This window comes from Hymenobacter fodinae (genome assembly GCF_004745825.1).
GTDB classification, from domain to species: Bacteria; Bacteroidota; Bacteroidia; order Cytophagales; family Hymenobacteraceae; genus Hymenobacter; species Hymenobacter fodinae.
In genome coordinates this window covers 57268-171567 of sequence record NZ_SRLA01000007.1, presented here as the reverse complement: position 1 = coordinate 171567, position 114300 = coordinate 57268, and the positions used below count along the sequence as shown (strand labels likewise).

At 60.7% G+C, this 114300-nt stretch carries 108 protein-coding genes and 1 pseudogene (1 of these 109 only partly in view); 71 read left to right on the top strand and 38 right to left on the bottom strand.

Annotation, left to right across the window (positions count from 1 at the left end; all coding sequences use genetic code 11):
- Positions 1-541 precede the first annotated feature (541 nt).
- The 11 genes from EU556_RS24665 to EU556_RS24615 all read left to right on the top strand — a co-directional run bounded on the left by EU556_RS24665 (position 542) and on the right by EU556_RS24615 (position 14334).
- Complete coding sequence (locus tag EU556_RS24665) at positions 542-1282, top strand: SDR family NAD(P)-dependent oxidoreductase (RefSeq protein ID WP_135436918.1); 741 nt, start codon at positions 542-544, stop codon at positions 1280-1282.
- 211 nt (positions 1283-1493) lie between these two features.
- Complete coding sequence (locus EU556_RS24660) at positions 1494-4010, top strand: sigma 54-interacting transcriptional regulator (protein WP_135436917.1); 2517 nt, start codon at positions 1494-1496, stop codon at positions 4008-4010.
- A 581-nt stretch (positions 4011-4591) separates the two neighbouring features.
- Entirely contained in the window at positions 4592-5011 is a 420-nt protein-coding gene (locus EU556_RS24655; protein ID WP_135436916.1) for a hypothetical protein, read from the top strand.
- 52 nt (positions 5012-5063) lie between these two features.
- Positions 5064-5912: an oxidoreductase gene (locus EU556_RS24650; RefSeq protein ID WP_135436915.1), complete on the top strand. Its 849-nt coding sequence runs from the start codon at positions 5064-5066 to the stop codon at positions 5910-5912.
- A 40-nt stretch (positions 5913-5952) separates the two neighbouring features.
- On the top strand, positions 5953-6672 hold the full coding sequence (locus tag EU556_RS24645; protein ID WP_135436914.1) for a hypothetical protein: 720 nt from the start codon (positions 5953-5955) through the stop codon (positions 6670-6672).
- Between the two features lie 54 nt (positions 6673-6726).
- Positions 6727-8097: an alpha/beta fold hydrolase gene (locus tag EU556_RS24640; RefSeq protein ID WP_135436913.1), complete on the top strand. Its 1371-nt coding sequence runs from the start codon at positions 6727-6729 to the stop codon at positions 8095-8097.
- Between the two features lie 50 nt (positions 8098-8147).
- Entirely contained in the window at positions 8148-8999 is an 852-nt protein-coding gene (locus tag EU556_RS24635) for an alpha/beta fold hydrolase (protein WP_135436912.1), read from the top strand.
- 270 nt (positions 9000-9269) lie between these two features.
- Complete coding sequence (locus tag EU556_RS24630; RefSeq protein ID WP_135436911.1) at positions 9270-10670, top strand: sensor histidine kinase; 1401 nt, start codon at positions 9270-9272, stop codon at positions 10668-10670.
- A 23-nt stretch (positions 10671-10693) separates the two neighbouring features.
- Positions 10694-12349, top strand: a complete 1656-nt coding sequence (locus EU556_RS26795) for an FAD-dependent oxidoreductase (protein ID WP_135436910.1) — start codon at positions 10694-10696, stop codon at positions 12347-12349.
- Between the two features lie 47 nt (positions 12350-12396).
- The gene (locus EU556_RS24620; protein WP_135436909.1) at positions 12397-13305 is read left to right on the top strand and encodes an alpha/beta fold hydrolase; all 909 of its coding nucleotides are present in this window, start codon (positions 12397-12399) and stop codon (positions 13303-13305) included.
- Positions 13306-13344: 39 nt separating this feature from the next.
- Positions 13345-14334 (top strand): quinone oxidoreductase family protein, encoded by a 990-nt coding sequence (locus EU556_RS24615; protein ID WP_135436908.1) that lies wholly within the window; start codon positions 13345-13347, stop codon positions 14332-14334.
- A 9-nt stretch (positions 14335-14343) separates the two neighbouring features.
- Here the strand turns inward: EU556_RS24615 and EU556_RS24610 are convergent, their stop codons facing one another.
- Positions 14344-14748, bottom strand: a complete 405-nt coding sequence (locus EU556_RS24610) for an SDR family oxidoreductase (protein ID WP_135436907.1) — start codon at positions 14746-14748, stop codon at positions 14344-14346.
- Between the two features lie 465 nt (positions 14749-15213).
- On the opposite strand from EU556_RS24610, the gene EU556_RS26715 reads away from it, so the two are divergent.
- The 4 genes from EU556_RS26715 (at position 15214) to EU556_RS24595 (ending at position 18195) form a co-directional block, all read left to right on the top strand.
- The gene (locus EU556_RS26715; RefSeq protein WP_262709680.1) at positions 15214-15696 is read left to right on the top strand and encodes an SDR family NAD(P)-dependent oxidoreductase; all 483 of its coding nucleotides are present in this window, start codon (positions 15214-15216) and stop codon (positions 15694-15696) included.
- Entirely contained in the window at positions 15665-16027 is a 363-nt protein-coding gene (locus EU556_RS26710) for a hypothetical protein (protein ID WP_262709679.1), read from the top strand. The genes EU556_RS26715 and EU556_RS26710 overlap by 32 nt, the downstream gene beginning before the upstream one ends.
- Positions 16028-16033: 6 nt before the next feature.
- Complete coding sequence (locus EU556_RS24600; protein ID WP_135436906.1) at positions 16034-16861, top strand: helix-turn-helix domain-containing protein; 828 nt, start codon at positions 16034-16036, stop codon at positions 16859-16861.
- A 353-nt stretch (positions 16862-17214) separates the two neighbouring features.
- Positions 17215-18195 carry a Na/Pi cotransporter family protein gene (locus EU556_RS24595; protein WP_135436905.1) on the top strand — a complete coding sequence of 327 codons (981 nt, stop codon included), beginning with the start codon at positions 17215-17217 and terminating at the stop codon, positions 18193-18195.
- Between the two features lie 305 nt (positions 18196-18500).
- On the opposite strand, the gene EU556_RS24590 is transcribed toward EU556_RS24595, so the two are convergent.
- Together EU556_RS24590 and EU556_RS24585 are read right to left on the bottom strand one after the other, a co-directional pair.
- Positions 18501-19208 (bottom strand): hypothetical protein, encoded by a 708-nt coding sequence (locus EU556_RS24590; RefSeq protein ID WP_135436904.1) that lies wholly within the window; start codon positions 19206-19208, stop codon positions 18501-18503.
- Positions 19209-19546: 338 nt separating this feature from the next.
- Positions 19547-19996, bottom strand: coding sequence for an energy transducer TonB (locus EU556_RS24585; RefSeq protein ID WP_135436903.1), 450 nt, complete (start codon positions 19994-19996; stop codon positions 19547-19549).
- A gap of 908 nt (positions 19997-20904) precedes the next feature.
- Here EU556_RS24585 and EU556_RS24580 point away from each other — a divergent pair.
- The 3 genes from EU556_RS24580 (at position 20905) to EU556_RS24570 (ending at position 26344) form a co-directional block, all read left to right on the top strand.
- Positions 20905-23748, top strand: a complete 2844-nt coding sequence (locus tag EU556_RS24580) for a TonB-dependent receptor (RefSeq protein WP_167855708.1) — start codon at positions 20905-20907, stop codon at positions 23746-23748.
- Between the two features lie 50 nt (positions 23749-23798).
- Positions 23799-25235 (top strand): cell shape-determining protein MreB, encoded by a 1437-nt coding sequence (locus EU556_RS24575; protein ID WP_135436901.1) that lies wholly within the window; start codon positions 23799-23801, stop codon positions 25233-25235.
- A 77-nt stretch (positions 25236-25312) separates the two neighbouring features.
- Positions 25313-26344 carry a type IV toxin-antitoxin system AbiEi family antitoxin gene (locus EU556_RS24570; RefSeq protein WP_135436900.1) on the top strand — a complete coding sequence of 344 codons (1032 nt, stop codon included), beginning with the start codon at positions 25313-25315 and terminating at the stop codon, positions 26342-26344.
- Positions 26345-26548: 204 nt separating this feature from the next.
- Here the strand turns inward: EU556_RS24570 and EU556_RS24565 are convergent.
- From EU556_RS24565 to EU556_RS24555, 3 genes and pseudogenes are all read right to left on the bottom strand, one after another.
- Positions 26549-27664: pseudogene (locus EU556_RS24565) on the bottom strand (alginate export family protein); the annotation flags it as partial.
- 39 nt (positions 27665-27703) lie between these two features.
- Positions 27704-27982 (bottom strand): hypothetical protein, encoded by a 279-nt coding sequence (locus EU556_RS24560; RefSeq protein ID WP_135436898.1) that lies wholly within the window; start codon positions 27980-27982, stop codon positions 27704-27706.
- A gap of 73 nt (positions 27983-28055) precedes the next feature.
- Complete coding sequence (locus tag EU556_RS24555) at positions 28056-29273, bottom strand: XdhC family protein (protein ID WP_135436897.1); 1218 nt, start codon at positions 29271-29273, stop codon at positions 28056-28058.
- 331 nt (positions 29274-29604) lie between these two features.
- Here EU556_RS24555 and EU556_RS24550 point away from each other — a divergent pair, with 331 nt between their 5' ends.
- From EU556_RS24550 to EU556_RS24505, 10 genes are all read left to right on the top strand, one after another.
- Positions 29605-30261 carry a hydrolase gene (locus tag EU556_RS24550; protein WP_135436896.1) on the top strand — a complete coding sequence of 219 codons (657 nt, stop codon included), beginning with the start codon at positions 29605-29607 and terminating at the stop codon, positions 30259-30261.
- A gap of 216 nt (positions 30262-30477) precedes the next feature.
- Entirely contained in the window at positions 30478-31110 is a 633-nt protein-coding gene (locus tag EU556_RS24545) for a (2Fe-2S)-binding protein (RefSeq protein WP_135436895.1), read from the top strand.
- 4 nt (positions 31111-31114) lie between these two features.
- Positions 31115-32101, top strand: a complete 987-nt coding sequence (locus tag EU556_RS24540; RefSeq protein WP_135436894.1) for an FAD binding domain-containing protein — start codon at positions 31115-31117, stop codon at positions 32099-32101.
- 12 nt (positions 32102-32113) lie between these two features.
- A complete protein-coding gene (locus tag EU556_RS24535) occupies positions 32114-34438 on the top strand; it encodes a xanthine dehydrogenase family protein molybdopterin-binding subunit (protein WP_135436893.1) in 2325 nt (774 codons plus the stop codon).
- 126 nt (positions 34439-34564) lie between these two features.
- On the top strand, positions 34565-35587 hold the full coding sequence (locus EU556_RS24530; RefSeq protein WP_135436892.1) for an SDR family oxidoreductase: 1023 nt from the start codon (positions 34565-34567) through the stop codon (positions 35585-35587).
- 188 nt (positions 35588-35775) lie between these two features.
- On the top strand, positions 35776-36783 hold the full coding sequence (locus EU556_RS24525) for a bestrophin family protein (RefSeq protein ID WP_135436891.1): 1008 nt from the start codon (positions 35776-35778) through the stop codon (positions 36781-36783).
- Between the two features lie 270 nt (positions 36784-37053).
- Positions 37054-38121: an NADH:flavin oxidoreductase/NADH oxidase gene (locus tag EU556_RS24520; RefSeq protein ID WP_135436890.1), complete on the top strand. Its 1068-nt coding sequence runs from the start codon at positions 37054-37056 to the stop codon at positions 38119-38121.
- Between the two features lie 48 nt (positions 38122-38169).
- Entirely contained in the window at positions 38170-39288 is a 1119-nt protein-coding gene (locus EU556_RS24515) for an FAD binding domain-containing protein (RefSeq protein ID WP_135436889.1), read from the top strand.
- A 46-nt stretch (positions 39289-39334) separates the two neighbouring features.
- Positions 39335-40477 (top strand): TlpA disulfide reductase family protein, encoded by a 1143-nt coding sequence (locus EU556_RS24510; protein WP_135436888.1) that lies wholly within the window; start codon positions 39335-39337, stop codon positions 40475-40477.
- A gap of 87 nt (positions 40478-40564) precedes the next feature.
- Positions 40565-42871, top strand: coding sequence for a tetratricopeptide repeat-containing sensor histidine kinase (locus tag EU556_RS24505; RefSeq protein WP_135436887.1), 2307 nt, complete (start codon positions 40565-40567; stop codon positions 42869-42871).
- Positions 42872-42880: 9 nt separating this feature from the next.
- Here EU556_RS24505 and EU556_RS24500 read toward each other — a convergent pair whose 3' ends face one another.
- On the bottom strand, positions 42881-45394 hold the full coding sequence (locus tag EU556_RS24500; RefSeq protein ID WP_135436886.1) for a sigma 54-interacting transcriptional regulator: 2514 nt from the start codon (positions 45392-45394) through the stop codon (positions 42881-42883).
- Positions 45395-45801: 407 nt separating this feature from the next.
- On the opposite strand from EU556_RS24500, the gene EU556_RS24495 reads away from it, so the two are divergent.
- From EU556_RS24495 to EU556_RS24415, 17 genes are all read left to right on the top strand, one after another.
- Positions 45802-46404 (top strand): Crp/Fnr family transcriptional regulator, encoded by a 603-nt coding sequence (locus EU556_RS24495; protein ID WP_135436885.1) that lies wholly within the window; start codon positions 45802-45804, stop codon positions 46402-46404.
- A gap of 41 nt (positions 46405-46445) precedes the next feature.
- Positions 46446-47084, top strand: a complete 639-nt coding sequence (locus tag EU556_RS24490; protein ID WP_135436884.1) for a Crp/Fnr family transcriptional regulator — start codon at positions 46446-46448, stop codon at positions 47082-47084.
- 86 nt (positions 47085-47170) lie between these two features.
- The gene (locus EU556_RS24485; RefSeq protein WP_135436883.1) at positions 47171-48088 is read left to right on the top strand and encodes a pirin family protein; all 918 of its coding nucleotides are present in this window, start codon (positions 47171-47173) and stop codon (positions 48086-48088) included.
- A complete protein-coding gene (locus EU556_RS24480) occupies positions 48085-48402 on the top strand; it encodes a GNAT family N-acetyltransferase (protein WP_135436882.1) in 318 nt (105 codons plus the stop codon). Before EU556_RS24485 ends, EU556_RS24480 begins: the two co-directional genes overlap by 4 nt.
- Before the next feature lie 67 nt (positions 48403-48469).
- Entirely contained in the window at positions 48470-49069 is a 600-nt protein-coding gene (locus tag EU556_RS24475) for an NADPH-dependent F420 reductase (RefSeq protein WP_135436881.1), read from the top strand.
- Positions 49070-49130: 61 nt separating this feature from the next.
- Entirely contained in the window at positions 49131-50102 is a 972-nt protein-coding gene (locus tag EU556_RS24470) for an alpha/beta hydrolase (RefSeq protein WP_135436880.1), read from the top strand.
- Positions 50103-50236: 134 nt separating this feature from the next.
- Positions 50237-50746, top strand: a complete 510-nt coding sequence (locus tag EU556_RS24465; protein ID WP_135436879.1) for a cupin domain-containing protein — start codon at positions 50237-50239, stop codon at positions 50744-50746.
- Positions 50747-50757: 11 nt separating this feature from the next.
- A complete protein-coding gene (locus EU556_RS24460; protein ID WP_210116369.1) occupies positions 50758-51264 on the top strand; it encodes a DUF305 domain-containing protein in 507 nt (168 codons plus the stop codon).
- A gap of 11 nt (positions 51265-51275) precedes the next feature.
- Positions 51276-52682 (top strand): YncE family protein, encoded by a 1407-nt coding sequence (locus EU556_RS24455; RefSeq protein ID WP_135436878.1) that lies wholly within the window; start codon positions 51276-51278, stop codon positions 52680-52682.
- Between the two features lie 287 nt (positions 52683-52969).
- The gene (locus EU556_RS24450) at positions 52970-53716 is read left to right on the top strand and encodes an SDR family NAD(P)-dependent oxidoreductase (RefSeq protein WP_135436877.1); all 747 of its coding nucleotides are present in this window, start codon (positions 52970-52972) and stop codon (positions 53714-53716) included.
- 42 nt (positions 53717-53758) lie between these two features.
- Positions 53759-54751 carry a quinone oxidoreductase family protein gene (locus EU556_RS24445; RefSeq protein ID WP_135436876.1) on the top strand — a complete coding sequence of 331 codons (993 nt, stop codon included), beginning with the start codon at positions 53759-53761 and terminating at the stop codon, positions 54749-54751.
- A 107-nt stretch (positions 54752-54858) separates the two neighbouring features.
- A complete protein-coding gene (locus EU556_RS24440; protein ID WP_135436875.1) occupies positions 54859-55428 on the top strand; it encodes a Crp/Fnr family transcriptional regulator in 570 nt (189 codons plus the stop codon).
- A 590-nt stretch (positions 55429-56018) separates the two neighbouring features.
- Positions 56019-56492 (top strand): Dps family protein, encoded by a 474-nt coding sequence (locus tag EU556_RS24435; RefSeq protein WP_135436874.1) that lies wholly within the window; start codon positions 56019-56021, stop codon positions 56490-56492.
- Positions 56493-56652: 160 nt separating this feature from the next.
- Positions 56653-57747: a type I glyceraldehyde-3-phosphate dehydrogenase gene (locus EU556_RS24430; RefSeq protein WP_245327899.1), complete on the top strand. Its 1095-nt coding sequence runs from the start codon at positions 56653-56655 to the stop codon at positions 57745-57747.
- 51 nt (positions 57748-57798) lie between these two features.
- Positions 57799-58071 (top strand): UBP-type zinc finger domain-containing protein, encoded by a 273-nt coding sequence (locus EU556_RS24425; protein ID WP_135436873.1) that lies wholly within the window; start codon positions 57799-57801, stop codon positions 58069-58071.
- Between the two features lie 31 nt (positions 58072-58102).
- Positions 58103-58327, top strand: a complete 225-nt coding sequence (locus tag EU556_RS24420) for a hypothetical protein (RefSeq protein ID WP_135436872.1) — start codon at positions 58103-58105, stop codon at positions 58325-58327.
- On the top strand, positions 58312-58542 hold the full coding sequence (locus EU556_RS24415; protein WP_135436871.1) for a hypothetical protein: 231 nt from the start codon (positions 58312-58314) through the stop codon (positions 58540-58542). Before EU556_RS24420 ends, EU556_RS24415 begins: the two co-directional genes overlap by 16 nt.
- Here EU556_RS24415 and EU556_RS26215 read toward each other — a convergent pair.
- The gene (locus tag EU556_RS26215) at positions 58518-58802 is read right to left on the bottom strand and encodes a hypothetical protein (protein ID WP_167855705.1); all 285 of its coding nucleotides are present in this window, start codon (positions 58800-58802) and stop codon (positions 58518-58520) included. The two genes, EU556_RS24415 and EU556_RS26215, sit on opposite strands and share 25 nt — an antisense overlap.
- Between EU556_RS26215 and EU556_RS26895 the strand changes: the two genes are divergently transcribed.
- The 3 genes from EU556_RS26895 to EU556_RS24400 are packed head-to-tail and all read left to right on the top strand — an operon-like array spanning position 58704 to position 61744.
- The gene (locus tag EU556_RS26895) at positions 58704-59009 is read left to right on the top strand and encodes a HAMP domain-containing histidine kinase (protein WP_135436870.1); all 306 of its coding nucleotides are present in this window, start codon (positions 58704-58706) and stop codon (positions 59007-59009) included. The genes EU556_RS26215 and EU556_RS26895 overlap by 99 nt on opposite strands.
- A gap of 8 nt (positions 59010-59017) precedes the next feature.
- Positions 59018-60040, top strand: a complete 1023-nt coding sequence (locus tag EU556_RS24405; RefSeq protein WP_135436869.1) for an oxidoreductase — start codon at positions 59018-59020, stop codon at positions 60038-60040.
- 48 nt (positions 60041-60088) lie between these two features.
- Positions 60089-61744 (top strand): FAD-dependent oxidoreductase, encoded by a 1656-nt coding sequence (locus EU556_RS24400; RefSeq protein WP_135436868.1) that lies wholly within the window; start codon positions 60089-60091, stop codon positions 61742-61744.
- Positions 61745-61788: 44 nt separating this feature from the next.
- Here the strand turns inward: EU556_RS24400 and EU556_RS24395 are convergent, their stop codons facing one another.
- Entirely contained in the window at positions 61789-62193 is a 405-nt protein-coding gene (locus EU556_RS24395) for an SRPBCC family protein (protein WP_135436867.1), read from the bottom strand.
- 1188 nt (positions 62194-63381) lie between these two features.
- On the opposite strand from EU556_RS24395, the gene EU556_RS24390 reads away from it, so the two are divergent.
- Positions 63382-63561 carry a hypothetical protein gene (locus EU556_RS24390; protein ID WP_135436866.1) on the top strand — a complete coding sequence of 60 codons (180 nt, stop codon included), beginning with the start codon at positions 63382-63384 and terminating at the stop codon, positions 63559-63561.
- On the opposite strand, the gene EU556_RS26590 is transcribed toward EU556_RS24390, so the two are convergent.
- The 4 genes from EU556_RS26590 to EU556_RS24370 all read right to left on the bottom strand — a co-directional run bounded on the left by EU556_RS26590 (position 63538) and on the right by EU556_RS24370 (position 66235).
- A complete protein-coding gene (locus EU556_RS26590; protein ID WP_245327901.1) occupies positions 63538-64068 on the bottom strand; it encodes a winged helix-turn-helix transcriptional regulator in 531 nt (176 codons plus the stop codon). The two genes, EU556_RS24390 and EU556_RS26590, sit on opposite strands and share 24 nt — an antisense overlap.
- Positions 64069-64678: 610 nt before the next feature.
- Positions 64679-65041, bottom strand: coding sequence for a hypothetical protein (locus tag EU556_RS24380; protein WP_135431402.1), 363 nt, complete (start codon positions 65039-65041; stop codon positions 64679-64681).
- Positions 65042-65082: 41 nt separating this feature from the next.
- Entirely contained in the window at positions 65083-65505 is a 423-nt protein-coding gene (locus EU556_RS24375; protein ID WP_135436865.1) for a hypothetical protein, read from the bottom strand.
- Between the two features lie 40 nt (positions 65506-65545).
- Entirely contained in the window at positions 65546-66235 is a 690-nt protein-coding gene (locus EU556_RS24370; RefSeq protein ID WP_167855707.1) for a carboxypeptidase-like regulatory domain-containing protein, read from the bottom strand.
- An 871-nt stretch (positions 66236-67106) separates the two neighbouring features.
- Between EU556_RS24370 and EU556_RS24365 the strand changes: the two genes are divergently transcribed.
- The 4 genes from EU556_RS24365 to EU556_RS24350 all read left to right on the top strand — a co-directional run bounded on the left by EU556_RS24365 (position 67107) and on the right by EU556_RS24350 (position 73128).
- Positions 67107-68090, top strand: a complete 984-nt coding sequence (locus tag EU556_RS24365) for an aldo/keto reductase (protein WP_135436863.1) — start codon at positions 67107-67109, stop codon at positions 68088-68090.
- An 81-nt stretch (positions 68091-68171) separates the two neighbouring features.
- Positions 68172-69077, top strand: coding sequence for a helix-turn-helix domain-containing protein (locus tag EU556_RS24360; RefSeq protein WP_245327898.1), 906 nt, complete (start codon positions 68172-68174; stop codon positions 69075-69077).
- Between the two features lie 555 nt (positions 69078-69632).
- A complete protein-coding gene (locus EU556_RS24355; RefSeq protein ID WP_135436861.1) occupies positions 69633-72356 on the top strand; it encodes a malectin domain-containing carbohydrate-binding protein in 2724 nt (907 codons plus the stop codon).
- Between the two features lie 394 nt (positions 72357-72750).
- Positions 72751-73128 carry a hypothetical protein gene (locus EU556_RS24350; RefSeq protein ID WP_135436860.1) on the top strand — a complete coding sequence of 126 codons (378 nt, stop codon included), beginning with the start codon at positions 72751-72753 and terminating at the stop codon, positions 73126-73128.
- A gap of 213 nt (positions 73129-73341) precedes the next feature.
- On the opposite strand, the gene EU556_RS24345 is transcribed toward EU556_RS24350, so the two are convergent.
- The 6 genes from EU556_RS24345 to EU556_RS24320 all read right to left on the bottom strand — a co-directional run bounded on the left by EU556_RS24345 (position 73342) and on the right by EU556_RS24320 (position 79000).
- Positions 73342-73875, bottom strand: coding sequence for a BLUF domain-containing protein (locus tag EU556_RS24345; protein WP_135436859.1), 534 nt, complete (start codon positions 73873-73875; stop codon positions 73342-73344).
- Positions 73876-75217: 1342 nt separating this feature from the next.
- Complete coding sequence (locus tag EU556_RS24340; RefSeq protein WP_135436858.1) at positions 75218-75685, bottom strand: alkaline phosphatase; 468 nt, start codon at positions 75683-75685, stop codon at positions 75218-75220.
- Between the two features lie 112 nt (positions 75686-75797).
- A complete protein-coding gene (locus EU556_RS24335) occupies positions 75798-76049 on the bottom strand; it encodes an alkaline phosphatase (protein WP_262709683.1) in 252 nt (83 codons plus the stop codon).
- A 361-nt stretch (positions 76050-76410) separates the two neighbouring features.
- Positions 76411-77340, bottom strand: coding sequence for a helix-turn-helix domain-containing protein (locus EU556_RS24330; protein WP_135436856.1), 930 nt, complete (start codon positions 77338-77340; stop codon positions 76411-76413).
- Positions 77341-77403: 63 nt separating this feature from the next.
- Positions 77404-78288: an SDR family NAD(P)-dependent oxidoreductase gene (locus EU556_RS24325; protein ID WP_135436855.1), complete on the bottom strand. Its 885-nt coding sequence runs from the start codon at positions 78286-78288 to the stop codon at positions 77404-77406.
- Between the two features lie 139 nt (positions 78289-78427).
- A complete protein-coding gene (locus EU556_RS24320) occupies positions 78428-79000 on the bottom strand; it encodes a hypothetical protein (RefSeq protein ID WP_135436854.1) in 573 nt (190 codons plus the stop codon).
- 241 nt (positions 79001-79241) lie between these two features.
- Between EU556_RS24320 and EU556_RS24315 the strand changes: the two genes are divergently transcribed.
- On the top strand, positions 79242-79847 hold the full coding sequence (locus tag EU556_RS24315; RefSeq protein WP_135436853.1) for a Crp/Fnr family transcriptional regulator: 606 nt from the start codon (positions 79242-79244) through the stop codon (positions 79845-79847).
- A 183-nt stretch (positions 79848-80030) separates the two neighbouring features.
- Here EU556_RS24315 and EU556_RS24310 read toward each other — a convergent pair whose 3' ends face one another.
- From EU556_RS24310 to EU556_RS24300, 3 genes are all read right to left on the bottom strand, one after another.
- Positions 80031-80366 (bottom strand): Rossmann-fold NAD(P)-binding domain-containing protein, encoded by a 336-nt coding sequence (locus EU556_RS24310; RefSeq protein ID WP_135436852.1) that lies wholly within the window; start codon positions 80364-80366, stop codon positions 80031-80033.
- Positions 80367-80449: 83 nt separating this feature from the next.
- Entirely contained in the window at positions 80450-81181 is a 732-nt protein-coding gene (locus EU556_RS24305; protein ID WP_135436851.1) for an SDR family oxidoreductase, read from the bottom strand.
- A 185-nt stretch (positions 81182-81366) separates the two neighbouring features.
- Complete coding sequence (locus EU556_RS24300) at positions 81367-82293, bottom strand: helix-turn-helix domain-containing protein (protein WP_135436850.1); 927 nt, start codon at positions 82291-82293, stop codon at positions 81367-81369.
- Between the two features lie 487 nt (positions 82294-82780).
- On the opposite strand from EU556_RS24300, the gene EU556_RS24295 reads away from it, so the two are divergent.
- The gene (locus EU556_RS24295) at positions 82781-83467 is read left to right on the top strand and encodes a nitrogen regulation protein NR(II) (protein WP_135436849.1); all 687 of its coding nucleotides are present in this window, start codon (positions 82781-82783) and stop codon (positions 83465-83467) included.
- 261 nt (positions 83468-83728) lie between these two features.
- Here the strand turns inward: EU556_RS24295 and EU556_RS24290 are convergent, their stop codons facing one another.
- The 3 genes from EU556_RS24290 to EU556_RS24280 are packed head-to-tail and all read right to left on the bottom strand — an operon-like array spanning position 83729 to position 86732.
- Positions 83729-84433, bottom strand: coding sequence for a LytR/AlgR family response regulator transcription factor (locus EU556_RS24290; RefSeq protein WP_135436848.1), 705 nt, complete (start codon positions 84431-84433; stop codon positions 83729-83731).
- Complete coding sequence (locus EU556_RS24285) at positions 84430-85554, bottom strand: sensor histidine kinase (RefSeq protein ID WP_135436847.1); 1125 nt, start codon at positions 85552-85554, stop codon at positions 84430-84432. Before EU556_RS24285 ends, EU556_RS24290 begins: the two co-directional genes overlap by 4 nt.
- Complete coding sequence (locus EU556_RS24280) at positions 85551-86732, bottom strand: sensor histidine kinase (protein ID WP_135436846.1); 1182 nt, start codon at positions 86730-86732, stop codon at positions 85551-85553. The genes EU556_RS24285 and EU556_RS24280 overlap by 4 nt, the downstream gene beginning before the upstream one ends.
- 258 nt (positions 86733-86990) lie before the next feature.
- Between EU556_RS24280 and EU556_RS24275 the strand changes: the two genes are divergently transcribed.
- The 3 genes from EU556_RS24275 to EU556_RS26705 all read left to right on the top strand — a co-directional run bounded on the left by EU556_RS24275 (position 86991) and on the right by EU556_RS26705 (position 88358).
- The gene (locus EU556_RS24275) at positions 86991-87332 is read left to right on the top strand and encodes a hypothetical protein (protein ID WP_135436845.1); all 342 of its coding nucleotides are present in this window, start codon (positions 86991-86993) and stop codon (positions 87330-87332) included.
- Positions 87333-87419: 87 nt separating this feature from the next.
- Positions 87420-87638: a DUF5958 family protein gene (locus EU556_RS26890; RefSeq protein WP_394346135.1), complete on the top strand. Its 219-nt coding sequence runs from the start codon at positions 87420-87422 to the stop codon at positions 87636-87638.
- Between the two features lie 585 nt (positions 87639-88223).
- Positions 88224-88358, top strand: a complete 135-nt coding sequence (locus tag EU556_RS26705) for a hypothetical protein (RefSeq protein ID WP_262709678.1) — start codon at positions 88224-88226, stop codon at positions 88356-88358.
- Positions 88359-88545: 187 nt separating this feature from the next.
- Here the strand turns inward: EU556_RS26705 and EU556_RS24270 are convergent, their stop codons facing one another.
- Both EU556_RS24270 and EU556_RS24265 read right to left on the bottom strand, forming a co-directional pair.
- Positions 88546-89190: a DUF6134 family protein gene (locus tag EU556_RS24270; protein ID WP_245327897.1), complete on the bottom strand. Its 645-nt coding sequence runs from the start codon at positions 89188-89190 to the stop codon at positions 88546-88548.
- Positions 89180-89962 carry a DUF547 domain-containing protein gene (locus EU556_RS24265; RefSeq protein ID WP_135436844.1) on the bottom strand — a complete coding sequence of 261 codons (783 nt, stop codon included), beginning with the start codon at positions 89960-89962 and terminating at the stop codon, positions 89180-89182. Before EU556_RS24265 ends, EU556_RS24270 begins: the two co-directional genes overlap by 11 nt.
- 110 nt (positions 89963-90072) lie before the next feature.
- On the opposite strand from EU556_RS24265, the gene EU556_RS24260 reads away from it, so the two are divergent.
- From EU556_RS24260 to arsS, 6 genes are all read left to right on the top strand, one after another.
- Positions 90073-91167, top strand: coding sequence for a BamA/TamA family outer membrane protein (locus EU556_RS24260; protein ID WP_135436843.1), 1095 nt, complete (start codon positions 90073-90075; stop codon positions 91165-91167).
- 44 nt (positions 91168-91211) lie between these two features.
- Positions 91212-91904 carry a TIGR04283 family arsenosugar biosynthesis glycosyltransferase gene (locus EU556_RS24255; protein ID WP_135436842.1) on the top strand — a complete coding sequence of 231 codons (693 nt, stop codon included), beginning with the start codon at positions 91212-91214 and terminating at the stop codon, positions 91902-91904.
- Positions 91905-91906: 2 nt separating this feature from the next.
- Positions 91907-92905 (top strand): NAD-dependent epimerase/dehydratase family protein, encoded by a 999-nt coding sequence (locus EU556_RS24250; protein ID WP_135436841.1) that lies wholly within the window; start codon positions 91907-91909, stop codon positions 92903-92905.
- Positions 92898-93788: an SDR family NAD(P)-dependent oxidoreductase gene (locus EU556_RS24245; RefSeq protein ID WP_135436840.1), complete on the top strand. Its 891-nt coding sequence runs from the start codon at positions 92898-92900 to the stop codon at positions 93786-93788. The genes EU556_RS24250 and EU556_RS24245 overlap by 8 nt, the downstream gene beginning before the upstream one ends.
- A gap of 64 nt (positions 93789-93852) precedes the next feature.
- The gene (locus EU556_RS24240) at positions 93853-94188 is read left to right on the top strand and encodes an arsenosugar biosynthesis-associated peroxidase-like protein (protein WP_245327896.1); all 336 of its coding nucleotides are present in this window, start codon (positions 93853-93855) and stop codon (positions 94186-94188) included.
- A gap of 46 nt (positions 94189-94234) precedes the next feature.
- The gene (gene arsS, locus EU556_RS24235) at positions 94235-95281 is read left to right on the top strand and encodes an arsenosugar biosynthesis radical SAM (seleno)protein ArsS (RefSeq protein ID WP_135436838.1); all 1047 of its coding nucleotides are present in this window, start codon (positions 94235-94237) and stop codon (positions 95279-95281) included.
- A gap of 43 nt (positions 95282-95324) precedes the next feature.
- Here the strand turns inward: arsS and EU556_RS24230 are convergent, their stop codons facing one another.
- From EU556_RS24230 to EU556_RS24215, 4 genes are read right to left on the bottom strand one after another with little or no spacing between them, the layout of a single operon-like run.
- On the bottom strand, positions 95325-96203 hold the full coding sequence (locus EU556_RS24230; protein ID WP_135436837.1) for a metallophosphoesterase family protein: 879 nt from the start codon (positions 96201-96203) through the stop codon (positions 95325-95327).
- Positions 96196-97551, bottom strand: a complete 1356-nt coding sequence (locus EU556_RS24225) for a sodium:solute symporter family transporter (RefSeq protein ID WP_135436836.1) — start codon at positions 97549-97551, stop codon at positions 96196-96198. The genes EU556_RS24230 and EU556_RS24225 overlap by 8 nt, the downstream gene beginning before the upstream one ends.
- Before the next feature lie 10 nt (positions 97552-97561).
- Positions 97562-99010, bottom strand: a complete 1449-nt coding sequence (locus tag EU556_RS24220; protein WP_135436835.1) for a SusD/RagB family nutrient-binding outer membrane lipoprotein — start codon at positions 99008-99010, stop codon at positions 97562-97564.
- Positions 99011-99026: 16 nt separating this feature from the next.
- Positions 99027-102200 (bottom strand): SusC/RagA family TonB-linked outer membrane protein, encoded by a 3174-nt coding sequence (locus EU556_RS24215; protein WP_245327895.1) that lies wholly within the window; start codon positions 102198-102200, stop codon positions 99027-99029.
- Positions 102201-102846: 646 nt separating this feature from the next.
- Between EU556_RS24215 and EU556_RS24210 the strand changes: the two genes are divergently transcribed.
- Positions 102847-103386, top strand: a complete 540-nt coding sequence (locus EU556_RS24210; protein WP_135436833.1) for a hypothetical protein — start codon at positions 102847-102849, stop codon at positions 103384-103386.
- A gap of 159 nt (positions 103387-103545) precedes the next feature.
- Here the strand turns inward: EU556_RS24210 and EU556_RS24205 are convergent, their stop codons facing one another.
- On the bottom strand, positions 103546-104127 hold the full coding sequence (locus tag EU556_RS24205) for a hypothetical protein (protein ID WP_135436832.1): 582 nt from the start codon (positions 104125-104127) through the stop codon (positions 103546-103548).
- Positions 104128-104472: 345 nt separating this feature from the next.
- On the opposite strand from EU556_RS24205, the gene EU556_RS24200 reads away from it, so the two are divergent.
- Entirely contained in the window at positions 104473-104853 is a 381-nt protein-coding gene (locus tag EU556_RS24200; RefSeq protein ID WP_135436831.1) for a hypothetical protein, read from the top strand.
- Positions 104854-105113: 260 nt separating this feature from the next.
- On the opposite strand, the gene EU556_RS24195 is transcribed toward EU556_RS24200, so the two are convergent.
- A complete protein-coding gene (locus tag EU556_RS24195) occupies positions 105114-105590 on the bottom strand; it encodes a hypothetical protein (RefSeq protein WP_135436830.1) in 477 nt (158 codons plus the stop codon).
- A gap of 997 nt (positions 105591-106587) precedes the next feature.
- On the opposite strand from EU556_RS24195, the gene EU556_RS24185 reads away from it, so the two are divergent.
- Positions 106588-107037, top strand: a complete 450-nt coding sequence (locus EU556_RS24185) for a hypothetical protein (protein WP_135436828.1) — start codon at positions 106588-106590, stop codon at positions 107035-107037.
- 32 nt (positions 107038-107069) lie between these two features.
- Here EU556_RS24185 and EU556_RS24180 read toward each other — a convergent pair whose 3' ends face one another.
- Together EU556_RS24180 and EU556_RS24175 are read right to left on the bottom strand one after the other, a co-directional pair.
- Positions 107070-107537 (bottom strand): hypothetical protein, encoded by a 468-nt coding sequence (locus EU556_RS24180; RefSeq protein ID WP_135436827.1) that lies wholly within the window; start codon positions 107535-107537, stop codon positions 107070-107072.
- Positions 107538-107773: 236 nt separating this feature from the next.
- On the bottom strand, positions 107774-108517 hold the full coding sequence (locus EU556_RS24175) for an SDR family NAD(P)-dependent oxidoreductase (protein WP_245327892.1): 744 nt from the start codon (positions 108515-108517) through the stop codon (positions 107774-107776).
- A 106-nt stretch (positions 108518-108623) separates the two neighbouring features.
- Here EU556_RS24175 and EU556_RS24170 point away from each other — a divergent pair, with 106 nt between their 5' ends.
- On the top strand, positions 108624-108977 hold the full coding sequence (locus EU556_RS24170) for a winged helix-turn-helix transcriptional regulator (protein ID WP_210116368.1): 354 nt from the start codon (positions 108624-108626) through the stop codon (positions 108975-108977).
- A 519-nt stretch (positions 108978-109496) separates the two neighbouring features.
- Here EU556_RS24170 and EU556_RS24165 read toward each other — a convergent pair.
- Complete coding sequence (locus EU556_RS24165) at positions 109497-110225, bottom strand: LytR/AlgR family response regulator transcription factor (RefSeq protein WP_135436826.1); 729 nt, start codon at positions 110223-110225, stop codon at positions 109497-109499.
- Positions 110218-111261, bottom strand: coding sequence for a sensor histidine kinase (locus tag EU556_RS24160; protein ID WP_135436825.1), 1044 nt, complete (start codon positions 111259-111261; stop codon positions 110218-110220). The genes EU556_RS24165 and EU556_RS24160 overlap by 8 nt, the downstream gene beginning before the upstream one ends.
- Before the next feature lie 208 nt (positions 111262-111469).
- On the opposite strand from EU556_RS24160, the gene EU556_RS24155 reads away from it, so the two are divergent.
- Positions 111470-112324 carry a DUF5694 domain-containing protein gene (locus EU556_RS24155; protein ID WP_135436824.1) on the top strand — a complete coding sequence of 285 codons (855 nt, stop codon included), beginning with the start codon at positions 111470-111472 and terminating at the stop codon, positions 112322-112324.
- A gap of 499 nt (positions 112325-112823) precedes the next feature.
- Positions 112824-113594 (top strand): hypothetical protein, encoded by a 771-nt coding sequence (locus tag EU556_RS24150; protein WP_135436823.1) that lies wholly within the window; start codon positions 112824-112826, stop codon positions 113592-113594.
- A gap of 95 nt (positions 113595-113689) precedes the next feature.
- Here the strand turns inward: EU556_RS24150 and EU556_RS26700 are convergent, their stop codons facing one another.
- Entirely contained in the window at positions 113690-113815 is a 126-nt protein-coding gene (locus tag EU556_RS26700; protein WP_262709677.1) for a hypothetical protein, read from the bottom strand.
- Positions 113816-113958: 143 nt separating this feature from the next.
- Here EU556_RS26700 and EU556_RS24145 point away from each other — a divergent pair, with 143 nt between their 5' ends.
- On the top strand, positions 113959-114300 hold the 5' portion of the coding sequence (locus tag EU556_RS24145) for a class I SAM-dependent methyltransferase (RefSeq protein WP_135436822.1). 276 nt of this gene lie beyond the right edge of the window; only the first 342 of its 618 coding nucleotides appear in the window; it begins with the start codon at positions 113959-113961; its stop codon lies off the right edge, out of view.

The following is a 114300-nucleotide window of genomic DNA, read 5'->3' as shown; positions in this document are numbered from 1 at the left end:
ACCCTTTCCACCCTTGGAAGCAGCACCCGCACTGATTACTTATTGATAACCAGTAATTTATTGCCAAAAAGCAGCTCTAAGCGGGTACTAAGCAACCTAGCTACCTCCAATAGTTCGCTTAGTACTTATTGGATATTCTCCAATAGAATGGAGTGGCTCCTACTTCCGCGCGGGGCGGCCTACCAGTGAGTCGGCCTTTTAGAGGTGATTAAGTCGAGGTTGCCGAGGCCTCTCTGTTGCTCCGACAAGCTCAGCATGACGGCCTAGGTCTTCTGAACAACACGCCCTTCTTGCTCGCATGGCCACCGTGCGGCTCCATTCTGTTGGAGAATATCCAATAAACCCCGACCAGCTTGTTGGAGGCTGCCATGCTCGGCCAAGTACCCCTAGCAGTTGGAAGTGCTGATTTTGAGGCCCTAGAATGATTTTGGAGTTCACCACCTAGGTAGCCGGTACAGACTTTGGAACGGGGCAAGCGGCAGTCGGCCCAACCACAGGCGGTCGGCACTCAGCCTTCATCCTCACTTTTTCAGCAGCAAGCATGCACACGCAACAAGTAGCCCTCATCACGGGGGCCAATCGGGGCATCGGATTCGAAACCGCCAAGCAGCTCGGCGAGCAGGGTATCACGGTGGTACTGGCCGCCCGCCAGCTCGCCGCCGCGCAGGATGCCGCCGCCCAGCTTAAAGGCCTAGGCCTCGACGCCCACGGCATTCAGCTCGACGTAACCAAGCCCGCCGAACGCGCGGCCGCCGCGCAGTTCCTGACCGACACCCTAGGTCGGCTCGACGTTCTCATCAACAATGCCGGCGCCATCCCGAAGGAGACGCTGTTCGTGCCCCGCACCATCGAAACTACCCCCGAGGAGTTTCAGGAAATCTTCGATACCAACCTATTTTCGGTGGTGGCCCTTACGCGCGAGGTGCTGCCGCTACTGCGCCAAAGCCCAGCCGGCCGCATCGTGAACCTATCCAGCAACCTAGGTTCGCTCACCGAGCACGCGCAGCCCGGCAACCCGCTCGGGCCCTTCCAGGTGCTGTCGTACTGCGCCTCCAAGGTGGCCCTCAATATGTTCACGGTGCTGCTGGCCCACGAATTAGCCGATACTAACATCAAAGTCAACTCGGCCCACCCCGGCTGGGTGAAAACTGAAATCGGGGGCGGCGACGTGGCCCAGCTCACCGTGCCCGAAGGCAGCCGCACCAGCGTGGAACTAGCCCTGCTCGGCGCCGATGGCCCCACTGGGCACTTCGTGCACCTAGGCCAGGACTTGCCCTGGTAAGCTCGAAAGCTGTTATTTTAAGTCTCCAGAACGGTCGTGCGGAGCTTGCCGAAGCATCTCTACCGCAGTCCTAACTCCTACTTGGGAGGCCGAAGCGGCAGAGATGCTTCGGCAAGCTCCGCATGACTGTTAGCATATATTTTATCCGACTACCTAAATTCAGCTGCCTGCCAACTTCTTGTTTAAGCAAGTAGCTTTCTGCACCAACGCTATGCAACCAACGCTCGAACTTTCGCCGCTGCCTTCTTTGCTCATCGTCGAAGACGAGTTTGTGATTGCCAACGGGTTGCGGCGCATTCTGGAGAAGGAAGGCTACGAGGTAACGGGAGTGGCCATATCGGTGGCTAAGGCCAAGGCGCTGGTTGTCGAGCAACGCCCTAGCATCGTGCTGCTCGACATCTTTCTGAAGGGCGACGAAACGGGCATCGACCTAGCCTACTGGCTGAAGGAGCAGGATATTCCGTTCGTATTTCTCTCGGCCAACCTGACCGACAGCGTGCTGGAAGCCGCGAAAATAACCGAGCCGTACGGCTTCCTGAACAAGCCCTTTCGCGAAAAAGACGTGCTGACAACGCTGGAAATTGCCCGCTACCGCCACGCCCACAGCGCCGAAGCCAAGCTGCGGCAGCAGCAGGGCATTCAGATGGCCGTCAACAACGCGCTGGTTTCGCTGCACGACCGCCACCAGCTGTGCCTAGCTATTGCCGCTCAGCTCAATAAAGTGGTACCGTTCAGCATGTTCAGCTTGCGCCTGGCCCTCCCCGAAGAGTCGGTATACTACTGGGTGACGCTGCAAAAAACACCCACCGGCGACTTCGAGCGGGTGCTGGTGCCGATGCTAGCCCGCCGCGAAGCCATCCAGGAGTTTCAGCAGAAGCTGGCGCAGGCGCCGGCCGCGCCGCCTAGGCCAGCGGGCCTATTCACGGGCGAGGCGCTGGCCGATTTGTGCGCCCACTACCCGCCGGCCCAAATTAGCCACGACCACTTTGGCATGCAGTCACTGGCCTTGTTTCCGGTGACTCTGCAGCAGCGCCGCTCCTTTACTACTATCGAGCTGGCTTGCACGGAGCCGCAAGGCTTCACGCCCAAGGACTACGCCGCCGTGGAATTGATTATTCCGCAGATTGTACTGGCGCTCGACAACCTGCTGGCCAGCGAGGAAATCGAGGCTCGTCGCCAGCTGAAAGCCGCCGAGCTGGCCGTGGTGCGGGCCTTCCAAAACGGCAAGAACGTGGCCGAAACCACCAGCCAGGTAGCCGCCGCCATTCACGAGCTCATGCCCATCGATTACCTGAGCATCTATTGGTCAGGCAGCTCGTTGGCGGAAGCAACCGTGGAGCGAGAAGGCAACGTTTTTGGGCCGCTACCGGCCGCGAAGCTGGCACTGCCCGAAGAAGCCGCGTCGGCGGAATGGCGACAAGCCCTGACGGCCATTCCTGCTTGCCTGAGTAGCCCTACGCTAAACGTGGGCGAGCAGCAGGAAGCCCTGCGCGAGCGTGACATTGTCACTCGCTATTATTCCACCCTGCTGGAAATTAAGTCTTCTATGTCGGTGCCGGTGGCCCTCAAGGGGGCGGCCTCGGCGGCCCTGGTAGTGGCTAGTAAGGTAGCCTTTGCCTTCACCGAGCGCGACCTACGTACCCTGCAAGACCTAGCCGAGCAGGTAGCACTAGTGCTAGAAAATTTGCTGGCCTTCGAGCGCATCAAGACCCTGAGCGAGCAGCTGGAGCGGGAAAACAGCTACCTGCTGGAGGAAATCAAGACCAGTCACAACTTCGAGGAAATTATCGGCACGAGCCCGGCCATGCTTAACATATTCAACAGCCTCGGCCAGGTGGCGCCCACCGACTACACGGTGCTGGTGCTGGGCGAAACCGGTACGGGCAAGGAACTGATTGCAAGGGCCGTACACAACCTATCGGGGCGTAAAGACCGCACGATGGTGAAGGTAAACTGCGCCGCCCTCCCCGCCCAACTCATCGAATCGGAGCTGTTTGGACACGAAAAAGGCAGCTATACCGGGGCCACCGACCAGCGCATTGGCAAGTTTGAGCTAGCCCACAAAAGCAGCATTTTCCTGGATGAAATCGGCGAGCTGCCGCTGGAGCTGCAAGCCAAGCTGCTGCGCGTGCTGCAAGAAGGTGAGATTGAGCGCCTAGGCGGTAAGGGCACCATTCACGTGGATGTGCGCGTCATTGCCGCCACCAACCGCAACCTGCTGCAAGAAGTAGCCGCGGGCCGCTTCCGCTCCGACCTCTACTACCGCCTCAACGTGTTTCCGGTGATCGTGCCGCCCCTGCGCGAGCGGCAGGAGGATATTCTGCCCCTAACCACGCACTTCCTTCAGAAAATCAGCAAGAAGCTAGGGAAGGCGTTCACGGGCCTCTCGCAGGCTACGCTGCAACAGCTGCGTCAGTACCCGTGGCCCGGCAACATTCGGGAATTGGAGCACGTGCTGGAGCGGGCCGCCATTCTTTCCCGCACCACCACCCTGGAGCTAGCCGAGCCGCTGCAACTACCCCCAGCGCCACCCTCCCCGGCCCCCAAGGAGCCCGCTGCCCGACTGGCGCAGCCCCTGGACGAAGCCATGCGCGAAACCATCCTGGCCGCCCTGGCACAGACGCATTACCGCATCCGGGGCGCAGGCGGCGCGGCCGAGCTGCTCGATATCAAGCCCACCACGCTGGAAGCGCGCATGAAAAAGCTGAAGATTATTCCAGCGAGCTAGCTTGTAGTCTTTATCAAGCATAGTATCAGAGTAATCCGTGATTTATCAGGCTTCGTCTGGCATGCGCCGGTTGAAGCCTCGCCGCGTTTCTTACCTATTGCCTACCCGACCTTATCCGGCACTTGTCCGGCTCAAAGGGCCCTTTAGCCCGTTCGGCTTATAAACAAAGGGGCTCTTTTCCTTGAGGTATAGACCTGATTACAGGTTGGTAATAAGATCTTCTTGGCTCTCCCTGGGCTTATCAACCTGATAGGGGGGACCGAAACCATAGTAGCTAGGCTACGCATCTTATTCTAGGCCTGCTCCGGCCTACGCTCCAACAAGTTGGAGTAACTCCAAAAATTCTGCTCTGCTCAATCCATTGGAGTTGCGGGTGGTGGGAGGCAATACACTGTTTATTGGGGACAAAAAGGCGGTTTGGAGGCGTCTGAGGCATTGTGTGTGCGCCTAGGCCTTCTGGCACGGGGCCCGTGGTACAGTCATTGGATTGAGTTAAGCACAGCAACGCTCGGCTTCCACTGGCCCTACTGGCCCCAGGAAGCGGCTTACCGGGCACCGGACTGCTGCTTACTCCTATCCTGATGAGGCTCTCTATTCCCTTTTCCGTACTGGACCTTTCATACCGCAGCCAGGGCCATACGTTGGTGGCCCGCTGGCGGGAGCAGCCGGGCAGCGACGAAGAATACATCGCCAGCTACCGCCAGGTGCTGGCCGCGGCCGTGCAGCGCCAGTGCCGCTTTTGGCTGCTCGACATGCGCCGCTGCGCCAACAACTGCCCCCGCTTGCCCCAGTGGCTGCTGCAAGAGTTTTGCCCCGAGGTAATAGCCTCCTTCCGGACCTCGCAGCAGGTGTACGGCGCCTACCTGGTTTTCCCATCCCACGTGCCCTACTACACTGATATCGTGCTGCCCACGCTGGCCCACCCTGCCAATACCGGCTACCGGGCCGCCGCCTTCATCGACGAGGGCCTGACCACTACTTGGATTCGCAACCAACAGTAACACGCCAGTAGGTCGGCGCACTCCGCTTCTTCTCTCCGCTTACTTCCCACCCATGAAACAAAAAGTATGGCTCATTACCGGAGCCAGCAAGGGCCTAGGTTTTGAAATCACGAAGGCGGCCTTGGCCTCAGGCGACCGGGTAATTGCCACGGTCCGCCGCGAGCCTGGCGCCTTGGCTGGCACCCTGCAGCACCACACCAACTTATTCACGGCTCAGATGGACGTGACCGACGAAGCCCAGGTGCAACAAGCTGTTCGCCAGGGCGTGGCTCACTTCGGGCGACTCGATGTGGTGGTCAACAACGCCGGCTACGGCCTGGTGGCCGCCCTCGAAGAAGCCACCGACGCGGAGGTGCGCCAGCAGTACGACACCAACGTGTTTGGGGTGCTGAACGTGGTGCGCGCTGTGCTGCCCATCATGCGCCAGCAGCGGGCCGGCTACCTGATTAATATCTCGTCCATTGATGCGCACGGGGCCTTTCCCGGCTGGGGCGTGTACGGCTCCACCAAGTTTGCGCTGGAAGGCATTTCCAGGGGCCTAGCCGTGGAGCTAGCCCCGTTCGGGATTCAAGTCACGGCCATTTCGCCGGGGCTGTTCCGCACCGGTTTCCTCGGGCCGGAGTCGCGGCAGGTGGCCAGCCGCCCCATTGCCGACTACGACGCCACGGCCGTAGGCGACATGCGCGCCGATGCCCGCCACTTGTTCAGCAACGAGCCGGGCGACCCCAAGAAGCTAGCTCGCGTGGTGGTTGACCTGGCCCGCACCGCGCAGCCGCCCGCTCACCTGCTGCTGGGCAAAGATGCCGTGCTCTTCTACCAAGCCAACGTGGAAAGCATGATGACGGAACTGGAGCAGTGGCTGCCCATTTCCATCAGCACCGACCTCGATGGGCGACGCTGAGCACCTATTCAACTTTTTCAACCTACTCAACCACAGCACCATGAACGACTTACTCGCCCGCACCCTAGAGGCCCACGGGGGCCTGACCCGTTGGAATGAACTAAAAACCCTCTCGGCGCACCTCACGCAGGGCGGCATCTTGTGGGGGCTGAAAGGCCACGCCGGCATGCTCGACGAGGTCAACGTCACCGTCGATTTGCACCAGCCCTGGACCTCGCACGCGCCCTTCGGCGCCCCCAACCGCCGCACCGCCGTCACGCCCAACCAGGTAGTGATTGAAACGACCGACGGCACGCTGATAGAGGTGCTGGATTCCCCGAGGGCCTCCTTTGCCGGCTACGGCCTAGAAACGCCGTGGAGCGACACGCAACTAGCCTACTTCGTGGGCTACGCCATGTGGAACTACCTCACGGCCCCATTCAGCTTCGCGCTGCCCGGCTTCGAGGTGGCGGAGCTAGGCCCCTGGGAAGAAGCCGGTCAGACGCTGCGCCGCCTGCAAGTGACCTTCCCGGAGAATGTGGCCACCCACAACCCGGTGCAAACCTTTTACATCGCCCCGGATGGCCTGCTCTGGCGCCACGATTACAACGTGGATATCAACGGCGGCACCCCCGCCGTGCACTACTTCGCCGACCACGTCATGGTAGCGGGCATTACGCTGCCTACCCAGCACCGCATTTACCTCCGCAATGAGGATCTAGGCCACAGCCCCGAGCCGCTGGTAGTAGCCATCGACCTGAGCAACATCGTGCTGCAGTAGGGCCTGGTCACCAAGCAAGCCACGTGCTTAATCACTTTACCACCAGCTGTTACCATGACTACCCCTGCCACTCCCGTGCTGGACACCGCCGGCACTGTCTACCCCGAGTTTGCGACCATTGCCGGCCTGCGCATTCGGTACGCCCACAGCCCCAGGGCCGGGGCCGATACCGTGCTGCTGTTAAGCCCCTGGCCCGAGAGCCTGCTGGCCTTCCGCCCCATCTGGGACACGCTGGCGGCTGAGTTTGCCCTCCTGGCCATCGACCTGCCCGGCTTCGGCCTTTCGGAAGGCCGGCCCGAGTTGATGTCGCCGCGGACTATGGGGCAGTTTCTCATTGAGCTGAACGCCCACTTCGGCCTGACCCAGCCCCACGCCATTGCCCCCGACGTAGCTAGTCCGTCGGTGCTGTTTGCTGAAGCCCTGCAGCCCGGCACCTTCCGCAGCCTGTTCATCGGCAGTGGTGCCTGCTCATTTCCGCTGATTGTGGATGGGGTGCTGAAGCAGATTATCGAGGCCGAGTCGCTGGATATGTTTCGGGCGCTGGATACCGATGCCATCGTGCTGAACTCGCTCAGCGAGATAAAGGCCTACTACACGCTGCCCGACGCCATTGTGGCCGACTACCTGGCCGCCGCGGCCGACGGGCGCTTCGTGGAGGCCATGAACTTCGTACGAGCCTACAAAACGGACCTGCCCGCCCTAGCCCCGCAGTTGCCCGCGCTGCACACGCCGGTGCACATCGTCAGCGGCCGCCACGACCCGAACGTACCCGTAGCCGACGCCGAGGCGCTGCACCGCCAGCTCCCTAACAGCACCCTTACCGTGCTCGACTGCGGGCATTACACCTGGGAAGAGGAAGCCGATACCTACGCCCGCCTGGCCCTGAACTGGCTGCGCGGCGGCTACCAACATCGGCCTTACACCGCCGCCACGGAAACCGTCATTGCTATTAAGCACCAGGCCATCAAGCTACAGCGCCGCTTTGAAGACGTGACGGCAGCGCTCGAAAGCCTGCTCGGCCGCATTGATGAAGCTAGCCTGGCGTTGGCCGCCACCAATCCCGCCCAGGCCGAGCAGCAGCTCGCCAGGCTGGGCGGCTATGAGAACCTGATTCTCTTTCAGATTCAAGACCACGGCACGCTGCTGCGACTGCGCGGCGCCGCCCACAAAGCCAAGCAGTACGTGCTGGGCAACCCGCTCATCGCGCTGCAAATGACCCAGCACGACCTGCGCGCTGCCCTCTATGCCCCGCTACGCCTGCTGGTGTACGAGACCACCGACCAGCAGGTGTGGGCCGAATACGACCTGCCATCCTCCCTTTTCGGACAGTTCCAGAATGAAGCTGTGACGACAGTGGCCCTAGGCCTCGATGAGAAGCTGCGCCGGCTGCTGCACCGCGCCGATACGCCCACTGACGAGCAGTAAGCTGCCCGCAGCTCCACGAAACACTACACTCCCTAACTATCCTTTTTGCCATGGCAACCCCGGAAACCTACACCCACGAAACCGCGCCCACGCAGTACGTCGACGTGAACGGCGTGCCCTTCGCCTACCGCACCTTCGGCAAAGCCGACGGCCTGCCCCTGATTTTCCTGCAACACTTCACTGGCACCATGGACAACTGGGACCCGCTAGTGACCAATGGCCTAGCCCAGAACCACCGCGTCGTGCTTTTCGACCAGGCTGGCGTGGGCAACTCCGGTGGCCAAACACCCACCACCGTGGCCCAGATGACCCGCGACGCCTACGATTTCATCCGAGCCCTAGGTTTCGAGAAAGTGGATTTGCTGGGTTTCTCGCTGGGCAACTTCATCGCGCAGCAGCTGGTGCTCGACCACCCTGGCCTAGCCCGCCGCCTGGTGCTGGCCGGTGGGGCGCCCGCGGGTCAGGGCGCCGAGGAGTTTAAGTACGTGACAAGCAACCTAGGGGGCAAGTCGCCGAAGGACATCCTGCTCTACCTGTTCTTTGCCGACACGGCCAGCAGCCAGCAGCAGGGCGAAGCCTTCGTGCAGCGCCTGCAACGCCGCACCACCGACCGCGACACACCCAGCACGCCCCAGGTGTTCCAGGCCCAGTACCAGGCCATCGTGAACTGGTGCACCACACCCGAACCCTCCCTTGACCGCCTAGCCGAAATCAAGCAGCCCGCCCTGGTGGTGCAAGGCAACAACGACACCATGTTCCCGACCCGGCAGTCGGTGCTGCTGTTCGAGAAGCTACCTAATGCCCAGCTCAGCCTCTACCCCGATTCCAGCCACGGTTCGCTATTCCAACACGCCCGCCTCTTCGTGGAGCAGGTGAGCTACTTCCTGCAAGCCGAGGACTGAGCTGTCTAGCTTAGGAAGGATGTCTTGAGAATATAAAAGAACGGTCATGCTGAGCTTGTCGAAGCGTCTCTACCGCTTCGACTGTCTCCCACTTTTCTTTTTTAAGGAGAGGAGCTGGGGGGTAAGGCGCACAAGGCGAGCGTCAGCACGCGAGATGTCTCGACTTCGCTCGACATGACGCCCTACAGAAGTCCAACAAAGCAGTAGAGATGCTTCGACAAGCTCAGCATGACGGCCTAGGTATCCCGAATACCATTTCCCCGCTTCCTTATGCCCCAACTACTCCCGCTCGATACCGCCCTGCTGGACCGCATTCCCGTCTTTCAGCACCTACCGCTGACCGTGCTTGATTGGCTAACGCAGCATGGGGAGCTGCGCCAGTACGCTCCCGACGAAGTCATTGCCGCCGCGGGTAGCTTGGCCGACAGTCTGCACGCCGTAGTAGCGGGCGAAATGCACTACTACAGCCAGATGGACGGGCAGCCGGCGCACCTATTTCGCGTCGAGCAGGGGCAGGTGGGCGGCGTGCTGCCGTATTCGCGGTTTCAGGTGTACCAGGGGCAGGTGGTAGCCGTGGGCGAAACGCAGGTGTACGCCCTGCCCCGCGGCCAGTTCGCGAAGCTGGAGCAGGTGAGCCCCGAGCTGGTGCAGCGCCTGGTGAGCCTGATGAATGACCGCGCCCGCGACTACGTGCGCCTACAGGAGCGCGACGACAAGCTGCGCGCCCTGGGCAAGCTCTCGGCTGGCCTCTCGCACGAGCTCAACAACCCCGCGGCGGCCATCAGCCGGGCCTCGGCCTCGTTAGTGGGCACGCTACAGGGTACGCCTCAGCTGTTGCAACGCCTGCTGGCAGCCTGCCCTTCCGACGAAGCCGTAGCCGCCCTGCTGGCGTTGGCTACCTTGCCGGCCACACCCGTCCCTAGCCTATCGGCGCTGCAAGCTGCCGACCGCGAAGAGGAGCTGGCTGACTGGCTTGAAATGCAAGGCAGCCCTGACGGCTACGCCCTAGCGCCCGGCTTGCTCGAAGCGGGCCTGACGGTCGAGGCCCTGGCTCCCGTAGCGGCCCAACTGCCGGCCGAGGCCCGAGCGGTGGCGTTTAGCTGGCTCAGCGGCCACCTTACGGCCCTGCGCCTGGGCCAGGAAATAGCCGAGGCCAGCCGCCGCATCAGCACCCTGGTGGGCGACGTGAAGGTGTACTCGCACATGGACCGCGCCCAGGATCGCGAAAAGCTGGACGTAACCACCGGCCTGGAAAGTACCCTGCACATGTTTGCCTTTGCCCTGCGCCAGAAGAATGTGCGCCTCACTCGTCACTACGCCCCCGACCTGCCCCCGGTGCTAGCCCAGGCCGGCGCCCTCAACCAGGTGTGGACCAACCTCATCGACAACGCCCTCGACGCGTTGCCCGAGCAGGGCGGCGAGCTGCGCATCAGCGCCGTGCGCCAGCAGGATTTCGTGCGCATCGGCATCGAGGACAACGGCTCGGGTATCGCGCCCGAGGTGCTCAGCCACATTTTCGAGCCCTTCTTCACTACCAAGCCGCCCGGCCAGGGCAGCGGGCAGGGCTTGGACATTGCCTGCCGCATCATCCGGGAGCACGGCGGCCGGCTGACGGCTACTTCTGAGAAGGGCCGCACCGAGTTTGTCGCCTGCCTGCCCGTGGCTTCCTAAATCCTTCTTCCCAAGCTGCCCCGATGAAAAAGCCTATTATTCTCACCGTCGACGATGACCCGCAAGTGCTGGCCAGCATTGCGCGCGACCTGCGCCAGGAGTTTCGCCGCGACTACCGCATCCTGCCCGTGGGGTCGGGGCCGGCGGCTCTGGCGACGCTGAACGAGCTGCGCGTCCGGGCCGAGCCGCTGGCCTTGGTGCTAGCCGACCAGCGCATGCCCGAGGTGGAAGGCGTGGAAGTACTGGCCCACGCCCGCACGTTGTTTCCGGAGGCTAAGCGTGTGCTGCTCACGGCCTATGCCGACACCTCAGCCGCCATCCGAGCCATCAACGCAGCCCAGCTCGACCACTACTTCCTCAAGCCCTGGGACCCGCCCGAGCAGCTGCTCTACCCCACCCTGCACGATTTGCTCCGCAGCTGGCAGGCCACCTACCGGCCAGCATTTGAGGGACTGCGGCTGATTGGCTTTCAATGGTCGCCCCGCTCGCACGAGCTCAAGGATTTTCTTAGCGGTTACCTGGTGGCCTACCAGTGGCTCGACTTCGAGAAGGACGCCGAGTCCAGCACCTTGCTAACCGCTCAGGGTCTAGGTGCCGACGACCTACCCGTACTGCTCTATGCTGACGGCCAAGTGGCCACCAAGCCCGACAAATACGACGTAGCCCGCCACCTAGGCCTGCCCACCGCCGCGCAGCAGGAGTTGTACGACGTGGTCATTATTGGGGCAGGGCCGGCGGGACTGGCCGCGGCCGTTTATGGCGCATCGGAGGGGCTGAAGACATTGCTGATTGAAAAGCAGTCGTTTGGTGGGCAGGCCGGCTCGTCGTCGCGCATCGAAAACTACCTAGGTTTTCCCACGGGCCTGAGCGGCGCCGATCTGGCCTACCGGGCCTGGACGCAGGCCACCCGCCTCGGAGCCGAGCTCATTGCCCCGCAGGAAGTAGTGGCGCTACGGGTGCAGGACGGCTACAAGGTACTGACCCTGAAAGACCAAGCGGAGGTGCGGGCGCGGGCCGTGATACTGACGACGGGCGTGAGCTACCGCACCCTCGACGCGCCGGGCCTGGCGCGGCTGAGCGGCGCGGGCGTGTACTACGGCTCGGCCCGCACCGAGGCCCACCTGTGCCAGGACCAGCCGGTGTACATCATTGGTGGGGGCAACTCGGCGGGGCAGGCGGCCATGTTTTTGTCGGCCTACGCCTCGCGGGTGTACGTCGTGATTCGCGGGGCGAGCCTGGAGGCCAGCATGTCGACCTACCTCATCGAGCAGCTGCGCCAGACGCCTAACATCGAGGTGCTGTCCAATACGCAAGTGGTAGAAGCCTGCGGCGGACAGTCGCTCGACGCCGTGGTGCTGCAGCACGACGGCCAAGCGCCCGAAAAGCACCCGGCCCGCGCCCTGTTCGTCTTCATCGGGGCCAAGCCTAGCACCGAGTGGATTTGCGACCTCGCCCTCTGCGACGCCAAAGGCTACCTGCTCACCGGCCGCGACTTGGTAGCCGACCCACGCTACGCCACCCACTGGAAGCTCTCCCGCGAGCCTTTCCTGCTCGAAACCTGCGTGCCGGGCCTCTTCGCCGCCGGCGACGGGCGAGCCGGCGCCATGGCCCGGGTGGCCTCGGCCGTGGGCGAGGGCAGCATGGCCATCAAGTTCGTGCATCAATACCTGAGCGAGTAGCCAACCTAGGCCTCCATTTTTTCTTCAATCCTTTTTCCAACCAACTCATGCAAACGACTTCGCTTACCGTTTCAGCCCCCAACCAATTCATTGAGCGCAACGGGCGCCGCCTGGCGTACCGCCGCTTTGGCGCGGGTCAACCCATCTTATTTTGTAACCGCTTCCGCGGCGACCTGGACACCTGGGACCCAGCCTTCCTAGATGCGCTGGCGGCGCAGGGCTTCGACATCATCATCTTCGACTATAGTGGGCTAGGCCTCTCCACCGGCGAACGGACCTACAACCCCCTCGTGCTGGCCAAGGACGTTATCGATCTGCTCGACGCCCTGGAGCTGCCGCAGGTAGTGTTGGGTGGCTGGTCGGTAGGCGGCCTGGTGGCGCAGGTGGTATTTGCCACGGCCCCGCAGCGCCTCTCGCACCTGGTGTTGTTGGGCACCAACCCGCCCGGCGAGCTGCCGAAAATGGCGGAGCAGTTGTTCTACGACCTAGCCGGCAAGCCCGAAAACGACTTCGACGATTACGTGCAGCTGTTTTTCGAGCCTCGCTCCGCCGCCAGTCGCCAAGCCGCCGCCGACTCCTTCGCCCGCCTGCAGCTGCGCCAGACCGAGCGCAGCGTACCCGTATCAGGCGAGTGGGCCGGCAGCCTGCTGGCTGCTACGGGCGGCAAGCCGCGCAGCAATTTCTTCCCGGCCCCGGCCGTACTAGAGGCCCTCAAGCACACCACCCTGCCCATCCTGCACATCGGCGGCGACCATGATATTTCCTTCCCGGTCGAGAACTGGTACGCCCTCAACGAGCAACTTCCGACCATGCAGCTGCACACCTTCCCGCAAGCCGGCCACGGTCCGCACCAGCAGTACCCCGAAGCTAGCGCCCAGACCATTGCCACCTTCGTGCGCACCGCCACTGCTACGCCGCAACCAGCCGCGGTTCAAAGCCAGACTGTTGCCTCCTAGTGTATCGGAACGCTCTTAAAGAGTTAATCAACTACTTCAATGAAAGTTGTCCAATACACTGAATTCGGTGATTACGACCGCCTGCAGGTGGTGGAAGCTCCCGCTCCGCAACTGGCCCCTGGTCAAATGCTCGTCCGAATGACAGCAGCGGCTGTCAACCCCGTGGACGATTTTGTGCGCCGGGGGCTTCATCGCACGGCCCGGCAGCTGCCCCACATACCAGGCAATGAGGGTGTTGGTATTGTCGTGACTGGTACGGCAGACCTCCCCGCTGGTACGCGCGTATTGGTGCTGCCCAACCTGCTCAGCGGAGGACTGCGAGGAGTGGCAGGGGCCGGAACCTGGCAGGAATTGCTAGTGCTAAGCCCCGCGGAGGTGGCACCGGCGCCGGCGCAGCTTAGCGACGAAGCCGCCGCAGGTTTTAGTGTGGCCTACCTCTCGGCGCAGTTGAGCTTGGAAAAAGCTGGTTTCAAGGCCGGTCACCGGGTATTGGCCCTGGGAATAGGCGGGGCGGTCGGCAACGCGGCGGTCCAACTGGCACGTGCCCAAGGGGCGGCCCAGGTTATTAGCACGGCTGGCTCGTCAGCCAAGGCGGAGCAGGCCCGGCAGGCAGGCTATGAGCACGTTATCGATTTATCGCAAGAAAGCCTGACGACCGGAGTAGCTCGCCTCACGGACGGGGCCGGCGTGGATGTGGTAGTTGACAGCCTAGGTGGTACGCTCACGGGCCCCTCCTTAAGCGCACTGCGGGCCGGTGGCAGCTTAGTGGTAATTGGCTACGCGGCTGGGACAGAGGCAACCGTTACCATCACAGACTTTGTCTGGAAGAAGATTGCCATGTATGGCACCTCTATGGGCGGTCGAGAACCCGGTACCTACCAGCATTTATTTGAGCAGTTTGCGCCGCTGGTGCAAGCAGGCGCGCTGCAGCCACTATTTGCCCGGTCGTTTCCCCTAGCCGAGGTAGCGGAAGCTCAGCGGTACCTGCAGGAAGAACGGCCCTTTGGAAAAGTGGTGCTTACTTTTTGAAGAACGCAGTTAAGTAAAGAACCTATTTTTAGTAAGGGAAATCACCAGCTGCACACCTTTCCGCAGGCCGGGCACGGTCCGCACCAGCAGTACCCCGAGGCCAGCGCCCAGACCATTGCCTATATTGTCAATTATAATGTCCACGCCACCATATGTGTCGTGGGTGGCTTGGGCCAAGTGGTCTACCTGGTGCGGCTGGGTTAAATCGGCTGCCATAAACTGATTCGCCAACTCGGTTTCACCGGGATGCTGGCGGGCAGTAATAATTACCTGGGAGCCTGCTTGGCTTAACTTGTCCGCAATGGATTTGGTGCCGCCCGTCACCAACGCCGTAGGCCCGTTGGCCCCTGGTGCTTGGGGCGGCAAGCGGACTTGTCCTTCCCGGTGCTGCACGTGCAAGCCCGGGGAAGCCACAGGTCCGCGCCGGTTAACCTAACCCTTCTTCTCTCCTATCCTTCGTTCCGGAAAAGGCCTGCTCGCGCTCGTTGCCGTAACCGCCGGAGACTTTGCCAACCCGCAACCGGACAGATTGCAGCCGGTACTGCTTTTAAACAAATCCTGAGGTGAGGCAGGTCCAGCCCGAGGAGCCATTTGGGATAAACAGTGCGGCGGGGTAAGTCCGGCGCCTGGAGCACCGAGCGAAGGTCACTTATTATCAAGGACTATCAGGAAAAGTACTTCCTGGATGCCATATCAGCTCCGCATCAAGAACCGGCATAAAGTCACGGGTGCCCGCATTGACAACGCACAGTTCAAAGTGGGCAATGATTTGACAGGTGGCCTTTTCAGCACACCAACTTGGACGTTTCACCAAAACAGCGCCCCTCACCCTGCGGGTACCTTTGTCAGGTAGATATTACAAACCTAACGGGTAAACACATGAAAAAGACAGCCTTAGTTACGGGTGCTTCGGCAGGAATTGGGAAGGCAACGGCCCTGTATCTGGCCCGGCACGGTTATACGGTGTATGGGGGAGCACGCAGAACGGACAACATGCTGGATCTGCAACGCTACGGGATTACCCCCCTGGCGCTGGATGTCACCAAGGAGGACAGCGTGGTAGCGTGCGTAAATCACATCTTCGCAGCGGAAGGAGGCATTGATATTTTAGTTAACAATGCCGGCTTTGGGCTGGAAGGGGCCATTGAGGATCTGCCCCTGCAAGACGCCCGCTATCAATTCGAAGTGAACGTATTCGGGGCCATGCGACTGGCCCAGCTGGTGCTGCCGAAAATGCGCGAAAATCGCTACGGTAAGATTGTCAACATTTCCTCGGTGGGCGGTAAGATTGCCTTTCCGTTAGGGGGGGTATCACGCCAGCAAATTTGCCGTGGAAGCGCTGAGCGACAGCCTTCGCAATGAAGTAAAGGAATTTGGCATTGACGTAATTGTAGTGGAGCCCGGGGCCACCCGATCGGAATGGGGAACGGTGGCCACGGATATTCTGCTGAAAGTCTCGGGCCATACAGCCTACCAAGACCTGGCGGCCAAAACCCATTCCTTATTTACCCGACTTTCGCAGGATGTAGCGGAACCCGTCGTCATTGCGGAACTGGTCCGGAAGGGAATTGAAGCCAAAAGCCCCAAAGCAAGATACACGACTTCCCAACTGGCTTCCTGGCTGCTGCTGGGGTTGAAACGGCTGTTGTCCGACCGGCAAATGGATAAACTAATTATGAGTCAATTACGCTAGTGCGCCATGGACAACGTTTTTCTGCAGCATAATATTCTCTACGCGCGCGGTCATCAGAAACTGCAACGGAGTGAGCATTACTTTCCCGACCACGCGCTCGGCATTATGTTGTCCGGCGAGTCACACTACTTCACCAACGAGAGTTCGTTTGTTATGAAAGAAGGCACCATCTGTTTGATGCGGCGGAATGAATTATTCAAAAAGCTGAAAAAAGCGGGCCCCCATGGGGAGCCACCTTCCTTGATCAGCCTGTTTCTGGAGCAAAAAACGTTACGCCACTACGCGAGTGAAAACGGTATTTCCAAGCAACGGGCGTACAAGGGCAGCGCGATGGTTGATCTAACGGCTAACGGGTTCTTAAGAGGGTTTTTTGATTCCCTGTTGCCGTATATCGATCAGCCGACCAAGTTGAATGCCAACTTGGCGGCGCTTAAAACCGGGGAAGCAATTGAGTTGCTGCTGCAGACGGATGATATCTACCGTCAATTTTTATTTGATTTTCAGGAACCGCATAAGATCGATCTGGAAACGTACATGAATCATAATTTCAAGTACAATATTTCCTTACCATCATTTGCCAAACTGGCGGGACGCAGCCTGTCGACCTTCAAGCGTGATTTCCGAAAAATATTTGAAACGACCCCGGAAAAGTGGCTGCAGCACAAGCGCCTGCAGCACGCGCACTATCTCCTGGCACAGGGAGAAATGCGACCCTCCGACGTGTATTTAGAAGTTGGGTTTGAAAATCTGTCGCACTTTTCTTTCGCGTTCAAAAAAGCCTTTGGTATCACGCCCACTGAGTTGGCGGAACAACATAGAGTGACTAAGTGCTAATGAGAACAAGGCAGTGCATTGGCAACTACCGCACTCGTGTTCTGCGCGTGTATTCTTAGCTGGAAGGGTACATCGTTATCCTACGACTCGAGCCCCTTCTTTTCTCTATTTACCCAACCACTGCCGGTGCGCGGTGGGTTACCTTCCTTTGCATATCTTCTTTTAATCAGGTTTTGGCGGCGCGGCCCGTATTGGGCCTTACCTTGGTAAATTCAGCTGAGCCGGCCGGCAAACAAGAAATCAATCAAGTATAACAACCTGGCAGGTAACAATTTATTCATATCCAGCGCAGGATGAATGGCCGGGCAGTTACGTTGAAGTTCCTACTACCTCGTGCTCCGGCTCGCAATCCTATGAACTCTTCTCTACTGTCCATTTGCCTGCTGGCCGTTAGTGGCCTGGTGCTGTTCCTGTACGCGGTAAGCCGCTTGGCCCTAGCCTTGCGCCACGTGGCGGGCGAGCGAATGAAAGGCTGGCTGCACCGTTTCACGAAAACCGTGCCCATGGCCATCCTCACGGGTGCGGTGGTCACTACCCTGTTGGATTCGTCATCGGTCGTGATTATTCTGGCTATTGCCCTGGTTAGCGCCGGCGCCCTGCCCTTCCGCAACTCGCTCGGCGTAGTGCTGGGCGCCAACATTGGCACCTCCATTTCCAGTCAGCTCTTTGCCTTTGATCTGGGACAGTACGCCGTGGTAGCCATGTTGCCGGGACTATTGCTGTTATCTTTCGCCAAAAAGCGTAACAAACGCACGATAGGCCGAGCCTTGTTCTGCTTTGGTTTGCTCTTTTTCAGCTTGTTTCTAATTGGCGAGGCGGCCGCGCCGCTGAAAGACTACGCGACCGTGCAGACCTGGCTGCTGAAGTTGGAAAATCCCGTGCGCGGGGCGGGCGCGGGCGCCCTCATCACCCTGCTGATCCAGTCATCGTCGGCCACGCTGGGCATGGTTATCAAGCTCGCAGCCAAGGGGCTGCTCACCCTGCCCGCCGGCATTGCCGTGATGCTGGGCGCGGAATTGGGCACCTGTTCCGATACATTGCTGGCCACCATGGGGCGCGGTCGGCCGGCGCTGAAAACCGGGTTGTTTCACTTGGGCTTCAACCTCGTTTCTATTACGGTAGGCCTCTTGCTTATTCACCCCTTTACGGCCCTGGTTATGCGCCTAGCCGGCCAGGCCGAGGTGTCCCGCCAGATTGCGCACGCCCACGTGCTTTTCAACGTCGCCGGCGTGCTGGTCTTTGCCCCGCTTGTGCCCCTGTGCCAACGGCTCCTGGACGCGTGGTTGCCCGACCAGCACCAAGCGGTCAGGAGCTTGACGGCCCAGCCGGCATAGGCCCCTTAAACTGGACGCTACGTTACCCCCTCCGACGGTGCGAGCCCGCGTAAAAAGCAATCCGGGCTCCGGTTTAAGCGGGCATTGACTCGGCGCGAGTATTAATTCTAGACTCATAGTCTGTACCAGTAGGGAGCTGACTCACGGACCGGACACTCGCCTCGACTTAAGCAGTACAGAAGTAAGCTCCACCTGAGCCCATCGAAGGGGAGCAGAAGTTCCAGCCCCACTTACCGGCACATCTGCTTATAATAAATTTTCTTTGCGTGACGGTGGGCTAGGCCGCTCAACGCTAGGCCAAGGGCTTAGCGCTGAGGATTTTTGGTTATGTACAACACGCCATTTTGGTCCCCGCAGAAAGCAAAATTTTCATTCCGTCCGCAAAGCGGCGCCGACGCTGTCACACATAGTCGCGATTTAGCATCCAAGTATAGGCTGGTAATCTGATGGGCTTGGGGAAGCAAAATTTTGTCCCCTTTGCTCGTCGCAATGCCAATGGTTTCAAGGTAGGAGCCGGACGGGGTGGAACTAGGGGTCCGGGCTATATCAATGTAGTACTCAGTACCAGACGAGGTGTTGATTTTGTTTCGGGCAATTTGCGGCTCGTGGCTGTCCCGCCGCCAGTTACGATAGGGCTGCCAGGTTGCCCCTTGGTTGACACTGAAGTAAGAGGGGGTATTGGCATATGGCGTAGCAGGATCGCTGGAGTTCGTGCTCTGCGTATTAAGGACCAGCAAGGTGTCTGCCACTTGAACAAAGCCAAACAAGCCTCGATTGGAAGAGTAATTGGTAGCCCGCCACGTTTTCCCCCGATCCGTGGTTTGGTAGATCTTATAGCCAGTCGTGATTACGAGCGTTCCATCGATGTCGCCATATACTCCCTCAATGGCGCGGGCGTCGGGAGCCTTAAGAATGTACCAGTCGGCGTTTTCAGGCTGAACGTCACGTTCAACTTCGGATTGACATGCGCCAACGGTCAGCAACAGCAACGCAGAAAAGAATAATGATTTCATAATAGAGCTTAGGTTAGAAAAAGAGCCAGGATTACCCACCACCAGTACTACATGCTTGCGTTTGTCTTGCGCAGATACCGTTAAAATGTCCTTGTCCGCCCATAAGGAGCGGATCAGAAGTATAACAGTGGAATATACCTATTTTAATACCTGCAATGGTACCCCCTCCTCAGTCCGACAGCTTACCAGAGTGCTTCCCCTCTAATAGTGGCCTGGGTAAAGAAAGAGACCAATCCTACCGGGCCAACTGGTTAGGGATCTGCCAGTATCCGGACTGCTGAAGTGCGTTATTTGCAAGCACAGGCGACGTGCCCACCTGCCGCGAACGGCTCGGCGCTTCAATCCAGGAGCTTGAAGGTAATCGGCAACGTGTAGGCTACCCGGACCGGTTGCCCGTTGAGGCGGCCCGGGGTCCACCACGGCATAATGCGCACGAGGCGCAACGCTTCCTGATCCAGTCCCGCCCCCAACCCGCGCACTACAGTCGGATCTAAAATCCGGCCTTGCTCGTCCACCACAAAGCTGACGAACACTTTCCCATTGATGTTCTTATGCAAGGCTTCTTCCGGGTACTTAAGCTTCGTTTGTAGAAACTTCAGGAAGGCGGGAGCACCACCCGGGTACGTCGGCATTTCGTCGACCGTTTCGTATACCTTGGGCGATGCCGCGACGGCTCCGCCGGTACCCGTTTCGTTCGCGACGGGAGAAGTAGTAACCGTGAGGGCTTGCCCGATAACGTCCGCGGCGGCCAGCAAAAGGAAGCACACTAGAGTAAAGGTTCGGAGCATAGAAAATTAAAATTTGATCACGTAAATCTAGCGCCCCTTCCAAGCCACTAGTGGCGGGTATGCATCACGTTACTGTTGTGTTTACGTGACGAAGATGTTACTTCCGCCGCTCCCGGGTAGCCCCATCGGTCACTCCACCCGGACGCCCTCCCCACCGCGCATCCCGCATGGGGTGCCCGTGGCTAGTAGCGAGCACCCTCCTGGAAAAACGAAACCATTTTCCCCTTCCTAGGACCACGAATCGTCCTGCTTTAGCCGGACCCAGCTTGGCCCCGTACTTTGGCACCCAATGGCCGCTCCCGACTCTCGGGCAGGAACTCCCCTAGTGGAGCCCGGGCTATCTTCACAAAAACGTAACGGGGGCGCTACACGCGCATAACACGAAACCCGCACCTTTGCTTTCGCCATTACGCAGTGCGCAGGCGAAATGGCCGTGGGCAATCCTTCACGCGAGCCCCCGTGCTGCAACGCTGGGGCTTAGGGCCGCTATTCTTACCACGCCCCTATCTGGAGCCTGCTCAGCTTAGCGGCGGCCCGGCCAGCCGCCATCGCAGCCCCGGTAGCAGGGCTAGTTCTGCCGCACTGGCATCTCCCGGGCGAGCCCTACGAACTACTCAGGGTAATGGTTTAGGTGATCCGGCTTGCTTGATAGGCTATCCCGCCAAACAGGAGGACCCCACTGGTTATGCTAAGCGCTACAATAAAATCATAGAGTGCTTTGCCTTTCAATGATTTACGCCAAGCCGGTGGCGTGATTATTACCCTAATGTTACCTGATTCCCAGGGGATGGTAATGATTAGATAAACTTAACAACAACTTCTAGCAATATACGACGGGGACCTTTGCGTCATATTCTACTCCTATGGCAGCACAACGTACTCGGTTGTTTCAAATTCTTGTTTTCTTCATGTGTTTAGGCAGCTTTTCTGCTTTAGCGCAATCAAGTGGTACCATTCGTGGAACGGTACGGGACCAGAAAACTCAGGAGCCCATCATCGGGGCCAGTGTAGGAGTTGTCGGCACCACCATTGGTGCCTCCACGGACCTAGACGGCACTTTTTCGCTTTCGAAAGTACCCGTGGGAACGCACACCCTGCGCATCAGCTCCGTGTCGTACGAAGCGAAGAACGTACCGGGCTTGCAGGTGGAAGCCGGCAAGGTAGTAGTTGTTAATACGGCCCTGGCGGATGCTTCTGCCTCCCTGGGGGAAGTTGTGGTAACGGCTCAGCGCCGCACGAACACGGAGGTAGCCGTGATCAGCGAGGTACGTAATGCGCAGTTGGTGGCCGTGGGGGTATCCTCCGAACAGATCGTTAAGTCTCAGGACCGGGATGCGGCGCAAATTGCCCGCCGGGTACCGGGCGTATCCATTCAGGACAACCGCTTCGTACTCGTGCGGGGCTTAGTACAGCGTTATAACGCCGTAATGCTCAATGATGTGCTGACGCCCAGTTCGGAAGTGGACACGCGGGCCTTTGCTTTCGACATGATTCCGAGCAGCGTCATTGACCGGATGATGATTTTCAAGTCGGGCTCCGCGGAGCTTCCCGGCGACTTCGCCGGGGGCGTGATCAAAGTATACACCAAGCGTGCCCCGGAGGAGAATTTCACTTCCCTGGGTATTCAGGCAGGTTACCGCAACGGCACCACCTTCCAGGATGTGCAGAAATACAAAGGCGGCAAATATGATTGGCTGGGTTTCGATAGTGGCAAACGCACTATTCCGGATAACTGGCCTAGCCGAATCAACCGCGACCTTCCCCTCACCTTGCAGGCGGCTTACGGCCGGCAGCTGCCTAATAACTGGGCTATCCGCTCGGGGCAGGCCGCCCCAGATCTACGCCTCTCCTTTAGCCTGGGTCGCCGTTTCGAAATAGGCGAAAAGCAAGTAGGTACGCTCACAAGCCTGAACTACGGCAACTACCACGTCGCTACTACGCCTAACCTGACTTTCTACGAACTCGGTGCGAATCGCGATGCAACCAATGCGGAATATGAAGACCAGGCCTACAACAACGAGGTGCGCCTGGGGGTGGTACAGAACTTTTGGCTGCGCCTGAACAACCGCAGCACGCTGGAATTTAAAAACCTGTTCAACCAGCTTGGCGCCGCGGAAACCGTAATCCGCGAGGGGGTAGATAAGGTAGCCGGCAATGACGTGCGCTCCTACTCGGAGCGGTACGAGAGCCGCAGTATCTACTCCGGACAGCTGATTGGCAACCACGAGTTGGCCAACAACAAAACAACAGTTAACTGGGTGGGTGGCTTTGCCTACACGCATCGCACCGAGCCGGACTGGCGCCGGGTGCGCTACTTGCGCCCAACCAATGTTATGGACGGGGACGGCGTGCCCGTACCCTTCGGGGCCGCCACCGGCTCCCAGCCCGTGCTGACCGACGCCTCGCGTTACTTCTCCAAGCTTAACGAGCGGGTAGAATCGGTTGCCTTGAATGTGGTACACCAGATTACGCAGGATTCAACCAACAAAGAAGGCGGTATCAAGCTGAAAGCCGGCTTGTACGCCGAGCGCAAAGACCGGGACTTCTCGGCTCGCTGGTTTGGCTATACGAACGTGGGCAACACGGGAGCCACGGGTAGTGGAGCCCGCCTTCAGCCCATCGATCAGATTTTCAGCCTCGGCAATCTCACGGGGCAGAACGGCGGCTTTGCTCTCCAGGAAGGTACGGACCCCAATGACGTGTACACGGCCAGCAACACGCTAGCCGCTGGCTACGCCAGCCTCACCCTGCCGCTTGGTAAGTTTACCGGGGTAGCCGGCTTCCGGGGTGAGTACAACGACCAAATTGTGAACAACCAGCTGCGCGGCGGTGGCACGGTAAAAGGCGGGCAGCGCCTGTTCAGCCCGTTGCCTTCGCTTAACGTTTCTTACAACCTTTCCGACCAGATGCTGGTACGCGCCGCCTACGCGGCGACCATCAACCGCCCCGAGTTCCGGGAGCTTTCCACCTTCCGCTTCTACGACTTCAACCTGAATGCCGACGTGCAAGGCAATGCTTCGCTGAAGACGGCCAAGATTCAGAACGTGGACCTGCGCTGGGAAATGTACCCATCCATGGGTGAGCAAATCACGCTGGGAGGTTTCTACAAGCATTTCAACAGCCCCATCGAAACGTTCATGAACAGCTCGGTGGGTGGAGCTAACGTGCTGGGCTACTCCACGGTGAACACCCAGTCTGCTACCAGCTACGGCGTGGAAGCGGAGGTGCGCAAGTCGCTGGCGGGAGTTTCTGGTTCGCGTTGGCTGCAGCGCCTTTCCCTGGTTGGTAACGCCTCCTACATCTTCAGCCGCGTGGAGCTGGGTGACTACGTAATGATCCCGGACGCCAGCGGTCAGGTGAAATCAACGTACGTCGGCGACACGCAGACGCGCCGCCGCCCCCTGCAGGGCCAGTCCCCTTACCTGATCAACCTGGGGGCGTATTACAACGACGATGAGCGGGGGACGCAGGTCAGTGTACTCTACAACATCGTGGGGCCGCGCATTTTCGCCGTCGGCAATAACGATAACCCCACCCTGTATGAAGTACCCCGCAACGTGGTGGACTTGGTGTTGACCAAGCGCCTTGCCAAACACTGGGAGCTGCGCGCTGCCTGGCAGGACATTTTCAACCAACCCGTGCAGTTAGTGCAGGACACCGACCGCAACGGAAAGTACTCCAGCAACGACTCCTCTTATCGCTCCCTGCGCCGGGGCTCCAGCACAACTCTGGGCCTGAATTTCATCTGGTAACTCAGCCCTTCCCCTTTACTCCTCTTGCTCCATTCATCCAAACTCTCCTTATGAAACGCTTTCCGAAAATGTTGCTGTTGGCCATGCTGGCACTAGCCAGTGCTTCTTCCCTCAGCAGCTGTGAGGACAACAATGACAATGCCCCAACCCAGCAAGAGCCTTCCGGCCCTACTGATGCAGCTGGCCGGGTGATTTTATCGGGGGAAATCAGCGCTAACCGTACCCTTCGCGCTAACGAGAAGTATTTACTGCAGGGCTTCGTCTACGTCACTAACGGCACGACCCTAACCATTGAGCCGGGTACCAAGATCTTCGGTGATCAGACTACGAAAGGAGCGTTGATCATTGAGAAGGGCGGAAAGATTATCGCCGAAGGCACCCAGGCCAACCCGATCGTGTTCACCTCGGCCAAAGCGCCCGGCAGCCGCAACTACGGCGACTGGGGCGGCCTCGTTCTGGTGGGCAATGCCCCCATCAACCGCTCGACCACGGCCACCGAAATGGAAGGCGGCATTCGGGGCAACTTTGGGGGCTCTAACGCGGCGGATAACTCGGGCAGCCTGAAGTACGTGCGCATCGAGTTTGCGGGTATTCCCCTCTCGACTACGGCCAACAGCGAAATCAATGGTCTGACCATGTACGGCGTCGGCTCGGGCACGCAGATCGACTACGTACAGGTTTCATATTCTGGTGACGACTCCTACGAGTGGTTTGGCGGCACGGTAAATGCCAAGCACTTGATTGCGTACCGCGGCTTCGACGATGACTTCGACACGGACTTTGGCTACACGGGCAAGGTACAGTACGGCTTGTCGCTGCGGGATCCGCAGTTCGCAGACCAATCCGGTTCCAATGGCTTTGAATCGGACAACTTCAACCCCGGCACTCCCGCTACTTCCGACTTCAATGGCCTGCCCCTGACGGCTCCCGTCTTCAGCAACATGAGCGTATTCGTAACGGGGGGTACTCCTCCCGCTACGCAGCAGTCAGGTAGCGGCGTGTATCAGTCTGCCCTGCACCTGCGCCGCAACACGTCCACTAGCGTCTACAACTCCGTGTTTGTAGGCTATCCCGAAGGCTTGCGCCTGGATGGCACTCCGACGTGGGCTAACGTTCAATCGGGCGGCCTGAATCTGGCGGGTGTTGTTCTGGCCAATACCACGCGACCTCTGCGCGCAGCCAACAACACGGGCAGTGGAGCCTTCACCGATGCTGACGTGGAGACGTGGTTCAATGCGACTGGCAAGAACAACTCAGTGGTAAATGCTGCCGGTCTGAGCTCGCTGGGACTCAATACCAACACCTTTACCCTGACCGGTCCCAACTTTCTGCTAAACAGTGGCTCTCCCCTGCTTTCGGGCGCTGTCTTCACGGGTAAAGCGGACGACAGCTTCTTTGAGAAGGTTACCTACCGCGGGGCCTTCAACGGCTCAACCAACTGGGCTCAGGGCTGGACGAATTTTGATCCGCAGACTACAACCTACTAGGCAGTTGCTTTAGCCACCATAGGCACGAAACCGGGGCTGCTCGTCAGCCCCGGTTTTTTTGTTTTTACCGTTTCTATTTGCTTGTACTTGTGTTAGGCCCCCAGCCCGATTCTGCTCTACACTTATTGGACCATGTCCGGGAGTACCTGCAGCGTACCCTGTGCGTAACCATTGGAGTCTGCCCCCCCGGTACGGGTTACCAGTGGTGGCGGTGGGAGCAAGGCTTGCTCACGAAGGTGTTAACCATAGGCACCGTCACGCCCCCCCGTATTGCGCAGCTGGCGGAGATACCGCCCCCCCTGCTGCTCGTCACCGAGTACGTATCTCCCTCCCTGGCGGAGCAGCTCCGCCGGGCGGGCATCTGCTACGCGGACCGCGCCGGTAACGCGTGGTTGCGCTGGGGGCAGCCCCAATGGCTGGTCCTGCTGCAGGGGTTCCGCCGGCTCCCGCTGCCCTGTCCCACGGTCAGCGCGTCCATCCGCTCGGCCCAGATGAGGTTTGTGTTCCAGCTGCTGACTAGCCCTGCGTTGCCCAGTTACGCTCCAGCCAGCTTAGCTACCCACACCGGGCTTAAGCTAGCCCTGGTTGAACGATTGATCTTGCAGCTGCAGCAACAAGAACTCTGGCTTCCCACTGGCCCAGGTCACCTTGCCCCGCAGATGGCCCCCCTGGCCCGCTACTGGGTGAGTCATTACCCGGAAGCGTTGCGCCCGCGCCTAAACCCGCAGCGCTACCGCTGGTCCAACCCTCAGCAAACGGCAGCTACTCTGGCTCAACTGCGTTTTCCGCCCGATACTTGGTGGAGTGGAGAAACCGCGGCCAATTTGTTATTGGCGGAAGAGGCCCTTCCCACTTCCTTCGTTATCTATAGTCGCCAGATTCGCCCGCGGCTGGCAGAACAGTTGGGGCTCGTTCCCCATAATCGCGGGAACGTGGAAATTCTTACCCCCTTCTTCTCACAGGTGCCACCTGCCAGCGCGGCTTTCTCCTGTGTGGATCCAATGCTAGTCTACACGGACTTACTGCTGCTGCCTACTGCGCCGGGTCGCCAGCTGCAACAGCGCTTTAAGCAGCGGTTTCTATCCGCCCTACTCCGGGCGGCAGGCTAGAGCTAAGTCAGACACCACCCGGACCTACTTAATTAGGAGGAAACTACCAATAATAGGCACGCGACGGTGAAGCAAAAAGTACAGCACGATCAAATTCAAGCCCCTAGCAGGACTCTTGCTCAGTAGGGACAGTTGCGGGTAGACGGGCTCACGCAGCCCGCCCCTGGTAGCGGGAACCGCCGCTGGCTGGCCTACCATTCACTCTTAAATACGGACCGTAAGCCGCAGCCCGCCGTAGGAAATATTGCTGGTCAGGTCTGGTTGGCGCAATAGGTACGCTCCCCGCCGGAAGTACACGCCCGTGGCTTGGAGGGTGAGGGACGCCGTGGGGCTGTAGGAAAGGACGGCGTCCACCATATCGCCAATGCAGCGGCCCGAATCAACGGATGGCAGCAGCCGCACGCCGGTAGGCCCGTACACACCATCCATCAGGCTGCTGCGCCAGAACCGGTAATAGCTGGTAAAAAGCCGCACCCCGGGGGCCAAGTTAACATCGGCCCGGGGGTGCACGACGTACACGTTGGAGGAACCTACATTGTCGATGAACCCGTAGTAGATGGCCATAGGATAGAGCGGATTAAATGTATTTAGTTCGCCGTCCCCCGGGTTATGGTCACCGCTAGCGATGGCGCTTTGGAGCGTGAGTACCGGCTTACGCTTTGAATTGGGCATCTCGTAGGCCACCAGTTGCGCCACCTTCCACGCCCGGATGGTTGTGCTAGCAAAGTGGCCCAGCTGGCCTTCGACCACCGTGATGCCATTCCACGAACCCCGCTTATAATACATGGAAGCTCCCGCTGTATGCCGTTTTTCGGCCCCAACCCCTTGATTAAAGACAGTCTGGTCGCGGTTGACGTTTAGATAGAATACGTCTAGGCGGGTGAGCAGCGGGTGCTGGTAGGTGTGCGTCAGCCAGCCGCCGAGTAGGTACTGCGACCGGTCGCGCGCATCGTCCAGCGGGCCGGGGTTGTTGCGCACCACCCACATGGCTAAGCCGTCGACGCGCGTATTGCCCAGGTAGGCTACGGCTTTGGCGCCCAGGAACGAGCGCCGCACGTTGGCGTCGCGGATGTCGAGCAATGTACCCTGGCCGTATTGCAGGAGCTGCTTACCGAGGCGCAGCACCACGCGCGACCGGGGCGCGAGCGGCCAGGCTAGCTCGGTAAACAGCTGGTTGAAGCTGAGCTGGTTGACGTCCTGCACGGGGCGCGGCCCGCCCGTACGCCCCGTAATGGTGCTGCTGTTGATTTCGGCGTAGGCCCGAACGTGCCGGCTCCACCGCAGGTCGGCGTACCCGATGGCCCGGTGCAGTAGGTAGCCATTCTTGTCTTCCGGCCCGAGGCCCCAGTAGTAGGTGTGTTAGTTGTCGTAGGTTTCGCGCAGGTGCAGGCAGTAGGTCATAAAGCCCCGGTTGGCGCGAATAGGCAGGTGTTTGAGCCGATAGGCCAAGGTGCGGCGCAGCGAATCCGGCACGGCCGGCCAGTACTCCTCAGCCGAGTTAGCGAGGTAGCCCGTAGCCGTGGTGTCGCTACCCATAGTTTGCGCGGCCGCGCCGCCGGTGCTACCTAGCTGCAAGGTGGCAGCTAGCACCACCAGTGGCGCCAATCGTCTGGACTTGCGGCTGATTCCAGCGGCCATGGTAGGAGAAAGCAAAGCTGTGCCAAGCTGATGGTTGACGTCAATCAGAAGCAAATGAAGTGGGCGCCGCACGCTAAAGACCACAGCTAGGCTCCGCGGCAACGAAGCGGTGATACGGCATTTTGTCGCGGCGGGGCGCTTTCACAGTGGCGTCCGTAACGGCGGGGCGCGCATGGATAGGCCCACTGGTCTGCCGCAGCATGTTGCCGGGCCGGCCTTGCCGCACCGCTTGCACTTCGGCCACAATGGATAGGGCCACTTCTTCCGGCGTTTCGGCCCCTAGGTCCAAGCCCACAGGACTGAAGAGCCGCCCGCGCAGGTGCGCTTCAAGGTCGGGGATTTCCTTGCCTAGCTCTTCGAGCAGGCGATCTGCCTTGGTGCGGGCGCCCAGCAGGCCGATGTACGGGGTGGGTGCATCCAACAAGCGTTGGAGCACGGCTCGGTCGTAGGCGTAATTGTGGGTGAGCAGCACGGCAAAATCGGCCGTGAGCGGCAGCCTGGGCACCTCCCCTAGCGGCACCACGCGCACCTGAGCGGCCTGGGGAAAGCGCGCGGCAGTGGCTTGGCGCGGCCGGCCATCAATTACGGTCACGTGCCAGCCGAGCGCGGCGGCTAAGCTCACGAATGGCTGCGCATCGTTGCCCGCCCCGTACACGCACAGGCGCAATGCGGGGCGCAGCACCTCCAGGAACACGCGCACCGTGCTGCCCTCAGCCACTCGGCACTCGCCCACGAGCGACTGCCCGGTAGTGAAAGCCTGAGCGGCTAGGTCCTGGAGTTGGCTTTTAAGGTCAGGCCTGTCGAGCGAATGACCCGCTACTTCGCCCGCGGCCGTGAAAAGCAAACGCTGGCCTAGGCCGCTGACGAACTGGTTGCCCGCGCAGCGGAATACCGTTGCCAACACGGCCGGTTCGGGATGGTGCACGAAGCCGCGCAGCAGCTCCAGCGGATTGGTAGATTCGTGAAAGTCAAGCGGCTCCAGCAGAATGTGCACTACACCCTGACAGCCGGGACCTAGGCCGTGGCGCGGGTCGTCTTCATCGGTGGTGTCGTAGGTAACCAGGGCGGGCTGGCGGCGCATTAGGGCTTGGCGGGCGCGTTGCCGGGCATCGCCTTCGAGGCAGCCGCCGCTGATGGCGCCCGTGAGCTGCCCATCATCGGTAACCAGCATGCGGGCACCGGGGCGGCGGTAGGCGGAGCCTTCCACTTCCACCACCGTGGCCAGGGCGCAGGCGCGGCCCGCGGCGCGGTAGCCATCGTAGGCCGCTAGTAGACGTTGGAGTTCGGTCATAAGTCAAGCAGGCGTAGGGGCGCTGTGGGCTCAGGTACAGCCCACTAGCGTCAGTTAGCACTGCGACAAAAGTCATTTCCGCGCTCCGCCGGGTCATTGATAAATATCAAGAACCGCCGCTGGCCTATTGGGAGACAGGCTTCTACTAGGGTAGAAGCAGTCAGGCTTGATCTGGCGTCCGTTTGTCGAAGCATTTCTTCTGCTTCGCCTGCCCTACCGAGGTGCATCTAGGAGCCGCCAACCTAGGGTTGATGGTTGATAAAAGTCAATGCAAGCGCCTGGAGATGAGCCACAATTTTGGCGAAGCACCAAACCTAAAACCTCCTCGGCTATGACGACCACGCCATCCGCGAAGACGGGCTACGATGCCCTGCTGACTCCGCAAAAAAGCTTACTGCTGCTGATTGACCACCAGCCGTTTCAGTTCGCCAATTTGCACAGCCACGAGCCGTCGCTATTGGTCAACAACGTGGTAGGGCTGGCCAAAACAGCCAAGGTGTTCGGTGTGCCCACCATTCTGACCACGGTAGTGGAAGAGCGCGGCGGGCAGCTGCTCAAGGGCATCCGGGACGTATTTCCGGGGCAAGAAATCATCAACCGCACCACCATCAACACCTGGGAAGACCCGCGCGTGGTACAACGCGTGGAAGCCACGGGCCGCCGGAAGCTGATTATGGCGGGCTGGTGGACCGAAGTGTGCCTAGCCATGCCTACCATTCAGGCCTTGGGCGAAGGCTACGAGGTCTATATCGTGACCGATGCGTCGGGCGGCGTGTCTGCCGAGTCGCACGAGCGGGCCGTGCAGCGCATGGTGCAGGCGGGCGCCGTGCCCATCACCTGGATGGCGGTGCTCTCGGAGCTGCAGCGCGACTGGGCCCGCACCGAAACCACCGACGGCGTGGGCGAAATCTTGTTCGAGCACGGGGGCGGCAGCGGCGCGGCCCTGCACTGGGAGCGGCAACTGCTCGGCGTAGGGGCTGGCGTTTAGGCCTAGCGGCAGGCGAGCTAAGCAAGCAAAGCCGTGTCAGTGCCTAGCCTTTGGGAACTCTTGACAAAAGTCAATGCGGTGCGTCAGCGGCTACCGGATTTTTGGATGACGATACGATGCTGCTGGCACCGGTGTGCCTTCGCCTTTGAGCTAGCCCATAAGCCGGCGTTGCGGTGCCGCTAACCCGTTGGCTTTCACCCTATCACTCATCAACCCATGGAAGACAATCCGTTCGACAAGCACCCCGGCGGCCGACCCGAAGATGGTTCGCGCCGCTCCTTTATGAAGCAGGCCGGCGGCATCGTGGGCCTCGCCCTGGCGCCCCCGTTCATGGCGCAGGCCGAGCGGCTGACGGCCTTCTCGAAAACGGTGGCCGGCGTGTCGACCATGCAGCTGAAGGTGAACGGCACGGTGCGTACCATTCAGGCCGAACCGCGCGTGACCCTGCTCGATGCCCTGCGCGAGCACCTGCACCTGACGGGCACCAAGAAGGGCTGCGACCATGGCCAGTGCGGCGCTTGCACCGTGCACGTAAACGGCCGCCGCATCGTGAGCTGCCTGACGCTGTCGGTGATGAACCAGGGCAAGGACATTACCACCATCGAAGGCCTGGCCCCCGGCAACCAGCTGCACCCATTGCAGGTAGCCTTCATCCAGCACGACGCCTTTCAGTGCGGCTACTGCACCTCCGGCCAGATCATGTCGGGCGTGGCGTGCGTGCGGGAAGGCCACGCCACCACTGACCACCAAGCGCGCGAGTGGATGAGCGGCAACATCTGCCGTTGCGGAGCCTACCCCAACATTTTGGCTGCCGTGCGCGAGGTAGCCGGGCAATCCACCAAAGGCTAATCCGATGAACAACTTCACGTACACGCCGACCAACTCGGCCAAGGAAGCCACCCGCCTGCGCCGGGAAACGCCCGCGGCCACCTACGTAGCCGGGGCCACCACGCTGCTGGATATGATGAAGGTCAACCTAGTCGAATACCCACAGCTGATCGACATCAACGAGCTGCCGCTCAGGGGTATCGAACAAACCAGGGAAGGCCTACGCATTGGGGCGATGGAGCGCATGAGCGACGTGGGCGAGCATCCCGTGGTGGTGCAGCAGTACCCGGCCGTGTCGGAGTCGCTGCTGCTGGCGGCCTCGGCCCAGCTGCGCAACATGGCCAGCATCGGCGGCAACCTGCTGCAACGCACCCGCTGCGGCTACTTCCGCGACGGAGCCTTTCCGTGCAACAAGCGCGTGCCCGGCTCGGGCTGCCCCGCCCAGCAAGGCGACCACCACGGCCTAGCCATCCTTGGCACCTCCACCGCCTGCCTGGCCCAAACCTACCCCGGCGACTTGTCGGTAGCCCTGGCGGCGCTCGACGCAGTTATCACCCTGGAAAATGCGAAGGGTAAACAGCGCCGCGTGCCCGTCACCTCCTTCTATCTGCTGCCCGGCCAGACGCCCGACCGCGAAAATATCCTGGAGCCCGGCGAGCTGATCGTGGCCGTGACCATTCCGGCAGCCCCGCACGCCCAGCGCTCCACTTACCTGAAGGTGCGCGAGCGAACCAGCTACGCCTACGCCCTGGCCTCAGCCGCCGTGGGGCTGGAGGTCCAGGGCGGCACCATTCGCTCAGCCCGCGTGGCGCTGGGCGGCGTGGGCACCATTCCGTGGCGCTCCCCCGAAGCCGAGAAGATCCTGACCGGCGCCCCCGCTACCGACGACACGTTTCGGGTCGCTGCCGCGGCGGCCCTGCGCGGGGCGCAACCGCGGGAGCACAACGGCTACAAAGTAGCGCTGGCCCAGAACACGCTGGTGCGGGCCCTGCAAAAAGTTGCTACCCCTTAATCCTGTCGTTGTATGAACGATTCGCTTTCCTTCGAGCCGCCCAAGGCAGGCAGCGTGGTCGGCCAGCCCGTCAACCGCATCGATGGCCTCGCTAAAGTAACGGGCCAAGCCCGGTACGCGGCCGAGTACGACCTACCCGGCCTAACCTACGCCGCGCTGAAAACCAGCACCATCGCCAAGGGTCGCATCACGCGCATTGACGCGACGGCGGCGCTGCGTGAGCCCGGTGTTCTGGCCGTGCTTACCCACGAAAACCTGCCCAAAATGGCGCAGACGCCCAACACGCTGGCGGGCAAGTACGCCATTTATGGCATGCACATGGGCTATATGCCGATGACCGGCGACGAGATTTTCTACGCCGCGCAGCCCGTGGCCGTGGTGGTGGCCGACACGTTTGAGCGGGCTACCCAAGCCGCCGCCCTAGTGCAGGTCACCTACGAGGAGGCCCGCCCGGTAGCGTCCTATCAAAGCGCGCAGGCCGAAGTGTTCGACCCCAACGGGCAGGGCTTCGTCTTCGATTTAAAGAAAGTAACCCGCGGCAATCCGCAGGCGGCGCTTGCGGCCTCCCCGGTGCAGGTGAAAGCCACCTACGTGCACGCCATCAACCACCACAACCCCATGGAGCCGGGCGCCACCATCGCCCACTGGGAGGGCCCCGACCGGGTGACGGTGTACGACTCCACCCAGGCCGTGGCCATGTCGCAACAGTCCCTGGCGGTGGTGCTAGGTTTGCCGCAGGAGCAGGTGCGGGTAATTACCAAGTTTATCGGCGGGGGCTTTGGCTGCAAGTTCAACCTCTGGCCCCACACCGTGCTGGCCACGCTGGCGGCCAAGGCGGTGGGCCGGCCGGTGAAGCTGGTGCTGACGCGCCAACTGATGTTTACTAGCCTGGGCCACCGCGAAGACCAGGAGCAAACCATTACCCTGGGGGCTACCCAGGAAGGCAAGCTCACGACGCTTATTCACGAGAAAACGTCGACCACGTCGCCCTGGGACATCTTTGCCGAGCCCAACGCCGCCATTCTCAACTGGCTGTACGCCTGCCCCAACTACGAATCCTCGCACCGGGTAGCCCGGGCCAACGTGATGACCTCGACCTACATGCGGGCACCGGGCGAGTCGCCGGGCTCGTTTGCCATAGAGTGCGGGCTGGACGAGCTGGCGGCCAAGCTCAACCTGGATCCGCTGGAAATTCGCCTGCGCAACTACGCCGACCTGGACTCCGGCACGGGTCAGCCGTGGTCGAGCAAGGGGCTGAAGGAATGCTATCGGCGCGGGGCCGAGCTCTTCGGCTGGAGCAAGCGCAGCCGCCAGCCGGGCGTCACGCGCGACGGTCAGCTGCTGGTCGGCTGGGGCATGGCGACGGCCTCCTACCCCGTGCGGCCGGCGCAGGGGCGGGCCCGCGTGCGCCTCTACGCCGACGGCCACGCCCTGGTGCAAACCAGCGCCACCGACCTCGGTACCGGCACCTACACCATCATCACGCAGGTTGCCGCCGACGGCCTAGGCTTGCCCATGGATAGGGTTCGGTTCGAGCTAGGGGACAGCACCCTACCCACCGCGCCCGCGTCCGGCTCGTCGGTGGCGGCGGCTACGGTGTCCTCGTCGGTGCACCTGGCTATTCAGGACGTGTGGCAGCGCCTGGCGGCCATGGCCGTGCGCGACAGCCAGTCACCGCTCTTCAAAGCCCCGCTCACCGACCTTACCAACGAGCAGGACCGCCTGGTGCTGCGCAAAGATCCCAGCAAAGGCGAGTCGTTTGCTGCGCTGCTGCAGCGCCAGGGCCTGACCGACATCGAAGGCGTCGGCAACAGCAAGTCGGGCGAGGGGTTTGAGGCCGACCAACTGGCCTTCGACAACAAGCCGGGCACCAAGCAAACCAAGCGCTCCATGTACTCCTTCGGAGTGCATTTCTGCGAGGTGAAAGTCGACCCCGACCTCGGTACCGTGCGGGTCAGCCGGTGGGTGAGCGTGATGGACGGCGGCCGCATCCTGAACCCTAAAACGGCGCGCAGCCAGATTATCGGCGGCGCCATCATGGGCATTGGGTCGGCCTTGATGGAAGCCACCAACCGCGACGAGTACTTCGCCCGCTACACCAACGCCGACCTGGCCGGCTACCACGTGCCCATCAACGCCGACATTCCCGACATGACCGTGGAATTCGTCGACGGCCACGACCCCTACGTCAACGCCATGGGCGTGAAGGGCATCGGCGAGGTAGCCATGGTAGGCTCCGTTGCCGCCGTGGCCAATGCCGTGTACCACGCCACCGGCAAGCGGGTGCGTAGCTTGCCCATCATCCCCAGCAAGGTGCTAGGCCGCGACGCGGTGTAGCGCTACGCAAACGAGCTGAGCGGGCCGAATCCTCTCGCTTCGCGGAATAAGCTCACCCGAAGCAGTAGCGATACTGCGGACCGCTCAGCAGGACGCTCCACTACTTCTGTTTACTTTTTTCTTTTCATGTCAGATTCAATTTTGGTGACGGGTGCCACGGGCACCGTCAGCTCCGAGGTGGTGAAAGCCTTGGCAAGCCGCGGCCTTACGGTTCGCGCCGGCGTGCGGTCCATCGACAAAGCCGCCGGGCTTGCAGCCCTCCACCCCACTGTTCAGCTAGTAGAGCTAGACTACGCCCGCCCCGAAACGGTACAGGCCGCCTTCGCTGGGATTACGCGCCTGTTTTTGCTCACGCCATTCACCGGCGACCAGGTTGCCATCTGCAAGCAGCTGGTAGATGCGGCCCAGCAAGCTAGCGTGCAGCAAGTGGTGCTCCTCTCCGGCGCCGGAGCCGATGCGCAGCCGGGCACCCAGATCAACCACTGGCACCGGGCCGTGGAAGTGTACCTGCAGCAAAGTGGCCTATCCTACACCGTGCTGCGGCCGAGCGGGTTCATGCAGAATTTTCTGACTTACAACGGCGACTCCATTCGCCAGGAGGACAAGTTCTACTTAGCTATCGGCGATGGTCGGGTGAACTACATCGACGTGCGCGACATTGCGGCCGTGGCGGCCGCCGTGCTTACGGCGCCGGTGGCGGCGCACCAGGGCCAGATTTACACGCTCACGGGGCCTACGGCCGTCAGCTCGCCGGAAGTAGCCGCGGCCCTTAGCGCGGCTACTGGCCGGCCGATCAGCTACGTGGCGGTGCCGGGAGAAGCCGCCGCCCAAGCCCTGGCGCAGGCCCCCGGCTGGATGCGCAACGGCCTGCTGGAGCTCTACCGCCTGTACAAAGCCGGCGGCGCGGACTGGGTGACGCCCACGGTGCAGGAGATTACGCAACGCCCGCCCTACACCATCCAGCAATTTGCGCAGGACTTCCGCCAGCAGTTCGCCCCGACATATCAAGTACTGAGTGGCGTTGATTACCGGCGGCACTACCGGCATCGGCCTGGCTACGGCACAAGAATTTGCGGCCGAAGGAGCGTAAGTTATCATAGCCGGTCGTCGCCAAAGCTCCGTGGGTCAAGCTGTCCGCCAAGTGGGTAGTGAAGGCTTGGGCTTGGTTTCTGATACCAGCAACCTAGGCCAGGTACAGCAATTGCGAACGCAGGTGAGTGCCCTAACGCCCCACCTAGTAGAGGTCCATCCATTCCATACACCGATTCAAATACTCGGTAGCGGTTCGCGTGTCGGTTAACGCAACTGATCAACAGTGAACCGCCACTTTCTTCGCTATGCACGCAGGTCGGCATTTTACGCTTACGGAAGTTTTAGTCTGGACCCGACGGCAAATCTTCATGGTGCTTATCCTGGCGCTGGTGCCCACCGCGCTCTACGCCGGGCTCGGGTGGCACTGGTTGGCCCTGCCCTGGGTGCCCATTGCCCTGGTGGGGACGGCGACGGCCTTCGTGGTGGGCTTCAAAAACAACGCTACTTACAGCCGCTTGTGGGAAGCTCGGCAGGTCTGGGGCAGCATTGTAAATACCAGTCGCGCCCTGGCCGTAATCGTGCGAGACTGCGTAGATGACGCGCCGGCTAATGGACCAGGCTTTCTGAATGCGCGCGAGCAATTGGTGCATCGGCATCTGGCGTGGCTCACGGCCTTGCGCTATCAGCTGCGCGAGCCTCGGGTGTGGGAAAACATGAATCAGCCTGCCAACGTCGAGTACAGCCGCAAGTACCACATTGCCGAGCGTGAAACGACCCTGGCCGATGAGCTGTCCCGCTACCTGTCGCCCGCCGATGCTGCCTACGTGCTCAGCAAAAAGAACCGGGCCACCCACCTGCTCGCCCTTCAGTCCAAGCAGCTAAAAGAGCTGCTTGATGCTGGCCACCTCGACCGGCTGCTGCACCTGCAGCTGGTACCTCTGGTCGTTGACCTGTACGATCAGCTGGGCAAGTGTGAGCGGCTGAAGAACTTCCCTTACCCCCGCCAGTTTGCCACCATCAACTTGTTTTTTGTGCGCCTCTTTGCGGGCCTAGTGCCCTTCGGCTTGCTGCAGGAATTTGAAAAGCTGGGCGGTTATGCCGTGTGGCTCACCGTGCCGTTTAGCGCGTTGGTGGCGTGGATTTTCCTGGCCATGGAAAGGGCGGGCGAAACCGCCGAGAATCCGTTTGAGGGTGGGCCCAACGACGTGCCCATTACCGCCTTGGCGCGCACCATCGAAATTGACCTGCGCGAGCTGCTCGACGAACCGGAAATCCCAGCCGCCCTGCAACCCGTGAACAACATTTTGCTTTAGCCACTTAGCCTATGCCGCTGCCATCGACGGAAAGCAGATGCCGCTTGGTCGGCTCGACCCTGTCAATGCCAGCCTGTGCTTGGTCGGCGGCCAGCCGTCACTCTGCTAGCGCAGGCTAGCAAGTGTTGCTTATTAGCGGTATTTCATTCTTTTTCAGATAGCTACAGGTGCACCCAAGACTTGGCGGCGAGCGGCTTGTCAGGCCCTGCTTGTCGCTTTTTCTCAACCTTTCCAAGCGGGTTGTTGCTAACAACCCGCCGTTCAAGTTTTATGGCGCTCAGCTTATTCTCGCCACTTCCCCTGCGCGGGCTAACCCTTAAGAACCGCCTGGTGGTGTCGCCCATGCAACAGTACACGGCCCCCGATGGCTTGGTGGGCAACTGGCACCTGGTGCATCTAGGCAGCCGGGCGGTAGGTGGTGCCGGCCTTATCATTACCGAATGTTCGGCCGTGTCACCCGAGGGCCGCAACACCTTGTTCGACACGGGTTTGTGGAACGAGGCACAGGTAGCCGCCTGGCAGCCCGTGGTGCAGTTTGTGCAGGAGCAAGGCGCCAAAATTGCCATTCAGCTCTGGCACTCGGGTAGCAAAGGCAGCCACCGTCACCCCCAACAAGGCTTCACGTTCCTGCCGCCCGCCGAAGGCGGCTGGCTCCCCAAAGGACCCTCCCCCGTACCGCTGGACAACGGCCTGGTAGCCGAAGCCATGACCCTAGCCGACATCGAGCTGGTGAAAGCCGATTTCGTGGCCGCCGCGCTACGAGCCGTGCAGGCGGGCTTCGATGCCATTGAGCTGCACGCGGCCCACGGCTACCTGTTTCACCAGTTTTACTCGGCAATGATCAACCACCGCACCGATGCGTACGGGGGCTCCTTCGACAACCGCATCCGCTTCTTGGTGGAGACCGTGCAGGCCCTGCGCCAGGCGCTGCCCGCAGCCATGCCGCTGCTGGTGCGCCTCTCGGTGGTCGACTACTCCGACGACCCGCGCGCGTGGCAGCTCGCCGACGGCGTGCGGTTGTCGGCAGTGCTTAAAGAACACGGCGTAGACGTCGTCACGGCGTCGGGGGGCGGGTTTGTGCCGGTTGATCCTACCGCTGTGTTTCCCTCCTACCAGGTCCCAATGGCCGAAAAGATCAAGGCGGAAACCGGCATCATCACCGGCGCAGTCGGCATGATTACCGAGCCCGCGCAAGCCAATGCCATCATCAGCAACGGTCAGGCCGACCTCGTGCTCATGGCCCGCGAGCTGCTGCGCGACCCGTATTTCCCCTTGCGCGCCGCCCGCGCTTTGCACCTGCCCACGGAAATCCCAGTCCCTTATAAACGGGCGTTTTAGACGAAAGTCCTGCTCAAGCTTCGCTCTAGGGTTCATTGCGTCAGTTTTATGAAAATCATGGTTATCGGAGGCTCGATGGCGGGCTTGTGCGCGGGCATAGCCTTGCGCTGCAAAGGCTACGACGTGGCCATCTACGAACGGTCGGCGGCGACCATCGAGAGCCGGGGTGCGGGGCTAGTGGTGCAGCCCGATCTGATGAATTACCTCATCGAGCACAACCTCATTGCCAGGGAGCTTTTCGGCGTGCCGGCTACCCATGGGCAGGTGCTCGACCACACGGGGCGGGTGGCGCTCAAGTACCCCCTTAGTGGTTCTTTCACCTCCTGGAATCATCTGTGGAAGCACTTGAAAGCCCATTTCCCCGCCGACCACTACCACTTCTCGCACCAGCTGGCGCACGTAGCCCAGGATGCCACCCAAGCCACTGCCACCTTCACCAACGGCACCGAAGTCAGCGGGGATTTGCTGATCGGTGCGGATGGCTACCAATCGGCCGTGCGGCACTACTTGCTGCCGGCAGTGGAGCCTAGCTACGCCGGCTACCTCGTATACCGGGGTCTGGTGCCGGAGCCCGAGCTGACGCCGGCCGAAGTAGCCTTGTTCGCCAACGGCATCACCTTCTTTCCCTACGAGCACGCCCGCATCCTGGCCTACCTGGTGCCCGGCGACAGCGGCGAAGTAACGCCCGGCCGTCGCCTGCTGAATTGGGCCTGGGCGGCCAACACGCCCGCATTGGAGCTAGCCGAGCTGCTGCGCGACAAAGACGGCCGGGCCCGACCATCGAGCGTGCCACCTTCTTTCTTGAGTGCCAACAGCCTAGCCCGCATCACGCACTTAGCCGAGGAGCACCTACCCGCCGTGTTCCAGCGCATCGTAGCTAAAACAGAGCAGCCTTTCCTCCAAGCGGTGATGGAGCTACTGGTACCGAAGATGTACGAGGGCCGCGTTGCCATCCTAGGTGACGCGGCTTTCGTGGTGCCGCCGCAAACGGGGTCGGGCACGTCGAAGGCGTACCAGGATGCCATTGCCTTGGCCGAATCCCTGCACTATCATAGCACCCTGGAGGCTGCCCTAGCACATTGGAACAGCGACCGGCAACGACAAGCCCGCAAGCTCTTCGCCCAGGGCAAGCAGATTGCTTGGCAAAGTGGCCTAGGGGTAGAATAGATAAGGCCTAGATGGCGCCGTCAACAACTTCTTTTTAAACTCTTCCATGAAGTCCTTACTCAGTATTCTGCTGATTCTGCTTCCCTTCCTTTCCCCAGCACAAACCGCTGGCAACCAGCCAGAAGCGTACACGGTGAAAGGTCAGCTCAATCCTAAAGCGGGTGTGAGCCGGGTGTACCTCTTTTATATTCTCCACAAAGTTCGGGTGCTGGATTCGGCTCGGGTGGAGCACGGGCGCTTCCAGTTCCGGGGGGCGCTGCCCGAACCCGTGCCGGCGCTACTTAGCTTTACCTACCGAGGAGCCCCCTACCGGCCGACCGAAAATGCCGCCCCGTTTTTTCTGGAAGAAGGCTCCATTACCATTACAACTCCTGATTCGGCGCGACAGGCGGTTGCCACGGGCACGCCGCTGAACTCGGAAAGCAACGCGCTGGCCGTGAGCCTGAAGCCGCTACAAGATCAACAAGACGCTATTCGGCAGGAGTTTGCCGCGCAGCCCGCCGAGCGCCGCCAAGATTCGGCCTACGCCGCCGCCACAGAAGCTAGGCTGGCAGCCCTGGAGTTACAGCAACGGCAGGCCTACGCAGCTTATATTCAGGCTCACCCGAGCAGCCGCTTTAGCTTATTTGCCCTGCAACACTACGGCGGCCCTACACCCGAAGTAGAGTCGTTTGCCCGCCTGTATCAAACCTTAGCCCCTACCCTGCGCCGCTCGCCCATCGGGCAGCGCTTAGGGCAGCAGATTGCCGCGCTGCAGCGGGTAGCCATCGGGGCCCTCGCGCCCGACTTTGTGCAGCATACGCCCGAGGGCAAGCCCGTTAGGCTCTCGGAGTTGCGGGGCAAATACGTGCTGATTGACTTCTGGGCTTCCTGGTGCGGCCCCTGCCGCGAGGAAAATCCCAACCTGGTTAAAACCTACGCCCAGTACAAAGACAAAGGCTTCACAGTGCTTGGCGTGTCGCTGGACCGGCCCGGCGCCCGGGAGGCCTGGGTGAAAGCAATTGCCGCCGACGGCCTGCCGTGGCTGCAAGTCTCGGACCTGACCCGCCCCAACGCGGCGGCCGAGGCCTACGGGGTGCAAACCATCCCGCAGAACTTTCTGCTCGACCCCGCAGGGCGCATCGTAGCGACTAACCTGCGCGGGGAGACCCTCAAGCAAAAACTTGCCGAGCTGCTGGGCAAGAGCTAAGTCTTTACTTACGAATGGTTGCGTTTGTTGTATCTTAACCATTACCCTTCTGATCTATTCACGCTTTCCCGCTTCCTATTTCGATCCGTGAAATACGTCTTGGTGCTCTTGTTGCTGATTGCCTTCACCAGCCAAGCGGAGCCTTATTACCCCATCCTGCCTAAGACTGAAGCCGATCGCCTGCTGCATAGGCTGCGGCGCAGCGCGCCCGATACCAACCGCGTCAAGCTACTGGTGCAGTTCAGCAATGATTTGACGTCGCGCTACTACTACCTGCAGAAGCCGGACACCATAGCGCGGTGCATTCGCCAGGCGCAGGCCTTGAGCAAGTCCTTACACTATGCTGCCGGACAAATAGATGCTGACTACGCGCTAGGGTATTTACTGCGCAAAGACCCGGGAGGCCGGGAAGTGGTTTTACAGGCGTTGGCGCGCAGCCAGCAGCGGCACGACCGGCGCCGGGAAGCTATTGGCTGGTATCTACTCAGCGAAACCTACGAGAAATCGATGGCGCTCCACCCGCAGCGGATTCAGTGCTTCGAGCAGGCTATCAGGCTGTTTGGAGATGTGCACGACCCGGTGCAGGAGGCTAGGGTGCTGCGAGAACTGGCGGACGCGTACTTAATGCAGGGTAAACCGGCGCGGGCGAAGGAAGTGTTGCTCCGTAGCCTGGCCTTGTATAAAGCGGCCGGCTATAGCAAGCAGCATTCTTCCCTCGATCTGCTGGCCGCCACCAATGATGCGCTGGGCAATTATAAAGAGGCCCTCCAATACGCGCTAGCAGCCGTGGCCAGTGCCAAGCGCAGCCAGGATACCCTGATGCTGTGCACGTACTACATGCGGGTCGGCGCCGTGTACCAGCAGTTCGACCAGCGGGATAAGATCATTCAGTACTACCGGCTAGCCATGCGCAGCGCGGAAGCCAACCATTACAACGATACGGCGCTGGGTTTAGCCTCAACTATTGCCCGGGTCTTGCTGGCGGAGAATCGGCCGCAGGAGGCCCTGGCGCTCATTCTTGAAAAAAGCAAGGCGTATCCGCCCCAGGATGATTTCTCCCGGCTGAAGGTGGACCAAGGGTTGGTGAGTTGCTACCTGCGCACCAAGCAGTACGCCCTGGCTACTACCTATTGCCAGCACATAGAAGCCTACCTCAAAAGCAAAGATGTCACTTCTGATTACCGCGTGCTGCACGGGGCCTACCTGACCGTTGGGGCTTGCTGCTTGGCTACCAAGCAATACCCCAAAGCGCGGGCTTATCTGCTTAAATCATTGGCGACGGGCCAGGTAGTGCTTACCCGGAGCAGCATGGCCCACGCGTGCTTGCTCCTGTATAAAGTTGATTCGGCCCAAGGAAATCTATCCTCCGCCATTGCCTACTACAAACGCTACAAAGCCATCAACGACAGTATTTTCAGCGAGATGAACAGCAAGCAGATGGCCGCCTTGCAGGTTCAGTACGACACCGAAAAGCGCGAGCAAAGCATTGCCCTGCTCACCAAACAGACGCAGATGCAGCAGATGACCATTCGGCAGCGCGAGCTTCAGCGAAATGCCGTGCTCGGGGGCGCCATCCTATTGGTGTTAGTGCTGGGCCTGGGCTACAACCGCTACCGTCTCAAGCAGCGCAGTACGCGTTTGCTGGAGCAGAAGCAGCACGCGTTGGAAGCTCAGCAAGCAGAGATTCACCGCAAGAACGAAGCTCTCGAACAAGTGCTGGGGGAGAAAGACCTGCTGCTGGAAGAACGACAGGAGCTACTGGTGGAAAAGGATTGGATGCTCAAGGAAATTCATCACCGGGTGAAGAACAACCTGCAAGTAGTCAGCAGCCTGCTGGCTACCCAGTCGCGCCACCTGCTTGACCCCCAGGCGGTGGCCGCTATCCGCGAGAGCCAAAATCGGGTGCAAATTATGGCTCTGCTGCACCAGAAGCTCTACCAAGCCGACCACATTGGCCGCGTGAACATGGCCGACTACAGCCGCGAAATCGTGACGTACCTGGTTGAGTCCTTCGACCGTCAGCGCTCAGTGCACACGCAGCTGGACCTAGCTCCCATTGAGCTGGAAACTACGTTGGCCACGCCCCTAGGCCTCATTATCAACGAGGCCGTGACCAATGCACTTAAGCACGCCTTCCCGCCGCCTCGGCGCGGCACGCTCACGGTCAGCCTGGCCCGCTTGGCACCGCAACAATACCAGCTCACCATCACCGACGACGGGGTCGGCCTGCCGTCGGGCTTCGACCTGCAGCGTAGCCGTAGCCTCGGCATGGTCATTATTAAAGGATTGAGCCACCAGCTGGATGGTCAGCTACTAGTGACTGCGGCCGACGGCGTACGCATTAGCTTGCAGTTTGACACAAGCAAAAAGCCCGTGCCCGCCGAAGCTGTGTAAGCAAGCCCGTTACTCCTTGACGCGGCTCTCTTTGCCCGAAGGAATGCCCAGCTTTTTCATGCGCGCTTCCAGCGTGGTGGCCTTCACCCCTAGTAGTACCGCCGCCCCGCGCGGCCCCCGTATGCGGTAGTTGGTTTGCGCCAAAGCCTCGAGGATGGTGTCGCGCATGGTATCCTGCATGGGCCGGATGGGGCTAGGAAGCGGGGCCGCGGGCACGAGGGGCTCGGCCAGCAGCAGCACCGGCGGAGTGGAGAGAATGGCGGCCCGCTCCAGCACGTTTTCCAGCTCCCGAATATTGCCGGGCCAATGGTACTGCTCGATCTGCTGCAAAGAGGGGTTAGCAATGCTGGTGAAGGGTTTGCCGAGCTTCGTGCTGAACTTGTGCAGAAAATGCGTGGCCAAGGGCCGCAGATCGGCGCGCCGCTCCCGGAGAGCGGGCAGCACCAGGGGAAACACGTTGAGCCGGTAATACAAATCGGCGCGGAAGCGGCCGGCGGCTACTTCCTCGGCTAGGTTGCGGTTGGTGGCCGCAATGATGCGCACATCGACCTTGATGGGGCCCTTACCGCCGATGCGCTCCAGCTCTTTTTCCTGCAGCACGCGCAGCAATTTGGCTTGGAGCTCCAGGGGCAGCTCGCCCATTTCGTCGAGAAAAATGGTGCTGCCGTGGGCTAGCTCAAACTTGCCCACGCGCCGCTCAGTAGCGCCGGTGTAGCTGCCCTTCTCGTGCCCAAACAGCTCCGACTCCATGAGCTGCGGGGGCAGGGCGGCGCAGTTTACCTTCACCATGGTGCGGGTGCGCCGGCCCGAGCGGTTGTGGATGGCGCGGGCAATCAGCTCCTTGCCGGTGCCGGTTTCGCCCAGCAGCAGCACGGTAGCATCGGTAGGGGCTACCTGCTCGACGCCCCGCAGCACGGCCAAGAGCGCCGAGCTGGTGCCAATGATTTCCTCGAAGTTGTGATTGAACTTGATTTCCTCGCTGAGGTAGGTTTTCTCCTGCTCGAGCTGCTCGCTCAATAGGCGAATGCGCTCATAAGCCAAAAGGTTTTCCAACGCCAGGGCCAGCTGGTTGGCTAGTTCCTGGAGCATTTGCAAATCCTTGGCTGTGAACGCATAGGCGACCCTACTCGCCACCACGAGCACCGCCACCGGTTGGTCTTTCAGCGCAATGGGCACATACATAGATGATTTAAGCTGTAGCCAGTCCCGGTAGTAGCGCGTTACCCAGTTCCGCTCACTTACCTGCGCGGCGGCCTCCCCCACGTTCAACGTGGGCTGTAGCAGCCACGGCTCCATCGCAGCGGTGGTTTGCTCCCACTCCTGCCAGGAAGCCTTATCGGGCAGCAGATCTTCGGTGGCTACCAACCGAAACTGACCCTGTTGCTTGATGACAGTGGCATCCATCACGTGGGCGGTGCCCAGCACTTTTCCTACTCGGTAGAAGCTGAGCAGGTCAATGGGCAGCAACCCATTGAGAGCTAGTGCCACCTTAGGCGCGATTTCGGCAATGTCGCGGCCGTTCCGAAAAGTGCCCGCCACGGTTAGCTCCGCGGCCTTGAACCGCTCCCGGATTTCTATTTTTTCATAAGCCAACAAGTTATCCAGGGCGAGGGCAATTTGGGGAATGACGAGGCCAATGGCGGCGTAGTCATCGGCGGTGAAGCGCTGGGTTTTACTACCGAGTTGCAGGCTGATGAACGAGCGCTGCTTGAGCACCACCGGGAAAAGGGCCATGGCCTGAATACCAAAGGTAGTGCGGATGGCCTGGGCAGTCGGGTACTGCTCCCCCAGCGCCTCGAACGCAGCGCCCGCGAAGATTCCTTGCTGATCGGCTAGCAGCGTGGTGATGGGCTGCTTCAGCCGCTCCAACAGCGCCGGTGGCGTATTCGGGCCGAGCAGCTCGGGCAGGTGCACCCGCTCAAACGTTCCTGAGTCAGCCTTGCGCAGCATCATCCAATAAGAAGCTTGATCTTCGGGCAGGCTAATGCACAAGTTGAACAACTCAAAGGGCACCAACTGATCCAGCTGGGTGGCGATGGCCTGGCAAAGCTGTTGCCGGTCGTGCAGGGTAACCAGGGCATCGTTCACCGCCATTTGGGTCTGCTGCTGCTGGCGGAGCTGGGCTTCCTGGCTGTGCGCGTGGCGGTAGCGGGCAATTTCGAGGGCTGCCAGCACATCTCGCTCCCGAAAGGGCTTGTTGAGAAAGCCATAGGGCTCGGTTACTTTGGCGGTTTCCAGCACGTCGTCCGTCAGGTTAGCTGACAAGAATACGAAGGGAATATCCTGTTGCTTCAGCCAGTGCGCTAGCTCAATGCCCGTTTCGGAGCCCTTCAGGAAGATATCGAGCAGCACCACGGTGGGCCGCGCTTCCGCTACCAGCGCCCGCGCCTCCGCGCCCGATTCGGCTAGGCCAAGCACCTGATAACCGGCATTTTCCAGGATACCAGCTAGGTCGTTAGCAATCAAAAACTCATCCTCTACAATTAGCGCGAGGGCAGGGGTAGGTGCGGTAGGCGAAAGCATGCGAAGAAAAAGGCAGGTGGCTGATGGTCAAAGACGGCCGCCGCCCACCAAGGTCGAAAGCCCAAAGATGGAGTAACCCTGCTAAAGCTGATGCACAGGGGGTATTTATCCAAATAAATCTCCAATATGTTGGATAATCCAATTGAATGGAGATTTTTAGCGGCCTACAAGATCAACTATTATTTTATTACAACCTACTGATAAATAGAATTTTACATCATATAAAAGCGCGTGGACTCGGTGGCTGGCACTCCATTGGCAACTTAGGCAGCAGCTGATCAGTAGGGCGTCCTTTTTGATTCCTCATTGGCCAGAAGATGCAGTTGGCGCAGGCACCAGAGAGTAAACGCTGCTCGGGCTACCTAGTGCCGAACGCAGCTGCCCACATCCATTACTCCGCTCATGCTATGCAGGCTTTACGCAACTATATCGACCAGCAAACCTGCTCGACTGTTTCCGACGCCGACTTCGCGTTGATCAGCGACGCGCTGCTGCCTTATAAGCTCCGCCGCAAACAGTTTTTCCTGCGAGCAGGTGACGTGTGTCGGCACAAGGCCTTCGTAGTGCAGGGTGCCCTGCGCGTCTACACCGTGGACGCCAAAGGCAACAAGCACATTCAGCTGTTTGGGGTGGAGAACAAGTGGGTCGGGGACCGGGAAAGCTGGTTGCAGCTTACGCCCTCTCCTTACTACATCGACGCGCTAGAAGACTCGCAGCTGCTGCTCATTGGGTGCCCCCAGGCGCAGGAGCTCGTGCGCAAGGTGCCGCTCGTAGCCGAGCTGGTGCGCATTCAGGACGAGCAGTATGCCATCGAAACCCAAAAGCGCCTGCACGCGGCTATTTCGTGCACAGCTGAGGAGCGCTACGCCGCCTTCGTCACCCAGCACCCCGACTATGTACGCCGCTTTTCCCAGGTAATGATTGCTTCTTACCTGGGTATTTCGCCCGAAACGCTGAGTCGTATTCGCACCAAGCTGTCGCACTTGAAAGCAGAACCGTCTGGCTCTTAAGGTTAGGCAGCTGACAATAACTTGAATTCAGACCTTTCGCTATGCTTTCACCGTCTCTTGGCACTTCTGCGCCCCGGGCTTTTCGGACCTACGTTGACTCCTTACTGGCCTCCCCCATTTCCGACGCGGATCTGGCCGCCATTGGTACGGTAACGGTACCGAAGCATCTGAAGAAAAGAGGGTTTTTGCTGCAAGCGGGCGAGGTGTGCAAGCACTTCGCCTTTGTGCTAAAAGGGGCGCTGCGCATGTACAGCCTCAACGACAAGGGCGGGGAGCACCTGCTCAGCTTTGGCCTCGAAAATGGCTGGATTGCGGACCGGGAAAGCTGCGTGCTACTCACGCCTTCCGCTTACTACATTGATGCGCTGGAAGATTCGGATCTGCTGCTGCTAACGCACGCGCAACTGCAAGCGCTCATCCGCACGGTGCCAGCCATGGCCGAGCTCATGCGCGAGCTAGAGCGGCGCCACGAAGTTGCCACCCAAAAGCGCCTGCACGCGGCTATTTCGTGCACGGCCGAGGAGCGCTACGCCGCCTTCGTCACCCAGCACCCGGATTACCTAAGTCGCTTTCCACACCATCTGATTGCTTCCTACCTAGGTATCCTGCCTGAAACACTGAGCCGCATCCGCGCCAAACAGCTACGGTCAAACGCGCTGCCCATCGCCTCGCTTTCTTGATAAAAGTCAAGGCAGCGAGTCAGGCGGTTCGGCACCTTTGTACCAGCAGCTCACGCCAACTAGTGCTGCTTTACAGTCCGCAGGCTATGATTAAACCCATCATTGCGCAGCTTGGAGGAACCAATGCTAAAGTAGGCAGGCTCCTGGTTAACCGGTTGCTGCCCAGTCGGATGGTGGGCGCCGTGGGGCCGTTTGTTTTCCTGGACCACGTGTACCCCACCAAGTTTGAGAGTCAGCTTCCGCAGGCACCTACCGGCGAGGGGGCGCATCCGCACCGGGGCATTGCCACCTTTACCTACGTGCTGAGTGGTGAGCTAGAGCACTACGACAGCTACGGGCACCACGGCGTAGCAGCAGCGGGCGGCGGGCAATGGATGAAAGCCGGCTGGGGCATTATCCACGACGAACAGCCGAGCCGACACTTCCAGGCTACGGGCGGCGTGCTCCACGCTTTGCAGTTTTGGATTAACCTGCCGGCCCGCCACAAAATGGAAGTGCCGGACTACCTAGCTCTCCACGCTACCGCCGTGCCCGTAGTACTGCTACCAGAGGAGGCCGGCAGCCTGCGGGTGCTGCTCGGCGCTTTAGGCGATGCTGCTTCGCCGGTTCCTACCGCCAGTCCGCAGTTCCTGTACCACTTGCAGCTCAACCCGAAGGCGACGTTTACCCTGGCTACCAAAGCGGGCCTCGACTACGCTGCTTTTGTCCCCGCCGATCCGGTACGAATCAACGGCCAAGCCTACGGCCAGAGCGAACTGCTGCTGTTCGGAGCGGAGGCCGACCCCATCACCTTTACCAACCCGAGCATCTCGCCCACCAACGTCATACTATTTGGTGGGGCGCCCTACCCCGAATCCACAGTTATGCAAGGGCCTTTCGTGATGAATAGCCACGAGGAAATAACCACGGCTTACGAAGATTTTTTTGCTGGCGACTACGGGCAAATTCAGTACGAAGCAATGGCGCCCCGCCGGCACGTAGCGTCTTACAGCCCCCAACCATGAAACAGGAGTATGCCGGCCTAGCGCTGCACGACAACACCTACGACCAGCAATTTGAACTGGTTGTCAGCGGCCTCACCGCGTTCCTGGAGTACCAGCTTCACCACGAGTTCCTTACCCTGATTCACACCGAAGTGCCGGTGATTATGCAGAACCAAGGCGTGGGCAGCGCCCTCGTGGAAAAAGTATTCCAGCGCAGTGCCGAGCACCACTTGACTATCATTCCGCTGTGCCCCTTCGTGGTGAGTTATCTACGCAGGCACCCGGAATGGTACCGGTTGGTGGCCCGCGGATACCGACCCGCGGGTACGCCTTAACCGATAGAGGGCGGCCGCTGCGCAAGCGTCTGCCCTACCCTAGCTTATTCACCTTCTGTCATTTCTCATGAAAATAGGAACCATCGGCGCGGGCAATATTGCCCAAGCATTTGCACGCCACGCCGCGCAGGCCGGCTTCGAGGTTGTCATCAGCAGTAAATCGGGGCCGGCCGCGCTCATCAATCTGGCCGCCTCGCTCGGCCCGGGGGTAAAAGCCCGCACGGTGGAAGAAGCCGCGCAGGCCGACCTCGTGCTGCTGTCCGTCCCGTGGGACGCAGTAGCGGATGTCTTGGCCCGAGTGCCGGGCTGGAAAAACCAGATCCTCGTGGACACGACCAACGCCATTCACTTTCCCGACTTCAAGCCCCTAGACTTGGGGGAGAAAACTTCGTCGGAAATCGTGGCCGAGCAAGCCCCCGGTGCGCGAGTGGTCAAGGCATTCAACACCCTCGCCGCGGCCTTGCTGGCGGCCAGCCCGGGTGAAGGCGGCGGCCAGCGGGTCGTGGTCATCTCCGGCGACGATGCCGCGGCCAAAGCCGAGGTGCTGGCCCTTATTGGCAACCTGGGCTTTGCGGGGCTCGACCTGGGCGAGCTCGCTACCGGCGGGCGGCTCCAGCAGTTTGGCGGCGCATTTTCGGGCGTTAATCTGCTAAAACTACCGGCGTAGTAGGCCACCCTTACCACTTTCCATCTCGCATCAGCCATTCAACCAACTAATTCCTTTTCGTATGCAAGCCCCTGCTTTTGCCACCGACCAACACCTTGACCCGCAGGTCATCACGTTTCTAAAAGCCCTGAACACCGGCGGCCCCGGCCTCGAAACGCTGCCCGTGCCCGACGCCCGCCAGGTGCTGGTCGGCGCCCAGGCCTCCGCTACAGTGGACCTATCGGGCGTGGAAACCACGCAGCGCACCATTACCCAGGACGGCTACACAGTGCCCCTGCACATTGTGCGCCCCACCGGCACGGCCACTACTGTATTGCCCGCGTTCATCTTCATCCACGGCGGCGGCTGGGTGCTCGGCGACTTCCCCACCCACCAGCGCATGGTGCGCGACCTGGTGGTGGCCTCGGGCTACGTGGCGGTGTTCGTGGACTACACGCCCAGCCCGGACGCGCAGTACCCGCAGGCCATTAACGAGATCTATGCCGCCACCAAGTGGGTAGCCGAGCACGGGACCGACATCAACGTGGACGGGAAGAACCTGGCGGTGGTGGGCAACAGCGTAGGCGGTAACATGTCAGCCGTCACCTGCCTGCTGGCCAAGGAAAAGGGTGGTCCCCACATCAAGCTTCAAATCCTGTTGTGGCCCGTGACCTCCGCCGCTTTCGACACCGAGTCGTTTGAGCTGTATGGCCAAGACCGCTTCCTCACCGCTCCGCTCATGAAATGGATGTGGGACACGTACACCACCGATCCGGCCCAGCGCAAGGAAATCTATGCCTCGCCCCTAAACGCTACGCCCGAGCAGTTGGCCGGCCTACCCCCGGCGCTGATTCAGGTGGCCGAAAACGACATCTTACGCGACGAGGGCGAAGCCTACGGCCGCAAGCTGAGCGAGGCCGGCGTGGCGGCCACCACCATCCGCTACAACGGCATGATTCACGACTTTGGCCTACTCAATGCACTAGCCGACGTGCCCGCCGTGAAGTCGCTATTTGTGCACGCGGCGGCCGAGCTGAAGAAGCGTCTCGGCTAGCTTCCACTTATCGAATTAGCTTTCTCAGCCCCTGCTTTTTACCTGAGTCAGGGTAAAAGTGGGGGCTGTTGCCTTGGCGGCGGGCAGCAACGCGGTGCCCTATCCTACCTTCCACCACCTAGCATTTGTGACGCATGAACCAGTCCTATTGGCTGCTGGGTACGCTCACGCGCATCCTAGCTGACGACGAAACTACCGAGGGCCGCTACGACCTCATTGAGGGCACTTTCCAGCCCGGAGTAGCCACACCGATGCACCGCCACACCGCCTATTCCGAGCTCTTGTTTGGGCTGGAAGGCGAGTTTACGGTGCCCACCAACGCTGGAGTAGTGGTGGTGAAACCAGGCGAAAACTTTTTCATTCCGCGCGGCACGGTGCATGCCGTCGTGAGCGGCCCTGGGCTCGCGCGCGGGCTGGTAGTTGCCTCGCCCAGCGGTTTTGCCCGCCTGCTCAAGGCGGCGGGTACCCCGGCCGACTCCACGGGCCTCCTTCCCACTACCCCGCCTGATATGGCAGCGTTTGCCCAGGCTTCGGCCGAAGTAGGCGATGAAGTGATCGGGCCGCCCCGCCCAGCAGGGAGCCGATTGCGTAGCCTCCCCCCTGCCATTTATAAGCGGAGGCGCTCATTTATGCTCCCTACCTAATCACTTCACTAATGAGGTTCACTTTAAAATATGGGGCTCTGCTTGCGTTCCTGGCTACGACGCCCATAGCCGTGGCGCACGCGCAAACGCACGACCACCACCGCCTGTCAGCCGCCCCAAGTAGTCTGCCGCCGGCCCCGCCCCACATGGCCGGCATGGTCCACCCTGCCCTAGCTCCCGGTACGACCGCGGCGGCTTTTCACCAGCAGATGGATTCGGTGATGACGGTAATGGACCGCGGCATGCAGCAGATGGGCGGCGTGCCGCCGACCGACCTCGACGCCAGCTTTGCGGCCATGATGGTACCCCACCACCAGGGCGCCGTGGACATGGCCCGCTTGCAATTGCTGTACGGCCAAGACCCCGAGCTGCGCCGCCTGGCGCAGAGCATCATCGCCGAGCAGCAAATCGAGATTCAGCAGATGCAGGCTTGGCTGCGCCAGCACAACGCCCTCAACGTTAGCCCGGCCCCAACTCCTCCTGCGCCGCCTACTCCGGCTGCGCCCGCCCACCACTAATCTTTCCTACCATGAAATACTTGCTTGCCGGGCTGCTGCTCGCCAGCGCCCTTTCCGGCCACGCTCAGGCCGTGAGCCACCGCGACCGGGTATACACTGCCGACCAGATTTCCAACACCGTATCGGTTATTGATCCGGTGGATAACAAGCTGTTGGGCCAAATTATTCTGGGCAAACCCCAGCCCGACATTTTGACGCCGCTCTACCGGGGGCAGGCGCTGGTGCACGGCCTAGGCCTGGCGCCCAACCACAAAACGCTGGCCGTGGTGTCGATTGGCTCCAACAACGTGACTTTCATCGACCCCGCCACCAACGCTATCAAGGGCAACGTGTACGTGGGCCGGGCCCCGCACGAGCCGACGTTCCGGCCCAGCGGCAAGGAGGTGTGGGTGACGGTGCGCGGCGAGGACTACGTGTCGGTGATTGACGTGGCTACCCTGCGCGAAACCCGCCGCGTGCCGGTGCCCAACGGGCCCGGCATGGTGGCTTTCAGCCCCGATAACAAGCTGGCGTTCGTGTGCTCCAGCTTCTCGCCGGAGCTGACAGTAGTGGACGCGGCCACGTACAAAGTCGTCAAACGCCTGCCCGTCACCAGTCCCTTTTCGCCCAACATCTTCGCCACCAAAGATGGCCAGCAGGTATGGTTTACGCACAAAGACGTGGGTAAAGTATCGGTGCTGGATGTGAAGACGTTGCGCATCACGAAAGTGCTGGATACCGGCCCCGTAACCAACCACGTCACCACCCTGGATACCAAGCTGGGCAAGGTGGCCTACGTGAGTGTGGGCGGCGAGAACGTGGTGAAAGTGTACTCCCGCGAACCGGGCTTCCGGCAGCTGGCCACCATTCCGGTGGGGGCGCTGCCGCACGGCCTCTGGGCTTCGGGCGACGACAGCCGCGTGTACGTGGATTTGGAAAACGGCGACTCGGTAGTAGCAATTAACACGGCCACCAACCAGGTGGCCGGGAAAGTGAAAGTCGGCCAGGCCCCCATGGCACTGGTGTACGTGCCGGAGGCCGTGCCCGCGGGCGCGTCGGGCCTCAGCAACCTAGGTCGGCAACTCGTGGATCAGCCCGCCGTGGTACGCGAGCTAAAGGCAGTTAGCGGCGGGGCGGCGGCTGGCTCCCTGGTCACGCGCTCCGAGGGGCTGGTCGACCTTGCCTCCTTCTCGCTGATGCACTTGCTGCCCGACACCGAATACGACGTCTACCTCAGCCAAGCTACCCAGGCGCCTTACTCCCGCGACTACCTCCTGCTCACGGTGCGCACCGATGCCAAAGGCGGGGCCATGGCCCAGACCCTCGGCCCCGTGCAAGCGGTGTCGAATGCCGATCAGGCCCCTGTGGGCAGAGCGTATCGGCGCGTGGTTGTCGCCCCTAAAGCGGCCGGCAGCGCGCCGGTGCTAGTCGGCGAGTAGCCTGGGGTGGCTTTCATCCCCGTGCCTTGCCAGTTATTGGGTGTGTACTGGGTGGAGGTTCATCTATAGTAGCAGCGCAGTCCCTGGGGTAGGCACTCTCCTACCTGACTAGGGCTAAAGATTTTCCTTGACAATTGTCAACGTGTTTTCTTGATAATTGTCAACGAGGGTGGCGGAGGGAGAATGGGACCTTTGTCGTGTCGAAACAGTCCTGATAGCTAGGGCCGACACTATCCTACAACCCGCAGCAACTCACTAGAACTGCTTGCTGCAACTCACCTCTTTTTATGAATCGCTTGACCGATAAAATTGCTTTTGTAACGGGTGGCAGCCGTGGCATTGGGGCCGGCATTGTGCGCCGGTTGGCGGCGGAAGGTGCCGATGTGGCCTTCACCTACACCCACTCCGCGGCCCAGGCCGACACCTTGGTGGCCGAGCTAGCCAGTACGGGCCGCCGGGCCTTAGCCATTCGAGCCGATAGTGGCGATACCAGCGCTATTCGGGCAGCCATCACCGAAACAGTAACGCAATTCGGCCGCATTGATGTGCTGGTGAATAATGCGGGCTTGTTTATTACCGGTACCGTCGACGATGCCACCGCCGACCTGGCTGCCTTCGACCGGCAACTAGCCGTCAATGTAGCGGGCGTGGCTGCCACCGTACGGGCCGCCGTGCCCTATATCGGCGAGGGGGGGCGCATCATCTCCATCGGGTCTACCGGCGGCAGTCGGGCCCCCTTCCCGGGTATTGCCGACTACGTGGCCACGAAAGCCGCCGTGGCCGCCTACACCCGCGGCTGGGCCCGCGACTTAGGTTCTAAAGGCATTACGGTGAACGTGATACAGCCCGGCAACATTGATACGGACATGAACCCGGCCACAAGCGACTTTGCGCCAGCGCAAGCCGCCGGCACGGCGCTGGGGCGCTACGGGCGGGTCGAGGAAATTGCCGCCACGGTGGCTTTCCTGGCCAGCGCCGAAGCCTCTTACATCACCGGGGCCACCATCAATGTGGATGGTGGGCAAAGCGCCTAACCGGCTCGGACGTTCGGTCTTCCCGTTCTTTCACTATTATCTATGGACTCTCTTTCACTAAACGCACCTACTGGTGTGGTCACGATGCAAGCGCCCGGGCCACCTGCGGTCCTGAGGTATGGTCAGGAAACAGTCGGAGCACCAGGGCCGGGGCAGGTACGCGTGCGCCAGGCGGCCATCGGCGTCAACTTCGTCGATACCTACTTCCGCAACGGCACGTTTGCCGTTCACTCCTTCCCCTTCGTGCCCGGTGTGGAGGCGGCCGGTACCATCGAAGCCGTCGGCCCGAACGTGACTGGGTTCCGGATCGGCGACCGGGTAGCCTACCACTTTGTGGCGGGGGCGTACGCCGAAGTTCGTCTGATGTCCACCAATGGTCTGGTCCACTTACCGGATAAAATCACGCTGACCGAGGCAGCAGCCGTGACGACCAAGGGGCTGATGGCGTGGGCCTTGCTCCGGCGCATTTACCCGGTGCCGGCCGGCACCGTAGTGCTGGTGCACGCCGCGGCCGGGGGCGTGGGCAGCCTGACGGCCCGCTGGGCCCGGGCCCTGGGCGCCACGGTGATTGGCACGGTAGGCACGGCCGCGAAGCTGGCCGCCGTACAGCCTTACCTCGACCATGCCATTGCCACCGATCAGGAAGATTTTGCGGCCCGCGTACTGGAAATCACCGCCGGGCAAGGAGTTGATGTCGTCTATGACGGCGTAGGCCAGGCGACGTTTGCCGCCTCCGTGCCCGTGGTAAAGCCCGGGGGTACGCTCGTGCTCTACGGAGCGTCGTCGGGACAGCCCCAGTCGCTGGCACCCGCCGAGCTTGCCCGGCGGCAGCTTACCGTGGTCAGGCCAGTACTAGGCACCTACCTGCCCACCCAAGCGGTGTTGGAGCAGGCCGCAGCGGAAGTGTACGCAGCCCTCGAGCGGGGCTGGTTCGGGGAGCTGACAACGCAAACCTACTCCTTGGCCCAAGCCGCCCAAGCCCACGCGGACCTGGAAGACCGGCGCACCACGGGCTCGGTACTCTTGCTACCATAAATAAAACGGTGCCGCCGGGCGCAACAGGGACCGAGGAAGCTGGGGCATGCACAGGCTTAGAGAAAAAGTGTATTCTTTTGCGTTCGGTACCATCCTCGTCTCCGCCCATGTTCGCTGTATTTGAGCAGTATCTGCAGCGTAAAGAATTCTTCACCCCGGCCGAAATCGAACACATTCGGGCGGCAAGCACCGTGCGTACGCTGCGCAAGCGGCAGTACCTGCTCCAGGCCGGCGACGGGTGGCAATCCAACGCCTTCGTGGCCAGCGGCTGCCTGCGCACCTACTCCGTCGATGCCAAAGGCCTGGAGCACATTATCGGGTTTGCCGTAGAAAATTGGTGGGCCACCGACCAGGAAAGCCTGCTCTCCCACCAGCCTTCTCGCTACAACATCGAGGCTATGGAGGACTCCACGGTAATCGTGCTGCACAACGACGACTTCGAGCGCCTGCGCCGGGAAATACCGGCCTTCGACAAAGTGGTCAAGGCTTTGGTACTCCGCAGCTTTATGGCCGCGCAGGATAGGGTGCACTCGGCCATCAGCTATTCGGCCGAGCAGAAGTACCGCGAGTTTCTGCAAAAGTACCCGGGGTTGGTGCAGCGCATTCCGCAGCACATGGTGGCCTCCTACCTGGGCGTCACGGCTGAAACGCTCAGCCGTATCCGCCGTCAGTGGTAGGTATTTCGCCGGGCCGCGCCTAAAGCCAGCCCAAGCAGGGCAGCTTGTTACACCGCAGTCTGGGGCGAAGTATCCAGCTTTGTATCGACTTACCAGCCTGAAGCCCCGCCCGGCAGCTCTCAGCAAGGTTCCGTACTGCGCCCTACTCGGGCTGCCGCGTGGGACTTGGTCGTGAAGAGCCTTGATGTTCACGGCTAACCGCCTGCGATGGGCATTCTGGGTGTTGATCGATTTTCTGCGCTGCTTCTCCTGGCTAAGTAGGCTGACACGGGAAAACCTACCCTGATTTTTTCCTGCGGCTTATTGACTGGCCTAGGTACGTTTCCTAGTAACCTACTCAGGAGTTGGTCATCCAGTGGTTAAACCAGTTTCCTGAACCGCTAAAAAAAATCCGCTTCCTGGGCGCCCGCATTGCAGTTCCTCTGCAGGCGGATAACTCATCAATAGTCTTGACAAAAGTCAAGGCAGACGTGGGGGGCGGGCCTCACCTTTGCCAGGCTAATGCAAGCAGACAGAGTTGCTGTCCAACAGCAATTATTAGCGCCCGTTGCTTTCTCCCGAGACCTTTTGTTCCCCTTATCCCTTTTCAAATGAAAACCGCCATTGGTATTGGCCCGGAGCACCGCGAGGTAGTAGCTCATCAACTGGCCACCCTGCTGGCCGACGAGTTCGTGCTATCTACTAAAACGCTACGGGCCCACTGGAACCTGGAAGGCCCCGACTTCCACAGCCTGCATGGCTTCTTCGAGGAGCTCTACCAGCAGGCCGCCAACCGGGCCGATCAGGTGGCCGAGCGCATTCGCCAGCTCGGCCACTACGCGCCGGCTTCCCTGAAAACTTTTCTGCAGCTCACCCACCTGACCGAGCAGGACGACGCCGGTACTGACAGCCTGAGGTTGATTCGGCTCTTGCTCCGGGACCACGAAAGCATCATTGAATTCGTTCGGGGCATCCTCGACGAGTTTCAGAGTGCCCATAAAGATGCGGGCACGAGCGACTTCGTGACGACCCTGCTCGCGCAACACGAGAAAACGGCCTGGATGCTGCGGTCCCACCTGAAGTAGGCCGCGATGTAGGTCGAGTGCCGCCGTCCGAAAAACTGGCATAGGCTGCCGGTTAACCTAAGTCTCCGTGGCCAATACCTGGCCTAACAAGTTGCTTTTCTAGTTCTTACTGTTCTGATTAACAGCATAACAGGTATCGGCAAAGCAGGACCTGGCTTCTTTGCTGATTCAGGACCCGGGTAGCCAGGCCCTCAGGCGCTCGGCGTGCCTGTTTTTCTGGCTGGTAGTTTTCTCCACTTGTTGCTTTTTCTCTATGAAAACCATTGCCCTGTATGGATTCGGCCGCATCGGGCGGCAGTTTCTGCGCGTAGCGCTGGCCGAGCGCCTGTTCGTGCCGGTGTCGGTGTCCGACATTCGGGACGAGGCGACCTTGGCGGCTCTCTTCGCCGTGGACACCAACTACGGGCGCTGGCCCGAGCCCGTGACGGGCACCCCGGGTCAGCTGCGGATCGGCGAGCGGACCGTTCCCTACCGAAATTCCGCCACCGAAATCCCCGATTGGGCCGCTCTGGGCGTGGACTTGGTAGTGGACTGCACCGGCCGGGCGACCACCCGCGCCGGCGCGCAGGCCCACCTCGACCGGGGAGCCAAGTACGTGCTGGTGAGCGCGCCGAGCAAGACCCTGGCGGACTGCGACGCGGTGCTGCTCAAAGGCATCAACCTGGACACCTTCGACCCGGGGCAGCACCACATCATCAGCATGGGCAGCTGCACCACCAACGCGCTGGCCGCGCCCATCAAGGTGATCCTGGAAAACTTCGGCATTCAGTACGGCTTATTCTCGACAGTGCACTCCTACACCAACACGCAGTCACTGACCGACCAGCCCATGAAGGACCGGCGCGACTCGTGGGCGGCGGCCGAGAACATCATTCCCTCGTCCTCGGGGGCGGCGCGGGCGCTGCAGTTTATCTGGCCCAGCCTGCAGATAACTGGCAAAGCCTACCGCGTGCCCACCCGCACCGGCAGCATCGCCGAGCTCAACCTGGTGACCGAAAAGGAGTGCACGGTGGAGGAGGTGAAGGACGCTTTCCTGCGAGCCGCGCAGGCCGGGCCCCTGCAGGGCGTGCTCGATGTGTTGGAAGACGAATGGGCCTCCTGCCGCATCGTGGCTGACCCGCACACGGCCATTATTGACTTGTCCCTGACGGCCAAGCAGGGCGGGCTGCTGTCGGTGGCCTCGTGGTACGACAACGAATGGGGCTTCGCGAATCGCTTGGCGGAAGTGGCGGCCTATCTGGCGGCGCGCATCTAAGCGCCCCGTTTTCGTTGTCCGCTTCTTATCCCAACCTTTATTGCTTTCTCCATGGCCTCCGTTTGCTCTCACCTCGCGGCGCTCGACCCGGCGCAGCTGAAAACTGCTCCGCAGCACAACTGCCCCGAGTGCGTGGCCCTGGGCGACACCTGGGTGCACCTGCGCGTCTGCCAGGAGTGCGGCCACGTCGGCTGCTGCGACCAGTCGAAGAACACGCACGCCACCAAGCACTTTCACGCCACCCAACACCCGGTGGTCAGCTCCGCGGAACCCGGCGAATACTGGTTGTGGTGTTACCCCGACCGGGAGTTTGCCGAGTACTAGCCCATCCGTCCGTCGTCTCGTTTGCTGCCGCATGGCTCACCTGCTGCCCGCCGGAGCCAGGGCGGCCCTCCCGGCGCTGGCCGGGCTGCCAGTGGCGCTGCCCCCTCCGGTATCGGCCTTGGCAGCGGCCGGCCGCGAAGATGAGCTGGCCCACTGGCTTGAAAAGCACGGCTGCCCCGATGGCTATGGGTTGGCCGGAGGTGTGCTTGATGCCGGCTTAGGCGTAGCCGCCCTGGCTCCATGGGCGTACCAATAGCCCACCCACGACCGGCCCGCCGCCTTTGCCGGGCTCAGTGGGCCCCTGCTGCGCCGGGGGGCGTCAAGGCCTACTCGCCCATGGACCGCGCCCCGGGCCCCGAAAGGCTGGCCGTGACCACTGGGCTCGACAGCAAGCGCCACCTGTTTGCGCACGCGTTGCGAGAAAAGCAGGTACGCCTCACCCGCCACTACGCCCCAACCTGCCGCTGGTGATGGGTCTGACCGCCGGCTTCAACCAAGTCTGGCCCAATCTGCTTGACAACGCCCTGGCCGCCCTTCCCGCCAGCGGCGGGGAATTGACAGGGGGCTTCTAGCGCCGCGCAAACTGCCTGGTAGTTTGCGGGCAGGATGACGGCCCGGGAATCAGCACCGAGATGGTAGCGCACGTAGTGGAGCCCTTCTTCACCACCAAGTCCCTGGGCGCGGGCAGCGGCCTGGGCCTTGACATGGCCCGGCGCATCGCGCCGGAGCACGGCGGGAAGTTACCTCCGACCCGGGCCGCACGGAGTTCACGACCTGGCGGCCGGTTGCCTAGCCCCCTGGTCCCGACAACCGTCTCCTCCCCCGTTGTTGACCGCCGCTCGCCGGCTAGTTGTCGGCTGGGGCCACCGCTGCCTCAAGAGCTGATCCCGGCGGCCGCATGGCAGCTTAACCACTTATCATCCGCTTCTTACCTCTAGTTTTTTACATGTCCAATTCAGCTCCTTTTGCCGCTGCCTATCAGGCTACCGCGCAACAACCCCTAGGTTCGGGCTTTACTGCGGCCAGCACCGCCGCCGACGTTATCCGGGGGCTCGACCTGACGGGTAAGATAGCGCTGGTCACCGGGGGCCACGCTGGCCTCGGCCTGGAAACCGTGCGAGCTTTGCATGGCGCCGGCGCCCACGTCCTTGTACCGGCCCGCGACCCCACCCGGGCGGCCGACGCCATGCTGGACCTGCCCGGCGTCGAGGTGGAAACGCTGGATTTGCTCGACCCCGCTTCGATTGACGCCCTGGCCGCCCGGTTTCTGGCCAGCGGCCGGCCGCTCCACCTGCTGGTGCTGAGCGCGGGAATTATGGCCAATCCCCTGGCCCGCGATGCCCGCGGGTACGAGTCGCAGCTGGCTACCAATCACCTCGGGCACTTCCAGCTCACCGGTCGCCTGTGGCCGGCGCTACGGCAGGCACAGGGCGCGCGGGTGGTGGCCGTGTCCTCCCGGGGACACCGCCTCTCACCGGTCCGGTTCGACGACCCCAACTTCGAGCGCCACGCCTACGACCCCTGGGTGGCCTACGGCCAGTCGAAAACGGCCAACGTGCTTTTCGCCCGGGGGCTGGACCGGCGCGGGCACGCAGCGGGAATTCGCGCTTTTTCCCTGCACCCGGGCAGCATCGCGGGCACGGGTCTGAGCAAGTACGTCACCCCGGAGCAGCTGCGGCAAATGGGCGCCGTCGATGCGGCTGGTAACATCGTAGTGGACCCCGCCCGGGGGCTGAAGACCGCGGCCCAGGGGGCCGCTACCAGCGTCTGGTGCGCAACCAGCCCGCAGCTCGCCGGCCTGGGCGGGGTGTACTGCGAAGACAATGACGTGGCGACCATCTACACTCCGGATGATTCCCCTACCCCGCGCGCCATGACCGGGGTCATGCCCTACGCAGTGGACGAAGCGAATGCTGACCGTCTGTGGACCCTTAGCGAGCAGCTCACGGGTACCATTTATCCCCACTAGAAATCGGCAGCACCATCCAATACGAACCTTTAGTCTCCTTGGTAAACCATGAAAAAGCCCGCCATCCTGGTAGTTGACGACGACCCGCAGGTGCTCGCGGCCATCAGCCGCGACCTGCGCCGCGAGTTTCGGCCGGACTACCGTATCCTGAGTGCCAGCTCGGGTCCGGAGGCGCTGACTACCCTGGATGAGCTGCGGGCGCGCGGCGAGCCGCTGGCCTTGGTGCTGGCCGACCAGCGCATGCCTGAAGTGGAGGGCGTGGAAGTGCTGACCCACGCGCTGGCGTTGTTTCCCGACGCCAAGCGCGTGCTGCTCACGGCTTATGCCGACACCTCGGCGGCCATTAAGGCCGTCAATTCGGCGCAGCTCGACTACTACCTGCTCAAGCCCTGGGACCCACCTGAGCAGTTGCTCTACCCCGTGTTGCACGACTTACTCCGCAGCTGGCAGGCCTCGTATCGGCCCACTTTTGCGGGCGTGCGCCTGATTGGCTTTCAATGGTCACCCCTGTCCCACGAGCTCAAGGATTTCTTTAGCGGCTACCTCGTGGGCTACCAGTGGCTGGACATCGAGAAGGATGCCGAGGCGGCCACGCTGCTGGCCACGACGAAGTTCACCGTCGATGACCTTCCCGTGGTGGTCTGCCCCGACGGGCAAGCCATTCCCCGCCCCGACACCGCTGACTTAGGTCGGCACTTAGGGTTGCTGGTGGCAGCTCAGCACGAATTGTACGACGTGGTGATTATCGGGGCCGGGCCGGCGGGGCTGGCAGCGGCCGTGTATGGCGCCTCCGAAGGGCTGAAAACGTTGCTGATTGAACGGCAGACGCCGGGCGGGCAGGCCGGGGCCTCGTCGCGCATCGAAAACTACCTGGGTTTTCCGACCGGCCTGAGCGGCAGCGAGCTAGCTCACCGCGCCTGGTCCCAGGCCACCCGCCTCGGGGCCGAATTTATGGCCCCGCAGGAAGTCGTGAACCTCCAGGTGCAGGAGGGCTACAAGGTGTTGACTCTGCGCGATGAGTCGGTGATTCGCACCAAGGCCGTGGTGCTGACCACCGGGGTCAGCTACCGCACGCTCGACGTCCCGGGCCTGGAGCGCCTGAGCGGGGCGGGCGTGTACTACGGGGCCGCCCGCACCGAGGCGCGCAGCTGCAGCAACCGGCCGGTCTACCTCGTCGGCGGGGGCAACTCGGCGGGACAGGCGGCCATGTATTTGTCGACTTACGCCTCGCGGGTGTTCATCCTTATTCGGGGCGAGCACCTGGCGGCCAGCATGTCGGCCTACCTGATTGCGCAGATCGAGCAGACGCCCAACATTGAAATTCTGCCCCGCACCCAGCTGCGCGAAGCCTGCGGCGCTAGTTCCCTGGAAGCCGTGGTGGTGCAGCGCGAGGGGCAGCAGCCGGAAAAGCGGCCGGCCCGGGCCCTGTTCATCTTCATCGGGGCCAAGCCCAGCACCGAGTGGGTGTGCGACCTCGCCCTCTGCGACGCCAAAGGCTACCTGCTCACCGGCCGGGACCTGGTGGCCGACCCGCGCTACGCCGCCCAGTGGAAGCTGCCCCGCGAGCCCTACCTGCTTGAAACCTGCGTGCCGGGTCTGTTCGCCGCGGGCGACGGCCGGGCGGGAGCCATGGCCCGCGTAGCCTCCGCGGTGGGCGAGGGCAGCATGGCCATCAAGTTCGTGCATCAGTACCTCGCGGAGTAAGACCTCGGCCTGGGGCACCGGACCGGCACCCCAGGCCGAGGTGTTTAGCTCGGCGTACTCTCCAGCAGCTCTTTGAGCTTGCTCATCTCCTGCTCAATCAACTCAACAGCTTGGTAAAAGGGCTCATCCGCCAGCACCGCGGGCTTGGTGAAGGTCATCATAAAGTGGGCGCCTTCGCTGCCGGCTACCACCCGGCAGGGCACCAGCCAATTGCCCTCCACGGGGTCGTTGAATTCCTGATCCAGAATGCCCAGCTCGCGGTTGGAGCGCATTTTTACGTGTTGGATCCCCCGCGGGCCTGCCATGTTCCAGTACCCGTTTTCGCCGGGCGCCGCGCTAAGCACGTTGTGAATGGCCCACTGCGGCCAGTTGGCCAGGTCGTTGATAAACTCCCATACCCGCTCCGGGCTGGTTTGGATGTTGATGGTTTTGGTGACGGTACTGGCCATAGAAAGAATTGGTTGTGGCCGCCCACTGAAGTAGGCGCGCCCAGGTGTATATGAAAAAAGCTGCCTGCTAACTAGGGATTAATGGGTCACTGGGGCATGCTCCAGCAGGTGTAGCCTTGCTCCCGGCTTGCTCCCACCTACCAGCGCGGCAGGGTCGCAGCGTACAACACGCGCGGTAAGAAGGCTGGCAAAGTCGTAACCGGCACGGCGCCACCCACGGCAACCGTGCGGGGCCGCCATCCCACGCGGGCCGGGTTGCAGTAGCCGCGTTGGTCCGCGGGGGCACCTGCCAATCAATACTTCCTTCGGGAGGCCTACCCACGACGCCGGCGTCCCACGACCCGTACCTAGTTGCCGAGGCCCACTACCGTTACGGCCCGACCCTGCGAAACCAGCTCCAGCGTGGTAAATTCCCGCACTACGCGCACCGGACCGGCTGCGGCCAGGACCGTGACGGCGCCGATTGGGCAAATTCGCCGCGGGCGGCGGCCGCGAGGATGACAGTTGGGGCTGAACCGAGCAACTCCGCCCGCTGGGGCTCCCCCATGCCCAACACGTCCAGTCCGACTTCATCGGCTCACCCACTTCGGGCGGGCCGTTCTGCCTGGGCCGGCGTCCCGCTCGGTGGGCTGCCCGTACCATTAGCCAGCAGCGCCGCGGCGCCGCTATCAATTCCAAGTTGCATAAAACGCTGCGTTAGCCCCTAGTGTCCTCCCCGGTCGGTTTGACAAGGCCGACTGGCGGCCGGGAGGACCTCCGCAAAGAAGGACCGCCGGGGCAAGTGATTACATTGACATTAATCAATAAAATGAACCCGCCAGAACATGGGCTAACAAGCAGTTCCCCTCGGGCTAACTGTCAGCGGCCACTATCTCGGAAAAGGGGCCTCGATTGCGATGAAAATTTATTCCGGCTACCAGTGCCAACTCCTCGCCCCCGAGTTACTCAAGGGACTAGTACAAATGCGACTAACAGCTTGCGAAAAGGTATATTTAAGTATAAACGGCATATACCTTTTGTGCTAAAATATACCCCTTAGAATTAACCTGAATCATCGTTTATGCTTGATTTATACAAATACTATCGATCTGTAATTTTATACTAATCTTCCACGTAAGTCTATCCTGCTCATTTCCCTTATCTCTTTGGGTAGCCTCATCCCTACCCGCTTTGGTCTTGTCCACCCGTATGAAAAAACTACTGGTTACTACTTTGTTGTCTATATCCTTGCTTAGTTGTCAGCAGACGTCCCTGGAACAGCCAACGCCCCCCGCTGATATGCCGGTAACGGGCGACACCACCCTGCTGGATTCGGACAAGCCCGTGGTGGAACTCGCCGATTCCCTACCCCATCTTCAGCAACCGTAACCAGCTTCCTACCCTCGACAGCTTGCGTGCTGTCGAGCTAGTATTGGTAGCAGCAGGAGGGGTGGCCGGGATTCCTCGACTCTGGCGGCTAGCTCCTTGGTCAGTGTTAAAAAAACCGGTTAGGATAGGCGTGAGAATGCCGTCGCCCGGCACGCGGGTAGTAGGGTAGTAGCAACAGCCCTTTCCTGAAGAGTCAGCTTCTCCCCTTACCCTAACCGGGGGTACTGTCCACCTCGGACCGGGCCGCTCGTAGAATGACCTCCCGCAAATGGCTTTCGTGTTCATCCCCCACTGACCCAGCGCAGCAATTACCGGCAGTAGCGTGGTGCCCAACGCCGTCAGGGTATATTCGACTTTGGGAGGAACCACCGGGTAAATAATTTTTGACACTAGGTTGTGCTGCTTTAACTCTTTCAGCTGCAGCGTTACGACCCGGCGGGAAGCATCCGATACTTTACGCTGCAGCTCACTGGATCTTTTATACCCCTGATAAATAAACCACAGCAACCGGATCTTCCACTTGCCATACTGTACTTCCCCGCTCAGATCCAATCCACAATTCAGAGGATCCTCGTTATTTGCCAGCCATCTGTTACTATTGGGCTTGACTATTTCTACCCTAATGACTGTTTCTACCCTAAATGCATCCGCTACGAAGATGAGCCACCTCCTCCACCATCTAACTCAATTTTTGCTAGCTCTCGCCAAGGGGGTTGCGTGCAGTATGGGGGTCTTGCCCTGATACGTAGCAAGGATTCCAACTTGACGTTGAAGCGGCGGCGGTGGTCACCCCTTCCTGCTGGGCTGGAAGGTGGTCTCCTTGGTTCTAATTCTTACTGTTCTGCTGGGCAGCCTAATTGGCGGACCTGTATTTCCCCTTCGTCTAATTACCCAACTGCCTAGTTCCGTTGGTGCTGATTGCTCACGCCGCTGCTTTTTGCCAGAGAGCCCGGCGGAAGGCAGTCATGCCGGCATTTTCCTTCGTAAAACACTAAGCTCCCAGCCACAAGGCGGCAAAACACCACCTGGCCCGTGGCCGGTAAGCCCTGCCCCGGATGGGGCAAGAGCTTACCGGCCACGGGCCAGGTAGCGCTGTCGAGCAAGCGAGAAGTACGGCTTAGGCAAGCACGGCCGTCTGGCCCTTCAGGATCTGGCGCGCCACGGCCAGGTTCGTGTCGCGCGCGTTCACGGCCAGGTAGATGAACTTGTCACCGGTGGGCGAGAGCTTGATCAGGTGCAGCTGGTCGGTGAGCGTGAGCAGGATGTCCTGTACCGTCTGGTTCAGGTTGAGCGCCTTGATGGCCTTCAGTTTCTGCTTTACTACTTCCGTGTTGTAGGCAGCGGCAGTGTCAATGTCGAAGTCAGAGAGGTTCGAGTGAGCCGCCAGCGGCATGCCGGTTTCGGTTTCTACTACGGCCACGGCCAACAGGGTGGGCAGCTCTTCCAGAATTTCTTTAACGGTTTGTTTCGGCGAAGCCATGGGAAAAGGTGAAAATGATGTAAAGGGGTAATTACTCTGTGTTAAGCAGTATGGCGGCGCAGTATGTCCCGCGCCATGCCCAGGTTGGCGTCGGCGAAACGGACGGCCACGAAGCAGTACCACTGCCCATTACGCATGGGCCATACGGTGTGTAACTGGTCTTCCAGTAGCACGTTGATATCAGTGAGAGGGCCACCCGGAATCTGCTGCGCCGCTAACGTTTTAGTGGTGAGCTGCAGCAGCTTGGCGTACCGCAAACTGATCTGATTGGGGTTGAGGTGAGCCTCCCGGGTGTAGGAAGCCAACACCCGGCCGGATGGCACTTCTACCACGCACGTGAGAAGCAGCTCCGGCAGCTCAGCCAACAGCTTTTCCAGCACGGTGCGGGCTTGTACACCGGCCTCATGGGACGCGCCTACCGTGAGCTGGCGGGTGCGGACCCGGTTGAGGAAAGGAATAGTCATTTAGGAGAAATAGCGGAAGATGTGCCGGGGGGCTAGCCCCCTAGAACTGCCACCAGTGGGGCTTTTTCGTTTTAGCGTCGGTGCGCGGCAACAGGGTGATGTCGTAGGACTTCTTGCCCGTCAGCAGAACTTCTTCTTCCTTATAGCCGGCGTAGGCGTACTGCAGCTGCGTGGCCTGGTTGGCCGGCACGACGATGGCGTAGTTGCCCTCCCGGTCGGTGGACACGCCCCGGCGGTTAGCCCGGTCGAGCACCGTAGCCCCTACCAGGGGCTGGCCGTCTTCATTCAGGATGCGGCCGCGCATCGTTACCACGCGCCCGGCGGCCGCGTTCGCGGCTAACGCTTCCGCCGACTCTGCTTCAGCACTAGTCGTCGCATCGGCCGTCACGGGGAAGTTTTCGGTGGGCGTGTTCGTACCGGCAAATACGGCGCCGCCTAGTAAGGCGCTGCCGACCAGCAGGGCGGCGGCCCGCTGGCGGAAACGCTGGGGCTCGGTGCGAATCATCTCGAACTGGCGCTGCACCCAGCCCACGGGCCGCACGTGCTGGCCCTGGCCTTTCAGCTCGTAGAACCGGCGCAGCGTGGCATCCGCTTGGGAGCTGTTCGTTTTCAGGTAAGCGTCAACCGCCTCCGTATTCGCAAGCGATAAGTCACCGCGTAGATACGCGTCCCGGTAAGCCGGGAGTAGATCGCCCGTGGTCGGGTGAAATGGGTTAGCCCGTAGTTTCATGCAAGGGGAGTGGCTAGGTGTGTGGTCAGGAGGTCGTCTTGGCAACAGAATGCGATCAAAGGTGCAAGCATGTATGTACATTATTCGATCAAATAATGTGAAATAGCATTTATTGTCGACTAAGGCTTACAACTAGCCAGCGAAGTGACTTTGCATATCCGGCCTTATAGTATTTTTTGGTGGAACATTCATTTCAGTCCACTTTAGGGATACCGACCGCATTCCCGTCACGACTCGTGACTTCGGCTTACCAGGGCAACTTCCTTCCAAAAAATACGCACTAAAGCTATGGTTGCCCCCACGGGGAAGCAATGAATTCTAGTGTACTATGAGGCTGCCAAATTTGCACTGTGATACTCCGAGGTAAGCTGTCAGACCCGGAGCTCTACGGGAAGGTGCCGGAAGACGGTGCCAGCCCATAACCAACACTTTGGGCGGGTAGGTAGCGTCAGGAGGAAGCCGGTGAAAATATGGCAGGGGAGGCTATCGCCAGCTAGTACTACCGAGTAGGGGAAGAGTCGAGATAATCAACTTATAAATGGGGGCCGTGCTGCTACAAGAGCCATCCCATGACCACCATCGAGCGGGTAGGCTATCTCCATTTTACTGAACACGGGGTTCAGTCAGCTGGGAGAATTCGCCGCTCTCGCCGATGAGCGCTTGTACAGGCTCTGCCGGAAGGTTGGCCCTCGTATAGCTCACGGATCAGTAAGTGGACGGGTAGTCCCAAATAGGTGATTCCCACCCCCGATTTGTGTTACATATCCGCGGTTTTGTGTAGGGGAGCCCCGATGCGCGCACCGGACCTTTGTAAAGGCAGCCTACTGTATGAAATGGCGGCCCTTTGCTCCACCTTACCCCCCCGTACCCCATGAGCCTGATTCCCTCCCTTCCCCTTGGCCCGCAAGGCCTGCGCGTCTCCGCCCAAGGCCTCGGCTGCATGGGCATGACGACGCTGGCTGGCATGGACGTCTACGGCCAGCCCGACGAGGCCGAAGCCCTGGCCACCATCCACCGGGCCCGCGAGCTGGGCGTCACGTTTCTGGATACCGCCGACCTGTACGGCCCGCTGCGCAACGAGCGCCTGCTGGCCAAGGCTACGGCGGGCCAGCGCGACCAGTATACCATTGCTACCAAGTTCGGCTACGAGGTGGACGAGCACGAGCAGCTGACCTGGGGCTTCAACGGCCGGCCTGACTACGTGCGCAAAGCCGCCGAGCGGTCCCTGCGCAACCTGAAGACCGATTACATTGACCTGTACTACCTACACCGCCTCGACCCCGCCACCCCCATCGAGGAGACCGTGGGCGCCATGAGCCGCCTGGTAGAAGAAGGCAAAGTACGCTACCTGGGCCTGTCGGAAGTACCGGCCGACATCCTGCGCCGCGCGCACGCCGTGCACCCGCTCACCGCCCTGCAAACCGAGTACTCGCTCTTTGACCGGGGCGTGGAGGAAGATGGTGTGCTGCAAGCGGCCCGGCAGCTGGGCATTGGCTTCGTGGCCTACTCCCCGCTGGGGCGGGGGTTTCTGTCGGGGGAGATAACCAAGTTCGAAGATTTCGCCCCAACCGACATCCGGCGTAATCTGCCGCGCTACCAGGGCGAGCGTTTTCACAAAAACCTGGAACTGGTGCAGAAAGTCCAGTACCTGGCCGCCCAGAAGCAGGTGACGGCGGCTCAGCTGGCCCTGGCCTGGGTGCTAACTCAGGGCGTGGTGCCCATCCCCGGCACGAAGCGCCGTCAGAACCTGGAATTAAACGTGGCGGCGGCCAGCCTCAGCCTGAGCCCACAGGAGGTAGCCGAGCTGAACGCGGTGCTGCCCGTGGGGAGCGTGAGCGGGGCGGCCTACGCCTAGCAAGCCAACGGCTTGGCTAGCCCGGCGCCCGGGATGCCATCCTCCTCGCTCCGGGTTATCTCCCCATCGTATCTTCAGCGTATGAAAGCTTCTGATTTTCACGTGCTGCACACGGTCACGGACTACACCCGCTACTACGGGCTGCCCGCCCCGGCGCACCCCTTACTCACGCTCATTGACCTGGCGCAGATTACCGGGCAGGTCATTCCCGCCCCGATCGTGGCCCAGCTCTACACCGTCGCCCTCAAGCGCGGACTGAAAGGCACCGTGTATTACGGCCGGCAGACCTACGATTTTCACGAGGGGCTGCTCACGTTTCTGGCCCCCGGCCAGGTAGTGCTGGCTGATCCGAGCCTCGATATTTCCGAGATGACCGGCTGGGCGCTGGTGTTTCACCCCGACCTGCTCCGTAAATACCCGCTGGGTCAGAAAATCCGCACGTATGGCTTTTTCTCCTACCAGGTGCACGAGGCCCTGCACGTTTCGGCCGCGGAGGAGTGCCTGTTGGAACACGTGCTCGGCAGCATTCGCCACGAGACCGAGCAACCGCTCGACGTCTTCAGCCAGGACCTGTTGGTGGCGCAGCTGGGGGTACTGCTGGGTTACGCCAACCGCTTCTACCACCGCCAGTTTCTGACCCGGCGCCTGGCCGAACACGACCTGCTCAGCCGCTTCGAGGCGCGGCTCACGGCGCACTTTGCCCAGGGGGCCAACCACCCGCTGCCCACGGTGCAGCAGTTTGCCGACGAGCTGCACGTCTCGCCCGCGTACCTGAGCGACCTGCTCCGCGCCCTCACGGGGCAGACGGCCCAGCAGCACCTCCATCACGCGCTAATCGAAAAAGCCAAGCTCCTACTGCTCAGCACCTCGTTGACGGTCAACGAAACGGCCTTTCGGCTCGGGTTTGAGTACCCGCACTATTTCACGCGCTTGTTCAAACGCAAGACGGGCCTCACGCCGGCCGCCTTCCGCGTCTCGGCGCCCTAACAGGATTTGGGCAAGCTGCGCCCAGACGGATAGAACGCAGGACGATTGCCGGGGGCCGACCGGCTAGAGGCGTGAACCGTAATCGGCAGCCAGATTGCTTAACGCTACTCGCGGCCCGGAGCTACGCTCCCAGGCCATGCGGAAGTCATAGCCCCTCGACGTGCTTAAGTCCAGCGGGGTTAAACTCGAGCTGCTACCATCCTCTGCACTTATCTGCCGGAGCTCTTACTGTTGCTTTCTCTCCCTCGAAGTCCCAAACCACACAGTTGCCCCGACCGCGATAGGCTAGGCCAGGGAGGGCGCCCATGTGTCGGGCTAGATGGACTGTGCTGGCCGGCAGAACCAACTCAGCGCCCAGCAAGTCGCCCTCCCCTACTCTGCTTTGTAGTTGGCCCGCTACGGATTAGCAGTAAGGCAGGTAACATATTTATTTAAATATTTGAATATTAAATAGTAAATTTAGTGACTGGCTAGTGCGTGCATTATTTCGACCTCCTAGCCGAGGGCTCGCCGCCCGGCCCTGGTTGGCTCCTACCTAATACCGACTTCTTCGCTATGACTGCTGTTCGTGCTGTTGCTCGTTCGTTTGTTACTACCGCTGAATTCTGGCTCCGGGGCGGGCGCCGGTGCCTGTTGGTTTTCATTACCCTCTCAACCAGCGTCGCCCGCGCCCAGGGGCTTGCGCCAGCGAGGTGGACTCCGGTCCGTAATGCGGTAGCCGCTCCCCCCCCGGCGGCGGTGTCGGTGGAGTTCACCCAGACCTTGAGCACCAGTTCCCCTACCGCGTCAGCGCTGGCCCTGTTCAGCTCCCAGGCGGGCGGCTACAAGCCAGGGGTCCCCGCCGTTCGTGGCAACACGCTCACCTACCACCCTTCGGCCCCCTTCAAGGCGGGGGAGGTTGTTTCCGCCACGGTGACTACCGCCGTGCAGAGTAGCGGGGGGCAGAACCTGACCCGTCCGTATGTTTTTCAGTTTACGACGGCCACGGCCCCTAGCACGGGCCTATTCAGCAGCCAACCCGACGTGCCGCTGAGTAACCCCTTTAGTCTTGCCGTGGGCGACATCGATAGCGATGGTGACTTGGACCTGCTCGCCGTGAATTCGGTTAGTACGGGTCCCGAAAACACCGTCAGTGTCCGCCTGAATACGGGAGCCGGCACGTTTGTCAACGGCCAGGAAATCCCCGGGGTTAGTGCGGGCCGAATTCTGCTGGGCGACCTGGACAACGATGGCGACCTGGACCTGGTAACCAGTGGGGGCGTGCGCTTAAACAGCGGGGGAACCTTCGGCCCGCCGCAGCCCGCGGGGGTAGGCGGAGCCGCGTTGGGCGACGTGGATGGGGACGGGGACCTGGATGCGGTGACCGAAGGCGCGACCAGTAGTGGGCCCGCGCCCGGCACGGTCGTGCGGGTAAGGCTAAATAATGGTCGCGGGGGCCTGAGCGAAGGCCCCGTCGTGCCCGTGAGCCTCAACGCCGCGACCGTAGTGCTAGGGGATGTAAACAACGACGGCGCCCTGGACCTGCTGGCCAGCGGCCGCAACGGGCTGATTGACGTGCGCCTGAACACCGGGCAGGGTTCGTTTGCCAGCACCGGTCAGCGCCTGAATATTGCCACTATGCCGGGGGGCTTGCTGCTGGGGGATGTGGATGGGGACGGCGACCTGGATCTGCTGGCCGCCAACACCGGCAGCACCGTTACCGTGGTGTTCAACGACGGGCAAGGCACCTTCGGCGGCAGCCGATTTGTTAACCTGGGCTCCTTCGCGGTGTTCGCGGCCCTGGGGGATATGGATGGGGATGGCGACCTGGATCTGCTGGCGGGCGGCTTTCCGAACTCCGTGAGCCTGCGCCGCAACGATGGCCTCGGCAACTTCAGTGGCGACCAGACGATGGTGGTGCCCGAAAGCCCCCGCGCCTTGGCGGTGGGGGACTTGGATGGGGACGGCACGCTGGACTTCGCGACGGCCAACTCCAGCAGCGGCACGGGGGGCTCCGCCAGCATCCGCCTCAACCCGGCCACGGCACCCTTACGTAGCCGCTACCGCATCAAGGCCGGCGGCGCCGCGGTGAGCACCACCCGCGGTACGTTTGGGGCCGACCAATATTACGCTCCGACGCCGGGCAACACCTTTTCTTCCCCGGCCGCTATTGCCGGCACTCCCGATGATGCCCTCTACCAGGCGGAGCGCTACGGAACCAATGGGGTCATGCGCTACGCTTTCCCCGTGGTCAACGGTCCCTACACCGTCAAGCTCCACTTCGCGGAGCTATACTGGACCCGCGCCGGCCAGCGGGTGTTTGATGTGGCCCTGGAAAATTCGCCCGTTCTCACGGCCTATGACATTTTTAAGAAAGCCGGTGCCAACGCGGCGCTCGTGGAATCCTTCCCCGTTACCGTCAACGATGGCATTCTGAACCTGGACTTTACGGCCCTTAATTCCGGCGGCCTCGACAATCCCCAAATTGCGGCCATTGAGGTGCTACCGGGCACCGAGGCCAGCAGCCCAACCGCCTACCGAATTAATTCGGGCGGCGAGGCCTTGGTTACGGCCAGCGGCGTCTTCTCCGCCGACCAGGCTTTCTCCCCCGCCCCTGGCAATACCTTCGGGACGAGCTCCCCCATCGCGGGCACCCCCGACGAGGCGCTGTACCAGACGGAGCGCTACGATCGGAGCGGCACCTTCGCCTACGCCTTGCCCCTGGCCAATGGCTCCTATAAGGTAACGCTGCACTTTGCCGAAATCTACTTTACGGCGGCCGGCCAACGGGTCTTTGACGTAAGCCTGGAGGACCGTAAGCTGCTCGCTGAATATGATATTTATAAGAAAGTAGGGGCCTTCACGGCCACGACGGAAGTCTTTACCGTCCCGGTCACGGATAGCACGCTGAATGTGCTCTTCACCTCGCAGGCAGCGGGCGGGCGGGAAAATCCCAAGGTGTCTGCCATCGAAGTGGAACCGGTCGAAGTTACGGCCCCTCGTGCGCCGGCCACCCTCCACCAGGCCGCGGCGCAGGCGCCCACCCGGCTGGAGGCCTATCCTAATCCGCTAACTGGTCGCGGCACGCTTCACTTCCGGACCCCGGTGACGGGCCCGGCCCGGGTGGTGGTGTACAATGTCCTGGGCCAGCGGGTGGCTACCCTCTTCGACGACGTGGCGGAAGCGGGCCGCGACTATGCCCGCCCGCTCGACGCCACCCGCCTGCCCGCCGGCGTGTATTTCTGCCGCTTGCACACCGGTAGCCAAGCTTCTACTCAGCGGCGGATTCTTGTCAACTAGTGCCCCGTCCGCCGCAACATGAGTTGATAGCAGCAGGTTAAGTGGCACTCTGACGCTCGCTGGTCAGTGACGGCCGGTTACCGTATGGCGCCGTAAAACTCAGGCAGAGCCGGCAGTAGTGCCCAGACCTGGAAAATAAGTCAAGCCCCTCCCGTTAACGACAGGGGCACGGTAAGTCCCCTCCGGAGCTGGGCACCCGGTAAGCATAGTCTAGGGAGCGGCTATTTTTTCTGCCGACTAGGGCCCCGTTCTCCCGGCTTGGTGCCTCGCGACGGCAACGATGTTTGTGGCTCGTTCACTCCTAAATGGTTCTAGTATGCGAAACGACCCGGGCAAAACCATAGTCTTCGTCACCGGGGCATTTGTCAGCCACTAGTGCTGGGCTGCATGGAAGGTGTATTTTGAAAGCAAGGGGTACGCCTACCACGCCCCGGCCCACCCGCACAAGGAAGGGAGCCCGGCGGTGTTGCGCCAAGGGCATCCCTACTCGCCCATTGCCCACAACAGCTTAGCCAGCGTCACGGAGTCGTACGCGGCCTTTATTCGCCTACTTCCCGAAAGGCCAATTCTAATTGTGCACTCCTTTGGCGGGCTGATGGTGCAACTGCTCCTGCAGCAGCAACTAGCGGTGGCCGGCGTAGCCATTCACTCTGTGCCGCCGCAGGAGACCACTGCTCGGATTACCGTTCCTAAGGTTGCCTTACACAGTTTTAAGCAGATGCGAAATCAACTGCTTTCAGCGGCCCGTTTCGTTTTCGCACGACGGTGCTAGCCCCCCTCACTTCCTGAAGCCCCCAGGTCGCCACAACCTGGGGGCTTCAGCTTTTCAGCCAAAGTTGGCTGGTAATCCACAGGATATAAATCGTTTTACGTGGCTTCCCGTGCGCGCCAATTCGCAATAGGCCGCACTTGCCGCAGCGAATAAGGGGCCTGTTGTACAAACCACGACGTACAGCATTCGTTGCCAGGTTCAGAGACATATCAGCTACAGGAAGGCCGTTAGCAAGGCGAGCAGCCATGGGTTGCGGATAAGCTGCTGTGGGGTCGCGGGCGGACTAGGATGCGTGTGGAACTGATGAATCAGCCAGTAATATTCCAAAGGAGAGGCCTCCGTAAAGGCCATACTCCGCTGCGCAAAGCAGCGGTGCGCAGCGAGGCCCGTACGCAGGATGGTGACGCCCTGGTGGCGGGGGTCGCACTCAATTTTTGCGTACAGTTCCTGCACGGCGGCGGTGCTGCCTTCTAGTAACTGCACGAACAGCCCGTCGCAGTAACACAGTAGCCCCGTAATGCCGGCTTGCAGGTTGTGGACCTGGGCGTGCTCCAGTAACGCGAGCACCTGCTGCAGGTGGGTGCCCCGAGCGGCGTGGCTGCGATACAGCAGATAATAGGTGTCATCAGGCAAAACGGCGGTGGGGTGCACCCCGGGCTGCGCCTGACTCGGGGACTCTTTATGGGCAGACACCTGTGGGACGGACAGATCGTCCGCATCCAGTCGTTCCAGCAACGACGCATGCATGAGAAATAAGTTAATGTAACCTGAACGAATCCAGTCGAAACAGCCACGAGTCAGCCCCTGCCTTCCCGACACCGAAGGTACGGGTGCTGAACGCTATGGGATACAGTGTTAAGCTTATTTTGCTCGACAAATAGGATTGTTCACTAGTCAAACACCTTAAGTAGCCGGTTGAAACGATTTAAACAACGCGTAAGAATTTCATGCCAGCTACTTACTACCCGGAAAGACCCTGTTATCAGCTTGTGCTCTGGCGGTCTTGCAGCAGGGTGCACCCGGCCCTTGTGCGTATGGCGGCTCGAAGACTTTATCTCTTTCCTGACGCTGTTGAGTGTTTGTAGCCGCAAAGACTTCTATAAAATCACGCTCACCACCGGACTCGTCACTCATCACGCCGCCGATCAACTCGCCCGAAAAACAGCTCCTTGCCTCTGCCGCCGATCTGGGTCGGGCCAGGGCCGCCGCAATGGGAATCCAGGTTTTTGCAAGCTTGGCCGCCGCGTGAACCCGCATTCCAGAGTATTATTTGCCCTGACTGGGACCACCTAGCTAAACAGGGGGCTAGATCTCGTTTTGTGCCCGAGCAGATCGGTTGGTTGATGCTAGGTACGGAGAAGCGCAGGCTGAAAATGCATTGCGCCCAGCTGGTCCGCTGCTTATTCCAGTCTGCTTTGATCTGGCACCAAGCGTATTTTACTCCTGGTTTAGCGGCAGCAACCGGCGTTCATTTCAACTGAATGTCAGCCGATGAACTACTTTCATTCCCTGACGCTTCGCTGCAGGGAGGCTGATCAGGTCCGCGGTCTTCGGGTAACAGGGTGGACGACCCAACTGCAGCCAGGTGATGTGAGGGGGTGAGTCCACTGGGAAGGTGTCCGGGTTAGCGGGTACTACAGTCGAGCTGGCTGAGGCCACTACCGCGTACTACCGCCGGGACGTTCGTCTTGCCTACCGGACGCGGTAGGCGGCAGTCGAATGTGAGCGACAGCTGGACAGGCGCAGGTAGCAATCTAAACCCAGATACGCTACCGAAATAGGCAAGATAGCCCCCGCCTGCTTACCAAGGCTGTCACTAGCTATATAGTTGGGGAGGTTACCTTGCCGCCCCAGGGGGAAACTAGGCGGCGCTACAGAGCCAGCCCGGTCCCCTAGACTTTGTTGGGGCGAGGCATGCTTTTTCTGGCCGGGCGAAAGTAGCCAGCCAGACCCACCGACGCGACTTCTGCAACTATTATTGAACGTTGCTGCGGCCCCGGCAGGTAAGTGCGGTGCTCCGCCGGGTAGCCGCGGCGGAGTCCTACGCTGGGAGCCGGCCATGGCGGAGCAAGTGTCCCTGGGCACAGCCTCAGTTGTACTTAGCCATGGCCTGTTTGATCCGCTGGTAGATTTCCGTATTCTGGTACATGCCCGTGAACAGCTCGCTGCCAGTACCATAGGCAAAGACGGGCACCACCACCGCCGAATGGTGGGTTGTGGTGAAGCGGCCGACGAGCTTGCCGGTCTGGCTGCTTCCGCCCACCACGCTGTAGCCGCCGGTTTCGTGGTCGGCCGTAACGACTACCAGGGTTTCCCCGTTCTGGGCCGCGAACCGGAGGGCCTTGCCTACCTGCTGGTCGAAGTCCAGGACCTCTTGCACGTTGTAGGAGGTGTCGTTGAAGTGGCCGGCATCATCAATCTGGGAGCCTTCTACCATCAGGAAAAAGCCGTTTTTGTTTTTGCCGAGCAGCTCCAGGGCTTTGTCAAACCCCAGCTTCATGTAGGCGGCGGTCCGAGCGGGCATACGGGCCGGGCCGTTGTCGGCCAGTAAAGCCACGGCTTTAGGGCTGGTTAGGTTGCGGGCCTACTGGGGGGAGTGGTTACCTGGTAGCCCTTGGCGCGCCACTGGGCCAGCAGATCTGCCTGGTCCTGGCGCTGAGTAAAGAACTTCAGCCCGCCCCCGTACATGAAGTCCATGGGGCGTCGAGGTACTTTCGGGCAATAACTTCCAGGTCCTGGCGGTTGGTATGGTTCACGGCGAAGCAGGCGGGCGTGGCATCGGGCAGCTCGCAGGCTACTACCAAACCGGTGGATTTGCCCTGCTCGCGCGCATCCCACATAATGGAGTGAAACGAATGCCCCAGCGAGTCCATATTGATGGCGCCGTTGTAGGTTTTGTGGCCGGTAGCGGCCTTGAACAGGCTGGGAGTGGGCGAAATACTCGCAGGAGAGGGTGGGCAGCGGGTTTTTTAGCAGTTTGCTAGGCCTCCGACAGCCACGGTGAAGCGGCGGCTGACTGGCGGAGGAAAAGTTCTTTTGCGCGGCACAAAGGAATAGGTCACTTGTTGGGCTAGTGTTCTCTATAAATTATCTAATTATTACTCGATGCCAATTTAACGACCCAACTGAGCCAGGTCGGCGGTTCCAAAACTGCCTTGGCCTGCGGCGTGCTCCGGGCAGCGCACACGCTATCCGGCCCCAGGGGTCCTGCTCTGGTCCGGCAGGAATTTTTCAGCTCTATCCCTTGAGGCTGTGCTTGGCTGGGGCCGCAGGCCAAGCCGTTTAGTTATGGTGGAAAGACTGCCGGAACGCCAGCGGCGAAAGAGCCGTCTTCGTTTTGAAAAACCGGCTGAAGGATTGCGGGTGCTCGAAGCCCAGCGCGTAGGCCACTTCGCTCACCGACAACGCCGTGGTAGCCAGCTTTTCCTTGGCTTGCTCGATAAGTTTGTCGTGGATATGCTGCTGGGCGCTTTGCCCGGTGAGGGTGCGGAGCATGTCGCTCAGGTAGCTGGGCGACACGTGCAGCCGCTGGGCCAGATACTGGACCGTGGGAATGCCCCGGCTGGGCAGGTCCTCGCTGCTGAAGCAATCCGCCAAGATTTCTTCCAGCTGTTGGAGCAGGTCGCTGTGCACGGCTTTGCGGGTCAGAAACTGGCGCTTGTAAAACCGGTTAGCGTACGTGAGCAGCAATTCGAGCTGGGCAATAACCACGTCCTGGCTGAATTCATCCAGGCGGCTGGCCAGCTCCTCTTCTATCGTTCCAAACAGGGCCAGCAGCAGTTCCTTCTCCTTTTCCGACACGTGCAGCGCCTCATTGGCCGAGTACGTAAAAAAGCCGTAGTGCCGTATCTTTTTAGCCAGGGGGTAAGGGGCCAAAAAATCCGGATGAATCAACAAGGTGTACAGGGAGCACGCCCCCTCGCCGGGTTCCTGGGCGCCGCCAATAATCTGGTTCGGCGCAGCAAACAGCAGGCCGCCTTCGTCGAAGTCGTAGTAGCCCTGCCCGTACCGAAGCTTGCCGCTTAGCTTGGGCCGGTAGGATATTTTGTAGAAGCTCAGCACGTGGAATTGCTCCGGCCGGACGCCCGGAGCCGGCGCGGTGGCGCTGTTTACCAGGCTGATCAGCGGATGCGAGGGCTTGGGCAAGCCCAGGGCGCGGTGGGCATCGGACAAGGAAGCAAACCGAAGCGGGGCGTTTTCTTGCTTTTTCATTTCTCTTCGTGCAGTACCAAAAACAGCCGGTAGTTAAGCTAAACTACCGGCTGCTCAAGTGGTTTAGTGGGCGTGGCCCTGGGCGGCCTGGGCCACGCCCTCCCAGGCCTCCCAGGTGGCCAGCCGCTCGGTGTAGGCAGTACGCACCGAGGGCAGGTTGTGAGCGCCCAGGAACAGGCGCAACGGCGGCTGCTCGGCGTCGACGACGGCAAAAAGAGCCGCCGGCGTGGCGGCTGGGTCCCCTCGTTCCATGCTGCGCAAGCCCGCGAAGAAGTCGTTCTTATAGTCGGTGTACGGCTCCAGGCCGGTGGCGAATCGCAGCGACTCGGGGCTGCCAAACTCGGTGGCGTAGGCCCCGGGCTCGATAATAGTAACCTTGATGCCAAACGGGGCTACCTCGGCGGCCAGGCTTTCGTGGATGGCTTCGAAGGCCCACTTGGAGGAGCAGTAATAGCCGATGACTGGCAACGTGACGTGTCCCAAGTTGCTCGAAGTGCCCAGAATGTGGCCGCTGCCCTGGGCGCGCAAAAGCGGCAGGGCGGCCTGAATGACTGAAACGGGGCCGTATACATTGGTTTCGTACATGGCCCGGATTTCGTCGAGGCTGGCTTCTTCAATGGCTCCGACCAGGGAGTACCCGGCGTTGTTGAGCACAATGTCGAGCCGGCCGAAGTGCGCATGAGCCTGCGCCACGGCCGTCCTTACCTGCGCGGGGTTGGTTACGTCGAGTTCCAGCGTCAGCACGTTGGCCCCGTACTTCTCCGTCAAATCCTGGATGCTGCCCAGCTGGCGCGCAGTCGCGGCTACTTGGTCGCCGCGTTGCAAGGCGGCTTCCACCCAGACGCGGCCAAAGCCGCGGGAAGCCCCTGTGATAAACCAGATTTTGCTGAGGGCGCCCGCGGCGGGCGCCGGGCCGTTTTCTGCGGCGGGGTGTGATTTAAGTGTCATAAGCAGTGGTATGTTAGTGACCACTGCAAAGCTCAGACCCTGCCGCCGCCCGTTTGTAGCCGGATTGCGGAACGTTGTAGCGTAAATGAAGCGGGCGTACCCGCCCAAGGTCCCGGGGCGCGTTATCAGCGCCCACCTCTTAGTGAGCTGGATGACTTGCTTTGCGCATACGCAGCGCTGCGAGCAGAAAATAGAAGGCCCCAACCGCCGAGTAAGCGGCTACCGTAGTCACCCCCTTGGTGGGGTCGTGCGCCTGGATTACAAATAGCACTCCGGCCAAAATCGACTGCCCCCCGCTCAGGATCATGGGCCACTGCCCCCCTAGCTGTCGCCGCCGCAAGCCGAGCAGCAGCTGAATGAGTCCCGTTAACACGGCCCATATGCCAAACACCACGAGTACTGCCGGAATGCCCTGACGCAGGGCGAGGCCGACGGCTACGGTCGTGAGGCTGCCCACGACGATGTTCACGTATTGTGGCCGCCGCGTTTCCCCAGTGCCGCGGGTAGCGCGAACGTCCCCGAAGGTGCCCAGTACGTCCCAGGCGGGGTATAATAACAATAAGGCAGCCGTGAGGGTAGGCGAAGAGTGGACCAACAGAAAAACTAGGCAAACCCAGACCACGGAGAAAGCGGCGCGCACCAAGTACAGCGTGCGCAACGCGTGAGCGGTCTGAGCGGGCGCTGGGCTAATGGAGGTGGATGAAATAGACATGGGATCCAGTGAAGTGAATGATGGGTCAAAGGTCCCGCCGTCCACCCACCTGGTTTTTCACCTAGGTTAAAAAGTGCCGACGGCTCGGTACTTTCGTTCTGCCCTGCGGTTCTTGGTTTTCTCCCTTAGTGCCCTCCGCCCTTGCTCGTACCGGGCAGAAGTAGTGGTTCTGTTACGCTGTATCGAACAGCCAGAGGGTGCAACGACTAGGGTACCCGCTTCTTTTTAACCTACTTGTGCCATGCTGTCCTTGCCGACCTTCTCGCCTCGCCAGCTCCTGCAGCAGCAACTGCAGGCCTTCGCTCACCTTTCCGAAGACGACCTGCGTCTGGCCGAAGACCACTGGACGCTCCGCACTATACAGCGCAACGAGTTTTTCAACTTTCGCAACGCCGTGTGCCAGTACGTTGGCTTTATCGTGCACGGCCTGTTCCGCGTGTACTACGTGGACCCCGTGACTGAGCAGGAACACAATGTGGCGTTTGTGCCCGAGGGCACCTTTTTGACCTCCTTGAAAAGCCTGCTTACCCAAGAGGCATGTCCCTACTACATTGCCGCGCTGGAAGAGGCCGAGCTGCTGGTGATCAGTGTGGGCCAGTTGCATACGCTCTACGCGCAATCCCACGGCTGGGAACGGTTCGGCCGTCTGCTGGCCGAGCAGTATCTCATCCTGCAGCAGGCCAAGGCGGAGTCCATGCTGTTTCAGACGGCGGAACAGCGTTATTTAGCGCTCCTGGAGCAGTTTCCGAACGTGACCAATCGCATTTCGCTGGGGCACATTGCCTCCTACCTAGGCATCAAGGGCCCTTCGCTCAGTCGCATTCGTGCTCAGCTAGGCAGAGCGTAAGGGGCCTGGACTGCGCGTGGTAGGCAGTCCAGGGCGGTTTGTCAGTGTATGACTACAAGAAGAGAGATTTTAGGGCAGCTAGCACTTCGACAACATGCTGTTGCCGCTAGGTTAGGCAAAGGCTGACCTTCAGGCCCCAGCCGCCGCTGTTGATAGGTAGTGGCCGGCGGCACTCAACCAAGATTACTTGTCGGCCGCCATTGCCAAAGCGAGTTCTTTTTGCGCATCCAAAGCTGCCAAGCGGGCTACTAGCGCCGCCCGCACGTCAGCGTAGGTATCCGAGCCGAGGGCTAGGCGCAGTGGGGCCGGGTGCTGGTCGGCGGCATCCAGTATGGCCAGCGCCATCTTGTCGGAATCGCCGGGGATGGGAAAGCTGCCGTTGAACAGGCCACGGCGCACCTCGCCGGCAGGCGTCTGGTCGTAAGCCGCCAGCACCGGGGCATGAACCAAGGCCGCCCCAAAGTTGGTGTGCGTGGCGCCCGGCTCCACGATAGTCACGCCAATATTGCACGGGTTCACGCTGGATTAACGGAACGTTGCTTCCCCCGCAGTAGGGGTGGCTTCCTGCTGCTAGGGAAACAACGTCCCGCTCGAGGGTGTCGTTACGGGTTAAGCAGAGGAAAGAGGGCTTCTCGTTGCTGGCGTAATCCTTCCGCCGCGCCTATTCCCACTTCATAGGTATCGCTTTCGATCACTTGGAGCATCGCCTCAACAAATGCCGCGACCGACAGCGGATGGTCGTTTGACCGGTCGTAGTGGTCGGCATGCCCCAAGTTGGTCTCGACCGCCGGGGGGATGATTTCAAAGACCTTGACCGCCGTCGCCCGGAGTTGATGCCGCAAGCACATGGTAAAGGCGTGCAGGGCCGCCTTCGTAGCAGAATAAACGGGGACGGAGGCCAAGGGCGTAAATGCCAGGCCCGACGTGATATTTAGAATAGCGGCCTCCGGCTGCTGTTGCAGGTGGCTGGCTAGCAAGCTGATCAGGTGAATAGGAGCGAGCAGATTAGTAGCTATCTCCGTGGTTACTTTGGTCAGGTCAACGGCTTGGGTCAGGTCCAAGACCTGCATGACGCCGGCATTATTGATTATCACGTTCAAGTGGGGATAGGTGCTCGTCGCCCAGTGCGCAAAGGCCGCACAGTGCGTGGGGTCGCTCACATCACAAACGTAGGTGGCGAGCCCAGCGTACTGGGTGGCCAGCGCCGCTAAGGGCTCGGGCTGGCGGCCGCACACAATAACTTGGTTACCCAGCTCGTGTAATTTACCAGCCAGGTGCCGGCCGATGCCGGAAGTTGCGCCCGTCAGGAGCACGGTTTGCTTGATCAACTGCATGATGGAAAGGGGGCAGGAAGGGCGTATATTCCCGGTAAGGTTAAAAACAGCTCGGCAGCGGCGTCTCAACAACGGAGAGTTGTCCGCCGATAACGCCCCGGTTTACGGACCTGCCCGCCGCATGCCCGGCACATTCTTGCGCTTCTAGCGCGCATTCGTGCGGTTTGCGGCCCCCTCCCCTGACTTCAGGCCCCGGGGGCAGGCTTTCCCCACTCGGTGGGCCGCACGCCGCAGTGCCGCTGAAAGAGCCGGGCAAAATGTCCCGCGTGGTGGTAGCCAACCGCCCGGGCCACGTGCGCGATGGGTAACCGGCTGTGTTGCAGCAGGTCTTGGGCGCGCTGCATGCGTTGCGCCACCACATACTGGTGGGGACTTAGGCCGGTAGACTGCTTAAAAAGGCGGCAAAAATGGAATGGACTCAGACAGGCAATCGCCGCCAGCTGCGTCAAATCAATGGGTTCCGCTAACGCGCTCTGCACATACTCCTGAATCTGCCGCAGGCGCTCGGGGGCTAGTTTGCCCCGGCTGGTTGGCAGCGGGCGCGGCTGCGCACTGTGTTGGTACACGAGCTGGGTGGCCAGCATGTGCGCCACCGTCTGCCCGTAGAGCGGCGCTACTCCCCCCGGATCTTGCAGCATGGCCGCCAAACTGTAACCTAATTGCCGGAGTAAGGGGGCCTCGATACACGGACCCGCCTGCAGCTCTACGTGCGCGGCCGGGAGGCCCGCCGCCGCCGTTTGCTGCAGCAACTCCTGGTCTAAGTCGAGTTGAATGGTTTGAATGGTACCGGCCGCCTGCGCCCGCCACGCCAGCTCATACGGCAGTTGCTGAGGGGTATTCACGTACACACTGCCGGGTAGACTTTGGTAGCGCCGCCGCTCCCCCGCCCTCGTCAGCGTGAGCTGCATAGCGCCGGTTAAATGAACAATAAGTTGAGGGTGTCCCACCGGCTCCAAGAGCACGGGCGCTAGGGTAGCCGGCTTTATCTGTAGCTGAGCGGTTAGGTGCGCCCCCTGGTACTGAGCGAGGAGCCGCGTGGGAGCACGCTCCCTGGGGAGAGCCGTCGATTCTAGGGAAAGAGTTGTCGGTTCGGGCTGAGCAGGATGAAACACGGGTATCGAAGTTGAACTGGCGGGAGTGGTAACCAAAAGCGAGAAGGACAAAGCAGCGGGTGATTTACTACTGGGTGGGCAGCACTACTCGCGCGTAAGCGCAACGGGCTAGCCGAGGTTAAACTCCTCTCATGGAGTAGCCTAGGTGCCCCCTAGGTAATGCTCTTGGCCGGCTATTCTATTAGGTAGTGCTATTTGTCACGTTTGACAAGGTTTGTTCACCGAATGTTATCAATTCGATCAAAGGATTCTGCGCTGTCTTGCGAATGCCGGTTTAGAAAACCGAGCATAGCAGCCGACAGGCGAGAGTATCCAGTACGCACGTAGCTGCCCTGGGCGCAGCACAGCTTGGTGACCGGGGGTACCCGCGCAGCCCGGGTCGTACGCTACCCATTGCTACGCGGGGCCCAGTTCGTCTACCTCCACCGTTGCAACCCTGGCCCCCCCGGCAGTATAGAAAGCTTTCTTCTCCGTTGATTTTCGTGCCATGGTGAGGCCGGCCGAGTTTTTTCTCCAGCAAGCAGCTGCGCAAGGACACATTCAGTTCCTGTACAGCCTGACCGAGCGGCGGATTGTGTACGTAAACGCCGCCTACGAGCACGTCCTCGGCGGTCACGGGGAGCAGGTGAACGACGAACTGCCGGCCCTGCTCGCTCGCGTGCCCGCCGAGGAGGTGCCGGTCTGGCAGCACTACTGGAAGCTGTGGCAAGTGGGGCGATTGCGCGAAGAAGTCGACCTGTGCCTGCGCTCCGAGGACGGGCCGGACCGTTGGTTTGTGCTCGTTCCCTACTGGCAACACGATGCGCACGGCCAGACCTGGCTGGGCGGCACGCTGCGCGAAATCACCGAACAGAAACGCCACGCCGACAGCAGCCAGAAGTTCAGCATCAAGAAAAACACGGTGCTGGAGATTCTCTCCCATGATTTGGCCAGTAGGTTTGCCATGGTGGATCGCATAGCGGGGGTCTTGCACCAACGCCTGGACCCCGCCACGGACCCGGAGCTGCGGCAGCTCCTGCCCGTGCTGCAACAGACCAGCCGGCAGAGTCTCCAATTGATTCGCTACCTGGTGGACGAGGAGTTTCTCGAATCCTCCGAGATCCCCCTCAAACGGGAAGTGGTGGACGGCGGGGCGTACGTGCGGATTCGGATTCCCTTGCACGACTCGAACTAGGTCAAGCCTCTCCTTGCAGGGCGGCCACGATGAAGTATATGCCCAGCGCCCCTTTCTGCCCTATCCGCATGCCTGGGCGGTGACAGCCACGGATCCCGCGCCCCCCGGTCCTGCCCAGCGGGGATGCCATCCAGGTGGAACTCCCCCTGCCCAAACTGGCCGACGGGGTCTACGCCGCGCTGCCCGACACGCTGCCCTATGGCTTCCAGCATTGCTCCACGCCGCAAAGACTAGTACCCGTACTCTACCGGGCCACCGCGCTTACCGGAACACCGCACCGACCTGCTGGCGGTACATGCGCCCGATAGGAACTTCCTGCCCGGCTACTTCCAGGTGGCTCGGGCTATAAGTGCGTACTTTGTCGAGGGCCACGATAAAGGAGCGGTGGACCCGCAGAAAGTTGCTGGCCGAGAGCTTTTCCTCCATGCTGTTAATGGTTTGCTTGACCACCAGGGTTGGCCCCACGGCACAGTGAATCTTCACGTAATCCTTCAGGCCCTCCACGTACAGCACTTCGCGGAGCATCACCTTCACCATTTTGCGGTCGATGCGGAAGTACAGGAAGGCGTCGGGGTTGGGCCCGGCCGGCGCTTCGACCGGCACGGGCGAGGGTTCGGTTTTGGTGGCTTTGGCCACGGCCTTCAGAAACCGCTCCAGCGACACGGGCTTGAGCAGGTAGTCCACCGCGTTCAGCTCGAAGCCCTCGTAGGCGTAGTCGCGGTAGGCGGTGGTGAAGATGACTAGTGGCGGGTGCGGCAGGCTGCGCAGAAAATCCGTGCCCAGCATCTTGGGCATCTTGATGTCGAGGAAGAGCAGGTCGACGGGCTGCTGCTGCAGGACGGCGAAGGCCTGCAAGGCATTTTCGCAGGTGCCGACCAGCTTCAGGTGGGCCACTTCCTGCACGTAAGCGGTCAGGACTTCCAGGGCTGGCGGCTCGTCGTCGACCAGCAGACACGTGAGGTTCATGGGAGTTGCGGTTGAAGCGCAGCTTCGGTCGCCGTCGGGCCCAGCCGGCCCCCAGCCAGCTGGGCCCGCGCCGCGAGCGGCAGGTGCAGGATAATCAGGAGGGTATCGGGTTCCGGCACTACCAGCAACTGGTAGCGTCCGGCGTAGTGGTGCTCCAGCCGCTGGCGCACGCGGCACAGGCTCGCGTCCTCTGTCCAGTCCGCCGCACCGGGTAGCTGGCTATGGATAACTTTGAGTTCGAGCCGAGAGGGGCACACTACCAGGTCGATGCTGATCCAAGCGCAGTCCAGGGCGGCGGCGGTTCCGTGCCGAAACGCGTGTTCCAGGAATGGCAGCAGCAGCAGCGGCTCGATGACGTACTCCGCCAACGCGCCGCTGAAGTTGAGCGACACCTCCACGCGGTGGCCCAGTCGGAGCTGCTCCAGCGCCACGTAGCGCTGCATCATAGCTACTTCGTCGGCCAGCGGCACCGAGTCGCGGGGACTTTCGTAGAGCATGTAGCGCAGCAGTTCGGCTAGGTGCAGCACCGCCCCCGGCGCCTCCGGCGCCTTGGCAGCCGTGAGACGCTGCAGCGACCGGAGCGTACCGAACAGGAACGCCGGCTGCAGCTGGGCCTTCAGCAGCTGCAGCTCGGTCTGCAGCCGCTGTTGTTCCAATTGCTGGCGCTGGCGGCGCTGGGTCTCCCACTGGCGGGCAATTTTCACCGTCACGGCAATGCCGGCCGTCAGCAGGGTAATGAAGAAGGTGTAGTTTAAGTGCCAGTAGCTGCGGCCCTGGTGAACTGCCCGATCAATGGGGGCGTGAAATAGCCTCGGCATCACCACAACATCAAACCAGATGACCGTCAGCACCGTCAGCAGGGCGCAGGCGGCTCCCCAGGCGGCCAGCAGCAGCCCAAACGCCAGGATCTGGCGCTGCCGCATCAGCCGGGGCAGCAGCCAGTACAGCAGCGGATACGTGACCAGCATGGAAGCTGGCAGCTGGTTAAAAAACAAGCCAATGACGTACAGCCCGGTGCCGTTGCCCCAGTGCGCGGGCAGCTGCAGGATCAGGGACAAGGCCAGCACCGCCACCCAGAACAGCCCGTGCCGGACCACCCGGTATCGTAGCGCGCCGCTCATGCGGGCATCCGGTTGCTAGCGGCGGCCGGCAACCGGGCGCGCCGAAGGGGCCGGCCCGCCCCCTGCCCAGCCCGCCGGCGGGGCGGCCGGGCGGCCCCGTCCACTTCTCGCAAGCGCAGGCGCAGCTGCACGCGAAACGAATCGGGCAGCACCTGCACTTCGAGGTGGTGCTGCCCGGGGTACAGCAGCTGCAGGCGCTGCCGCACGTTGTGCAAGCCAATTCCGCCGGTTCCAGCGGGGGCATCCGTAGTTTTCGAGTTGAAGATGGTGCAGGTGAGGGTGCCGGGGGCCAGGCCCAGCTGAATGACGATGCGGGCGGCCCCCACCTGCTCGGCGGAGCCGTGCTTGAAGGCGTTTTCGACCAGCGGCAGTAGCAGCAGCGGCGCAATGCCCGCCCGGGGTGGCATGACGGCGGCGTTGAACACCACCGTCAGGCGGGGGCCGTAGCGCAACTGCTCCAGGGCGACGTAATTGCGTAGCAGGGCCAGCTCGGCGCGCAGGCTCACCAGCGGCGCGTGGCCCTGCTCTACCACGAAATGCAGCAGCGCCCGCAGCCGCTCCACCACCCGCGGCGCCTCCTGCGACTGCCGTAGCGTGAGGGCGTAGAGGTTATTGAGCGTGTTGAAGAGAAAATGCGGGTGGATCTGGGCTTGCAGCAGCTGTAGCTCCGCCCGGGAGTTTTCCTGCTGGAGCTGTTCATTGGCCAACTCCTTGCGGCGCCACCGGCGGTAGCCCCACAACCCGGCGGCGACTCCAGCCGTCAGGAGCAGGGGCAGGTGCAGCGCCGGCGACAACGCCAGCTGCGCATCCGGGGGGCCAGCCGCCATTGCCGCCCGCAGCGGCAGCAGCCCCCAGGCCCACCCGGCATAGGACAGCACGGACGTTGCACCCCACCACCCTAGCGCCCGGATTAGTAGGCGGCCGTAGCGGGGCGGCTCGCCCCAGAGTTCGGGCAGCACCCCGTAGAGCAGCGCGTAGGTGGCCGGCCCGAATGTACCGAGCACCAGCAGTGCATACAGCAGGGCCAGCCCCAGGTGATCGATAAATACGCATTTATAGCGCAGCAACGCGGCCTCCAGCAGCCCAATGACCAGCCAGAACAGCGCATGGCGCAGGCCGCGCCGCTCGTCTATCGCCCGCAGCACCTGCCGCAGCGTGTGTGTTAGTACCTGAGCCATACCTCCCGTCTGCGTTGAGCCCAGCTGAATATACCGATTTCGAAGCAGGTAAACCACTAGCTATCTGGAATATAGACCAACGTCAATGCCTTGTCGACCAACCACAGAACCGGCCGTTCAGCGACCAACGGCTACCGTACTTCCCGACGCGTACGTCGCCGGCCGAATAAGCCAGCGCGGGCTGATCGAGCGGGCCATCTTTACCTCAGGTAGCGCCTAGCCCCTACCCCGTGTTTCACCATTAGTTCACCTCCCGCCATGAAAACGCTTCTACTCACCGCCTTCTGGGGCCTGCTGTTTCCCGCCTTGCTATACGCACAGCAAGCCCCGCAAGGCGGCTACTGGAACCTGGAAACCAACCTTACCACCCGCGACTACACCCTCGTGCGCTTCTACAATGAGAAGGACGAGTTGCTGCACGAGGAACGACTTGACAACCTCTGCCTCGATATCAGCAAAGGCACCCCGCTGTGCCGTCGCACTGCCCGGCTGCTCAATACAGCCCTAGTCCAGGTGCTGCGTGCCCCCGGCAGCCGCACCCACCTGGCCACGCAACTCGGCCAGAACCGCCGCATCCAGCGTGGATACGCCGTGCGCTGAAGCACGAGGCCGCGCAAGTGGCGTGCTTGCTTGCTAAGCAAAGCAGCAGAGCCGGCCTACGGCCGGCGCCGCGCGGAAAGAGCCTGCGTGCGGGGGCCATGCGGTTTACCCACCCCTGACACCCGTAGTGCTGTTCAGGATACCTCCATTTGCCCTGGTACGACGGAAGGTGACGGCCCTGCTTGGGAACGAATAGCACAACCCTTCCACGAACTGCTGCACGTTTTCCAAGTGGCCGACACCCGACGAAGAGAAACCGACTGCCGCGCTGGTTGCCACCCCGCGTGGTATCACCTACCGGCATGAGCAGGTTGCCCGGTCAGCAAGGTATACCTGTTCAGCTCCTACCGAAGTTGATTTGGTCGGGGCCGAATCATTGCCGAAAGGTGGAGCCAAAAAGTAGGGTGTAGGCCGCGTCCTCCCTTACATAATTTCCCATTTATGTGAACCAACCAGTTTGCTTTAGAAGTACTAGACACCAGCTTCAGCGTAGAGCCTAGGCGCTTGCTTACCTCGATTGTTGAGCAAAACCATGAAAAGCGTGTACGTTTAGGTGGTAACCCAAGTGTAGTCGGCAACAATTAACTTTAACTTACCACCTGTCTCTCTTGCTCTTGCTCTCGCTCTTGTTACATGGCTCTGCGCTTCCTCCTCCTCACGTGGCTTCTGCCACTTGCCTCTGGGGGCCAAATTGGCAAACCAACTCCCATAAGCGCCCTCTCCGCCAAACAAGCCATCCCACTGCTAAGACCTACTATTGAAGAGGCACTAACCGGCATGCTTAACGTCCGCATTACGGAATTGACCAAGCCGACCTACCTCTGCCGGCACCTGAGCGACTCCAGCCGCCATCCGGTCGCAGGGGAACTGAACAGAGGACTTTTTGTCATCGTGCGCAAATCCTATCCCCCCGACTGGATAGCGGTTAACCTGGCCCTAAGCCCCACCCAGGGCTTGGGTGACACCACCACGTATTATATCCGCAGCAAGGCATTTGTAGGGTCAACGACCCGCATCACTCAGTAACCGCTGCAACTGGCGCTTGTTCAGCCAAACGGTGGTTTAGCTGTGCAAATCAGCTTTAGCCAGTCATGGCGCGGGATAAGCTATCGAGTGAGCGGCCACAACACGGTCCGTAGCGCGCCGCAAGTCCGGGAGTTGAGCCCCCTGCTAGGTTTTCTCTCGCAGGGGCGCGCCAAAGCACTTGCCCAGGCTACGGCAACTGCCGAATGATGAAGTTCTTCAACGGGTTCTTCTTGATGATAGTCACCAGTTGTCCGTTGGCATATTGGTACTCGTCTTCCCGGCCGTCGCGCCGGGCGTGGTAGCGGGCAGACCGCACGGGTTGCACTTGAAAATAGTCACCGAAGTATTCGGCGAAGGCGCGTTGCTGCCCCCGGGGCTCACCGAAGAACATATCCGTCACGGTGTAGGTAATGGGCTGGGTTTCGGTGCCCCGGTACTGGTGCTTGTACTGGTTGGCGACGATGTCGTAATGGCCGCCCTTCCACTCGGTACGCGAGGAAAAGTCGCCCTGGTTGGTGTGCGCTTCCACGGTGGAGAGCAGCAGTTGCCCGTTGCGCACCTGATTGATGACCTTGTAGTACACCTTCAGGTGGTATACCAGGAAGTTGACCTGCACGTCGCTCACCAGGGTAAAGCGCACGTCGGTGCTGCTCAGCGGCTGGCGGGTAGCCGTCATCGTGCCTACCCGCACGCCGGCCACCTCGATGGTATAGCGCCGGATTTCTTCCGGTACAAGCTTAGTACTCGTTGACTGGGCCGGTGCGGCGCCGGAATGCAGTACCAGAAGCAGGGCCAGCAGAAAGCACAACGCGTGCCTTCGCTTACTGCTCATTGAGCTTCCAATTGTAGTCAAGGTAAGTAATCTTGGCCGTGGGCGCCATCGGCGTGGACGCGTACTTGTGGACCCACTTGGTTACCGACTGCCCGTTCTTGCTCCAGTCGCCCTTGTACCAATCGAAGTACTTGGAAAGCTGCGCGCTTTCCTTGCCCACCTTGTTCTTGGCCGGACTGTTTAGGAAGTCGCGGCCCTGGTCGTCGAGCTGCTGGTTGAGCTTGGCGGCCGTGTAGGCTTCGTTGCGCAGGCGCGGACAGGAAATCGAAGCGCACACCAAGGCGAAGTGGATGCGCGGGTCGCCGTACTGCTTGCGCAGCGTGCCGTGCTCGATGTCGTCGAGGCTCATTTTCTTGCCGCCGATGCGGAAGAACTCGGCCGCCCAGGGCGTGGTCACGAAGGGGATTTTGATCTTGGAGCCGATGTCCTTGATGCTCTCCACCGGGTAGTGGTTCAGGATCAGCTTGATGGTGTAGGCGTTGTAGGCGTTGATCCAATAGGCCATCTGCTCGGCCTGGCTCCAGCTGGCGGCCGGCGGATTTTTACTCAGCAGGTCGAGGTATTGGTTCAGCTCCTGCTGGTTGCCTTTCCACGCTTTGTAGTCGACGAGCCCTTTATCGTTGACGTATTTTTTGAGCATTCGGTCGTAGGCCCCGTGGTCGATTGAAGCGGCGACCGTGGTCGGCGCCGGGCCGGGGGTAGGCGCCACGAAGGCTGCCAGCGGGGCGCCCACGGCGCTTGCCAGCAGGAGGGTCAGAATAATTCGGCGCATAATGGTACGGCTGAGTACCCATGTACGAAAACAACGCCCGCAAAAGATTGCCGCCGGGGCAATCTTCCAAGCCGGGCAGTTTCGTAAGAGTACAAACGCTTCTACGCCGCATGCTTCTGACCACTACGCTGCTTGGCCTTTCCAGCTGGCATACGCCCCCCGACAGCGTACCCAAACGCGTGTCCGTGTTTCCGCTGCCGGTGGTGTACTACACCCCCGAAACGAGGCTGGCGTTTGGCGCGGCGGCCACGGCCACGCTGCGCTTCCGCCGCGACGCGGGCGACAGCACGGCCCGTCCTTCGCAGCTCACCTTCGGCGTGGCCTACACCCAGAACCGGCAGCTGCTCGTGTACCTGCCGTTCCAACTGTTCTACGACCACAACCGCTACTACGCCTACGGCGAGGCCGGCTACTACCGCTACAGCTACTACTTCTTCGGCGTGGGCGAGCGGGCGGCGGCGAAAGAGCTGTACGGCGTGCATTTCCCCCGCATCCGCGTCAACGCGTTCCGCCGCATCGTGCCCGGCTGGCGGCGCGGCCAGCTGTACGCCGGCCTGCGCTACCAGTACGAGGACTACGACGTCACCCACGTGGTGCCGGCCGGCGAGCTGGCCAGCGGCCTGGTGCCCGGCGGGCGGGGCAGCCGGCTCACGGGTGGCGGGCTGGGCCTGTTCTTCGACGCCCGCGACCGGGTGTTCTTCCCCACGCGGGGCGTGGTGGCCGACGTGACCTACCTGCCCCGCAACCGGGCCGCGGGCGCCGGGGCGGGCGGCGAAACCACGCGCTTCAGCCGCCTTTCCGCCGACGTGTCATCCTACCACCGCCTCGCGCCGCGCACCGTGCTGGCCCTGAACTACTTCGTGAGCTACACGGCCGGCACCGCGCCCTTTAATGCCCTCTCGCTGCTGGGCGGCACCCGGCGCCTGCGCGGCTACTACGAGGGCCGCTACCGCGATCAGAACGCGGCCGGGCTGCAGTCGGAGCTGCGGCTGCCGGTCTACAAGCGCCTGGGGGCCGTGGTCTTCGGCGGGGTGGGCGTGCTGGGTGATGCGCAGCAGCTGCTCCGCCTGGATGCGCCTAAAGCCGCCTACGGCGCCGGGCTGCGCTTCACCGTCAACCGCCGCGACCACCTGAACCTGCGCATTGACTACGGCCTGGGCCGCAATTCCAGTGGCTTCTACCTCACCATCGGCGAAGCTTTTTAACCATCTTCCGAACCCCAACCGTTCTCCCGCCCGCCTTCCCCGCTATGCACATCAGCGTCATCATTCCCACTTACCACGAAGCCGATAACATTGCCCGGCTGGTGCAGGAGCTGCGCCGGCACGACCCCGGGCACGACGTGGAAATCATCGTCGTCGACGCCGGCAGCCCCGACGGCACCGCCGACGCGGCGCGCCAGGCCGGCGCCACGGTGCTGCTCGCGCCCAAGCCCGGCCGGGCCAGCCAGATGAACCACGGCGCCCGGCACGCGGCCGGCGACATCCTCTACTTCGTCCACGCCGACGTGCGGATCCATCCCGGCTACGTTACCACCGTCCGGCGGGCCGTGCGCGACGGGTACCCGGCCGGCTGCTACCGCTTCCGCTTCGATTCCCGGCACCCGCTGCTGCGCCTCAACAGCTACGGGACCCGCTTTCAGGGCCTGATGAGCCGCGGCGGCGACCAGACCCTGTTCATCACGCGCGCGCTGTTCGAGCAGCTGGGCGGCTTCGACGAGCACTACTGCATCATGGAGGACTTCGACATGATCCGGCGCATTCGCCAGAGAGCCGCGTTCCTGGTCGTACCCCAGGACGTGGTGGTGTCGGCCCGCAAGTACGAAACCAACAGCTGGCTGCGGGTGCAGCTGGCGAATCTGACGGCTTTCTCGATGTTCTTCCTGCGAGTGCCGCCCCCGCGTATCGCGCGCACCTACAAGGCCCTGCTCAACTACCGCTAAGCATGACCAGGCGCGTACTCGTCACCGGTGCCGGCGGCTTCTTGGGCCGCCACCTCGTGCAGCAGCTCCGGCAGCAGGGCTACGCCGTGCGCGCCCTGCTGCGCCGGCCGCTGACGGGCGCCGTGGGCGAGCCAGCCTTTCCCGCCGAGGTCGAGTGCGTGGTGGGCGACGTCTGCCGGCCCGAAACGGTCGCCCACCTAGCCGAGGGGTGCTGGGGCATCGTCCACGCGGCCGCGCTGGCGCAGGTAAACCCGGCGCGCGACCCGGCGGTGTGGGATGTGAACTACGGCGGCACCGACACCGTGCTGCGGCTGGCCCGGCAGGCCGCGGTGCAGCGCTTCGTGTACGTGGGCACGGCCAACGTCTTCGGCTTCGGTCCCCTGGCTCGGCCCGGCGACGAAACCCATCCCTTCGCCGGCCGGCGCTACGGCCTAGATTACATGGACAGCAAGCGCGCCGCCACCGCGCTGGTGGAGCAAGCCGTGCGCGAGTGGCGGCTGCCGGCGGTGCTGGTGCACCCCACCTTCATGCTCGGCCCCGGCGACGCGAAGCCTACCTCCAACGCCCTGCTGCTGGAGCTGCTGCGCGGCCGGGTGCCCGGCTACCCGGCCGGCGGCAAGAACTACGTGCACGTACACGACGTGGCCGTGGCGGCCGTCAATGCCCTGACGCAGGGCCGCGTGGGCGAATCCTACGTGCTAGGCCACCAGAATCTGAGCTACCGCGACGCCTTCCGGCTGATGGCCGAAGTGCTGCACGTGCCCGCACCGCGCTGGCCCATCCCGACGCCCCTGGCCCGGCTGTACGGCACCGCCAGCGCACTCGGCGCCCGGCTCACGGGCCGCCCCGGCCGGCTGAACCCGGCCATGGTGGCGGTGGCGGCCGACGGGCATTACTTCGACGCGGCCAAGGCGCGGGCCGAGCTGGGCCTGCCCCAAACGCCCATCGCGCAGGCCGTCGCCGACGCGTACGACTGGTTTAAAACGCACCGCTATGTCTGACCATACCTCCTCCCCTAACGCCGGCCGCGCCCCCGCCCCGGTACTGGGCCAGGCGCCACCGGCCCGCCGGCCGGGCGTATTCACGGGGCAGGTCGCGCTGGTGACCGGCTCCGAATCGGGCATCGGGCGGGAAACGGCGCGGCTGCTGTGCCAGCAGGGCGCCGCGGTGGTGCTCAACGGGCGCAACCCCGAGCGGCTGCGGCATACCTGCGCCGCGTTCGAAGCCGCGGGCTACGCCGTGGTCAGCTGCGTGGCCGACGTGACCGACTACGCCAGCTGCCAGCGCCTGGTGGACACCGCCCTGCAGGCGTTCGGGCGGCTGGATATCCTGGTGGCCAACGCCTGCATTTCGCAGCGGGCCTACTTCGTGGACATGCAGCCGGAGGTGTTTCGGCAGGTGCTCGACAGCAACGTGTACGGGGCCGTGTACCCGCTCATGGCGGCGCTGCCGGCCCTGACCCAGGCGCGCGGCAGCGTCACGTTCATCTCGTCCATCTCGGCGCTGAACGGCATGCCCAGCGGCTCGGCCTACTGCGCCGGTAAGGCCGCCCTGGCCAACCTGGCGCACACCCTGCGGCTGGAGCTGGCCAGCACCGGCATTCACCTGGGCGTGGTGCACATCGGCTTCACCCAGAACGACCCCGAGAAGCGGGTGCTGGACGCCGGCGGGCAGCCCGTGCCCATTGCTTACCGGCCGCCGCGCTGGCAGAAGTCGCAGGGGGAGGTGGCCAGCATCATCCTCGGCCACATCCGCCGCCGCCGGCAACGCACGGTGATTTCGTCCTTGGGCTGGGTGATTCTGCTCGTGCACACGTACTTGCCCCGCTTGGGCGACTGGTTCATCCGCACCAGCTTCCGCCGTTTTCGTCACTGGTATGAGTGACAATCTACTCACGGTGCCTTCTCGTACGTACCCATCCTGCTCACCCTCTGCTTCTCGCCTTCCCGTGGAAAAGACGTATTACAACCCGGCCGACCTGGCCCAGTTCGGCAACGTCACCGAGTGGCAGGCCGACATGGGCCGCAAGTTCTTCGACTACTACGGCGAAGTGTTCAAGGACGGCGCCCTCTCGGAGCGCGAAAAAGCGCTGATTGCCTTGGCCGTGGCCCACGCCGTGCAGTGCCCCTTTTGCATCGACGCCTATACTACTGACTCTATGCAGAAAGGCGCCGACGAAGCCCAGATGATGGAGGCCGTGCCCGTGGCGGCCGCTACTAAAGGGGGCGCGGCGCTGGTGCACGGCGTGCAGGTGATGAACAAGGCCCAAGAGCAATCCATGTAATCAGGCCGGCAGCGCGCGCCCCGCGCCGCCGGCAACTCATGCCGTTATGAAATCACTTAAGGCTACGGGCCACCAGCTGGCCGAACCCGCATTTCAGCTCACCGTGCTGCGCCAGGAAGTCGTGGACACGCTGCATCTGCCCTTTTTTCACGAGAAGCTGCGGGAGGCTAGCTTGTTTCCGCTCGCGCCCGTGGCCCCGGCCGTGCTGCAGGTGAACGTGGGCAAGATGTGCAATCAGGTGTGCAAGCACTGCCACGTGGATGCCGGGCCCGACCGCAAGGAAATCATGACCCGCGCGACGATGCAGCTCTGCCTCGACGCGCTGGCCCAGGCCGACATTCCGACCGTCGATTTGACCGGCGGCGCGCCCGAGATGAATCCGGACTTCCGCTGGTTCGTGGAGCAGCTGCACGCCCTGGGCCGCCACATCATCGTACGCTGCAACCTGACCATCATCGTCGCCAACAAGAAGTACCACGACCTGCCGGAGTTCTTCAAAGCCCACGGCGTGGAGATGGTCAGCTCCCTGCCCTTCTACACCGCCGCCAAAACCGACAGCCAGCGCGGGGACGGGGTATTCGATGACTCCATCCGGGCGCTGAAGATGCTCAACGCCGTGGGCTACGGGCAGGAAGGCACGGGACTGGTGCTGAACCTGGTCTATAACCCGGCCGGGGCGTTTCTGCCGGGCAGCCAAAAGGGCTTGCAGGAGCAGTTCAAGCGCATGCTCTTCAAGGACCACGGCATCGTCTTCAACAGCCTGTTTGCCATTACCAACATTCCCGTCAGCCGCTACCTCGATTACCTCATCGAGTCGGGCAACTACGCGGGCTACATGGAGAAGCTGGTCAATGCCTTCAACCCCGTGGCCGCCGCCGGCGTGATGTGCCGCAACACCATCTCGGTGAGCTGGGACGGCTACCTCTACGACTGCGACTTCAACCAGATGCTCGACCTGAAGGTGGCCAGCCCGGTGCGCCACCTCCGCGACTTCGACGCGGCCACTTTGGCCGAGCGGGCCGTGGTGGTGAATCAGCACTGCTACGGCTGCACGGCCGGCAGCGGCTCCAGCTGCGGCGGCACCACGGCCTGAGCTGGGCACGTCAACGCTCTACTCTACTTGGACACAACAAAGCTCAGCCACGGGGCTGAGCAGGCAGCAGATTCGGCTCGCTGGCCTCGTCCTGCAGCGTAATGGGCTGGCCCTGCACTGCCTTCTCGGCCGCTGGCAATATCTCGCAGTTGTCCCAGATGCCCGTTAGGAGCGTGCGGGCGTAGGAATCCGGGAGCCCGTTGGCTTGCATCAACTGATGCGCCTTGCCGTTGTCGTAGGTAAAGGCGTGAAAGGTGTAGGTAAGCTGGCCATCGGAGTCGTCGAGCAGCAGGTACCAACCCCGCGGGGTGCCGTCGTTGGCGGGCATCCCAATCACGCCCGCGTTGAGCCAGCAGAGCCCGGCCCGCTCATCGGCAAAGGGTAGTCCGGCGTGACCGGCCAGTATCACTTCGGCCTCGGTGGCGGCGAAGCTGGTTTCTTTCACCGGCCACGGAGTGGAGGCAAAGACAAAATCGGCAATGCCGGTGGCCGCGCCGTGCAGCACGGCTACCGCCTTGCCCGCGTAGCGGAAAGACAGCTGCAACGGCAGGGTACGCAGCCAGGTGACCGAGCCCGCCGAGACGTTGCGCACCGCGTAGGGAAACCAGGTGCGGGAGAACAGGTCACACCGGCTGCCCTCGGCGAAGTTGCAGCCGCAGTCGTCTTCGCCCCGGATGATGTTCTGCTCCACGTTGCCCTGAATGGCGTGCACGCCCCAGTCTTGCACCAGCTGCACTGCCTCCTCGGGTTGGGCGCAGTAGCCCACGATGTCGCCGGTGCAGATGATGTTGCCACGGGGGATCTGCAGCTGCTCGGCAACTGCTTGGAGCGCCTCCAGGGCCTGCAGGTTGGAGTAGGGCCCTCCGAAAACAAGCAGTCGGCCGCTTAGGGTACCCAGGTCTTGGGGGAGTACGTTATCCATTAGAAGGATTTTTGCGAAGAAGCGTGCAGAGCCCGAATACCCCGAAACAGTAAGCCGACGTAATCAGGTTGGTGCTGAGCAGCGCCCCGTATTTGCCGCTGCCCAGCTGCAGGGCGTAGGGCAAGGGAAACAGCGTCAGCAAGCCGCCCAGCACCAGCCCACCCACCACCGACAGGTGAAAGGCCAGGCGCGGTACGGGCACGTGCCAGAACAAAAACACGGGGGCCAGGCCCAGCACCAGCGTCCCGCTGATGGTGGTGGCCGAGAGAATGGCCGGGTTGAAAAATACCGGGACCGTGCCCAGTACCGTCAGCACCACCATGGCCCAGCGGCCCCGCGATACGCTGGGTTCGGCCGCTTTGCTCAGGTCAATGCTGATGAGCTTGGAGAACGAGGCCATGGCCGAATCGAGGGTTGACGAGGCGGAGGTGACCATGATGAGGTTCATCAGCAGCAGCATGGGCACCCCGAAGTAGCGCGCCACGGCCACCGGGGCTTCGCCGCTCAGGCCGTTGAGCTTGGCGAAGATGCCCACGAAGCTAAAAAAGATGATGCAGCCCGAGCCGATGGCCCCCGCCCAGAGGTAGGACCGGAGCGTGGTGCGCGTATCGGTGATAAAGCCCCGGTCGGTGAGCACCGGGTCGTGAAAGGGGTAGCTGAAACACTGCACCAAGGCCACCAGCAGCAAATCGACGCCGTGGCCCAAGGTCCACGTTCCGCTGCTCAGAAGAGGCTGCAGGCTGCCCCCGTACTGCGGCAGAATAAACCCCAGAATGACCGTGAGCAAGCCCACGAAGAGCGAGAGTTGAATTACGTCGGTCATAATGGAGCTGCTCATGCCGCCCTTGAGGGTATAGGCCAGCGTCAGCAGGCTGAACACCACAATGGCGACGTAGTAATGGGTGGTGCCCTGCTCACCAAAGTAAGAGCCAATGACGATGGTGTTGGACCAAATTTCGTTGTAGAGCCGAATGATAATCAGCAGGGTAAAGACGACCACCGCCCCCGCGCCGTATTTCGATTCGAGAAATTGGTGGATGCTGCGGTAGCCGCCTTGGTTGCGCATGGCGACGATGACCAAACCGGCCACCAGAAACGACAGGTAGTACCCCGCGTAGGCCACGCCCCCCACCAACCCGAAGCTTTGGCCCAGGTTGGCGGCGTTGGTGATGGACTTGGCAAACAGCCAGGAGATGACCAGGCTGCTCGTCAAAAAAACCGTGTTGGGCGTCCGCTCTTGGCGGGCGCCTCGGAAAAACTCGGGCGCGGTGCGGGACAGCGGCGAGACGAAAAACAGCGTGACGCTGGAGGCCAGCACCAACGCCCACTGCAACAGGGATATACTCATATAGGGATACTCAGCGGGCCCACCATACGGGCGCGTTGATGCTGTTGTTCTGGGTATTGGCCGCCGCTAGCTGATACTGCGCCGCGTTCAGCGCGCTTTCCGTGGCGGGATAGGGCAGGCGCACGGGAATCAGCCCGTTGTTGAGGCTGGCCGCCACCGCTTTCAGGCGCGGAAAACCCGTGCGGCGGTACTCCGTCCAGCCTTCGTAGCCGTTGTTGAGGTTGTGCAGCCACTTCTGGGTCAGGATCTGCTCGAGGGGGTTCTGGCCGTTCTGCCCGTACGCCACCCGGGGGCTGCTGAGGTAACCGGCGGGCAGCGCCGTGCCCCAGTAGGCAAACGACTGGGTAATGCCCTGCTCGTACCAGGTCCGCGCCGACGCGGATAGCAGGTTCCGCTCGGCCGCTTCGGCCAGCCAGAAACTAGTTTCGGCCGCGGTCATGTAGTTGGCGGACAGCCGGTCCGAGTTTTCCCGGAAGATGGTCCCCGTCAGGGAGTAATCGGCCACCGAAATCGAGAGCCGGGAGGCATCGGGGCCGTTCAGCAGACCGCGGTAGGTACCCGGATTGGCCGCCGTCGGGCGGAAATACGTCGCCATCCGCGGGTCGCTCAGGCCCATGAGCAGCTCCTCGCTGGTTTTGGACATGATGAATAGGTTGTAATCCCCGACGCGGGCGGTGGCCATCCGGAAGTTGTTGGGCTGCGACAGCGAGAACCGGAAGGCAGCATTATCCGCATTCGCCCGGATATAGTTGCCCTCGGTCACGACGCGTTGCAGGGCCGCTTGCACGTTCACCTTGCGCGAAATGCGCAGCAGGCACTTTATTTTCAGCGAGTTGGCAAACAGCACCCATTTGCTACGGTTGCCCCCGTACAGCAAGTCCCCGTCGAGCGCCGTCGTGCCGGTGTAACCGTTGATGGCGGCAATACCCTGGTCGAGGTTGTCAAGGATGCCGCCGGGCGCCGTGTAGATGGATTCCTGGCTGTCGTAGGCCGGCGTAATCACCCCCGTTTTACCCTGCAAGGCCTGGCTGTAGGGCACGTCGCCGTACAGGTCCGTCAGCGCGGCGGCCAGGTAGGCCTTCAGGATCAGGGCCGGGCCTTCGTACACCCCGAAAGCGGGATTCGAGCGGGCTTTCTGCAGCAGAATCTCGTTGTCGCGCAGGTTGCTGTAGAGAAATGGCCAGGGGTTGCCGCCGTACTGCGGCTCGCTCAGGCTGTGGCGGTCAAACAGGTTGAAGTCGACGGCCGTGAAGTACTGCCCCAGCAGGTTGCCGGCCACGAAGCCTTCGTAGGACATCTGCTCGCCGTAGTCGAAGATGATTTTGCGCAGCAGCAGCGAGGGTTGCACGTCGACCGGCGCGTTGGGGTTGGTGTTGAGTTCCTCGAAGTTGTCCGTGCAGCCGGGCAGGAAGGCGGCCAGCGCGGTCAGCAGCAGGAGGCTGTATAATTTCCGTTTCATGGGCGGGTGGTGGGGCTTAGAAGTTGGCGCTGAGCTTCACGCCCACGTTGCGGGTGGTGGGGTAGCTCATGTCCTCGACGCCGGTCTGCAGCTGGTTTTGCTGAAACGAGGTCTGCTCCGGGTCGAAGTGCGGAATGTGCGACAAAGCCAGCAGGTTGCGGCCGACCAGGGCCACGCTCAGCCGCTGCGCCCGCAGCTTTTTGGCCAGCCAGGCCGTTTCGGGCACTGAGTAGCCGATGGTTACTTCCCGCAGCTTCACGTACGAGGCATCGTAGGTGTTATTCTCCTCGTGGTTGCGGTCGTAGTACATCCGGTAGTAGGTTTCGGCCGGGATGGCGCGGGTATTGGGCTGGTAGTTCGGGTTGTCGGCCGTGCCGGTGTTCACCACGCCGGGGGCCACGATGCCGCCCTCGGGCCGGTCGGCCGTTTCAATCAGCTGCCCCGCCACGCCGGCCAGGGCCAGCGTGCGCGACACCAGGAGGCCGCCCTGCCGCCAGTCAAGCAGAAAGCCCGCGTTCCAGTTCCGGTAGCTGAACTGGTTGGCCAGCCCCAGCATGAAGTCGGGGTTGTAGTTGCCCAGCTTCTTCAGGGTGTTGTCGGCAATGTACTGCCCGTTGCTGCCCACGATGAACTCGCCCTGCGGGCTGCGCAGGTAGCCCGTGCCCCACACGTCGCCCATGCGGTCGCCCTGCCGCACCTGGTACCATACGGTCTGGTTCACGTTGTCGTAAATGCGGTTGTAGCCCAGCGTGAGGGTGCCGGCTTCTTCGGGCAAGGACACCACGGTGGTCTGGTTGCGGCTGAAGTTCAGGCTCACGTTCCACCGGAAGCGGTTCGTTTGCACGGGCGTGGCGTTTACCACCGCCTCGATGCCCCGCGAGCGTACTTCCCCGCCGTTGATGACCCGCTCGCTGTAGCCCGTTGAATTGGCAATGGGCAGCGACAGAATCTGGTTGCGGGTGCGCGCGTCGTAGTAGGTCAGATCGAACCCCAGCCGGTCGTTGAGAAAGCGCACGTCGGCGCCGGCTTCCAGCGAGGTGCTCGATTCCGGTTTCAGGTTGGTATTGGCAATGGTGCTCTGCTCGCTGAACGCCGGCTGCGAAAACACCGGGTTGCGGGCGGTGAACACGCCCGCCGTCTGGTACGGCCCGGTGTCGTTGCCGACGTTGGCCACGCTGGCCCGCACTTTGGCAAAGGACACGACGGCGGGCAGCCGGAACTGGTTCGACAGCACCCAGCTGGCCGATACCGACGGGTAGAAGAAGGACGTATTGGCCGTCGACGTGGGGGTAGCCAGGGCGCTCGACCAGTCGTTGCGCCCGGTGATGTCGACGAACACGAGGTCCTTATACCCCAGCTTGGCCAGGACGTACAGGCTGTTGATGCGCTTGCGGCCGCTCTGCTGGTAGACCTCCACCGGGGAGGCGGCGTTGGTGAGCTTGAACACGCCCGGCTGCGCCAAGGTCAGGGCCTGGTACTGGTCGAACGAGGCCAGCTGGTCCATGCGGTTGCCCCCGGCCGACACGTCGAGCGACACCGGGCCCAGACTGCGGGCGTAGTTCAGCAGGAAGTCGGTGTTGACTTCCCGGAAAAACACGGCGTTTTCGGCGTAGGCGCCGTTCTTGAAGCGGTTGCTGCTGAAGGCCCGCCGAAACTGGCGCTTCTCGTTGGAGTAATCCATGCCGCTGCGCACCAGCAGCGTGAGGCTGTTGGCCAGCTCGGCCGTCAGGGCCACATTGCCGATGAGCCGGTCGCGGGTAAACGAATTGCGGTTTTCGTAGAGCGTGAAGTACGGGTTGTCGAAGAAGGTATAGTTGTAGGAAAACTGCTGAATGTCCTCTAGCCCCGGCTGCCAGTACTGCTTCATGGGGTTGATGTCGGTTTGGCGGCCCAGCCAGGCACTCAGGGCGTAGTTGGTGTTTTCTGAGCCGTACTTGGTCGCGGGGCGGTTGTCGCTGCTGCTGTTGATGTAGTTGAGCGAGGAGCTGAACTTAAGCCGCCGGACGGGGTCGAACTGCAGCCGGGCGGCCAGGGTTTTGCGCTTCAGGTCCACCCCCGGGATAGTCGACTCGCTGCGGAGGTCGGTGAAGGAAAGCCGGTAGCTGCCTTTCTCGTAGTCGCCCGCCACCGCCAGGTTGTTGATGGCCGTGCGCCCCGTCCGGTAAAAGTCGCGCAGGTTGTTGGGGTGCGCCACAAACGGCGTCGGGGTGATGGGCTGGCCGCTGTATAGCCCCGTATCGGCGCCGCGCACCACCCGGCCGTCGGGCAGGGTTACCGGGCTGTCGTACTGCGGAATCAGCAGGCCCGCGTCCAGCCGCGGGCCGTAGCTGTACGAAATGTTGTCGTTGACGCCCCCGCCCAGGCCGTTGCCGTACCGGAACGCCCCGCTGTTGCCCTGCCCGTAGGTGTTCTGGAAGCGGGGCAGCTGAAACGGCCGCTCGGCGTAGAAGGTGCTGTTGAAGCTCACCCCAATGCCTTTGCCCGCTCCCGAGCCGTCTTTGGTGGTAATCAGGATGACCCCGTTGGAGGCGCGGGTGCCGTAGAGCGCCGCCGCGCTGGGCCCTTTTAGCACCGACACCGAGGCCACGTCGTCGGAGTTGACTTCCATCGCCCCGTTGCCGAAGTCGATTTCCTGAAACCCGTTGGCATCGTCGTTGACCCGGTTGACCACCGTGGCGTTGTTTATCACCACGCCATCGACCACGAAGAGGGGATTGGTGTTGGTGAAGGACGATTCGCCCCGGATGGTGATGCGCGACGACGACCCCACCCCGGTAGAGCCGGCCGTGACCATGACGCCCGCCACTTTACCCGCCAGGTTGTCGAGAAAGTTAGCGGCTTTCACCTCGCTGACCTGGCGGCCCTCCACCTTCTGCACCGCGTAGCCCAGGGTCTGGGCGTTGCGCTCCAGGCCCAGGGCCGTCACGACGACCTCGTTGAGGGCCAGGCCCGCCACTAGTTCCACCGTCAGGTTGGGTTGACCCGTGTACTGGATTTTCTGCGCTTGGTAGCCCAGGCTCGAAAAAACCAGGGTGTCGCCTGGCTGCAGGTTGGTCAGCGTGAACGTGCCCGTCGCATTCGTGAGCGTGCCCGCCTGCGTGCGTTTGACCTGCACGGCGGCCCCCGGAATCGGCTCAGACGAGCCATTGTCCACCACCTGCCCGGTGAGCTTCTGGGCAAACGCAGACACGGACAACCAGGGGGAAAATGCAATCAGTAGTGATGCTCGCATCTAGGGGAAGAATCAGTGGAAAGAAGGTGTGGTCATTTACAGCATGAGGTGGTCTGGGAATGACGGACAGCGGAAGCATGGGTAGTTCTCCTGCTCTTAGCAACCCAAACCCGCGGAGCGTTGCCCAACAAACGGCATAAGCTACGAAGATGGATTGCAGACCGAAGCAATACTCTCATAGCGCAATACTACTCATCGGCTGCGGCGCGCGTGAAGACGCCTAAACAATAATACCATGAATGGCTTAGCCGATTGGGCCCGGCAGCACTGCGGCGGGGCTCACCGCCAGTAGCGGTTTGATGCCCGTGTAGACCCGCTGGGTGGTCGAGCGTTCCAGGAGTTGGTTGCACCGGTACCGAGGAACTAGCCACAACTACTAGGGCGAAGCCGGCAGCGGAAAACGCTCGTTTCGCTGAACACTGTGTCTAGCTTAACCAGGGCAAATTTGACCATTCCGAACAGGGTAGGATGATGGTGACCTTACCATCTCACCTGGTCTCGGCCTACGCAGATCGTTCGCTCGGCGTCCTACCAGAGCGGACGATCACAGCAAACGTATCTAGTCTGGTGTGCGTGCTTTCCGGTAACACCAGTACCTTGCCGCATGACCTCTCCGTGGTATCACCTGCGCCTGCTTCTCGTCCTGCTCTTACTGCCCATGCCGTCCTGGGCGCAAGAAACGCAGCAATGGCCTCGAAACGCTACGACGGGGCGGGTGGAGTTTTCCGGGGTGCTCCCGTGGCCGACGCCCGCTCCCTCCCCGCAGCAGCAACAGACGCTAGCACAACAGTGGTACACCGCGAAGCTCTCGCCGCCCGTACCTATCAAGTTTGCGATGCAAAAAACTCCCCCGACCACGTTTGCGGGGCTACGTACTCAAGCGCATCTGGATTCCCTCACGTATGAGCCGAACTCCTCAGGCGTGGTGGACTCGGCAGTTGACTGGGTCGTTTGGCGCTTGGTCTATCAGGTACACTTGACGCCCACTCCCCAAGGACTAGCCTATCGACTTTCTGCCTTTACGGTTGGGGAGATAGTGTACGATACGTATAGCGAGGCGCCGGTGGAAGAAGCCCTGCGTACGTTTCCCCAGGAAATGGCCGTGTTTCATCGGCGCGTGCGAAAGGCGTTGGCAGGTTGGTAGAGAGCCTGCTGGTTGCTCGTTCCTGATAGGGCCGATGATTAACCGACTCCGAACAGGATTTACCTCACCTCATATGATCCTGGCCCACTAGAAGCTCCGCGTTAAACTCATAATGCGGCTTGTAGACATAACAAAAGACTTTACGAACCAGGAGGTCAACTACCGCAGGGTGCTGACAACAAAGTCGCGGGCAATGACATAGTTCTGCCCGATGAACAACACGTTGAAAGGGGGAGCAATCTTCAGTGGTTCCGGTACGGAGTATCGTGATTCTAGGAGTTCTCGCCATTCCCTGTAGGATGCTTCCACGTCGAATAACCAACAAAGTGCCTGTAGCTCATGGGTCACTTGGGTGGGAAGGTAGAACGTGTGCGGGTGGCCTTGCTGTAAGTATTCTTCCAACCACTGCCGGTTGCGTTGTACCCCGCTCCACAGTGGCAGGAACGCCTGCCACTCCACCGCCAGGGTCGCGAAGCGCTGGTAGAAGGCTTCCAGAAAACCTACTGGCAGCCCTGTGGGTGCCCGAACGGTCAGGGCCGCCAGGGGGCCATTGTAATACGTGAGGGCGGGGTGTTCGCCGTGATAGCTTACCGGTCCGCCAGTACCTCGCTTGAGGGTCGCGGCTACCTTGTGGTGAAAATCAATGCGGTGGACTTCCACGGAGGTCGCCAGCTCCAGGTAGGTGGTTTGGCTGTAACGGACGGTGCCGGTGGGATACAGTGCACTGAATTGCTCCATCATGCCGGGAAGCTACGTAGGGTCAGGAAGGGTACAAATGCGAGTGCTACAACTTCACTTGCATAAATGCCCCTAACGGAAACAATCCTTAACATAAGATGGGCAATAAACGGCATCTTGGAAAAGTGACGCTGCTTTGCTGATCTAGCCGTTGTGCCAGGCGTCATACTTTAGCAAGTCCGACATATTACTTGGTAAGCGATGGCTATTATTCCTCTGAAGCACCAGTCCCTGGTAGCATTGTATGCTTACTTGAGGCATCTGGATCTAAGTTTAGATCGGAGTCGCTGGGGGACTTGGCAAGACTACGTGGCCTATTCCCGAAGCCAAGTCGCACCAGCTGTCATTATGCATTTTCTCGAGCAAACACACAGCGTGGTGGCAATGGGGGACACCAATGGGGTGCCTCCTCCGCATTCTTATACTAAGCTGCGGCGGCTCTACTTGACCTGCATACCCCTGCGGCGCAACAACTACTTGACGTCGGTTGAGGTAGCCGATGTGTGGCAGGTGCTGGAAACGTATCAAAAGTATTTAGCCACCGCTTGGAGTGCCTACTCTGTTGAACTGGAAACGCTACGCCTCCGCATAGCACACTTCTGTTACACGGTGTTAGAGGCCAAACTGAGTCGCCGCGAGTTAGACTACACGATGCGTATTGAGCATTATTTCTCCGCGCAGCCCATACAGACAGTGCCTCTACAACCCTTTTTGGCTTGGCTAACGTGACAGCTAAATAGCGCAAGGCTGCTGTCTGAGCAACCTTAGCGACCCTCTACATGCTCACCTCGCCGCTGCGGCTGTGCTGCTGTCCAACCTAGCGCACGCGCTGCTGAGCCATCTAACACTGCGCCTCCTACTCCAGCGTCGGGGCCGCTGCGTCCACTATGAGGCCTGATAAGCTTTGGTTACCATACCTAAGCAGCGTAAGTCTTACCAAGTGCCTTCTTTCCTGAACTACTGCTTTGGCTTACTCTACTTGCTGCCCCCTAGAGTTCTTCTACCTCTACTACTTTCTTCTTAAACTTCTCAACCAGAACAGGATGAAGCTGATGATAAAGCTTTTGGTCCACTACTAGCATGTACGGCCACGCATCATACTTCTCAAAAAAGACTTTTAGGTTGTCATGGCCATCGCTAGCCGCTACTTCGTCTTTCATGAAGCGAATAAAATCCGATCCCCTAAAGTAGTAGTTCTGTACAGTACCCGTAATCAACAGCTTCGTTCGCATGTTGTCCACATACGATCTATTGAAAATGTACTTCACTAGATTATGCTGGATCAAGTACTCCAAATCAGGAGTGATATCTAGCTGTTGTTTCGCTCGTATGGGCTCGTTGATTAAGGCATATTTCGTATACACATATAACTCCGCTAATTGCTCTTTTTCTTCGGCACGGTAGGTTTCTTTATTCACTAGCGTTCGGTAGACAGCAGTTTGGTTGGCAGGAGTCGTCGTGGCCATAGAATCAAGGGCGGTAGCACAAGCCCGTTTGTTTCATGGTCAGCAGTACCTGTGGATTCGCTAAGTTCAGCCGACTATCGCTGGGCAACTCCAGGTACTTCTCATTGAGAGGAACTAGATACAGGCGGCCGGAAACGTCCCGTAGCGGGTTTTCCTCCGCCTGCTTTTCGCTGCATCCGGCCGGCATAGCCGTAGTCATGAGAGTTGTTAATAAAAGGAAGATCCTGCGGACATCCTTCATAAATGCTACAGCTAAGAGGCGTATTCCTTTTTTCTAAGAACCATGTCTAGTTACGGGGAAATGAGAAAATATTGTCTGCTCTTCCTAAGGCTCAATAAGCTGACCTAATGTGGTATCCTACTCCTCATAAGGCCTGATAAGCCCCTTTTTATCAGTCCTAAACAATCGTTTCTTTGAACGACAGAACTTGCTCCAGAAGTAAAAAGCCGTGCCGTGATAACTGATGCTGAACTGAAACACTCCTTCTACCGGGCTCTCCTGTTTCAAGTGCTTCCCGTCACCCGAGCTATGTATCTGGTCCGCCTCGCGGAGGACTTGGTGGAACTCCGCGTGTATAATGACCGGACGTTATCCGAGGAAGAACAAGATGCCTGCTACTCTGTGGCGGCAGAAATGAGTGGGGACTTTGTCAAATTAGACGTCCGAGTAACCCTTCTAGTGGATACGCTGCCACTCCAGCAATTGAATGAAGGTCTACTGGTGTATCACCGGTATGAGTGTTTAGTGTTCGATGAGCAGGGTCGGTCTTAAACACTTATGTATCCAAACCGCCCCTAATGAGACCGGTTAGAAGCGTATGGTCAAGCCTATAACGTTCTGTAAACGTTCCTTTGCAGAATGTTACAAGCTCGGCCGTAACCTCTCCAGCGACGATTCACAACACCACGCGTAACTGGATCTTTAGTCCTATTTTATCAGGCCTTATCATGGTACAAGAGAAGATCTTTTCTCTCTTCTATGTTTCTTGCAAGCCTTATGCATCCAGACACGGCTACTGCTAATAAACTGCTTCAACAAGCCCTCGCAAGCGCGGCCGTAGAAAGCTTTGGTCTCGCACACCAGATGCCATTCCTCGAGTTCAGAGATGGTGGGTCAGAAGATCATACCCTGTCGATTGACACGGAAGTAGAATCGAATATTGTTTTTGAGGAGGCTCTTGGGCTGACGCAAGAGGAGAAGCTGCTCTTGCTATTCAACCGTGTGAATCTGCGTTTGGTGACGCACATCGAGTGCGACGATCTCGCAAACCTGGTTATTGATTTCGATAATGGGGTGCAGCTGCGATTTGCAGGCAGCCCGAAAGAGGAAACGTCTGAACCGTGGCAGTTAGGTAGTAAAGCTAATTTTGAGACAGGAGGATACCTACTGATTGCTACCTATGCCGGAGGGTATGCTATGTGGGATTACACGACCAAAGCTGTTTGAACAAGGACCTTTTATGAACCAAATGCTTGATTTTAACGACTTAGCAATTCTGACTCACCAACAGTTTGATTGTGCTCCACAATGCCTCGAAGCTCACTCTCGACAGCGCGTTGCGCCTGTGTAGTAAACGCAGTGGGGTACTGAGTTAAGAAGCGCCGAAGGTGTGCCAAGAGTGGGGCTAACGAGAGAGCACTAGAAAACACCAGTTGGTGGCGGTATTGGAATACAACGTTGTACCCGGCATGAGCAGAGTTCAAGCCGAATTTACAGACGCCAATCCCCGGCTGTTTGGAACTCACCAGCAGAGGTACTTGGAAATGCCCATCGATTGCCTTGTCCGCTTCGTGCGTGAACAACAGAAAACGCAGCATTTCGCGGTCGAGGTGGGTTTGCTTCGTAGTGGGGACCGTGCGTGTGGTGACGGACTTAACTTGAATGACTTGGCCTGCCGCGCTGTCTGTCGACACCCACCACAACATCAGGAGGAAAATGATTTTCATACGATTTAGCTGGAAGCAAAATCTCGCTTCATTAATGGGGCTCGCTCTCTGGCCAAAGTACCACAATTCGAGGCCAGTAATAGTGGTAAAAAAACCACTACTTTTCCGAGGGTGGTCCGAGAACACCAATTATGTAAAGAGATAAAAAGGAGAACAGGGGCTAGTATAAGCCTAGCTCCTGTTCTCCTTTTTGTTTAAGTATAGTAGCAAGTCTCGGGTTGCTATCTGCCAGCCCCTTATTTATACGCGTAATTGGCCCAGCCGCCGTCTACCAGCAGTTCCGTACCGGTGACAAAGCTGGCCTCCTCGGAAGCCAGGAATACGAAGGCTTTGGCCAACTCCTCGGGCTGCCCTAGTCGTTGCAAGGCCGTCGAGGAAGCAAAATGCTGCAACACTTCGGCCGGAGCCGCTAACACTAATTCCGTCGCCACTGGTCCGGGACTCACGACGTTGACGCGAATTTTTCTGCCCGCCAGTTCATTGGCGGCTACCTGCGCGATTTTGTTTAGAGCGGCTTTGGTCGCCGCGTATACGCTTGTGTTCAGGGTGGCCGCTGTGGCAGAACCGGAAGAGGTGAACAACACGGAGGCCCCCTCCCCCAGATATGGCAGCAGCTTCTGCAACGTGAAGTAATGGCCTTTGACGTTGGTATTGAATTGGGCATCAAACTCCGCTTCCGTGGTCTGCTCAATCGACTGAATGCCCACGATGGCCGCATTCAATAGGAGCACATCAATAGGGGCCCCGCTATCGTGCACAGCTTGTTCCAGTGCCGCGATACCCGCCAGGGTGGAGGTGTCGGCTACCACGGTTCGGAGCTGGGGGTTGTTAATTTTTACCGCCGCGGCCCGTAGATTTTCTTCCTTTCTGCCGGTGATCCACACCGTTGCCCCTTCCTGGATAAAAGTCTGGGCGGTAGCGAACCCAATCCCGGTAGTGCCGCCGCAAATAATCGCGTTTTTTCCTGTCAGACGCATCATAAAACGTGTGGTTGATTGACAGCTCAAATGTAGACTAGTCTTGTTCTCTTTCGTAACTTTGTAATCGAAAATAACCGTAACATCGGTGTAACTAAGTAACACGGCTATGTCCCCACAAGAAGACGCGCACGTTCAGCGTAAGTACCTCATGCGAACTGTTCAGGACGCAATGGATGTGCTGAACGGGAAATGGAAAATTGCCATTATTTCCGCCCTTTGCTGCTTCACCAAACGCCGGTTTTCCGACATCTTGACGGATGTAGTCGGCATTTCGAATAGAATGCTGAGTAAGGAATTGAAGGAGTTGGAAGTGAACCAGATTATAAAGCGGACCCTGGTAGATACCCAACCCATCACGGTGCACTATGAGTTGACCGAGCATGGCAAAACGCTGCAACCCCTTATCGAAGGGTTAGCGGCGTGGGGAGTAGTGCACCACAAGCAAATTGTGGGCAAGTGAAGCCTTAGTAAGTACGGCCTATTACCAACACCTAGATAGGACTCCGAATGGCGCACCTTTCAGACGCCTCCTTTCTCACGCCCGTAACAGAGCAGAACAGCGCCTGTGCCTGAGTCAAGAAGTGGGTTCGGAAAGGTCGCTCCGGGAGCTATCCTTTCTGAACCAGATGATTTATGGTTGGCTACGCCCACCTTTCAGCTATCGGCAACAAGCGCAAGTGCGACTTGTGGACCAAACTTGTAACTGAGGCCAAGAAGCAGGCCTCTTACCGTAAGCCTACTCCAATAAAATGGTCTGATAAGTCGAATTATGATAAGCCGTTAGTTAACGTAATTCGACTTACAAGCCCTATTCACTCGCTCTGTGAATTCTACTTTCAACGCAAGCTCTTTACGGGCATTCATAGCGGTGGTAGAATGAAACGTCTCCCTGCCTACTTATTCCAAACCAGGCACCTCAGGCACTGGCTATCGGCGTAGCAGACGGAACGGCGCAGATGTCCCTGACTGATTGCGCGAGTTATGCTCCTAGGTTTAAGCGCTTGAAAAAGGCCTCCCGGTACGTCTCGCTGATGGGCAGCAGCTGCTGGCGGATGCTCACCCGGTTGCGCTCAATGAACGCGATGCGAGCGAAGGCCACCACGTACGATTTGTGAATGCGCGCAAACTGCTCGGCCGGGAGCTGCGCTTCCAGGCTGCGCAGGCTTTGCAAGGTGAGCACCTTCTCGGTGGTCGTATGAATCACCACGTAATCCCGGGCCCCTTCCAAGTAGTAGATGTCCGACAGGTTAAGCTTCAGAATCTTATACTCAGTGCGGATGAAAATAAAGGGGCTTTCCGGAGCGGCACCCGCTACGACCGGCACCGGCTGGTGGGCTTGACCACGACGCTGCGCTTTGTGCGTGGCGATGAGAAAGCGCTCGAGCGTGATGGGCTTGAGCAAATAGTCTACCACGTGGTGTTCGTACCCAGCCAGGGCGTACTCACTGTAAGCCGTCGTCACGATGACCAGGCACCGTTGCTGCAGGATCTGTAAGAACTGCACCCCGTCGAGTTCGGGCATGTGCATGTCCAGAAACACCAGGTCCGGGGGCATTCGCCGCACCCATTCCAGACCCAGCAGCGGGTCAGAAACCGCCGCTACTAATTCCAAGCCGGGTGTCTTGCGGATGTAATCGCTGAGCAAGGCCTGGGCCAAGGGCTCATCATCCACTACCAAGCACTTCAGGGGAACGGAGGCGTCAGGCATGCAGGGGCAGCGTTAGCGTGGCAGTGAACAGGCCGTCTACTTCTTCGAGTTGCAGGCGGTGCGTACCCGGATAGACCAGCGCCAGGCGCTGGCGCAGGTTGGTCAGCCCGATGCCGCCGGCCGCGTCCTTGTGCTGGGGGCGGGTGGCGTTGCGCACGCAAAACGTCAGGTGCCGCTCCGCGGTGTGTAACTCAATGGTGAGGGGGCGTTGCGGGTCCTTGAGCGAGCCGTGTTTGAATGCATTTTCCACTAGCGGAATCAGGGTCAGGGGTAAAATCTGAGGATGCGTGCGGGTAGGCAGCGGCAGGTGCACGCGCAGGGCCGGGATGTAGTCGTAGCGCAGCAGCTGGAGGTCGATGAAGTTCTGCAGGTAGGCGACTTCCTGCTGCAAGGGTACGGTGGCGCTCTTCTCGTAGAGCAGGTAGCGCAGCAGCTCCGAGAGCTGGCTAATGGCCGGCAGGGCGTTGGCCGACTCCTGGTAGACGAGCGCGTAGATGTTGTTGAGGCTGTTGAAGAGAAAGTGTGGATTGACCTGGGACTTGAGGAAGGCGAGCTCGGCCTGCTGGAGCTGCCCTTGTAGCTGCTGCTGCCGCTGCTGGGCGAATAAGGCGTGTTGCACGAAGAAAAAGACTACCCCCACGGCGCTGTAGTAGAAGGCAAAATAAAGGTTGTCCAGAAAGTACGGCCGGGGCGCGAGCATGGCCTCCCCGTACTGGTGTCGACCAGTGAGCCGGTAGAGCACGACTTCCTCCAGCCCGTAGCGGAAGGCAATGGCCGCCGGCAGCGCCAGCAGCAAGTACAGCAGCAGGGTGAGGGCGATCCCGCGGGTAGGGTAGCAAGTGTAAAACAGCAGGTACACTCCCCAGCACGTGACTAGAAAGGTCCAGGCCGACGGCTGCCCCAACACGCGGCCAACGTGCTGCCCGAACCCGGTCCAGGAGCCCAGGTCGGCGTGGCCGTTGAGGGCCCAGACGGTGTGGGTAAGAAAGTAAAACAGGAGAAAGCAGCCTGTGAGCGGCAACAGCTTCGGCTTCATAGCGGCAAGGTAGCGCGTGGCCCGGTAGGGCGCCAGGGCAATCGGCTAGCGGAGGGCAACACGTCTGCAAGAGCTGCCAGGGCATCTGCTACGCCGTCGCAGACGGGAACTGGGCCCTCGCAGAGACAGGAGCCGGAATGGCCGATTACCCACCACTCCCCCGACACGGACGGTCAACCTTGCAGTCATATCAGACAAACATCCCGCTATGAAAAAAATAGTAGTGACGGCATTGGCTTTGTGGCTGCTGTCGATTACGACCACTCTCGCGCAGACCAAAAAGATACGGGTCTACCTGCTCGGTACCTTTCACTTCAATCAGGTTGACCCGGGCGGGTATGACGTGAAAAGCGCCGCCCAGCAACGGAGTATGCAGCAGTTGGCGGCCCTCATCACGAAGCGCAAGCCTGACAAGGTATTTGTGGAACGGATGCCGGACTACGAGCACGTCAACCACATCGACAGCTTGTATCAGGCGTACCGGCAAGGCAAGTTAGACCGCGCCCGCAATGAAATCTGGCAAGTGGGGGGACGGGTCGCCGCCGCGTTGCAGCACCCGCATCTCTACCAGTGCGACCATCCCGGCCAATACGGCACCTGGTACCGGAAAATTGCCGACTACGCGGCGACCCATGGCCAACAGCAGGGGCTGGCCATGCGGGGGAAAGGCATGACGACCCCGGCGCAGTCTTCGCTAAACGAAGACTCCCTGCGCCAGGCAACCACCCTGTTGGAGTATATGCGGTGGCTCAACTCCCCCGCGGTGCAGGGCACCTCGCTGGCGCATTACCTCAATGTGTTTCCTCAACTGGGTAACACGGACGTGTTTCGGTACGACTCGACCTATTTTCTAGGCGCTGAACTCACGGCAGACTGGTATAGACGAAACCTGTTTATCTATGCTAAAATGCTGGCCCAACTGGACTACTCCGAAAAGGCTATTTTTTTGCTGATGGGCAACGACCATATCCCGGTGATTCGGCAGCTGTTCGAGGCCAATCCCTATTTTGACGTGGTGGATCCTAGAAAATGGTTAGGCAAGACCCATCTTAAGGTGCGCTAACTGGCCCTATATCTCACACTTACCCCAATGCGCACTGACACGCAACATACAGAAGCCCCGCCCACCTGGCCGGGGCTTTTGGTTTGAAATTACACTACTGGAGAAGCAAGCTTTACCTATCTTCTTAGCTTTTTGTATGGGAGGAAGGCTTCTCATGGTATTCGCGTTGCTACCTACATGGTATGGCATCGACAAAACTAGTAGCCAGATGTTGTCTCGCTCATGTACAAAGGTCGGTTCCGCGCAATGTATGTCCCCCGATTGTATTTCTTATAGTAAGTGTCATATCTACGCCCATGTTAGCATCTTTAATCAGCTTGATATGCTCTCCCTTATACAAAGAGCATACAAACAAGATGTGACTTTGCTTTTTCTCTTGACACGAGATAATGCTTATCCAAGCGATTATCGATAAGGCTGTCTGCATAAAGCAATAAGCTACTGTGTCTCTGCTTACCTTACATTCGCTGAGAGCAGCTACATTATAATTTGATGTTAGATGAAATGCATTTTGCTATTACTACAGCTACTAGTTGTCTACTCCGGTTGTGCGCAGAATCGAGTATGGCTGATTGGAACAGCGCACGAGGAAACGAAGTATGTAACCCCTGACAGCCTATTACATGCATTGAATAAACTAAAGCCGGACGTCATCTTACTGGAGCTGGAAGCCCAGCATTTTACCAAGGACTTTACCTTCAATACGGCTACATACCCTCTGAAAGACTATCTGACCACGAACGAAAATATTGCCAGCTATACGTATCAGCAACAGCACGGTACGCAGCTACGCCCCTTTGACATCGAGGGCAGGCATGCATTTTATGAACGGGAGCGTTACCGCGAACGAGAGCAGCAGCTGTTTGCGCAAATAATGAAGCTGTATAAAAGCAACCAGCTTTCAACTGCTGGCAAGACAGACTTCGAACTACTCCTCTTGGCATTAGGCAGCTATTCGAATCTTTCGGTTCGTTCTTTGAAAGAACTAAATTCCAATGTTACGACCCGGTATACGGCCTTGAAAAGCACAGTGGATTTTGAGCTGATGCTTTCCATTGTCCGGCAGACAAACGAGTTGGCCCCATGGCTTCCATTTGCCGAGCTTCGGAAAGCGTATTGGCAGAAAAGAAATACGGCCATGTGCGATAACATTGTGCGGTATGCCCGTGAATTTACTGGCAAGAAACTGGTTGTGTTAGTTGGTAATGAGCATAAGTATATTCTCCAGGACATGCTCAAGCAGCGTAACATGGAAGTAAAAGAATATTAAGGTCAGTATCACCACTGGCTGAACTGGTGGTGGATTTAAAATAGAAAAGCCTCGGCCAGATGGTCGGGGCTTTTCATTGTACTCAACCTAAGAGACTACTTATACGCGATACCGTACAGCGCCGTCATCTCCCGGGATTCCTCCTTAACAATGAGGACGTTGGTTTCCCCCAGCTTGGTTGCGGCAGCCCGCAACTTCTTGACGGCTCGTTTGTCTCCCATTACACTGGCAACACTCCCTCCTAGTGGAGATCAGCCTTCCACCTCCCTTACAACCTGGGAAATAGGGCCGGTTTTTGCTTTCTACCCGTTTTGCACCGAGTAGCGCTCCTCCTTGTGGCGTAGCCGTCTTGTCAACGTAGCCCATGTCTTTCTCTCATCTTCCCGCTGTGTGCGTCAATGAAGAAGCCCAGCACTTGCTGGCGCTTACTGACCTGACCCTCGATGCGCCTATTCTCGACCTAGGGGCCGGCTCTTCCACCTTCCTGGAGGCGTTGCTGCACGCCGGCTACACGAACCTGATCGCGGCCGACACCAGCGCGGCCGCCCTGCAGGCCCACCGTCAGCAGTTGCCCCCCGCCGCCAGAGAGCACGTGCTCTGGCTGGTGGACGACGTCACCCACGCCCGGGAGTTGCGGGCCCTGAATCCCATCCTGCTCTGGCATGACCGGGCCATGCTCCCGCTGCTGCAACTGCCGGCCCAGCAG

Bases quoted from the DNA above. Each gene is read 5' to 3' on its own strand.
- EU556_RS24195 (WP_135436830.1), bottom strand. From the start codon at position 105,590: ATGGCCACGACGACTCCTGCCAACCAAACTGCTGTCTACCGAACGCTA.
- EU556_RS24320 (WP_135436854.1), bottom strand. From the start codon at position 79,000: ATGTCTATTTCATCCACCTCCATTAGCCCAGCGCCCGCTCAGACCGCT.
- EU556_RS24635 (WP_135436912.1), top strand. From the start codon at position 8,148: ATGGCAACCCCGGAAACCTACACCCACGAAACCGCGCCCACGCAGTAC.
- EU556_RS24660 (WP_135436917.1), top strand. From the start codon at position 1,494: ATGCAACCAACGCTCGAACTTTCGCCGCTGCCTTCTTTGCTCATCGTC.
- EU556_RS24275 (WP_135436845.1), top strand. From the start codon at position 86,991: ATGAAAACGCTTCTACTCACCGCCTTCTGGGGCCTGCTGTTTCCCGCC.
- EU556_RS24160 (WP_135436825.1), bottom strand. From the start codon at position 111,261: ATGAAGCCGAAGCTGTTGCCGCTCACAGGCTGCTTTCTCCTGTTTTAC.
- EU556_RS24220 (WP_135436835.1), bottom strand. From the start codon at position 99,010: ATGAAACGGAAATTATACAGCCTCCTGCTGCTGACCGCGCTGGCCGCC.
- EU556_RS24405 (WP_135436869.1), top strand. From the start codon at position 59,018: ATGTCCAATTCAGCTCCTTTTGCCGCTGCCTATCAGGCTACCGCGCAA.
- EU556_RS24435 (WP_135436874.1), top strand. From the start codon at position 56,019: ATGAAAACCGCCATTGGTATTGGCCCGGAGCACCGCGAGGTAGTAGCT.
- EU556_RS24270 (WP_245327897.1), bottom strand. From the start codon at position 89,190: ATGAGCAGTAAGCGAAGGCACGCGTTGTGCTTTCTGCTGGCCCTGCTT.
- EU556_RS24650 (WP_135436915.1), top strand. From the start codon at position 5,064: ATGAAACAAAAAGTATGGCTCATTACCGGAGCCAGCAAGGGCCTAGGT.
- EU556_RS24175 (WP_245327892.1), bottom strand. From the start codon at position 108,517: ATGATGCGTCTGACAGGAAAAAACGCGATTATTTGCGGCGGCACTACC.
- EU556_RS24455 (WP_135436878.1), top strand. From the start codon at position 51,276: ATGAAATACTTGCTTGCCGGGCTGCTGCTCGCCAGCGCCCTTTCCGGC.
- EU556_RS24365 (WP_135436863.1), top strand. From the start codon at position 67,107: ATGAGCCTGATTCCCTCCCTTCCCCTTGGCCCGCAAGGCCTGCGCGTC.
- EU556_RS24345 (WP_135436859.1), bottom strand. From the start codon at position 73,875: ATGCATGCGTCGTTGCTGGAACGACTGGATGCGGACGATCTGTCCGTC.
- EU556_RS24210 (WP_135436833.1), top strand. From the start codon at position 102,847: ATGACCTCTCCGTGGTATCACCTGCGCCTGCTTCTCGTCCTGCTCTTA.
- EU556_RS24375 (WP_135436865.1), bottom strand. From the start codon at position 65,505: ATGACTATTCCTTTCCTCAACCGGGTCCGCACCCGCCAGCTCACGGTA.
- EU556_RS24465 (WP_135436879.1), top strand. From the start codon at position 50,237: ATGAACCAGTCCTATTGGCTGCTGGGTACGCTCACGCGCATCCTAGCT.
- EU556_RS24360 (WP_245327898.1), top strand. From the start codon at position 68,172: ATGAAAGCTTCTGATTTTCACGTGCTGCACACGGTCACGGACTACACC.
- EU556_RS24390 (WP_135436866.1), top strand. From the start codon at position 63,382: ATGAAAAAACTACTGGTTACTACTTTGTTGTCTATATCCTTGCTTAGT.
- EU556_RS24500 (WP_135436886.1), bottom strand. From the start codon at position 45,394: ATGCTTTCGCCTACCGCACCTACCCCTGCCCTCGCGCTAATTGTAGAG.
- EU556_RS24585 (WP_135436903.1), bottom strand. From the start codon at position 19,996: ATGCTCCGAACCTTTACTCTAGTGTGCTTCCTTTTGCTGGCCGCCGCG.
- EU556_RS24425 (WP_135436873.1), top strand. From the start codon at position 57,799: ATGGCCTCCGTTTGCTCTCACCTCGCGGCGCTCGACCCGGCGCAGCTG.
- EU556_RS24180 (WP_135436827.1), bottom strand. From the start codon at position 107,537: ATGAAAATCATTTTCCTCCTGATGTTGTGGTGGGTGTCGACAGACAGC.
- EU556_RS24200 (WP_135436831.1), top strand. From the start codon at position 104,473: ATGCATTTTCTCGAGCAAACACACAGCGTGGTGGCAATGGGGGACACC.
- EU556_RS24370 (WP_167855707.1), bottom strand. From the start codon at position 66,235: ATGAAACTACGGGCTAACCCATTTCACCCGACCACGGGCGATCTACTC.
- EU556_RS24495 (WP_135436885.1), top strand. From the start codon at position 45,802: ATGCAGGCTTTACGCAACTATATCGACCAGCAAACCTGCTCGACTGTT.
- EU556_RS24420 (WP_135436872.1), top strand. From the start codon at position 58,103: ATGGCTCACCTGCTGCCCGCCGGAGCCAGGGCGGCCCTCCCGGCGCTG.
- EU556_RS24485 (WP_135436883.1), top strand. From the start codon at position 47,171: ATGATTAAACCCATCATTGCGCAGCTTGGAGGAACCAATGCTAAAGTA.
- EU556_RS24315 (WP_135436853.1), top strand. From the start codon at position 79,242: ATGCTGTCCTTGCCGACCTTCTCGCCTCGCCAGCTCCTGCAGCAGCAA.
- EU556_RS24595 (WP_135436905.1), top strand. From the start codon at position 17,215: ATGAACTCTTCTCTACTGTCCATTTGCCTGCTGGCCGTTAGTGGCCTG.
- EU556_RS24170 (WP_210116368.1), top strand. From the start codon at position 108,624: ATGTCCCCACAAGAAGACGCGCACGTTCAGCGTAAGTACCTCATGCGA.
- EU556_RS24520 (WP_135436890.1), top strand. From the start codon at position 37,054: ATGGCGCTCAGCTTATTCTCGCCACTTCCCCTGCGCGGGCTAACCCTT.
- EU556_RS24655 (WP_135436916.1), top strand. From the start codon at position 4,592: ATGAGGCTCTCTATTCCCTTTTCCGTACTGGACCTTTCATACCGCAGC.
- EU556_RS24330 (WP_135436856.1), bottom strand. From the start codon at position 77,340: ATGAAAAAGCAAGAAAACGCCCCGCTTCGGTTTGCTTCCTTGTCCGAT.
- EU556_RS24290 (WP_135436848.1), bottom strand. From the start codon at position 84,433: ATGAACCTCACGTGTCTGCTGGTCGACGACGAGCCGCCAGCCCTGGAA.
- EU556_RS24630 (WP_135436911.1), top strand. From the start codon at position 9,270: ATGCCCCAACTACTCCCGCTCGATACCGCCCTGCTGGACCGCATTCCC.
- EU556_RS24575 (WP_135436901.1), top strand. From the start codon at position 23,799: ATGAAACGCTTTCCGAAAATGTTGCTGTTGGCCATGCTGGCACTAGCC.
- EU556_RS24515 (WP_135436889.1), top strand. From the start codon at position 38,170: ATGAAAATCATGGTTATCGGAGGCTCGATGGCGGGCTTGTGCGCGGGC.
- EU556_RS24245 (WP_135436840.1), top strand. From the start codon at position 92,898: ATGTCTGACCATACCTCCTCCCCTAACGCCGGCCGCGCCCCCGCCCCG.
- EU556_RS24150 (WP_135436823.1), top strand. From the start codon at position 112,824: ATGAAATGCATTTTGCTATTACTACAGCTACTAGTTGTCTACTCCGGT.
- EU556_RS24295 (WP_135436849.1), top strand. From the start codon at position 82,781: ATGGTGAGGCCGGCCGAGTTTTTTCTCCAGCAAGCAGCTGCGCAAGGA.
- EU556_RS24615 (WP_135436908.1), top strand. From the start codon at position 13,345: ATGAAAGTTGTCCAATACACTGAATTCGGTGATTACGACCGCCTGCAG.
- EU556_RS24400 (WP_135436868.1), top strand. From the start codon at position 60,089: ATGAAAAAGCCCGCCATCCTGGTAGTTGACGACGACCCGCAGGTGCTC.
- EU556_RS24380 (WP_135431402.1), bottom strand. From the start codon at position 65,041: ATGGCTTCGCCGAAACAAACCGTTAAAGAAATTCTGGAAGAGCTGCCC.
- EU556_RS24645 (WP_135436914.1), top strand. From the start codon at position 5,953: ATGAACGACTTACTCGCCCGCACCCTAGAGGCCCACGGGGGCCTGACC.
- EU556_RS24185 (WP_135436828.1), top strand. From the start codon at position 106,588: ATGCATCCAGACACGGCTACTGCTAATAAACTGCTTCAACAAGCCCTC.
- EU556_RS24470 (WP_135436880.1), top strand. From the start codon at position 49,131: ATGCAAGCCCCTGCTTTTGCCACCGACCAACACCTTGACCCGCAGGTC.
- EU556_RS24450 (WP_135436877.1), top strand. From the start codon at position 52,970: ATGAATCGCTTGACCGATAAAATTGCTTTTGTAACGGGTGGCAGCCGT.
- EU556_RS24490 (WP_135436884.1), top strand. From the start codon at position 46,446: ATGCTTTCACCGTCTCTTGGCACTTCTGCGCCCCGGGCTTTTCGGACC.
- EU556_RS26895 (WP_135436870.1), top strand. From the start codon at position 58,704: ATGGTAGCGCACGTAGTGGAGCCCTTCTTCACCACCAAGTCCCTGGGC.
- EU556_RS24305 (WP_135436851.1), bottom strand. From the start codon at position 81,181: ATGCAGTTGATCAAGCAAACCGTGCTCCTGACGGGCGCAACTTCCGGC.
- EU556_RS24165 (WP_135436826.1), bottom strand. From the start codon at position 110,225: ATGCCTGACGCCTCCGTTCCCCTGAAGTGCTTGGTAGTGGATGATGAG.
- EU556_RS24155 (WP_135436824.1), top strand. From the start codon at position 111,470: ATGAAAAAAATAGTAGTGACGGCATTGGCTTTGTGGCTGCTGTCGATT.
- EU556_RS24480 (WP_135436882.1), top strand. From the start codon at position 48,085: ATGAAACAGGAGTATGCCGGCCTAGCGCTGCACGACAACACCTACGAC.
- EU556_RS24560 (WP_135436898.1), bottom strand. From the start codon at position 27,982: ATGGCCGCTGGAATCAGCCGCAAGTCCAGACGATTGGCGCCACTGGTG.
- EU556_RS24415 (WP_135436871.1), top strand. From the start codon at position 58,312: ATGGGCGTACCAATAGCCCACCCACGACCGGCCCGCCGCCTTTGCCGG.
- EU556_RS24540 (WP_135436894.1), top strand. From the start codon at position 31,115: ATGAACAACTTCACGTACACGCCGACCAACTCGGCCAAGGAAGCCACC.
- EU556_RS24250 (WP_135436841.1), top strand. From the start codon at position 91,907: ATGACCAGGCGCGTACTCGTCACCGGTGCCGGCGGCTTCTTGGGCCGC.
- EU556_RS24620 (WP_135436909.1), top strand. From the start codon at position 12,397: ATGCAAACGACTTCGCTTACCGTTTCAGCCCCCAACCAATTCATTGAG.
- EU556_RS24265 (WP_135436844.1), bottom strand. From the start codon at position 89,962: ATGCGCCGAATTATTCTGACCCTCCTGCTGGCAAGCGCCGTGGGCGCC.
- EU556_RS24440 (WP_135436875.1), top strand. From the start codon at position 54,859: ATGTTCGCTGTATTTGAGCAGTATCTGCAGCGTAAAGAATTCTTCACC.
- arsS (WP_135436838.1), top strand. From the start codon at position 94,235: ATGAAATCACTTAAGGCTACGGGCCACCAGCTGGCCGAACCCGCATTT.
- EU556_RS26795 (WP_135436910.1), top strand. From the start codon at position 10,694: ATGAAAAAGCCTATTATTCTCACCGTCGACGATGACCCGCAAGTGCTG.
- EU556_RS24395 (WP_135436867.1), bottom strand. From the start codon at position 62,193: ATGGCCAGTACCGTCACCAAAACCATCAACATCCAAACCAGCCCGGAG.
- EU556_RS24530 (WP_135436892.1), top strand. From the start codon at position 34,565: ATGTCAGATTCAATTTTGGTGACGGGTGCCACGGGCACCGTCAGCTCC.
- EU556_RS24545 (WP_135436895.1), top strand. From the start codon at position 30,478: ATGGAAGACAATCCGTTCGACAAGCACCCCGGCGGCCGACCCGAAGAT.
- EU556_RS24280 (WP_135436846.1), bottom strand. From the start codon at position 86,732: ATGGCTCAGGTACTAACACACACGCTGCGGCAGGTGCTGCGGGCGATA.
- EU556_RS24260 (WP_135436843.1), top strand. From the start codon at position 90,073: ATGCTTCTGACCACTACGCTGCTTGGCCTTTCCAGCTGGCATACGCCC.
- EU556_RS24550 (WP_135436896.1), top strand. From the start codon at position 29,605: ATGACGACCACGCCATCCGCGAAGACGGGCTACGATGCCCTGCTGACT.
- EU556_RS24525 (WP_135436891.1), top strand. From the start codon at position 35,776: ATGCACGCAGGTCGGCATTTTACGCTTACGGAAGTTTTAGTCTGGACC.
- EU556_RS24325 (WP_135436855.1), bottom strand. From the start codon at position 78,288: ATGACACTTAAATCACACCCCGCCGCAGAAAACGGCCCGGCGCCCGCC.
- EU556_RS24555 (WP_135436897.1), bottom strand. From the start codon at position 29,273: ATGACCGAACTCCAACGTCTACTAGCGGCCTACGATGGCTACCGCGCC.
- EU556_RS24205 (WP_135436832.1), bottom strand. From the start codon at position 104,127: ATGATGGAGCAATTCAGTGCACTGTATCCCACCGGCACCGTCCGTTAC.
- EU556_RS24230 (WP_135436837.1), bottom strand. From the start codon at position 96,203: ATGGATAACGTACTCCCCCAAGACCTGGGTACCCTAAGCGGCCGACTG.
- EU556_RS26715 (WP_262709680.1), top strand. From the start codon at position 15,214: ATGAAAAAGACAGCCTTAGTTACGGGTGCTTCGGCAGGAATTGGGAAG.
- EU556_RS24590 (WP_135436904.1), bottom strand. From the start codon at position 19,208: ATGAAATCATTATTCTTTTCTGCGTTGCTGTTGCTGACCGTTGGCGCA.
- EU556_RS24600 (WP_135436906.1), top strand. From the start codon at position 16,034: ATGGACAACGTTTTTCTGCAGCATAATATTCTCTACGCGCGCGGTCAT.
- EU556_RS24445 (WP_135436876.1), top strand. From the start codon at position 53,759: ATGGACTCTCTTTCACTAAACGCACCTACTGGTGTGGTCACGATGCAA.
- EU556_RS24355 (WP_135436861.1), top strand. From the start codon at position 69,633: ATGACTGCTGTTCGTGCTGTTGCTCGTTCGTTTGTTACTACCGCTGAA.
- EU556_RS24255 (WP_135436842.1), top strand. From the start codon at position 91,212: ATGCACATCAGCGTCATCATTCCCACTTACCACGAAGCCGATAACATT.
- EU556_RS24580 (WP_167855708.1), top strand. From the start codon at position 20,905: ATGTGTTTAGGCAGCTTTTCTGCTTTAGCGCAATCAAGTGGTACCATT.
- EU556_RS26700 (WP_262709677.1), bottom strand. From the start codon at position 113,815: ATGGGAGACAAACGAGCCGTCAAGAAGTTGCGGGCTGCCGCAACCAAG.
- EU556_RS24510 (WP_135436888.1), top strand. From the start codon at position 39,335: ATGAAGTCCTTACTCAGTATTCTGCTGATTCTGCTTCCCTTCCTTTCC.
- EU556_RS24285 (WP_135436847.1), bottom strand. From the start codon at position 85,554: ATGAGCGGCGCGCTACGATACCGGGTGGTCCGGCACGGGCTGTTCTGG.
- EU556_RS24535 (WP_135436893.1), top strand. From the start codon at position 32,114: ATGAACGATTCGCTTTCCTTCGAGCCGCCCAAGGCAGGCAGCGTGGTC.
- EU556_RS24475 (WP_135436881.1), top strand. From the start codon at position 48,470: ATGAAAATAGGAACCATCGGCGCGGGCAATATTGCCCAAGCATTTGCA.
- EU556_RS24665 (WP_135436918.1), top strand. From the start codon at position 542: ATGCACACGCAACAAGTAGCCCTCATCACGGGGGCCAATCGGGGCATC.
- EU556_RS24225 (WP_135436836.1), bottom strand. From the start codon at position 97,551: ATGAGTATATCCCTGTTGCAGTGGGCGTTGGTGCTGGCCTCCAGCGTC.
- EU556_RS24460 (WP_210116369.1), top strand. From the start codon at position 50,758: ATGAGGTTCACTTTAAAATATGGGGCTCTGCTTGCGTTCCTGGCTACG.
- EU556_RS24640 (WP_135436913.1), top strand. From the start codon at position 6,727: ATGACTACCCCTGCCACTCCCGTGCTGGACACCGCCGGCACTGTCTAC.